At 70.0% G+C, this 111175-nt stretch carries 116 protein-coding genes, 2 tRNA genes and 1 pseudogene (1 of these 119 cut by a window edge); 47 read left to right on the forward strand and 72 right to left on the reverse strand.

Annotated features, from left to right (window positions below):
• From rpoB to BLR04_RS21835, 4 genes are all read right to left on the reverse strand, one after another.
• Positions 1–2202, reverse strand: a 2202-nt coding sequence (gene rpoB, locus BLR04_RS21820) for a DNA-directed RNA polymerase subunit beta (RefSeq protein WP_090768367.1), incomplete at its 3' end; no start/stop codon positions are given.
• A 446-nt stretch (positions 2203–2648) separates the two neighbouring features.
• Positions 2649–3146, reverse strand: coding sequence for a hypothetical protein (locus BLR04_RS21825; protein WP_245740405.1), 498 nt, complete (start codon positions 3144–3146; stop codon positions 2649–2651).
• Complete coding sequence (locus BLR04_RS21830; RefSeq protein ID WP_090768370.1) at positions 3143–3643, reverse strand: hypothetical protein; 501 nt, start codon at positions 3641–3643, stop codon at positions 3143–3145. The genes BLR04_RS21825 and BLR04_RS21830 overlap by 4 nt, the downstream gene beginning before the upstream one ends.
• Positions 3644–3818: 175 nt before the next feature.
• Complete coding sequence (locus tag BLR04_RS21835; protein ID WP_090768375.1) at positions 3819–4382, reverse strand: TetR/AcrR family transcriptional regulator; 564 nt, start codon at positions 4380–4382, stop codon at positions 3819–3821.
• Between the two features lie 85 nt (positions 4383–4467).
• On the opposite strand from BLR04_RS21835, the gene BLR04_RS21840 reads away from it, so the two are divergent.
• Positions 4468–4854 carry a nuclear transport factor 2 family protein gene (locus BLR04_RS21840; RefSeq protein ID WP_218129106.1) on the forward strand — a complete coding sequence of 129 codons (387 nt, stop codon included), beginning with the start codon at positions 4468–4470 and terminating at the stop codon, positions 4852–4854.
• Between the two features lie 81 nt (positions 4855–4935).
• Here BLR04_RS21840 and rplL read toward each other — a convergent pair whose 3' ends face one another.
• The 8 genes from rplL to BLR04_RS21880 all read right to left on the reverse strand — a co-directional run bounded on the left by rplL (position 4936) and on the right by BLR04_RS21880 (position 9791).
• Positions 4936–5328 (reverse strand): 50S ribosomal protein L7/L12, encoded by a 393-nt coding sequence (rplL, locus tag BLR04_RS21845; RefSeq protein WP_090768381.1) that lies wholly within the window; start codon positions 5326–5328, stop codon positions 4936–4938.
• 69 nt (positions 5329–5397) lie between these two features.
• Entirely contained in the window at positions 5398–5922 is a 525-nt protein-coding gene (gene rplJ, locus BLR04_RS21850; RefSeq protein WP_090768384.1) for a 50S ribosomal protein L10, read from the reverse strand.
• A 238-nt stretch (positions 5923–6160) separates the two neighbouring features.
• Positions 6161–6985 (reverse strand): SCO4651 family lipoprotein, encoded by an 825-nt coding sequence (locus BLR04_RS21855; protein WP_245740406.1) that lies wholly within the window; start codon positions 6983–6985, stop codon positions 6161–6163.
• Positions 6986–7222: 237 nt separating this feature from the next.
• On the reverse strand, positions 7223–7942 hold the full coding sequence (gene rplA / locus BLR04_RS21860; RefSeq protein WP_090768387.1) for a 50S ribosomal protein L1: 720 nt from the start codon (positions 7940–7942) through the stop codon (positions 7223–7225).
• 67 nt (positions 7943–8009) lie between these two features.
• Complete coding sequence (rplK, locus tag BLR04_RS21865; RefSeq protein WP_090768390.1) at positions 8010–8441, reverse strand: 50S ribosomal protein L11; 432 nt, start codon at positions 8439–8441, stop codon at positions 8010–8012.
• 118 nt (positions 8442–8559) lie between these two features.
• Positions 8560–9321, reverse strand: coding sequence for a transcription termination/antitermination protein NusG (gene nusG / locus BLR04_RS21870; protein ID WP_090768393.1), 762 nt, complete (start codon positions 9319–9321; stop codon positions 8560–8562).
• A gap of 74 nt (positions 9322–9395) precedes the next feature.
• The gene (gene secE / locus BLR04_RS21875; protein ID WP_176903218.1) at positions 9396–9641 is read right to left on the reverse strand and encodes a preprotein translocase subunit SecE; all 246 of its coding nucleotides are present in this window, start codon (positions 9639–9641) and stop codon (positions 9396–9398) included.
• Positions 9642–9718: 77 nt separating this feature from the next.
• A tRNA-Trp gene (locus BLR04_RS21880) sits at positions 9719–9791 on the reverse strand.
• A gap of 168 nt (positions 9792–9959) precedes the next feature.
• Between BLR04_RS21880 and BLR04_RS21885 the strand changes: the two genes are divergently transcribed.
• A complete protein-coding gene (locus BLR04_RS21885; protein WP_090768399.1) occupies positions 9960–11168 on the forward strand; it encodes a pyridoxal phosphate-dependent aminotransferase in 1209 nt (402 codons plus the stop codon).
• Between the two features lie 10 nt (positions 11169–11178).
• Here BLR04_RS21885 and BLR04_RS39835 read toward each other — a convergent pair whose 3' ends face one another.
• Entirely contained in the window at positions 11179–11841 is a 663-nt protein-coding gene (locus tag BLR04_RS39835; protein ID WP_143022136.1) for a hypothetical protein, read from the reverse strand.
• 160 nt (positions 11842–12001) lie between these two features.
• Here BLR04_RS39835 and BLR04_RS21895 point away from each other — a divergent pair, with 160 nt between their 5' ends.
• On the forward strand, positions 12002–13024 hold the full coding sequence (locus BLR04_RS21895) for an adenosine deaminase (RefSeq protein WP_090768405.1): 1023 nt from the start codon (positions 12002–12004) through the stop codon (positions 13022–13024).
• Here BLR04_RS21895 and BLR04_RS21900 read toward each other — a convergent pair.
• Complete coding sequence (locus tag BLR04_RS21900; RefSeq protein ID WP_090768408.1) at positions 13013–14017, reverse strand: hypothetical protein; 1005 nt, start codon at positions 14015–14017, stop codon at positions 13013–13015. The two genes, BLR04_RS21895 and BLR04_RS21900, sit on opposite strands and share 12 nt — an antisense overlap.
• Entirely contained in the window at positions 14004–14543 is a 540-nt protein-coding gene (locus BLR04_RS21905; protein WP_090768411.1) for an RNA polymerase sigma factor, read from the reverse strand. The genes BLR04_RS21900 and BLR04_RS21905 overlap by 14 nt, the downstream gene beginning before the upstream one ends.
• 124 nt (positions 14544–14667) lie before the next feature.
• Here BLR04_RS21905 and BLR04_RS21910 point away from each other — a divergent pair, with 124 nt between their 5' ends.
• The gene (locus BLR04_RS21910) at positions 14668–15408 is read left to right on the forward strand and encodes a class I SAM-dependent methyltransferase (RefSeq protein ID WP_090768415.1); all 741 of its coding nucleotides are present in this window, start codon (positions 14668–14670) and stop codon (positions 15406–15408) included.
• 31 nt (positions 15409–15439) lie between these two features.
• On the opposite strand, the gene BLR04_RS21915 is transcribed toward BLR04_RS21910, so the two are convergent.
• The 4 genes from BLR04_RS21915 to BLR04_RS21930 form a co-directional block, all read right to left on the reverse strand.
• A complete protein-coding gene (locus BLR04_RS21915) occupies positions 15440–16327 on the reverse strand; it encodes a carbohydrate ABC transporter permease (protein WP_176903234.1) in 888 nt (295 codons plus the stop codon).
• Entirely contained in the window at positions 16327–17211 is an 885-nt protein-coding gene (locus BLR04_RS21920; RefSeq protein ID WP_245740407.1) for a carbohydrate ABC transporter permease, read from the reverse strand. The genes BLR04_RS21915 and BLR04_RS21920 overlap by 1 nt, the downstream gene beginning before the upstream one ends.
• A gap of 67 nt (positions 17212–17278) precedes the next feature.
• Complete coding sequence (locus BLR04_RS21925) at positions 17279–18547, reverse strand: extracellular solute-binding protein (RefSeq protein WP_090768421.1); 1269 nt, start codon at positions 18545–18547, stop codon at positions 17279–17281.
• Between the two features lie 199 nt (positions 18548–18746).
• Positions 18747–20654, reverse strand: coding sequence for an acyl-CoA dehydrogenase family protein (locus tag BLR04_RS21930; protein WP_090768424.1), 1908 nt, complete (start codon positions 20652–20654; stop codon positions 18747–18749).
• 210 nt (positions 20655–20864) lie between these two features.
• Between BLR04_RS21930 and BLR04_RS21935 the strand changes: the two genes are divergently transcribed.
• On the forward strand, positions 20865–22235 hold the full coding sequence (locus BLR04_RS21935; RefSeq protein WP_245740408.1) for a serine hydrolase domain-containing protein: 1371 nt from the start codon (positions 20865–20867) through the stop codon (positions 22233–22235).
• Positions 22236–22595: 360 nt separating this feature from the next.
• Here BLR04_RS21935 and BLR04_RS21940 read toward each other — a convergent pair whose 3' ends face one another.
• The 6 genes from BLR04_RS21940 to BLR04_RS21970 form a co-directional block, all read right to left on the reverse strand.
• Positions 22596–23741 carry an acetyl-CoA C-acetyltransferase gene (locus BLR04_RS21940; protein WP_090768429.1) on the reverse strand — a complete coding sequence of 382 codons (1146 nt, stop codon included), beginning with the start codon at positions 23739–23741 and terminating at the stop codon, positions 22596–22598.
• Between the two features lie 79 nt (positions 23742–23820).
• Positions 23821–24510, reverse strand: a complete 690-nt coding sequence (locus BLR04_RS21945; protein ID WP_090768432.1) for a hypothetical protein — start codon at positions 24508–24510, stop codon at positions 23821–23823.
• A 14-nt stretch (positions 24511–24524) separates the two neighbouring features.
• On the reverse strand, positions 24525–25286 hold the full coding sequence (locus BLR04_RS21950) for a class F sortase (protein WP_090768436.1): 762 nt from the start codon (positions 25284–25286) through the stop codon (positions 24525–24527).
• A 6-nt stretch (positions 25287–25292) separates the two neighbouring features.
• A complete protein-coding gene (locus BLR04_RS21955; protein WP_143022137.1) occupies positions 25293–26594 on the reverse strand; it encodes a hypothetical protein in 1302 nt (433 codons plus the stop codon).
• Between the two features lie 132 nt (positions 26595–26726).
• Entirely contained in the window at positions 26727–27554 is an 828-nt protein-coding gene (locus tag BLR04_RS21965; protein WP_090768445.1) for a class F sortase, read from the reverse strand.
• Entirely contained in the window at positions 27554–28927 is a 1374-nt protein-coding gene (locus BLR04_RS21970) for a hypothetical protein (protein WP_090768447.1), read from the reverse strand. The genes BLR04_RS21965 and BLR04_RS21970 overlap by 1 nt, the downstream gene beginning before the upstream one ends.
• Positions 28928–29170: 243 nt before the next feature.
• On the opposite strand from BLR04_RS21970, the gene BLR04_RS21975 reads away from it, so the two are divergent.
• The gene (locus tag BLR04_RS21975) at positions 29171–30316 is read left to right on the forward strand and encodes an acyl-CoA dehydrogenase family protein (RefSeq protein ID WP_090768450.1); all 1146 of its coding nucleotides are present in this window, start codon (positions 29171–29173) and stop codon (positions 30314–30316) included.
• 305 nt (positions 30317–30621) lie between these two features.
• Entirely contained in the window at positions 30622–30783 is a 162-nt protein-coding gene (locus BLR04_RS40810; RefSeq protein WP_176903219.1) for a hypothetical protein, read from the forward strand.
• Between the two features lie 7 nt (positions 30784–30790).
• On the opposite strand, the gene BLR04_RS21980 is transcribed toward BLR04_RS40810, so the two are convergent.
• From BLR04_RS21980 to BLR04_RS21990, 3 genes are all read right to left on the reverse strand, one after another.
• Positions 30791–31558 carry an alpha/beta fold hydrolase gene (locus BLR04_RS21980; RefSeq protein WP_090768453.1) on the reverse strand — a complete coding sequence of 256 codons (768 nt, stop codon included), beginning with the start codon at positions 31556–31558 and terminating at the stop codon, positions 30791–30793.
• Between the two features lie 16 nt (positions 31559–31574).
• Positions 31575–33800 carry an ATP-binding SpoIIE family protein phosphatase gene (locus BLR04_RS21985; RefSeq protein WP_090768455.1) on the reverse strand — a complete coding sequence of 742 codons (2226 nt, stop codon included), beginning with the start codon at positions 33798–33800 and terminating at the stop codon, positions 31575–31577.
• Between the two features lie 123 nt (positions 33801–33923).
• Positions 33924–34628 carry an iron-dependent transcriptional repressor DtxR gene (locus BLR04_RS21990; protein ID WP_090768458.1) on the reverse strand — a complete coding sequence of 235 codons (705 nt, stop codon included), beginning with the start codon at positions 34626–34628 and terminating at the stop codon, positions 33924–33926.
• Between the two features lie 103 nt (positions 34629–34731).
• Here BLR04_RS21990 and BLR04_RS41880 point away from each other — a divergent pair, with 103 nt between their 5' ends.
• Positions 34732–34914: a hypothetical protein gene (locus BLR04_RS41880; RefSeq protein WP_090768461.1), complete on the forward strand. Its 183-nt coding sequence runs from the start codon at positions 34732–34734 to the stop codon at positions 34912–34914.
• A 4-nt stretch (positions 34915–34918) separates the two neighbouring features.
• Here BLR04_RS41880 and BLR04_RS22000 read toward each other — a convergent pair whose 3' ends face one another.
• Positions 34919–36172, reverse strand: a complete 1254-nt coding sequence (locus BLR04_RS22000) for an MFS transporter (RefSeq protein ID WP_245740409.1) — start codon at positions 36170–36172, stop codon at positions 34919–34921.
• A gap of 10 nt (positions 36173–36182) precedes the next feature.
• Positions 36183–36836 (reverse strand): pyridoxamine 5'-phosphate oxidase, encoded by a 654-nt coding sequence (pdxH, locus tag BLR04_RS22005; protein ID WP_176903220.1) that lies wholly within the window; start codon positions 36834–36836, stop codon positions 36183–36185.
• Positions 36837–37016: 180 nt separating this feature from the next.
• On the opposite strand from pdxH, the gene BLR04_RS22010 reads away from it, so the two are divergent.
• The 3 genes from BLR04_RS22010 (at position 37017) to BLR04_RS22020 (ending at position 40065) form a co-directional block, all read left to right on the forward strand.
• Complete coding sequence (locus BLR04_RS22010) at positions 37017–38123, forward strand: citrate synthase 2 (protein WP_090768464.1); 1107 nt, start codon at positions 37017–37019, stop codon at positions 38121–38123.
• 156 nt (positions 38124–38279) lie between these two features.
• Positions 38280–39389 carry a phosphoserine transaminase gene (gene serC, locus BLR04_RS22015; protein WP_090768467.1) on the forward strand — a complete coding sequence of 370 codons (1110 nt, stop codon included), beginning with the start codon at positions 38280–38282 and terminating at the stop codon, positions 39387–39389.
• Between the two features lie 94 nt (positions 39390–39483).
• The gene (locus BLR04_RS22020) at positions 39484–40065 is read left to right on the forward strand and encodes a TIGR00645 family protein (RefSeq protein WP_245740410.1); all 582 of its coding nucleotides are present in this window, start codon (positions 39484–39486) and stop codon (positions 40063–40065) included.
• On the opposite strand, the gene BLR04_RS22025 is transcribed toward BLR04_RS22020, so the two are convergent.
• From BLR04_RS22025 to BLR04_RS22065, 9 genes are all read right to left on the reverse strand, one after another.
• Positions 40062–40712: a rhomboid family intramembrane serine protease gene (locus tag BLR04_RS22025; protein ID WP_090768471.1), complete on the reverse strand. Its 651-nt coding sequence runs from the start codon at positions 40710–40712 to the stop codon at positions 40062–40064. The genes BLR04_RS22020 and BLR04_RS22025 overlap by 4 nt on opposite strands.
• Positions 40713–40796: 84 nt before the next feature.
• Positions 40797–41609: an alpha/beta hydrolase gene (locus BLR04_RS22030; protein WP_218129107.1), complete on the reverse strand. Its 813-nt coding sequence runs from the start codon at positions 41607–41609 to the stop codon at positions 40797–40799.
• A gap of 208 nt (positions 41610–41817) precedes the next feature.
• Positions 41818–42582, reverse strand: coding sequence for a crotonase/enoyl-CoA hydratase family protein (locus tag BLR04_RS22035; RefSeq protein ID WP_090768477.1), 765 nt, complete (start codon positions 42580–42582; stop codon positions 41818–41820).
• 6 nt (positions 42583–42588) lie between these two features.
• Positions 42589–43362, reverse strand: a complete 774-nt coding sequence (locus tag BLR04_RS22040; RefSeq protein ID WP_090768480.1) for an SDR family NAD(P)-dependent oxidoreductase — start codon at positions 43360–43362, stop codon at positions 42589–42591.
• A 47-nt stretch (positions 43363–43409) separates the two neighbouring features.
• On the reverse strand, positions 43410–43748 hold the full coding sequence (locus tag BLR04_RS22045) for an STAS domain-containing protein (protein ID WP_090768483.1): 339 nt from the start codon (positions 43746–43748) through the stop codon (positions 43410–43412).
• Between the two features lie 91 nt (positions 43749–43839).
• Complete coding sequence (locus BLR04_RS22050; RefSeq protein ID WP_090768486.1) at positions 43840–44598, reverse strand: energy-coupling factor ABC transporter ATP-binding protein; 759 nt, start codon at positions 44596–44598, stop codon at positions 43840–43842.
• Positions 44580–45335: a cobalt ECF transporter T component CbiQ gene (cbiQ, locus tag BLR04_RS22055; protein WP_090768489.1), complete on the reverse strand. Its 756-nt coding sequence runs from the start codon at positions 45333–45335 to the stop codon at positions 44580–44582. The genes BLR04_RS22050 and cbiQ overlap by 19 nt, the downstream gene beginning before the upstream one ends.
• Before the next feature lie 3 nt (positions 45336–45338).
• A complete protein-coding gene (locus BLR04_RS22060) occupies positions 45339–46352 on the reverse strand; it encodes an energy-coupling factor ABC transporter permease (protein ID WP_090768492.1) in 1014 nt (337 codons plus the stop codon).
• Between the two features lie 77 nt (positions 46353–46429).
• Complete coding sequence (locus BLR04_RS22065) at positions 46430–48247, reverse strand: glycosyltransferase family 2 protein (RefSeq protein WP_176903221.1); 1818 nt, start codon at positions 48245–48247, stop codon at positions 46430–46432.
• A 335-nt stretch (positions 48248–48582) separates the two neighbouring features.
• Here BLR04_RS22065 and BLR04_RS22070 point away from each other — a divergent pair, with 335 nt between their 5' ends.
• The 3 genes from BLR04_RS22070 to BLR04_RS22080 all read left to right on the forward strand — a co-directional run bounded on the left by BLR04_RS22070 (position 48583) and on the right by BLR04_RS22080 (position 50444).
• A complete protein-coding gene (locus tag BLR04_RS22070) occupies positions 48583–48942 on the forward strand; it encodes a hypothetical protein (RefSeq protein ID WP_143022140.1) in 360 nt (119 codons plus the stop codon).
• A gap of 18 nt (positions 48943–48960) precedes the next feature.
• Positions 48961–49326: a ClpX C4-type zinc finger protein gene (locus BLR04_RS22075; protein WP_090768501.1), complete on the forward strand. Its 366-nt coding sequence runs from the start codon at positions 48961–48963 to the stop codon at positions 49324–49326.
• A 173-nt stretch (positions 49327–49499) separates the two neighbouring features.
• On the forward strand, positions 49500–50444 hold the full coding sequence (locus tag BLR04_RS22080) for a D-2-hydroxyacid dehydrogenase family protein (protein WP_090768503.1): 945 nt from the start codon (positions 49500–49502) through the stop codon (positions 50442–50444).
• Position 50445: 1 nt separating this feature from the next.
• Here BLR04_RS22080 and BLR04_RS22085 read toward each other — a convergent pair whose 3' ends face one another.
• Complete coding sequence (locus tag BLR04_RS22085; protein ID WP_090768506.1) at positions 50446–51015, reverse strand: CGNR zinc finger domain-containing protein; 570 nt, start codon at positions 51013–51015, stop codon at positions 50446–50448.
• A gap of 74 nt (positions 51016–51089) precedes the next feature.
• Here BLR04_RS22085 and BLR04_RS22090 point away from each other — a divergent pair, with 74 nt between their 5' ends.
• A complete protein-coding gene (locus BLR04_RS22090; protein ID WP_090768509.1) occupies positions 51090–51845 on the forward strand; it encodes a class I SAM-dependent methyltransferase in 756 nt (251 codons plus the stop codon).
• Here the strand turns inward: BLR04_RS22090 and BLR04_RS22095 are convergent.
• Positions 51842–52816 carry a DUF418 domain-containing protein gene (locus BLR04_RS22095; protein ID WP_245740411.1) on the reverse strand — a complete coding sequence of 325 codons (975 nt, stop codon included), beginning with the start codon at positions 52814–52816 and terminating at the stop codon, positions 51842–51844. The genes BLR04_RS22090 and BLR04_RS22095 overlap by 4 nt on opposite strands.
• 129 nt (positions 52817–52945) lie before the next feature.
• On the opposite strand from BLR04_RS22095, the gene BLR04_RS22100 reads away from it, so the two are divergent.
• The 5 genes from BLR04_RS22100 to BLR04_RS22120 all read left to right on the forward strand — a co-directional run bounded on the left by BLR04_RS22100 (position 52946) and on the right by BLR04_RS22120 (position 59290).
• Complete coding sequence (locus tag BLR04_RS22100; protein WP_090768514.1) at positions 52946–53860, forward strand: SDR family oxidoreductase; 915 nt, start codon at positions 52946–52948, stop codon at positions 53858–53860.
• Positions 53861–53938: 78 nt separating this feature from the next.
• Positions 53939–54424 (forward strand): DUF4365 domain-containing protein, encoded by a 486-nt coding sequence (locus BLR04_RS22105; RefSeq protein ID WP_090768807.1) that lies wholly within the window; start codon positions 53939–53941, stop codon positions 54422–54424.
• Entirely contained in the window at positions 54421–55269 is an 849-nt protein-coding gene (locus BLR04_RS22110) for a hypothetical protein (RefSeq protein ID WP_090768517.1), read from the forward strand. The genes BLR04_RS22105 and BLR04_RS22110 overlap by 4 nt, the downstream gene beginning before the upstream one ends.
• Positions 55269–55898, forward strand: coding sequence for a hypothetical protein (locus BLR04_RS22115; protein WP_090768520.1), 630 nt, complete (start codon positions 55269–55271; stop codon positions 55896–55898). Before BLR04_RS22110 ends, BLR04_RS22115 begins: the two co-directional genes overlap by 1 nt.
• On the forward strand, positions 55895–59290 hold the full coding sequence (locus BLR04_RS22120; RefSeq protein ID WP_090768523.1) for an ATP-binding protein: 3396 nt from the start codon (positions 55895–55897) through the stop codon (positions 59288–59290). Before BLR04_RS22115 ends, BLR04_RS22120 begins: the two co-directional genes overlap by 4 nt.
• On the opposite strand, the gene BLR04_RS22125 is transcribed toward BLR04_RS22120, so the two are convergent.
• Positions 59268–61790, reverse strand: a complete 2523-nt coding sequence (locus BLR04_RS22125; RefSeq protein WP_245740412.1) for a polysaccharide lyase family 8 super-sandwich domain-containing protein — start codon at positions 61788–61790, stop codon at positions 59268–59270. The genes BLR04_RS22120 and BLR04_RS22125 overlap by 23 nt on opposite strands.
• A 125-nt stretch (positions 61791–61915) precedes the next feature.
• Positions 61916–63040: an NAD(P)/FAD-dependent oxidoreductase gene (locus BLR04_RS22130; protein WP_090768529.1), complete on the reverse strand. Its 1125-nt coding sequence runs from the start codon at positions 63038–63040 to the stop codon at positions 61916–61918.
• A gap of 117 nt (positions 63041–63157) precedes the next feature.
• Here BLR04_RS22130 and BLR04_RS22135 point away from each other — a divergent pair, with 117 nt between their 5' ends.
• Complete coding sequence (locus BLR04_RS22135; protein WP_090768532.1) at positions 63158–64249, forward strand: M48 family metallopeptidase; 1092 nt, start codon at positions 63158–63160, stop codon at positions 64247–64249.
• Positions 64250–64451: 202 nt separating this feature from the next.
• Here BLR04_RS22135 and BLR04_RS22140 read toward each other — a convergent pair whose 3' ends face one another.
• Positions 64452–64916, reverse strand: coding sequence for a hypothetical protein (locus BLR04_RS22140; RefSeq protein ID WP_090768535.1), 465 nt, complete (start codon positions 64914–64916; stop codon positions 64452–64454).
• A 240-nt stretch (positions 64917–65156) separates the two neighbouring features.
• Here BLR04_RS22140 and BLR04_RS42810 point away from each other — a divergent pair.
• The 5 genes and pseudogenes from BLR04_RS42810 to BLR04_RS22170 all read left to right on the forward strand — a co-directional run.
• A pseudogene (locus BLR04_RS42810) lies at positions 65157–65612 on the forward strand (MFS transporter); the annotation flags it as partial.
• A gap of 85 nt (positions 65613–65697) precedes the next feature.
• Positions 65698–66351 (forward strand): hypothetical protein, encoded by a 654-nt coding sequence (locus BLR04_RS22150; protein ID WP_143022141.1) that lies wholly within the window; start codon positions 65698–65700, stop codon positions 66349–66351.
• A gap of 105 nt (positions 66352–66456) precedes the next feature.
• The gene (locus tag BLR04_RS22155) at positions 66457–66897 is read left to right on the forward strand and encodes a YybH family protein (RefSeq protein WP_090768544.1); all 441 of its coding nucleotides are present in this window, start codon (positions 66457–66459) and stop codon (positions 66895–66897) included.
• 125 nt (positions 66898–67022) lie between these two features.
• Entirely contained in the window at positions 67023–67400 is a 378-nt protein-coding gene (locus BLR04_RS22160) for a hypothetical protein (protein WP_090768547.1), read from the forward strand.
• A gap of 424 nt (positions 67401–67824) precedes the next feature.
• On the forward strand, positions 67825–68463 hold the full coding sequence (locus BLR04_RS22170; protein WP_090768550.1) for a nucleotidyltransferase domain-containing protein: 639 nt from the start codon (positions 67825–67827) through the stop codon (positions 68461–68463).
• Positions 68464–69507: 1044 nt separating this feature from the next.
• Here BLR04_RS22170 and BLR04_RS22180 read toward each other — a convergent pair.
• Entirely contained in the window at positions 69508–69999 is a 492-nt protein-coding gene (locus tag BLR04_RS22180; RefSeq protein ID WP_090768553.1) for a GNAT family N-acetyltransferase, read from the reverse strand.
• A 479-nt stretch (positions 70000–70478) separates the two neighbouring features.
• On the opposite strand from BLR04_RS22180, the gene BLR04_RS22185 reads away from it, so the two are divergent.
• Together BLR04_RS22185 and BLR04_RS22190 are read left to right on the forward strand one after the other, a co-directional pair.
• Positions 70479–71048, forward strand: a complete 570-nt coding sequence (locus BLR04_RS22185; RefSeq protein WP_176903222.1) for a TetR/AcrR family transcriptional regulator — start codon at positions 70479–70481, stop codon at positions 71046–71048.
• On the forward strand, positions 71045–72379 hold the full coding sequence (locus BLR04_RS22190; RefSeq protein WP_090768559.1) for an FAD-dependent oxidoreductase: 1335 nt from the start codon (positions 71045–71047) through the stop codon (positions 72377–72379). Before BLR04_RS22185 ends, BLR04_RS22190 begins: the two co-directional genes overlap by 4 nt.
• A 301-nt stretch (positions 72380–72680) precedes the next feature.
• Here the strand turns inward: BLR04_RS22190 and BLR04_RS22195 are convergent.
• From BLR04_RS22195 to BLR04_RS22210, 4 genes are all read right to left on the reverse strand, one after another.
• Positions 72681–72753: transfer RNA gene (locus BLR04_RS22195), tRNA-Thr, on the reverse strand.
• A 20-nt stretch (positions 72754–72773) separates the two neighbouring features.
• Positions 72774–73736 (reverse strand): 23S rRNA (guanosine(2251)-2'-O)-methyltransferase RlmB, encoded by a 963-nt coding sequence (gene rlmB / locus BLR04_RS22200; protein WP_090768561.1) that lies wholly within the window; start codon positions 73734–73736, stop codon positions 72774–72776.
• 55 nt (positions 73737–73791) lie between these two features.
• Complete coding sequence (gene cysS / locus BLR04_RS22205) at positions 73792–75183, reverse strand: cysteine--tRNA ligase (protein ID WP_090768564.1); 1392 nt, start codon at positions 75181–75183, stop codon at positions 73792–73794.
• A 42-nt stretch (positions 75184–75225) separates the two neighbouring features.
• Positions 75226–75612, reverse strand: coding sequence for a PPOX class F420-dependent oxidoreductase (locus BLR04_RS22210; RefSeq protein WP_090768567.1), 387 nt, complete (start codon positions 75610–75612; stop codon positions 75226–75228).
• Positions 75613–75671: 59 nt separating this feature from the next.
• Between BLR04_RS22210 and BLR04_RS22215 the strand changes: the two genes are divergently transcribed.
• Positions 75672–76853 carry a DUF2637 domain-containing protein gene (locus BLR04_RS22215; RefSeq protein WP_218129108.1) on the forward strand — a complete coding sequence of 394 codons (1182 nt, stop codon included), beginning with the start codon at positions 75672–75674 and terminating at the stop codon, positions 76851–76853.
• A gap of 158 nt (positions 76854–77011) precedes the next feature.
• Here BLR04_RS22215 and BLR04_RS22220 read toward each other — a convergent pair whose 3' ends face one another.
• From BLR04_RS22220 to BLR04_RS22235, 4 genes are all read right to left on the reverse strand, one after another.
• Positions 77012–77281, reverse strand: a complete 270-nt coding sequence (locus BLR04_RS22220; protein ID WP_090768573.1) for a GlsB/YeaQ/YmgE family stress response membrane protein — start codon at positions 77279–77281, stop codon at positions 77012–77014.
• 97 nt (positions 77282–77378) lie between these two features.
• Entirely contained in the window at positions 77379–77666 is a 288-nt protein-coding gene (locus tag BLR04_RS22225; protein ID WP_090768575.1) for a GlsB/YeaQ/YmgE family stress response membrane protein, read from the reverse strand.
• Between the two features lie 191 nt (positions 77667–77857).
• Positions 77858–78328 (reverse strand): 2-C-methyl-D-erythritol 2,4-cyclodiphosphate synthase, encoded by a 471-nt coding sequence (gene ispF / locus BLR04_RS22230; protein WP_090768578.1) that lies wholly within the window; start codon positions 78326–78328, stop codon positions 77858–77860.
• A gap of 17 nt (positions 78329–78345) precedes the next feature.
• Positions 78346–78828 (reverse strand): CarD family transcriptional regulator, encoded by a 483-nt coding sequence (locus tag BLR04_RS22235; protein WP_020544658.1) that lies wholly within the window; start codon positions 78826–78828, stop codon positions 78346–78348.
• A gap of 225 nt (positions 78829–79053) precedes the next feature.
• Here BLR04_RS22235 and BLR04_RS22240 point away from each other — a divergent pair, with 225 nt between their 5' ends.
• Positions 79054–79659: a copper chaperone PCu(A)C domain-containing protein gene (locus tag BLR04_RS22240; RefSeq protein ID WP_245740413.1), complete on the forward strand. Its 606-nt coding sequence runs from the start codon at positions 79054–79056 to the stop codon at positions 79657–79659.
• Between the two features lie 54 nt (positions 79660–79713).
• On the opposite strand, the gene BLR04_RS22245 is transcribed toward BLR04_RS22240, so the two are convergent.
• Positions 79714–80406, reverse strand: coding sequence for a response regulator transcription factor (locus BLR04_RS22245; protein ID WP_090768584.1), 693 nt, complete (start codon positions 80404–80406; stop codon positions 79714–79716).
• Positions 80407–80470: 64 nt separating this feature from the next.
• Positions 80471–81652, reverse strand: a complete 1182-nt coding sequence (locus tag BLR04_RS22250) for a sensor histidine kinase (protein WP_090768587.1) — start codon at positions 81650–81652, stop codon at positions 80471–80473.
• A 123-nt stretch (positions 81653–81775) separates the two neighbouring features.
• Here BLR04_RS22250 and phoU point away from each other — a divergent pair, with 123 nt between their 5' ends.
• Together phoU and BLR04_RS22260 are read left to right on the forward strand one after the other, a co-directional pair.
• Complete coding sequence (phoU, locus tag BLR04_RS22255; RefSeq protein WP_090768590.1) at positions 81776–82420, forward strand: phosphate signaling complex protein PhoU; 645 nt, start codon at positions 81776–81778, stop codon at positions 82418–82420.
• 47 nt (positions 82421–82467) lie between these two features.
• Positions 82468–83406: a class I SAM-dependent methyltransferase gene (locus BLR04_RS22260; protein WP_090768593.1), complete on the forward strand. Its 939-nt coding sequence runs from the start codon at positions 82468–82470 to the stop codon at positions 83404–83406.
• Here BLR04_RS22260 and BLR04_RS22265 read toward each other — a convergent pair.
• The 4 genes from BLR04_RS22265 to mshA are packed head-to-tail and all read right to left on the reverse strand — an operon-like array spanning position 83389 to position 86199.
• Positions 83389–83631, reverse strand: coding sequence for a hypothetical protein (locus BLR04_RS22265; protein ID WP_090768596.1), 243 nt, complete (start codon positions 83629–83631; stop codon positions 83389–83391). The genes BLR04_RS22260 and BLR04_RS22265 overlap by 18 nt on opposite strands.
• A gap of 8 nt (positions 83632–83639) precedes the next feature.
• Complete coding sequence (locus BLR04_RS22270; RefSeq protein ID WP_090768599.1) at positions 83640–84383, reverse strand: phosphoglyceromutase; 744 nt, start codon at positions 84381–84383, stop codon at positions 83640–83642.
• 29 nt (positions 84384–84412) lie between these two features.
• Positions 84413–84892: a type III secretion system chaperone family protein gene (locus BLR04_RS22275; protein WP_090768601.1), complete on the reverse strand. Its 480-nt coding sequence runs from the start codon at positions 84890–84892 to the stop codon at positions 84413–84415.
• Positions 84893–84921: 29 nt separating this feature from the next.
• Complete coding sequence (mshA, locus tag BLR04_RS22280) at positions 84922–86199, reverse strand: D-inositol-3-phosphate glycosyltransferase (RefSeq protein WP_281191596.1); 1278 nt, start codon at positions 86197–86199, stop codon at positions 84922–84924.
• A 206-nt stretch (positions 86200–86405) separates the two neighbouring features.
• Between mshA and BLR04_RS22285 the strand changes: the two genes are divergently transcribed.
• Entirely contained in the window at positions 86406–87149 is a 744-nt protein-coding gene (locus BLR04_RS22285; RefSeq protein WP_090768607.1) for an SDR family NAD(P)-dependent oxidoreductase, read from the forward strand.
• Positions 87142–87933, forward strand: coding sequence for an SAM-dependent methyltransferase (locus tag BLR04_RS22290; RefSeq protein WP_090768610.1), 792 nt, complete (start codon positions 87142–87144; stop codon positions 87931–87933). The genes BLR04_RS22285 and BLR04_RS22290 overlap by 8 nt, the downstream gene beginning before the upstream one ends.
• Positions 87934–87937: 4 nt before the next feature.
• Here BLR04_RS22290 and BLR04_RS22295 read toward each other — a convergent pair whose 3' ends face one another.
• A complete protein-coding gene (locus tag BLR04_RS22295) occupies positions 87938–88441 on the reverse strand; it encodes an O-acetyl-ADP-ribose deacetylase (protein ID WP_090768613.1) in 504 nt (167 codons plus the stop codon).
• Positions 88442–88539: 98 nt separating this feature from the next.
• On the opposite strand from BLR04_RS22295, the gene BLR04_RS22300 reads away from it, so the two are divergent.
• The 5 genes from BLR04_RS22300 (at position 88540) to BLR04_RS22320 (ending at position 91269) form a co-directional block, all read left to right on the forward strand.
• Positions 88540–88896, forward strand: coding sequence for a BlaI/MecI/CopY family transcriptional regulator (locus tag BLR04_RS22300; RefSeq protein ID WP_090768616.1), 357 nt, complete (start codon positions 88540–88542; stop codon positions 88894–88896).
• Positions 88893–89798, forward strand: coding sequence for a M56 family metallopeptidase (locus BLR04_RS22305; RefSeq protein ID WP_090768618.1), 906 nt, complete (start codon positions 88893–88895; stop codon positions 89796–89798). The genes BLR04_RS22300 and BLR04_RS22305 overlap by 4 nt, the downstream gene beginning before the upstream one ends.
• A gap of 60 nt (positions 89799–89858) precedes the next feature.
• Positions 89859–90350 carry a helix-turn-helix domain-containing protein gene (locus tag BLR04_RS22310; RefSeq protein ID WP_090768620.1) on the forward strand — a complete coding sequence of 164 codons (492 nt, stop codon included), beginning with the start codon at positions 89859–89861 and terminating at the stop codon, positions 90348–90350.
• Positions 90351–90353: 3 nt separating this feature from the next.
• Complete coding sequence (locus tag BLR04_RS22315) at positions 90354–90782, forward strand: hypothetical protein (protein WP_090768622.1); 429 nt, start codon at positions 90354–90356, stop codon at positions 90780–90782.
• Positions 90783–90903: 121 nt separating this feature from the next.
• Positions 90904–91269, forward strand: coding sequence for a DUF2516 family protein (locus BLR04_RS22320; RefSeq protein ID WP_090768625.1), 366 nt, complete (start codon positions 90904–90906; stop codon positions 91267–91269).
• Here BLR04_RS22320 and BLR04_RS22325 read toward each other — a convergent pair.
• Positions 91254–91811, reverse strand: coding sequence for an SGNH/GDSL hydrolase family protein (locus BLR04_RS22325; protein ID WP_176903223.1), 558 nt, complete (start codon positions 91809–91811; stop codon positions 91254–91256). The two genes, BLR04_RS22320 and BLR04_RS22325, sit on opposite strands and share 16 nt — an antisense overlap.
• 154 nt (positions 91812–91965) lie before the next feature.
• Here BLR04_RS22325 and BLR04_RS22330 point away from each other — a divergent pair, with 154 nt between their 5' ends.
• Positions 91966–92700, forward strand: coding sequence for an alanyl-tRNA editing protein (locus BLR04_RS22330; protein WP_090768629.1), 735 nt, complete (start codon positions 91966–91968; stop codon positions 92698–92700).
• On the opposite strand, the gene BLR04_RS22335 is transcribed toward BLR04_RS22330, so the two are convergent.
• Positions 92697–93602, reverse strand: a complete 906-nt coding sequence (locus BLR04_RS22335) for a TetR/AcrR family transcriptional regulator C-terminal domain-containing protein (protein ID WP_090768630.1) — start codon at positions 93600–93602, stop codon at positions 92697–92699. The genes BLR04_RS22330 and BLR04_RS22335 overlap by 4 nt on opposite strands.
• Before the next feature lie 108 nt (positions 93603–93710).
• Here BLR04_RS22335 and BLR04_RS22340 point away from each other — a divergent pair, with 108 nt between their 5' ends.
• The 4 genes from BLR04_RS22340 to BLR04_RS22355 are packed head-to-tail and all read left to right on the forward strand — an operon-like array spanning position 93711 to position 98816.
• On the forward strand, positions 93711–94787 hold the full coding sequence (locus tag BLR04_RS22340) for an FAD-dependent monooxygenase (protein ID WP_090768632.1): 1077 nt from the start codon (positions 93711–93713) through the stop codon (positions 94785–94787).
• Between the two features lie 36 nt (positions 94788–94823).
• Positions 94824–95162, forward strand: a complete 339-nt coding sequence (locus BLR04_RS22345; RefSeq protein ID WP_090768634.1) for a CU044_2847 family protein — start codon at positions 94824–94826, stop codon at positions 95160–95162.
• Between the two features lie 2 nt (positions 95163–95164).
• Positions 95165–97174: a tetratricopeptide repeat protein gene (locus BLR04_RS22350; RefSeq protein WP_090768636.1), complete on the forward strand. Its 2010-nt coding sequence runs from the start codon at positions 95165–95167 to the stop codon at positions 97172–97174.
• Positions 97175–97211: 37 nt separating this feature from the next.
• Positions 97212–98816, forward strand: coding sequence for a DUF2207 domain-containing protein (locus BLR04_RS22355; RefSeq protein ID WP_090768638.1), 1605 nt, complete (start codon positions 97212–97214; stop codon positions 98814–98816).
• Here the strand turns inward: BLR04_RS22355 and BLR04_RS22360 are convergent.
• The gene (locus BLR04_RS22360) at positions 98813–99721 is read right to left on the reverse strand and encodes an asparaginase (RefSeq protein ID WP_090768640.1); all 909 of its coding nucleotides are present in this window, start codon (positions 99719–99721) and stop codon (positions 98813–98815) included. The two genes, BLR04_RS22355 and BLR04_RS22360, sit on opposite strands and share 4 nt — an antisense overlap.
• A gap of 71 nt (positions 99722–99792) precedes the next feature.
• On the opposite strand from BLR04_RS22360, the gene dtd reads away from it, so the two are divergent.
• Complete coding sequence (gene dtd / locus BLR04_RS22365) at positions 99793–100218, forward strand: D-aminoacyl-tRNA deacylase (RefSeq protein ID WP_090768642.1); 426 nt, start codon at positions 99793–99795, stop codon at positions 100216–100218.
• Between the two features lie 145 nt (positions 100219–100363).
• Here dtd and ygfZ read toward each other — a convergent pair whose 3' ends face one another.
• A complete protein-coding gene (gene ygfZ, locus BLR04_RS22370; RefSeq protein ID WP_090768644.1) occupies positions 100364–101302 on the reverse strand; it encodes a CAF17-like 4Fe-4S cluster assembly/insertion protein YgfZ in 939 nt (312 codons plus the stop codon).
• 55 nt (positions 101303–101357) lie between these two features.
• Positions 101358–101783, reverse strand: a complete 426-nt coding sequence (locus BLR04_RS22375) for a Fur family transcriptional regulator (RefSeq protein ID WP_090768647.1) — start codon at positions 101781–101783, stop codon at positions 101358–101360.
• A 230-nt stretch (positions 101784–102013) separates the two neighbouring features.
• On the opposite strand from BLR04_RS22375, the gene BLR04_RS22380 reads away from it, so the two are divergent.
• Positions 102014–103180 (forward strand): alpha-hydroxy-acid oxidizing protein, encoded by a 1167-nt coding sequence (locus BLR04_RS22380; protein WP_090768649.1) that lies wholly within the window; start codon positions 102014–102016, stop codon positions 103178–103180.
• A 402-nt stretch (positions 103181–103582) separates the two neighbouring features.
• On the opposite strand, the gene BLR04_RS22385 is transcribed toward BLR04_RS22380, so the two are convergent.
• Both BLR04_RS22385 and BLR04_RS22390 read right to left on the reverse strand, forming a co-directional pair.
• Positions 103583–103879: a DUF2470 domain-containing protein gene (locus tag BLR04_RS22385; RefSeq protein WP_090768651.1), complete on the reverse strand. Its 297-nt coding sequence runs from the start codon at positions 103877–103879 to the stop codon at positions 103583–103585.
• Positions 103876–104364: a heme-binding beta-barrel domain-containing protein gene (locus BLR04_RS22390; RefSeq protein ID WP_090768653.1), complete on the reverse strand. Its 489-nt coding sequence runs from the start codon at positions 104362–104364 to the stop codon at positions 103876–103878. The genes BLR04_RS22385 and BLR04_RS22390 overlap by 4 nt, the downstream gene beginning before the upstream one ends.
• A 226-nt stretch (positions 104365–104590) precedes the next feature.
• Between BLR04_RS22390 and BLR04_RS22395 the strand changes: the two genes are divergently transcribed.
• Positions 104591–104953 (forward strand): DsrE family protein, encoded by a 363-nt coding sequence (locus BLR04_RS22395; RefSeq protein WP_090768655.1) that lies wholly within the window; start codon positions 104591–104593, stop codon positions 104951–104953.
• Between the two features lie 13 nt (positions 104954–104966).
• Here the strand turns inward: BLR04_RS22395 and BLR04_RS22400 are convergent, their stop codons facing one another.
• The 5 genes from BLR04_RS22400 to BLR04_RS22420 form a co-directional block, all read right to left on the reverse strand.
• Entirely contained in the window at positions 104967–105764 is a 798-nt protein-coding gene (locus tag BLR04_RS22400; RefSeq protein WP_245740414.1) for an ArsR/SmtB family transcription factor, read from the reverse strand.
• Between the two features lie 106 nt (positions 105765–105870).
• A complete protein-coding gene (locus tag BLR04_RS22405; RefSeq protein ID WP_090768659.1) occupies positions 105871–106584 on the reverse strand; it encodes a type 1 glutamine amidotransferase in 714 nt (237 codons plus the stop codon).
• Complete coding sequence (locus BLR04_RS22410) at positions 106574–107803, reverse strand: MurT ligase domain-containing protein (protein ID WP_090768661.1); 1230 nt, start codon at positions 107801–107803, stop codon at positions 106574–106576. Before BLR04_RS22410 ends, BLR04_RS22405 begins: the two co-directional genes overlap by 11 nt.
• 101 nt (positions 107804–107904) lie before the next feature.
• Positions 107905–110886, reverse strand: a complete 2982-nt coding sequence (locus BLR04_RS22415) for an ATP-binding protein (RefSeq protein ID WP_143022143.1) — start codon at positions 110884–110886, stop codon at positions 107905–107907.
• Positions 110887–110958: 72 nt separating this feature from the next.
• Positions 110959–111175: the 3' end of a hypothetical protein gene (locus BLR04_RS22420; RefSeq protein WP_090768663.1), read on the reverse strand. Its footprint extends 1721 nt past the window's final position; only the last 217 of its 1938 coding nucleotides appear in the window; its start codon lies off the right edge, out of view; it ends in the stop codon at positions 110959–110961.

Genomic DNA, 111175 nt, shown 5'->3' on the forward strand with positions numbered 1-111175 from the left:
CTCCTCGATGTGGATCGAGGACAGGACGTCGTCCTGCACCAGACGCTGCGACAGGATGATGGCGTCCTCGTAGTTGTGCCCCTCCCAGGGCATGAACGCCACCAGCAGGTTCTTGCCCAGCGCCATCTCACCGTTGTCGGTGCAGGGGCCGTCGGCGATGACCTGGTTGACCTCGACCCGGTCGCCCTCGGCCACGATCGGCTTCTGGTTGAAGCTGGTGCCCTGGTTGGAGCGCTTGAACTTGGCCACCCGGTACGTCGACCGCGTGCCGTCGTCGTTCATGACCGTGACGTAGTCGGCCGAGACCTCCTCGACCACACCCGCCTTCTCGGCGCTGATCACGTCGCCCGCGTCGGTCGCGGCACGGTACTCCATGCCGGTGCCGACCAGCGGCGCCTCGCTCTTGAGCAGCGGCACCGACTGGCGCTGCATGTTGGAGCCCATGAGCGCGCGGTTGGCGTCGTCGTGCTCGAGGAACGGGATCATCGCGGTGGCCACCGACACCATCTGGCGCGGCGACACGTCGATGTAGTCGACCTCCTCGGCACGCGCGAGCTCGGTCTCACCGCCCTTGGTGCGGACCAGGACGCGAGCCTCGGCGAACGAGCCGTCGGGGTTGAGCGTGGTGTTGGCCTGCGCCTTGACGTAGCGGTCTTCCTCGTCGGCGGTGAGGTAGTCGATCTGCTCGGTCACCCGGCCGTCGACGACCTTGCGGTAGGGCGTCTCGACGAAGCCGAAGGCGTTGATCCGGCCGTACGACGCCAGCGAGCCGATGAGGCCGATGTTCGGGCCTTCAGGGGTCTCGATCGGGCACATGCGGCCGTAGTGGGACGGGTGCACGTCACGGACCTCGAAGCCGGCCCGCTCACGCGACAGACCACCGGGGCCCAGCGCGGACAGACGCCGCTTGTGCGTCAGACCGGCCAGCGGGTTGGTCTGGTCCATGAACTGCGACAGCTGCGAGGTGCCGAAGAACTCCTTGATCGACGCCACCACGGGGCGGATGTTGATCAGGGTCTGCGGCGTGATCGCCTCGACGTCCTGCGTGGTCATCCGCTCGCGGACGACGCGCTCCATGCGGGCCAGGCCCAGGCGGACCTGGTTCTGGATGAGCTCGCCGACGCTGCGCAGACGGCGGTTGCCGAAGTGGTCGATGTCGTCGACCTCGACGATGACCTCGCCGTTGGCGCCCGGCATCGAGTCCTCGCCGGCGTGCAGGCGGACGATGTACTCGATCGTGGCGACGATGTCGTCCTCGGTCAGCGTGCCCTGCGTGATCTCAGAGTCGACCCCGAGCTTCTTGTTGATCTTGTAGCGACCGACCTTGGCCAGGTCGTAGCGCTTGGGGTTGAAGTAGAGGTTCTCCAGCAGGGTCTGCGCCGACTCCTTGGTCGGCGGCTCGCCCGGCCGCAGCTTGCGGTAGATGTCGAGCAGCGCGTCGTCCTGGCCGGCCGTGTGGTCCTTCTCCAGGGTCGCCCGCATCGACTCGTACTGGCCGAAGCGCTCGAGGATCTGGTCGTTCGTCCATCCCAGCGCCTTGAGCAGCACGGTGACGGCCTGCTTGCGCTTGCGGTCGATACGCACACCGACGCTGTCGCGCTTGTCGATCTCGAACTCGAGCCAGGCACCCCGCGACGGGATGACCTTGCAGCCGTAGAGGTCCTTGTCGGACGTCTTGTCGACGGAGCGTTCGAAATAGACGCCAGGAGAGCGAACCAGCTGCGAGACCACGACACGCTCGGTGCCGTTGATGATGAACGTGCCCTTCGGCGTCATGAGCGGGAAGTCGCCCATGAACACCGTCTGGCTCTTGATCTCACCAGTGGTGTTATTGATGAACTCCGCCGTCACGAACATCGGGGCGGAGAAGGTCATGTCCTTGTCTTTGCACTCGTCTACGGAGTACTTCGGCGGCTCGAACCGGTGGTCGCGGAACGACAAGGACATGGTCCCCGAGAAGTCCTCGATCGGACTGATCTCTTCGAAGATCTCTTCGAGACCCGACTGGGTCGGGACGTCCCTGCGCCCGGCCTGACGAGCCGCCTCTACCCGGGCCTTCCACTTCTCGTTTCCGAGCAGCCAGTCGAAAGACTCGGTCTGCAGGGCCAGAAGGTCAGGAACTTCGAGCGGCTCCTGGATGCGCGCAAAAGAGACGCGACGGGGACCAGCGGGTACGGCGGAGGCGTTGCGCGAGGCTGCCAACAGATGTCCTTCCGAGGGCTCGCGGCGGACTGACTACACGCACGCCAGACAACCTCGCAACGTGAGCAAGCATCGCGGGTCGTCAAAGGGCAGCGCAAAGGGGCAGTGTAGCCGAACGGCACACGCCTGTCCACTTCGCTCTCGCTGCATGCTCCACGTTGGTCGCAGCATCGCCCGTTCAGGCGGAAACGTCAAGCCCGCAAGCCCGACTTTCAGCCGCCTCAAGGGCCGGACGCTGGGTTTTCTCCCCTGCGTGACTGATCGCCTACCGCCAGGCCCAAGACGATACCCGCGAACGGGGGCGGTTAACGCTCCGTCACACCGGGGGTCGAACCCATACCGACAACCGATGTGGCTGTGACTTGGCTTACCCCGGTCTTGGGCTTCGCCAAACCAGAATTTTGGTAACAATTGAACGTAGCGACGCGCCCATCACCCGTCGGCCCTCAGGCGGTCCCGAGCAGTGTGGACATCCCGGACACCAGCCAGCGGGAGTCCTGCCGCTCCATGACGAACCTGGCGCGATTCTGCGTGAACTGCTGCTGCGGCCCCTCCCCGCCGGAGAGTTCCTTGACGGTACCAGTGTTCACGAAGAGCAGAACCTCCACGCGATCCGCGTCGGCCCGCTCCACACCCGCGCCCGCCACCGAGACGGTCTGCACGATCTTCTGTTCCTTCGCGTTCGGCACCAGCGTGGTGGCCAGCTGCTTGAACTGCCTGGTCAGCTCCCCCGTCGTGTACGCCCCCGCCCGCGCGAGGTCGGCCTCGACCGTCCGGTAGTTGTACGACAGCAGAGCGGGCGCCGCCTTCTTCGCGACGGCCACGGCCTCCGACGCGGCCGTCTCGGCCGCGCGCAGGTCACGCAGGTTGAACCACATGGTCGGCACCAGCACCGCGCCCGCCGCCACGAGGACGCTCAGCAGCATGATCGTGAACGCCCTCACGGCACCTGCACCACCTTCGACACCAGCCACCGGGCGCCGGACTTGGCGAGGTCCATCTGCCAGCGGTAGTAGCGCTCCTGGGGCGGGCTGTCGGAGCCGTCCCAGCGGATCTCCACGTCGCCCACGACGAGCACCCTCGCCACGGTGGCGGTCATGGTCGCGAGCGCCGTGGCGCGCAGCACACCGGTCTGGACCACCTTGTTGTCGACGGTCGTGGTCTTGAGCCTGCCGGCGTTGGCGACGTACTCGGCCCTGGCCGCCCCGGTGGAGGTGTCGAGGATGCGCCCCATGTCGGCGTCGACCGTGCGGTAGTCGAGCGACATCAGGTTCGTCGCGTGCGCGCCCGCGGCCTCCAGCGCCGCCCGTCTGTCGCCTGCCCTGCCCTGCTCGTCGCGCGCCTCCGCGGCGATCCACGCGCCCGTGCCGACGAGCACCGCGAGCACGCCGCTGAGCGCCGCGATGAGGATGCGGGCAGGCCGTACGGACAGTCCCGCCACGTCCGCTCACCCCTTCCGGCCCGGTCCGCCGGATCATAACGCGACACTCACGCCCGGAGCTCCCAGAACGACCGACCTGGTCTGCCACGCCACGTGCCGGGCAATCGACCCCGCCACGTGGATGCCCTCCGTACGGCCCTGAGAGCTCCGCTGAGCGGCTTTGGCGGCCGGCGCGTCAGGAATGCTCGGAACCCGCCAGAGCGCGCAGAGCGGGACGCAGCAGCCGGGCGAGGTCCTCCTGCGGCACCTCGCGAAGCTCCTCCAGCTCGAGCAGCTGGTGCCCCACCGTCACGCCGAGCATCACCACGGTCAGCAGCGCCGCCCGCAGCCGCGCGTCGTCGCCGGACAGCGAGCCGGCGACCCGGTCGATCTGCTCACCGAGCAGCCGCCGCGCCGACGCCGCCGCCTCGGGATGGGTGAGCATCGAGCGGAGCATGGCCAGCGAGCTCTCCGGCAGCCGCCCCATCTTGACGCCCAGGGTGCCGAGCACGTGCTCGACCACCTCGTCGGCGCCCGGCGCCTCCCCGCCGACCGGCGTCACGCTCACGGCCTGCTGGAAGAGCTGCTGCTTGCTGCCGAAGTACTGCATCACGAGCGCCGGATCGACGCCGGCGGCCCCTGCGACGGCCCTGATGGTCGCGCGCTCGTAGCCGACCTCGGCGAACAGCGACCTGGCCGCGTCGAGGATCCGCCCCTCGGTGCGGCGCCGCCTCTCGGCCCGCGGAACCACTTCGCCCACGCGACGACCCTACATGCGTTGACCCACGCCACTTTTTCGCTCTACGCTCGTTGAGTCAACACTTGTTGAGCGAATGGGACGGCCCATGGACATCGAGGACATCGTCAACGGCTACCACGCCGCCATGCTGCACAAGTCGGCCGACGACCTGGCGGCCCTCTACGCCGAGGACGGCCTGCACGAGTTCCCGTTCGGAGGGCTGCCGCCGTACGTCGGCAGGGAGCAGATCCGCGCCGGCTACCACGCGATGTGGGACTCCAGCGGCATGAAGGTCCAGGAGGTACGCCGCCTGGCGCTGCACTGCACGCAGGAACCCGGCGTCGTCGTCGTGGAACAGGACACGCACGTCACGGCCGGCGGCCGGTCGATCACCGTCCCCGGCCTGCTCGTCCTGCGGATCAGGGACGGCGAGATCGTCCACACCAGGGACTACATGGACACCAGCGCCATCGCCCGCGTACGCGCGGCCTGAGAAAACAGAAAGAGGCGGCACACCCGGCACCAGGGTGTGTCCGCCTCTTTCCGAAGAGCGTCTTGCGTGAAGTGAGGGAACTTACTTCACGGTGACGGTGGCGCCGGCGCCCTCGAGGGCAGCCTTGGCCTTCTCCGCCTGCTCCTTGTTGACCTTGCCGTCGAAGACCGGCTTCGGAGCGCCGTCGACCAGGTCCTTGGCCTCCTTGAGGCCCAGGGACGTGAGGGCGCGGATCTCCTTGATGACCTGGATCTTCTTGTCGCCGGCGGCCTCGAGGATGACGTCGAACTCGTCCTGCTCCTCAGCGGCGGCGGCCTCGCCACCACCAGCGGCGGCGGGGGCGGCGGCAACGGCGACCGGGGCGGCGGCCTTGACGTCGAAGACCTCTTCGAACTGCTTCACGAACTCGGACAGCTCGAGGAGGGTCATCTCCTTGAACGCGTCGAGCAGCTCGTCGGTGCTGAGCTTCGCCATGATGATTTCCTTACGTTAGGACTTGCTGAAAACTAGGTACGGGACCGCGGTCGTGCGGCAACCCCCGTGCTACTCGCCCGCCTCGTCGCGCTTGGCCCGCAGCGCATCGGCCAGCTGGGCCATCTGCGTGGGCAGCGCGGCGAACACCGCGGCAGCAGCGCTCTGCTTCGCCTTCAGGGCACCGGCGAGCTTCGCGAGGAGAACCTCGCGGGACTCGAGGTCGGCGAGCTTGGTGATCTCGGTGGCGTCGAGCGTCTTGCCCTCGAGGACGCCGCCCTTGATCACCAGAAGGGGGTTGGCCTTGGCGAAGTCACGCAGGCCCTTGGCAGCCTCAACGACGTCACCCTTGACGAAGGCGACGGCAGTGGGGCCGACCAGCAGGTCGTCCAGACCCATCACGCCGGCCTCGTTGGCCGCGATCTTGGTCAGGGTGTTCTTCGCCACGGCGAACTTCGCATTCTCACCGAGAGAGACGCGCAGCTCCTTGAGCTGAGCGACGGTGAGACCGCGGTACTCGGTCAGAACGGCGGCGCTGCTGCCTTCGAACTCGTTCTTGAGCTCGGCAACCGCTGTCGCCTTATCCGCCCTCGCCATGGGCCTCCTTCCAGATGTGCCACCGGCGAAGGACCCAGGAAATGAGAACAGCCCCGGCGCAGGGGCGCACGGGGCTCACGCACACGGATCACACCATGTGGAAAACTCGTATCACACCTGCGCTGGCCGTCCACATCACGTGGATCCTTCGGTCGCCAGGATTGGAGCACCTGACGACGACCGGCGGTCTTTGGCAACGACCAGAGTACGTGCTGGCCGCCGAGTTTCCAAATCGTTCTCAGTTGGTGGGGGCGCTCTGCGGCAGTTCGCCCACCTGGTCGGCCGGCGGGGCCTCGATGGAGACCGCCTTGTTGAAGTCCTTGAACAGCAGCGTGGCGTCGAGCGTGGCGCCCTGCTTGGAGCCGTTCATGGCCAGCTTGCGCGGCAGCCCGTCGGCGGCCACCCAGATGTCGAACGCGACGTCCTCCATCTCGGCGAGTCCCTTGCGGGCCTGCTCCTGCCGGTCGGCCGGCAACTGCTGGACGGCGACGTCCACGGGGAAGGTGCCGCTGTAGTGGGTGGCGTCCTCACCGTTGACGCTCTCGGTGCCGACGGCCTTGACGTCCTGCGAGGCCGTGACGAGCTGGGTCATGTTGCCGAGGTCGAACCGCTGGATCTGGTCGAGGAGCTGCCTCACCTCGGTGGAACCGCCCTGCTCGGTGAGCGGGACCTTGATCCACGGCTTGGACGAGCCGAGCAGGTCCTGGAGCGCCGAGACCTTGACGTACAGCGTGTCGCCCTGGAGCACGGCGCGGGCGCCGCCCGGCAGGCTGCGTCCGGCCATGTCGACGGTGTCCAGCGTGAGGTCGGCGGCGAGCTGCGGCTGGCTTTGGTAGACCATGCGCCCCTGCATCTTGCCCCCGCCCTGCTGCGGGTGCTTGACGTTGACGACGGCGTCCACCGTGTAGCTCGTGACCTGCGCGGTCTTCCGCGCGGCCTGGGTGAGCACCTCCGCCGCGGCCAGCTTGACCTGGATGGGCTGAACGTTCGATCCGCATCCGGCGACAGCGGCCACTACGAGTGCGGCCCCGGCCGCGGTCATACTTATCGTGCGCTTCAGCATGCTTTGACCTTACGTTTGCGTGGACTCGCCGTGGCGCCTTCCCGGCACAAATCAGGGAAAACCCGGGGTTCTCCCTAACACGGTCTGCACAGATCCCTCATATACCCCACCCCACCTGTACCTGGGCCCTCTACCCACCACAGCGAGGGACCCACATGGAACGGGCAGGCCGGGCCTGAACGCGAAAAAGCCCCACCCGGCGAACCGGGTGGGGCCCTTCGAGCTGGTGAGGCTGGGTCAGCCCTCGAGCTCGGCCGTGAGGCCGCGGGTGACGTTGGGGTCGACCGGGACGCCCGGGCCCATCGTCGTGGAGAAGGTGACCTTCTTCAGGTAGCGGCCCTTGGCGGCCGACGGCTTGAGACGCAGCACCTCGTCGAGCGCGGCGGCGTAGTTCTCGATGAGCTGGCGCTCCTCGAACGACGTCTTGCCGATGATGAAGTGCAGGTTGGCCTGCCGGTCGGTACGGAACTCGATCTTGCCGCCCTTGATCTCCGTCACGGCCTTGGCGACGTCGGGCGTCACCGTGCCGGTCTTGGGGTTCGGCATGAGGCCGCGCGGACCGAGGACGCGACCGAGGCGACCGACCTTGCCCATGAGGTCGGGCGTGGCCACCACGGCGTCGAACTCGTTGAGCCGGTTGCCCTTGGCGATCTCGTCGATCAGCTCGTCGGCACCGACGATGTCGGCGCCCGCCTCGCGGGCCGCCTCGGCACGGTCACCGGTCGCGAAGACCAGGACCCGGGCGGTCTTACCGGTGCCGTGCGGAAGGTTGACCGTGCCACGCACGATCTGGTCGGCCTTGCGAGGGTCGACGCCCAGCCGGAGCGCGACCTCGACGGTGGCGTCGAACTTGGTGGTCGACGTCTCCTTGGCCAGCTTCGCGGCTTCGACGGGCGAGTACAGCTTGTCGCGGTCGATTCTGGCTGCCGCGTCTTTGTGCGCCTTGCTGCGCTGCATTTCTTGACTCCTAGTGGTGTACGGGCCGGCCTTGCGACGGCCCTCCCACAACTGCTGGGAAGAGGTCTTACTCGGCGACGGTGATGCCCATCGACCGGGCGGTGCCGGCGATGATCTTCTCGGCCGCCTCGATCGTGGTGGCGTTGAGGTCGGGCATCTTCGTCTCGGCGATGCTGCGCAGCTGCTCGCGGCTGAGCTTGCCCACCTTGTCGCGGTGCGGGACCGCGCTGCCCTTGTCGAGACCCAGGGCCTTCTTGATCAGCTCAGGCGCCGGCGGCGTCTTCGTGATGAAGGTGAAGCTGCGGTCCTCGAAAATGGTGATCTCAACGGGGATGATGTTGCCCCGCTGGGACTCCGTGGCAGCGTTGTACTGCTTGACGAAGTCCATGATGTTGACGCCGTGAGGACCGAGGGCGGTACCCACCGGCGGCGCCGGGGTGGCCTGGCCAGCGGGAAGCTGGACCTTCACCAGTGCGGCGATTTTCTTCTTCGGAGGCATGTGTCCTTCTCCGGGTCCTTATTGCGATGCCGTCCGGCCCGCGGGCGCGGCCCGGACATGTCGGCGGCCGCCCTTCGCGAGGGGCGGCCGACCGAACGTCTAAGTGTATGTGATCGTCTTAGATCTTCGAGACCTGGTTGAACGAGAGCTCGACCGGCGTCTCACGGCCGAAGATCGACACGAGCACCTTGAGCTTCTGCGACTCGGGGCTGATCTCGCTGACCGAGGCGGGCAGCGTGGCGAACGGGCCGTCCATGACCGTGACGGACTCGCCGATCTCGAACTCGACCGCGGGGCCGGCGGCCGCCTTGGTCGTCGCCTTCTTGGCCTCTTCGCTCGGCTCGGGCGCCAGTAGCTTGGCGACCTCGTCGAGGCTGAGCGGGCTCGGCTTGTTGGACAGGCCCACGAAGCCGGTGACACCCGGCGTGTTGCGGACGGCCGCCCACGACTCGTCGGTCAGGTCCATGCGCACCAGCACGTAGCCGGGCAGCACACGCTCCTTGACCGGCACCTTCTTGCCGCTCTTGAACTCCTGGACGGTGTGCGTCGGCACCTCGACCTGGTAGATGTAGTCCTCCATGTTGAGCGACACGTTGCGGCTCTCGATGTTGGACTTCACGCGGTTCTCGTAACCGGCGTAGGAGTGGATGACGTACCACTCGCCGGGCTGACCGCGCAGCGTACTCTTGAACTCTTCGACGGGGTCGACGTCGGGAAGATCGGCACCCTCATCAGCGGAAGCCTCAGCCTCGGCCGTCTCGTCGCTCTCCGCGACCTCGGCCTCTTCGAGAGCCGACTCCTCGGCTTCCGCAGTGGCCTCTTCCAGCTCGTCGCCCCACTCGTCGCGGGGGTCCTCCGCCGGAACTGAAGACTCGGACACGGTGACTCTTCCTCTTTCGTCGTTTCGTCGAATCGAATGGCGACTCCGTCAGGCGTGCACCGGCGGCGTCTCGCTCAGGCTCCGCCGAAGATCCGGAGAACCGCCCATCCCAGGGCGCTGTCGAGCCCGTACACGATCGCGACCATGATCAGAACGAATACCAGAACGACCGTGGTGTAGGTGATGAGATCTTTGCGGGTAGGCCAGATGACCTTGCGGAGCTCGTTGACCACCTGGCGGTAGAAGAGGGCAGGAGAAGTGCGCGTCTTCTTTTCGCCACTGGGCTTGTCCGCGGTCTCGCCGCGCGTGTCGATCGCCACAGTCCTCACCTGATCTGTCGTATCCAACGCAGTTTTGCGGCGCGCTTACACGCCAATTATTGCGCGGACCGCACTCGCAGGGCACGAGGGACTCGAACCCCCAACCGCCGGTTTTGGAGACCGGTGCGCTACCAATTGCGCCAGTGCCCTATGTCGTTGACCAGACTACCCTGATCGACTCACTGCCTGGACCGATCCGCTCAGCGACATGCGGCGGAAGGACCAGGCGAAAGCATACGGGGGAATGCCCGGTACGTCGAACCCGAAACTGATCGCCCAGGTCACGCGCGTGTCGGGGTCGCGTGGGAGCATGGACACATGTCCACCCGACCCCGAATCTCCGCGCGGATCTCCGCGATTTCCGAGTCCGCCACGCTCGCCGTCGACGCCAAGGCGAAGGCGATGAAGGCCTCCGGGCGCCCGGTCATCGGCTTCGGCGCGGGCGAGCCCGACTTCCCGACGCCCGGCTACATCGTCGAGGCCGCGGTCGAGGCGGCTCGCGACCCGCGCTTCCACAAGTACACGCCCGCCGGCGGCCTGCCGGAGCTGAAGCAGGCCATCGCGGCCAAGACTCTGCGCGACTCCGGCTACGCGGCCGAGGCCTCGCAGGTGCTCGTCACCAACGGCGGCAAGCAGGCCGTGTACCAGGCGTTCGCGACGCTGCTCGACCCGGGCGACGAGGTCATCGTCGTGGCGCCGTACTGGACGACCTATCCCGAGGCGATCAAGCTGGCCGGCGGTGTCCAGGTCGACGTCGTGACCGACGAGTCCACGGGCTACCTGGCGAGCGTCGAGCAGCTGGAGGCGGCGCGCACCGACCGTACGAAGGTGCTGCTGTTCGTCTCGCCGTCCAACCCGACGGGGGCGGTCTACTCGCGCGAGGAGACCGTCGCGATCGGCAGGTGGGCGACCGAGCACGGCCTCTGGGTCGTCACCGACGAGATCTACGAGCACCTCGTGTACGGCGGCACCGAGTTCACCAGCATCGCCACGGCCGTGCCCGAGCTGGGCGACCGCGTGGTGATCCTGAACGGCGTGGCGAAGACGTACGCCATGACGGGCTGGCGCGTCGGCTGGCTGATCGGCCCGTCCGACGTGGTCAAGGCCGCGACCAACCTGCAGTCGCACGCCACCTCCAACGTCTCCAACGTCGCCCAGATCGCGGCGCTGGCGGCGGTGACCGGCGACCTGTCGGCGGTGGCGGAGATGCGTACGGCGTTCGACCGGCGGCGGCAGACGATGGTCAGGATGCTCAACGAGATCCCGGGCGTGTTCTGCCCGGAACCGAAGGGGGCGTTCTACGCATATCCCACGGTGAAGGAGCTGATCGGCAAGGAGCTGCGCGGCCGGCGGCCGCAGTCGTCCAGCGAGCTGGCCGAGCTGATCCTCGAGGAGGCCGAGGTGGCCGTGGTGCCGGGCGAGGCGTTCGGCACGCCGGGCTACTTCAGGCTGTCGTACGCGCTGGGCGACGACGACCTGGTCGAGGGCGTCAGCCGGATGGCCAAGCTGCTCTCGACGGCACGCTGAGGCGGGCCCGTCAACGCTCGGTGATGTCGTTGGCGAGCGGCTCCATCTCGGCGGCCAGGCCGGGCGTCGCGCCTATGTAGACGGCGGTGCCCGGCCGGTCGAGCCACATGAAGTTGCGCACGCCGGTGCGCGTGACCCAGCGCAGCGCCGGCTTGCCCTTGTACGCCGTCAGCGTGGAGCTGGCGACCAGCGTGGCGAACTGCTCGGGTTGACGCACGCCGCACACGACCCCGACGTAGAGCCGTTCGTCGTTGTCCCTCCATATGCGGCCCTTGACCTTCAGCGGCAGGTCGAGGCTGGGCAGGCTCGCGAACGAGCCGGCCGGCGCGAGGCCGGACAGCTCGGGCACCTCCACCCCGCGACCGCCGCCACATGACAGGGTGAGGTCGCCCGAGGCGAGGGACGAGGCGAGCGGCGAGCGGGAGACCCGTGGCCTGGGCACGGCGTCGTCGTCGGGTTCACTGGCGCGGCCGCTCCCCTGCGTGCTCGCGCCCGCACTGTGACCACCGCTGTGACCGGCGCTGTGACCGGTACTGTGGCCCTTACCGTGGCTCGCACTGTGGCTCGCCCGGGGGCTCGGGTGGTCGCTCCCCCGGTCGCCCGGCAGGCCCACGCCGCACGCCGAGAGCGCGCCCACCAGGCACAGGACGAACGCCGCCGCCGGTCGCCGCATCGTCCCCCCGTACGTCGTGGTTGTGGGTGAAGGGCTCTCTAGTCTCCTACAGAAGCGACAGGCGAAGGCCGCGCTCGCCAGGAGTTCGCGGCCGGGCGACCACGCCTTCCCGGCGCGCGAACGGGCCGATCCGGTGAGGGCCAGGTGGCAAGATATGCGAATGGCAAGGCCGCTGCACGCGCTTCCGAAAGCTCATCTCCACCTGCACTTCACCGGGTCGATGCGGCACTCGACGCTCATCGAGCTGGCCAGGGAGCAGGGTCTGCACCTGCCTGACGCGCTCGAACAGGACTGGCCACCCAAGCTGCGGGCGACCGACGAGCGGGGCTGGTTCAGGTTCCAGCGCCTGTACGACATCGCGAGGTCCGTGCTGACCAAGCCGGAGCACGTCTACCGGCTCGTCCGCGAGACCGCCGAGGACGAGGCGGCCGCCGGGTCGGGGTGGCTGGAGATCCAGGTCGACCCGTCCGGGTACGCCCAGCGGTTCGGTGGTCTGACCGCCACGCTGGAACTCATGCTCGACGCGGTGGAGCAGGCCGCGCGGCACGCGGGTGTCGGCATCGCGACGATCGTGGCGGCCAACCGCACCCGCCATCCGCTCGACGCGAACACCCTCGCCAGGCTCGCCACCCAGTACACCCACAAGGGCGTGGTGGGGTTCGGGCTGTCCAACGACGAGCGGCGCGGGCAGGCGAGGGAGTTCGAGCGGGCGTTCCGGATCGCCAAGCGGGGCGGGCTGCTGGCGGTGCCGCACGGCGGCGAGCTGATGGGGCCGCGCAGCGTGGCGCAGTGCGTCGACGACCTCGGGGCCGACCGGCTGGGCCACGGCGTGCGCGCGGCCGAGGACGAGTGGCTGATGCAGCGGCTGGCCGAGCGGCAGATCTGTTGTGAGGTGTGCCCGACGTCCAACGTGGGGCTGGGGGTGGCCGAGAGCTCGGAGCTCGTACCGGTGCGCCGCCTGTTCGAGGCGGGGGTGCCGATCGCGCTCGGGGCCGACGACCCGCTGCTGTTCGGCACGCGGCTGCTGGGTCAGTACGAGCTGGCCCGCGAGGTCTACGGCTTCGGCGACGAGGAGGTGGCCGAGCTGGCCCGGCAGTCCGTACGGTCATCGGCGGCCCCGGAGTCGGTGCGCAAGGAGCTGCTCAAGGGTGTGGACGACTGGCTGGCGGCCTCACCGGAGTGACCCGGCGATCCTGATGGCCTCCTCCTGCGTTCTCGCGCCTTCCAGGCGGAACGTGCGCGTGTCGTCGTTCCAGATGAGGGTGGGGCCGGCCTGGCGCAGGGGCAGCACGCTGCCGTCGGCGCGGCGCAGGTAGCCGAGCGGGTGCTCGCCGGGGATGTACCACGCGGTGCGGCCGTTCACCCGGGCGGGGACGGGCATGCGCGGGCCGAGCTGCTTGACGAACATCGGGTCGACGACGCCCTCCAGCTGGTCGAACCGGATGCCGTTCGGCCAGAACATCGACACGACCCTGCCGCCGTCGGACACCGTGGCGCGTTCCGGCGGGCCGAGCTCGGACGGGGCCTTGATCCCCGGCTTCCCCTGGAGGTCGGTCAGGGGGACGGTGTGCTCGCCCGGCAGGGCGGACGTGGTGGTGACGGGCGGTGGCGTGTCCTGCTCGACGCGCAGCTCGATCCCTGCGAAGCGCAGTACCCGTACCACGGCCTCTCTGCCCTGGGGGGTGGCCGCGGTGACGGCGACGACGGCGACCAGCACGGCCGCGATCACCGTCCACCGCCTCCGCGGCCCACGGCGGGGCAGCAGCCGTCGACCTCGGCCACCGCTCGGCCGCGCGGCGTCCGGGCGGGCCGCGCTCGGACGGGCGGCACGCGGGCCCAGGCGCGCGGCGCTCGGGTCCGGCCGCGCGGCGCTCGGGTCGAGGCGGGCTCGGACGGCCGCGGCCACGTCGGCGGGCGGCGGCGCGGGCACGTTGATCAGCGTGCCGAGCGCGACGAGCTCGGCCTCCAGCCCTTCGAACAGGACGTCACCTTCCGAGCCACCGCCGACCCCGCCCGCAGGCGGGCCGGCGGGCGGGTCATGCGGGTGGGACGGGGCCCCTCCCGGGTCGGACGACGAAGCGTGCGGGTCGTGCGGGTTCTGGGCGTTCTGCGGGTGCGTCGGAGTGTCTCGCGGGTCGGGTGGGGTGGCTGGGCGGTCAGGGTCAGGGGAGGTCATGGCCTACCTCCTTCCTCAGCCGGGCCAGGGCGCGGTGGGTGCTGGACTTGACGGTCCCGACGGGACGGTCGAGCACCTGGGCGGTCTCCGCTTCCGACAGCTGTAAGAAGTACCGGCACACCACCGCCTCGCGTTCCCGTTCCGGCAACGACCGTACGGCGGTCAGGAGGCGCGCGCGCCGGTCGGCGGCCAGGGCCGCGCCCTCGGGGTCGTCGGGCGCGACCGGGTCGGCGGTGGCGCCGACCCGCAGCGCCAGCTCGGTCCTGCGCCCGCGCGAGCGGGTCAGGTTGTGCGTCTCGTTGGCCACGATGCGCAGCAGCCACGGCCGGAACGGCGACTCGCGCCGGAACCCCGCGAGGGCGCGGAACGCCTTGACGAACGCCTCCTGGACGACGTCCTCTGCCTCGTCACCGGCGCCCAGCAGGGCCGCGGTGCGGTGGGCCAGCGGGCTGTAGCGGGCGACCAGCGCCTCGTAGGCGGCGAGGTCGCCGTCGAGGGAGCGCGCGATGGCCTCGTCGTCGTCCATGACTCACCAGATTCCACCGCAAAGCGCCCGTTCAGGGAAGGGCATTTGCGCGATCGTGTGAAACCCGCCCCGGCCCGGGGCATTAGACTCGGGCAATCCGTGAGCCCTTCGAAGGAACGGGATTATGTCTTCTGGGTATGACCGTGTAGTTCAACCTGCGGCCGGTGACGAGGCCCTGGAGAACCACCTGGGTGGGGATGAGGCCAGGAACTACCGGCAGTACGAGTTCGACATGGTCGCCCCCCACGTCGGCCGCTCGATGCTGGAGATCGGCTCGGGTCTCGGCCACTTCGCCGAGCAGTTCCTGCCGCGGCTCGACCGCCTGGTGGTCAGCGACTTCGACCCCTACTGCGTCGAGCAGCTGGAGAAGCGCTTCGCCGGCCGCGACGACATCAGCGTGCTGCAGTTCGGGCTGCCGACAAACATCCCGCTCGAGGACAAGGTCGACACAGTCGTCATGATGAACGTCCTCGAGCACATCGAGGACGACGCCGAGGCGCTGCGCTCGCTGGCCAGGGTCACCCTGCCGGGCGGACGGATCATCATCTGGGTACCCGGCTACATGCAGCTGTACGGCGACTTCGACCGCAAGGTGGGCCACGTCCAGCGCTACACCCCGAAGACGCTGGGCGCCGCGGTGGCCAAGGCGGGGCTCGACGTCGAGGTGCTCAAGCCGATCAACTTCCTGGGCGGCCTCGCCTGGTGGGTGGCGGTGCGCCGGGGCGGCGTCGGCTACCCCGACCCGCGCCTTGTCAAGATCTACGACCGCACGGTGGTGCCGCTGACGCGGCTCATCGAGCGGTTCTTCCGGGTGCCGTTCGGGCAGACGGTGCTCTGCGTGGCGCGCGTGCCGCAGCAGCGCTGAGCGGTCCGCCCCGGGAGGCCCGGGGCGGGACTCACTTGATCGAGCCGGCGGTCAGGCCGCTGACGACCTTGCGTTCGATCAGCGCGAACAGGATGATCACGGGGATCGTCGCGATCACCGAGCCGGCGAACAGGTTCTGCCAGTCGACCTGGTACTGCCCGATGAACGAGTTGAGCGCGACCGGCAGCGGCTTGTTCTCGCTCGACGTGGTGAGGGTCAGCGCGACCACGAACTCGTTCCAGGCGGCGATGAACGTGAAGATGAGCGCGGTGATGACGCCCGGCATGGCGAGCGGCAGGGTGATCCGAAACAACGCCCCGAAACGGCCGTTGCCGTCGATGAACGCCGCCTCCTCCAGCTCACGCGGGATCGACGAGAAGTAGGCGTTGAGGATCCACACCGCGAATGCCAGGTTGAAGCCCCCGTTGACGAGGATCAGCGACCAGGTCGAGTCGACCAGCCCGAACTGGTAGAACTCCCGGTAGATGCCGACGACCATCGCCGTGGGCTGGAACATCTGGGTGATCAGCACGAGGATGAGGAACGCCGTGCGTCCCCTGAACCGGTGCCGCGCCGAGTAGTACGCCGCCGGCAGCGCGACGAGCAGCACGAGCACGGTCGCCCCTGCGGCGACCTTGATCGTCACCCACAGGTTGCCGGCCAGGCCGCTGCTCCAGAAGTCGGTGAAGTTCGACCACACCCACTCGTCCGGCCAGAACGACACGTCGCGCAGCGACTCCTGCGACCGCAGCGAGGTCAGCACCATGACCAGGTACGGGAACAGGAACAGGAACGCGATGACGTACGCCGAGGCGGCGATGACGACGGTCTTGAGCTTCGGCAGGCGGCGGGTGGCGCCCCGGCCGGGCCTGGCCTGCGGACGGGAGCCCGTCCGCGCCGGCGCGGTGTCGACGGCCATCACGCCACCTCCTTGTTCCACCGCGAGACCCGCAGGAAGATCACGGTCAGCACGATCACCATGCCGAAGTTGACGACGGACATGGCGGCCGACTCACCGATGTCGGAGCCCTTGAGGATGTACATGAAGATCGTCGACGTGGCCGTCGAGTAGCCCGGCTGCCCGTGGGTCATCGCCCAGATGATCGGGAAGCTGTTGAAGACGTTCATGATGTTGATCAGCGCCGCGACGGTGAGCGCGGGGCGCAGCAGCGGCAGCGTGATCGACCAGTACGTACGGAACCGGCCGGCGCCGTCCATCTTGGCGGCCTCGTACACGTCGGACGGGATGGTCGCGAGACCGGCCAGCAGCGCGTACGTGGTGAAGGGGACCGACACGAAGACGGCCACGAACACCAGCCACGGCATGGCGGTCGAGGCGTCGCCGAGCTGGTCGGCGGCGGCCCCGCCCATGGCGTCGATCAGCCCGAGCTTCACCCGGATCTGGTTGATCACGCCGACCTCGGGGTCGAGCATCCACTTGAAGATGATCGCCGTCATCAGCACCGACGCGGCCCACGGCGCGATGAGCGCCCACCGGGCGACCTTGCGCAGCGGGAAGTGCTGGTTGAACAGCTGGGCAAGGGCCAGCGAGACCACCACGGTGAGCACGACGACCGCGACCACCCAGATGACGCTGCGGAGCATGATGTCGGCGAAGTCCTTCTCGCCGAACAGCTTGACGTAGTTGTCACCGGCGGTCCACCCGCGCACCACGCCCAACCGGCTGATCTCGAGGAACGACGACCTGATCATCTCGATCACCGGCCAGATCACGACCAGCGCGATCAGCACGATGGCGGGCCCGACCCAGGCGAGGGGTTCGAGGGCGCGCAACCTTCTCATGGAACACCTTTCCAGGACGGTACGGCCGGCGCGGGCGGGCGCCGGCCGTACGCGGATCCCGTGTGGGTCAGCCGTTCGCCGACTCGGCGGTCTTCTGCAGCTCGCCGAGGACCGCGGCCGGGTCGTCCTTGACGGCGCCGCCGATGGTCTGCTTGATCGCCGTGTTCACCGTGGGCCAGTTGTGGTCCTGGAACGGGTAGAAGCTGGCGTTGGGCAGCGCGTCGAGGAACGGCTTGAGCTGCTCGTCGCCCGACAGCTTCTGGATGCCGCCGTTGGTGACGGGCAGCAGCTTGTACAGCTCGGAGATCTTCTCGGCGGCGCTGCCGGTGTAGAAGAAGTCGAAGAACTTCTTGATCTCGGCGGCGTGGCCGTTCTGGTTGAACGCCATGATCCAGTCCATGACGCCGAGCGTGGTGTCGAGCGGGCCGGTCTTGCCGGGGATCGGCACGATGCCGTAGTTCTTCAGGCCGGCCGCATCGAAGATCGGGATGGACATGGGGCCGCCGTTGACCATGCCGACCTTGCCGGCGCCGAAGTCCTCCCAGACCGTCTTGCGGTCCTTCGTGCCCGGGTTGGGGGTGGTCAGGCCCGCGTCGACCAGGCCCTTCATGTAGGTGAAGGTCTCGACGTTCTGCGGCGAGTTGATCGCCCAGTTGCCCGAGGCGTCCTTGTAGCCGCCGCCGTTGCCGAGCATCCACAGGAACGACTCGGCCTGGGCCTCCTCCTGGCCGAGCGGCAGGCCGAACGGCTGCGTCACGCCGGCGGCCTTGAGCTTCTCGGCGGCGGCCTTGAGCTCGTCCCAGGTCTTCGGCGGCTCGGCGATGCCGGCCTTGCTGAACAGGTCCTTGTTGTAGAACAGGGCGCGGGCCGAGGAGACGAACGGGATGCCGTACGCGGTGCCGTCGACCTTGCCGAAGTCGGCGAACTTCTGCAGCAGGTCGCCGGAGACGTTCGGCGAGAGGACCTCGTCGACCTTGTAGAGCAGTTTGTCCTGGACGAAGCCGGAGTAGTCGCCGGTCTGCAGGATGTCGGGCGCCTGGCCGTTCTGGACCATGGTGGCGACCTGCTTGTCGATGTCGTTCCAGTTGATGACCTGGACGTCGACCTTGATCGTGGGGTTGGCCGCCTGGAACTCGTCGACGACGCCCTTCCAGAACGTCTCGCCCGAGTTGGGCTTGCCGGGGCCGTCGCCGTAGTCGGCGGCGACCATCTTGAGCGTGACCTGACCGTCGCCGCCGGCCTGGGTGTCACCTCCGCCGCCAGACCCGCCGGAGCCGCAGCTGGACAGGACCAGCACCGTGGCAAGGCCGAGAGCGGCGCCGCCCACAAGCTTCATGTTCACTGGAGATACCGCCTTCTCGTCGGGCGGGTGGACACTGGTCCGTACCAGCCCTGGGGGGATGGGGGCGTGCGAACACAGGGCTCGCTCGCGTTTGCGTCAGCGTAAGCCCGAATTCACCAGGCGGTCTATACCGCGTCATTGCGGTTTGGCAACACTGAGGACACCCTCCGGGACTCACCGGTCTAGACCGGTCTCAGTGAATCTTCCGCCGGACGTCCTCACCGCCGTCCGGCGTGCCGATCCACGGGCCGTCGATAGACGGGTCGAGGACGCCCTCCTCCACGAACGTGTAGCGGCCGTCGAGCACGTACCCCGCGAGGCGGACGTCCTGGCTGTCGCTGTTGTCCCACAACTGCTCGAAGAGCCCGTCCACCCGTTTGCGCGCCTGGTGGCAGAAGGTGTCGGCCAGCTCGAACGGCCGGCGTCCGAGGTCCTTGGCGTCCTCCACGGCCTTGACGCAGGTGGCCGTCATGGCGAACAGCTCGGCCCCGATGTCCACGATGCGGCCGAGGAAGGACTGCTTGTGCTCCAGCCTGCCCTGCCAGCGCGACATGCCGTAGAAGGTGGACCGCGCGAGCTTCCTGCTGGTCCGCTCCACGAAGCGCAGGTGCCCTGCGAGGGGGCCGAAGGCGGCGTACGAGGTGGGCAGGTTGCCGGTGCCGGCCACCAGCGACGGCAGCCACCTGGCGTAGAAGGCACTGGCCCGGCGCAGCGCCTCGGCGCGCTCGCCGCGGGAGGCGTCGGGGTTGATCAGCTCCCCGGCGGCCGACAGGTGGGCGTCCACCGCCTCACGCGTGATCATCAGGTGCATGATCTCCGATGAGCCCTCGAAGATGCGGTTGATGCGGGAGTCGCGCAGCATCTGCTCGGCCGGCACCCCGCGCTCGCCGCGCGCCGCGAGCGACTCGGCGGTCTCGTAGCCGCGTCCGCCGCGCATCTGGACCAGCTCGTCCAGCGCCCGGTACGACATCTCGGAGCCGTACAGCTTGGCCAGAGCGGCCTCGATCCTGATGTCGTTGCTGCGGTCGTCGGCGAGGCGGGCGGTCAGCTCCATGACCGCCTCCAGCGCGTACGCGGTGGCCGCGATGAACGCGATCTTGGTGGCGACGGCCTCGTGCCGGCCGACCTTGCGCCCCCACTGGATGCGCTCGTTGCCCCACTCGCGGGCGATCTTCAGGGCCCACTTGATGGTGCCCGCACACGTCGCGGGCAGCGACAGGCGGCCGGTGTTCAGCGTGGTCAGGGCGATCTTCAGGCCCTGGCCCTCCTTGCCGATGAGGTTTCCGGCCGGGACCCTGACCTGGCGGAACTCGGTCACGCCGTTCTCGATCCCGCGCAGGCCCATGAAGGCGTTGCGGCGCTGGACGGTGATGCCGGGAGAGTCGGCCTCGACGACGAACGCGCTGATCTTCTTGCCGGTGCGGGCCATGACCACGAGCAGGTCGGCGACGACGCCATTTGTCGTCCACAGCTTGACGCCGTCGAGCACGTACTCGTCGCCGTCGCGGACGGCGGTGGTGTGCAGGCGCGCCGGGTCGGAGCCGACGTCGGGCTCGGTCAGCAGGAACGCCGAGATCTCGCCGCGCGCGCACCGGGGCAGGAACTCCCGCTTCTGCTCCTCGGTGCCGAAGAGCTTGAGCGGCTGCGGCACGCCGATCGACTGGTGCGCCGACAGCAGGGTGGCCAGCGCGGGGCTGTAGGAGCTGACGAGCATGAGGGAACGGCAGTAGTACAGGTACGGCAGGCCCAGGCCGCCGTACTGCCGCTCGATGGTGATCCCGAACGCGCCGAGTTCCGCGAGGCCCTTCACCACCTCGTCGGGGATCTGCGCGGTGCGCTCGATGAGCGCGGGGTCGACGTGCGCCTCCAGGTAGCGGCGCAGCGCGCGGACGAACTCCTCGCCGCGCCGCGCGTCCTCGGCGGGCAGTGCGGGCACCGGGTGCACCAGCTCGAGCCGGTAGTCGCCGAGGAACAGTTGCTTGCCGAAGCTGGGACGCGTCCACTCCTTCTCGCGCGCCTGCTCGCCGACCTCCCTCGACTCGGCGTACCCGGCCTGTTCCGCGGCCTTGAGCTCCGGCTTGGTGTGCTCGGTCTCGGTCATGGCACTCTCCCGACGTCCGTCGTGTGGTGTAGGAGTACTGCCCGCGTCACGGCGTCCTGCGCCCGTTTATAACCCGATTTTGTACGACCGGCGAGAGTTGGCGCTTCGACCACTTGACCTTCGTCAAGGTCGTTTCCCCGACGGATGGCACATGTCCGCGGGGGTGTCCCGTCCCTAGGTTTCTCCTGCACACCTGAACGGAGAAACCCTGTGAAATCCCTGCTGATCGGCCTGTCTGCCGCTTTGTCCCTGCAGCCCTCCCCCGCCGACTTCGACGCCTACCTGCGCCAAGCGGTCGAGGCGACCGGGCTGCCGGGCCTGTCCGTGGTCGTCACGCACGACGGCGAGATCGTGCACGCCGCCGGGTACGGCCACGACTCCGACGGCAAGCCGGTCACCGCCGACACCCCCATGCGGGTGGCGTCGGTGAGCAAGTCGTTCACCGCGATGGCCGTCATGACGCTCGTCGAACGCGGGAAGATCGACCTCGACCAGCCGGTGGCGAAACAGCTTCCCGGCTTCACCATGGCCGACCCGCGGGCGGCCCGGATCACCGTTCGCCAGCTGCTCAACCAGACCTCAGGCCTGTCGGACCGTACCGTGGACATCCCCGCCACCGAGGACGCGAGCTCGCTCGCCGACCTCACCGCCCGCCTGGCCGGCTCCCGCCTCGCCGCCGACCCCGGCACCCACTGGGAGTACTGCAACGTCAACTACGACCTGGCCGCGCGCCTGGTGGAGGTGGCGAGCGGGCGCTCGTTCGAGGATTACCTGCGTGACAAGGTGTTCGGGCCGCTCGGCATGACGTCCAGCTCCGTCACCGCCGACAACGTCGCCGACGGGTACAACTCACTGTTCGGCGCCTGGCTGCCACGCCCCGAGCTGCCCGCCTTCCTCGACGGCAGCGGCGCGGGCGGGGTCGTCACGACCGCCGCCGACATGGGCCGATGGCTGATCGCGCAGTCCGGCGGCTCGACGCTGGTCGAACGGGACAGCCTGGAGACCATGCACCGGACCACCGAGCTGCGCCCGTACGGCATGGGGTGGGGGGTGGAGGAGGACACCGGTCAGCTCGTGCACTCCGGCAACCTGTTCACCCACACCGCCGTGGAGGCCGTCTCCCCCAAGACCGGCTACGGCTTCGCCGTCATGACGAACAGCGCCGCCCTGTATGACGACACGTACGACATCATGCGCGGACTGACGGCGCTCAGCGAGGGACGGACACCGGAACCGGTCGGAGGTGACCGCACGCTGTTCGAAGCGGTGCTGGCCGGGATCGCGCTGCTCAGCGCGGGTCTGGGCGTGTTCGGCGTGACGCGCGCGCGGCGCTGGGCCGCCCGCCGGGCGGCGCGGCCGCGGTGGCGAGCGTGGGCGCGGCTCGTGCCCGCGCTGGTCCCGGCGGCGGTGCTCGCCGCGTACCCCGACCTTGTGTCGGTGCTCATGAACGGGCGGACGGTCACGTGGGCGCAGCTCACGTACTTCCCCGCGCCCTTGTCGATCACGCTGCTCGTCACGGCGCTCGCGGGAGCGGCGGTGGCCACGGCCCGCCTGATCGCCCTGCGCTCGCGGCGCCGTTAATTCGGTTGCACGGCCCCGGTACGGCTCGTAGCCTCATGGGCATGCGCCTTTACCTGTGATTCGCGGGGCTTTCCACAGCCCGCAGCCTCAGCCCTGTCCAGCCCAGACGCGGCAGCTGAGCCTGTCGACCGGCCGTCGAGCCGCGTCGTGAACCACATGAAGGAGCATTCGTATGCGTACCCGTTCCACCAAGAAGGGCCGGCCCCAGATCCCGGTGGCCCGGCCCCTGCCCAAGATGCCGCAGCGGCCCATCGCGCCGCCCCGCCGCATCCCGCCCAAGGGCCGCTAGATCCACTACCTGGATGGGTAGTACCGCGGGCGCCGCCTCCCCCTTACGCCTGGAGGCGGCGCCCGCATCTCTCACAGCCTCTCGATGATCGTGACGTTGGCCTGGCCGCCGCCCTCGCACATCGTCTGCAGGCCGTACCGGCCGCCCGTGCGCTCCAGCTCGTGCAGCAGCTTCGTCATGAGGATCGCGCCCGTGCCGCCCAGCGGGTGGCCGAGGGCGATGGCGCCGCCGTTCGGGTTGACCCGGGACGGGTCGGCGTCGAGCTCCTTCATCCAGGCCAGCGGCACCGGCGCGAACGCCTCGTTGATCTCCACGACGTCGATCTGGTCGATCGTCATGCCGGCCTTCCGCAGCGCGCGCTGCGTCGCGGGGATCGGCGCGGTCAGCATGTAGACCGGGTCGTCGCCCATGAGCGCGAGCTGGTGGATGCGGGCCCGCGGGGTGAGCCCGTGGTCCCTGACCGCCTGCTCGGAGGCGATCAGCAGCGCGCCAGAGCCGTCGGAGATCTGCGAGGACGTGGCCGCGGTGATCTGCCCGCCCTCCTTCAGCGTCTTCAGCGCGGCCATCTTCTCGAGCGTGGTGTCCGGCCGCGGGCCCTCGTCGTCCTCGACGCCGTTGATCGGCGCGATCTGGTCCCTGAAGTAGCCGTTCGCGATGGCCTTGCCCGCCCGCTGGTGGGACTCGAACGCGTACTGCTCCAGGACGTCGCGGGACAGGCCCCACTTCTCGCACATCAGCTCCGCGCCGCGGAACTGGGAGATCTCCTGCTTGCCGTACCGCTCGACCCACTTCTCCCCGAACGGGAACGGCATGCCCAGGTCGAGGGCGGCCTTGATGGAGGAGCCCATGGGCACGACACTCATCGACTCGACGCCCGCCGCCACCACGAGGTCCTGCGTGCCGGACAGGACGCCCTGCGCGGCGAAGTGGATCGACTGCTGCGACGAGCCGCACTGCCGGTCGATCGTGACGCCGGCCGTCGTCTCGGGCAGACCCGCCGACAACCAGGCGTTACGGGCGATGTCCATGCTTTGGGGGCCGAACTGCATGACGCACCCCATGATGACGTCCTCGACGGCCGAGGGGTCGACGCCGGTGCGCTCGATCAACGCCTTGAGCGTGTGAGCGGCCAGGTCAGTGGGGTGGACGGTGGAAAGGCCGCCCTTCTTCTTGCCGACGGGCGTGCGGACCGCCCCGACGATGTACGCCTCTGCCACGGTACCTCCTGGAAACCGAGCATTATTCGGTTACTACTGGCAGCGTACAACAGAACAGCGTTCTGGTGTCTGGTCGCGGTTACGCCTCGTCCTCTGCGGACGTGGCGGCGTCCTCCGGCGCCACGAGGTCCTCTGCGGCGTCGACCCGGAACCGCCAGCGGTCGACGGCGATGCCGTTCAGCGCCTCGGCCAGCTGCAGCGCGAGCGCCCCCAGCTTCACCGGCTCGGCGCCGCGCAGCTCGATCGCGGTCAGCTCGCCGGCGAAGGGCAGCAGCTCCTGCACGGCCGGCGGCTGACCCTTCTGCGGCACCAGCGCCGCCCTGATGTCGCCCGCCGTGAAGACGAAGTCCTCCCCCTCCTCCAGCAGCGGAGCCAGTTCCTCGGCGGTGGGCCGTACCGGGACGATCACCGCGGGGCCGGTCGCGCCCTCGTCGTCGGCGGGATCGCTCACCACGCCCCGGCACACCGCGAGCCCGCCGAGCCGGAAGGCCAGCCCCTCCGCCAGGTGCCGGTCGAAGAAGTCGACCGGCAGCGGGCCCTCGGCGACCACCCGCACCGCCCACACCTGCTCCAGCGCGCCGCCCGCCAGGTCGGCCTCCGCCTCGACCGGCGCGCACACCCGTACGTCGCCGGCCACGACGTCGCCGCCCTCACTCCTGGCCGACGGATCGGCGAGGCGGACCAGACGCAGCACCTCACCGTGCTCAGGTTTGGCGGGCAGTGCCGCCGTGGGGCCAGTACGCAGTCTCCGCTTCGCCATCCAGCCCATGTCCGCCTCCGTGATCAGCTTCGATAGGAGCTCGTCATCGTCGCGTACACGATGACGTTGTCCGTGTAGTGCCCGGTCGAATGGTTGTACGCACCACCGCAGGTGATGAGGTGCAGCTGCGCGTTCTCCTGCTGCCCGTACACCCGCTGGGTGGGGAACGTCTTCTTGTCGGCCTGCTCCACGCCCCCGACCGTGAAGACCGCGGTCGTCCGGTCCTGGCGCTTGACCTCGATGATGTCGCCGTTCTTGAGCTCGGGCAGGCGGGCGAACACCGCGGCGCGGGTCCGCGTGTCCTTGTGCCCGAGCAGCACCGCCGGCCCCGCCTCACCGGGGGTGGACATGTCGCGGTACCACCCGACCAGGTTGGGGTTGTCCGCGGGCGGCACCTCGATCGTCCCGTCACGCCGCAGGCCGACGGACTTGATCGGCGCGTTGATCCCCAGCCGCTTGATCACGATGCGGACGGGGGTCGAGGGCAGCATCGGCGGCGCCGGCTTGATCTGCGGGAGCGGCGGCGGCAGGTCGGGGTCGGCCTGGAACATCGCCTGCTTCGGCTGCCCGCTCGGCTTGGGCTGCGCCGTCAGCGCCAGGCTGTCACGGTTGCTCGCCAGGCCGTACTCCTCGGGCGAGCGCAGGACGATCAGCAGGCCGGCCACGACCGTGACGACGCCGGCGACGGCCGCCACGATGAGCACCGCCCGCAGCGCCACGCTCCCCTTGTCCTCGGGTGGCGGCACCGGGTCGACGCCGCCCCCGTACGGATAGTGCCCGGACACTGCGGCTCAGCCCCTGACGGCACGTCGCCGCATGACCAGCCCGCCCACTGCCGCGGCCGCGATCAGCGCGGTGCCGGTGAGGATGAACGTCCGCCCGTCAGGCCCGGCCATGCCGCCGGCACCGGTGTCGGCACCCGCCTTGGGAGTACGGGAGCTCCGCGTGCTGGTCGCGGACGAGGGCGTCACGGTGACGGTCGCGGTCGTGGTCAGGGTCGGCCGCGGACTCGTCGTGGTGGCAGTCGGCGTAGGCGACGGCGTGCTGTTGCCCACCGTGAGCGTGTAGGTCTTGAGGCTGGACGCGTTCTGCACGGCGCACTGGATGCTCGGGGTGTTGCCGATGTTGCCGGTGGCACTGTTCGCGCCGAAGTTCACGGCTGCCGGCTTCACGGTCGCCGTGCCGGCCGTGGTGGACGTGGTCTTGAGCTCGATGTCCTGCGTGGGCAGCGGAATGGGCTGGTTAGCGACGATCGTGCCGGTCGTGCCCTCGCCGGTCGCGGAGGTCAGATTCGTGATCCCGGTCAGCGACGCGTAGGCGAAGATCTTGGGCGAGATGGTCTGACCGGTGGCGGGCGCCTTGAGCTCCTTGCCCTGCGTGTAGACGCCCCTCCACTTTATGATCATCTGCTGGTTCACGGCGGCAGAGGTCGGCATGGTCAGCGTGACCTTGATCTCGACGTTCTGCACGTTCGTCGTCTCCGGCCCGACACACCGGTACTGCACGAGGTCCGTGAGGTTGCCGTTGCCCCCACCCGTGCCGATCGGGATCTCGAAAGCGGTCTGCTGCGGGTTGGTCTGCAGGGTGCAGGTCGTCTTGGCGTTGGTGTCCGTGCTGAGATTCAGGGTGAGGGTGCCTGGCATCACCTTGACAGGAGTTGTCGCAGTCGACAGAACCGTGCCCTGATACGTGACGCTGTCTCCGGGAACTGCCGTTTCGCCCAACTGAACCGAGTCCAAGACCTGTGGACTCGTGGCGTTCGTGAAAGTGACGCCTGTCGGAGTCATCTGCAAGGTGACCTGCACGTCGGCGTTGCCCGTGGCAGCGGTCCTCAGCGTCAAGTCGGGGATGTCGACCGTCAGCTCGAGGCTCTGGCCGACGGACACCGTGTCCGGCGCACTCAACCCCACCCTGAACTGGCCCGTGATGGCGAAGGGCCCACTCGAGCACGTGTAGATGTACTCCTTCTCCACCGCCGCAAACGCCGGCGTTGCGGTCGCGAAGATCGAGCACACGAAGACGACGAGCGTGCCCATCAATCCCAAAGCGGATGTCTTGCGGGCGCGGTGGCGCCACGCCTGGGACTTAAGCACGGGTCCTTCTCCGTTTCCAAGCAGGGTAAACAGTCGAGCCAGAATCTCAGCCGTTGGTCACAGCTAGGTAGAGATCTTACGAACTGTCCCTGGCAACTTACCGCAAACGGCCAAATCGGCCCCAAGTTCCCTTTAACCGGCCTTCTTCGACAACGTTGCGTACACCACGATGTTGTCCGTGTAGCTGTGAGCCTTCTGGTTGAACACCCCGCCGCACGTGATGAGCCGGAGCTCGGACCCGTCCGCGTTGCCGTACACGCGCTTGGTCGGGAACGCGTTCTTGCTGGCCTGCTCGATGCCGCTGACGGTGAACTCCACCACCTTGCCGTCCGACCGGTACACCTTGATCTTGTCGCCCCTGGCCAGCTCGCGCAGGCGGTCGAAGACGGCGGGGCCCTTGCGGGTGCTGACGTGCCCGTTGATGATCGACGGCCCGGCCTCACCGGGGAGCGGCGAGTACCGGTACCAGCCGGTCCGCCCCGGTGTGCTCAGCGACGGGACGCCGAGCTTGCCCTTCTTGTCCGTCGTGACCATGCCGACGGGAGCGTTCACCTTGATCTTCGGGATCGTGATCCGGACCGGCCTCGGCCGCGACTTGGCCGCCGACGTCCCGCCCCGGGCGGTCGTGCTCTTCTTGACCGTCGTGACCGGCTCGATCGGCGCAACGAGCGGGGCCGCGGGCGGCGGCGGCGGCGCGTCGAGGCGAGCCGGGGTCAGCGGCGCGTCCTTGCCGCCGGGCCCCACGGTGGGAGCGAGGACGAACGCGCCCGCGTTCTGCACGCCCACCGGGGTCGGCGTGGTCGGCGTGGGCCGCGATTCGGCCGCGAGCGGCGTCGAGCCGTCGTCCACCTGCGGCGCCAGCGACAGCAGGCTCACCATGACGATGCCGACCCCGGCGAGCGAACCGGCGATCAGCAGCCCCGGCAACGCGCGCTGCATGGGCGTCTTCTCCCCGGCCATCAGCTCGCTCCCCCCGCGTGCGCGGCGCCACGCCTGCGCATCAGCAGTCCGCCGCCGGCGGTTCCCATCACGACGACCATGCCGACGGCCATGAGCCCGTACGGCACCTCGTTCTCCTCGGGCGCCTCACCGGTGTCGACGCCGCCGCGTGGCGTCCTGGCCACCTGCGCCCGGTAGTACTTGGTCGCCGTGGGCGACGCACTCGTCGGCGTGACGCTGGCGGACGTGGACACCTGCGGGTTGACGATCACCTGCCCCAGCCCATCCTCGATCTGGTTCCCGCCACCACCCGGCGGCTGCTGCTCGTCGCCTCCCGGCGGGTTCTCCGGGTCCTCGTCCCCTCCGCCCGGCGGCTCCTCGTCGTCTGGAGGCTCCTCGCCACCCGGGTCCTCTCCGGGCGGATCCGTGGGCTCGGCCCTCTCACCGACGGTCACCACGATGGTGGGCGGGTTGTCGATCGGCTTGCAGAGAGCGCTGTGGTAGCCGGTCGGCGTCTGGGCGGTGGTGGTCGAGACCTCGAAGGCGTCCACCCACATGAAGCCCTCGCCGGACACCTTCTCGATCTTGATCGTGTGCTTGCCGTAGTTCAGGCCGGACCACTCCCACAGCGTCTTGCCGCCGTCGAGGTCGTCGTTGACGGGCACGTCGCTTTCGTCACGCGAAGGGTCGATGGTGGCGACGGGAAGGTCGTCAAGGTGGATCTTCACCTTGCTGGAGTCCTTGTCCGTCGGGCCGATGTACTTCACACCGGTGCCGACGAACGTCAGCATGGCGGTGGCGCCTTCGTTTGCGGTCTCGTGCAGGTCGTTGTGCACGTGGTTCTCAGACGCGGGAAGGTCGTCCTTCGACTCCCATCCGTTGCTGCTGTAGACGATCCGCATGTCGCTCGGGTTGTCCGCGTCGTCGCCGTCGTTCACGACGACCTCGCCATCCGGCGGAGTGAAGTCGAGCTCGATGTTCCCCGGAGTGAGGCTGATGGTGCCCGCCCGGCCGACCTGGCCCGGGTCGTTGATCATTTCCGGCAGCATGAGCGTGTCGTCCGGCTCCAGGGGGCCGTGCGAGTCGGAGACACCGCGCGGCTGCAGGATGCCCTGCCAGCTGCTGCGGTGGGTGACATTGCCCTTGGCGTGAACCTCGCCACCCTCGCCGAAATAGCCGGGCGCCTGGAGCCGCCGGGGATCGTCGGCGTAGGCGAGCTTCCAGGTGAGGTTGAGCGGATCGCCCACGGACAGGTCCGTGGCGAAGGTCAGGTTGGTGGTCAGCTTAACTGGACCGTTCCTGACGATGCTGCTGGCCCCGACCGGGTCACACAGGTAGTCGACCACGACATCGGCCGGAGCTGCCGAGGCGGGCACCTGAGGGAGGACGACCATGCCTAACGTGGCCGCAGATCCCACCGATGCGGCGATCAACGCCTTGCGCAAGCGCTTCACGGAGACTCCGATCAACCACGGACAGACCGACGGTCGATCTTAGAGTCGCAAACCCCTATAACACAGGCTGATTCGTGCATCGGCTGGCACTTGTGATGAACCCGTGTCCGCGCTCCCGGTCGCTGCACCACAGGGGGTATACCTGTCAGTAACAGAATGGAATTCTACGGCGGGAGTCGTCCCATGCAACGAGACCTCTTCGAGGAGGAGCACCACCTCTTCCGGGAGACCGTACGCGAGTTCCTGGCACGCGAGGTCGTGCCCCACCACCCGCAGTGGGAGAAGGACGGCATCGTCCCGCGCGAGGTCTGGAAGAAGGCCGGCGAGCTGGGGATGTTCGGTTTCTCGGTGCCCGAGGAGTACGGCGGTTCGGGGATCACCGACTTCCGCTACAACGCCGTCGTCGTCGAGGAGGTCATCCGGCACGGCGCCAGCGGGCTCGGCTTCTCGCTGCACAACGACATCATGGCGCCGTACCTGGTGGATCTGACCGACGACGGGCAGAAGCAGCGCTGGCTGCCGGGGTTCGCGAGCGGGGAACTGATCACGGCGATCGCCATGACGGAGCCGGGAGCCGGAAGCGACCTGCAGGGCGTCAGGACCACCGCCGTGCGCGAGGGCGACCACTACGTGCTGAACGGCCAGAAGACCTTCATCACGAACGGCATCAACGCCGACCTGGTGGTCGTCGTCGCCAGAACCGACCCCGACGCGGGCGCGCGAGGCATCACGCTGCTGGTCGTCGAACGGGGCATGGAGGGCTTCACCCGCGGACGCAACCTCGACAAGGTCGGCATGAAGGCCCAGGACACGGCCGAGCTCTTCTTCTCCGACGTACGCGTGCCGGTCGCCAACCGCCTCGGCCCCGCGGAGGGCGAGGGCTTCGTCCAGCTCATGAACAACCTGCCGCAGGAGCGCCTGTCGATCGCGGTGGCGGCGGTGGCGGCGGCCGAGGCCGTGCTGGAGCAGACCGTCGAGTACTGCAGGAACCGCCAGGCGTTCGGGCGCAGCATCGGGTCGTTCCAGAACACCCGCTTCGTCCTCGCGGAGATCGCGACGGAGACGGAGATCGCCCGCCACTACGTCGACAAGTGCGTCCGCGCGCTGAACGCCGGGCAGCTCACCGCCGTGGACGCCGCCAAGGCCAAGTGGTGGACCACCGAGCTGCAGACCAGGGCCATCGACCGCTGCCTGCAACTGCACGGCGGGTACGGCTACATGACCGAGTACCCGGTCGCGAAGGCGTGGCTGGACAGCCGCGTCCAGACCATCTACGGCGGCACCACGGAGATCATGAAAGAGATCATCGGCCGCTCGTTCGGCTTCTGAAACCGCTCGTTCGGCTTCTGAAGCCAAACGTTCGGCTTCTGGCAGACGCCCGCGCGGCGGGAGGTGTTCCACCGCATACTGGACGCGTGACTCCTCCGCTCCCTGAAAGGAAGCGGCTTCTCGCTCCCGCTTCCACGGGAGGCGACGGCCAAGCCCTGACCGATGCTCCAAGGCACGAACCCCGACTCTATCCGGTGGAGACGACGCATGCATGAGGTTCTGTCACTGCACACTCCGGCCTTGACGGCCCTCCCGCCCACGATTCCCCCGACGGCTGAAACCGCCGGTCCCCCCGGGAGCCGCTGATGGACAGCGGCCTGATCCTCCTGGTCTTCCTGGCGTTGCTGTTCGCCTGGGGCCTGAACAAAGTGCGCCGGGCGTTACGGATGAGCGCTGTCGGCTACGCGGGCGTGATGATCGTGTTCATCATCGCCATGCTGCTCCTCTGGGGTCAGACCATGCGCTGACCAGGCCTCACGCCTCCAGGATGACCCGGGCCACCAGCGCCGGATCGTCGCTCATCGGCACGTGCCCGCAGCCCTTGAGCAACTTGACCCGCTGCCCCGACCACCGCCCCGCGCGTACGGCCTGGCGGCATGGCAGCAGCCGGTCGTGCTCGCCCCACGCGATCGTGATCGGTGACTTCGGCGGCGCGGGCGGCATCAGCCCGCCGAACGACTCCAGCGTCGGGTCGAAGCCCTCCGACTCGGCGAGCGCCCGCGTGGCCGCGACGAGCTCGTCAGGCTCCAGCCGCGACGGACGCGCCACCAGCAGCCCGGCGCAGACGCCGCGCAGCAACGGGTTCGCGGCCACCGACGCCAGCTGCTCGGCCGGCATCGACCGCGCCGACGCCCGCAGCCCGCGCAGCGCCGTCTGGCAGTAGAGAAGTTCGGGACGGCTCCAGAAACCGGCCGGCGACAGCGCGACCGCCGACCGTACGACGCCGCGCGAGGCGAGTTCGAGCGCGATGTAGCCGCCCAGCGAGTTGCCCGCCACGTGCGGTTCGCGCGCGCCGATCCGTGCGCAGAACGACTCGACCGCGTCGGCCAGCGACTCGGCGGTGTAGGGCACGTGCTCCGGCAGGCCGGGCGACGCGCCGAACCCCGGCAGGTCGACCGCGATCACCGTACGCGTGGCGGCCAGCAGGTCGATCACCGGCAGCCACGCCTGCCAGTGGTGGCCGATGCCGTGCACGAGGATCAGCGGCTCGCCGGTGCCCCGCCGTTCGAAGGCCAGCTTCATGCGGCCAGTGAAACACTCACCTGCCGCGGGTGGGAATCTCGAACCAGACGGCTTTGCCTTCCCTGGTAGGACGCGAGCCCCAGCGACGGGCAAGCTGGTCGACCAGGTAAAGGCCGCGCCCGCCCTCGTCGTTCTCGCCCGCGCTGCGGATGCGGGGCAGGCGGAGGTCCTGGTCGAACACCTCGACCCAGACCGACTCGTCTCCCCTGCGCAGCCTGAGCGTGAACTCCTTGTCGCTGACGACGACCTCCTCCTCGAAGCCCGGGATGTCCCAGGTCTCCTCGAACGGCAGCGGCGGCCCGTCGATCGACAGCTCGCGACGCGGCACTCCCGCGCTCGCGGCGTGCAGCACGACGTTGGTGACGACCTCGGAGACCAGCAGGCAGGCGAGTTCGGCGCGTTCCTCGGGGACGTTCCAGCCGGAGAACGCCTCGGCCGCCATGCGGCGCGCCTCGCTCACCATGATCGGCTGAGCCGGGAACGTACGCTCCTCCATGTCGAGGTCGACGTCGCTGGAGCGGACCACGAGGATCGCCATGTCGTCGTCGATCTCGCCGGGCACCGCCACGGTGGCGGCGTCGGCGATGCGCTCGACCTCGGCGTCGGACATCATGGCCAGCTTCTCGCAGAGCACGCCGAGCGTCTCGGCGTCGCTCGGCATCCGGCCGTCGCGCCCCGGACGCCGGTCGACCAGGCCGTCGGTGTAGAGCAGCAGCGCGGCGCCGGGCGGCAGCGTACGGGTCTCCTCCTTGTAGACCAGGTCGGCGTGCAGGCCCTTGGCGTGTACCCCGAGCGGCTGGCCGACCTCCTCGATGTCGAGTTCGACACACTGGCCGTCGACGAGCAGCAGCGGCGGGGCGTGCCCGGCGTTGGCGAAGGACAGCTGCCGCGACCACGCGTCGTAGACGAGGTACTGGCAGGTGACGATGGGCGGGATGTTGACCTCGCCGCCGGCGTCGTCGTGCTCGGGCGTGGCGATGATGCGGGTCCACTCGTCGAGCCTGGCCAGGATGTCGGCGGGCGACTTGTCGTCCTGGGCGAAGGCCCGCAGAGCCGCCCTGAGCTGGCCCATGATGGCGGCGGCCTTGGCGCCCCTGCCCTCGACGTCGCCGATCACGATGCCGACGCGACCGGCGGACAGCGGGATGACGTCGTACCAGTCGCCGCCGACCTGGGTCTGGATGCCCTGGCCGTGCGAGGCGAGCGGGGCGGCCGGGTAGTAGCGGACGGCGATCTGCAGGCCGTCGAGCTGCGGCAACGCGCGCGGCAGCAGGTGTTTCTGGAACGACTCTGCGGTGTGCCGCTCTTCCTCGAACAGCAGCGCGTTGTCGATGGCGAGCGCGACCCGGGTGGCGATGGCGCCCACGAAGTCGCGGTCGAACGCGTCGTAGTGGGGGCTGCGCCGGTCGGTGAGGTTGGACAGGCCGAGGTACATGAGGCCGAGCGTCTCGCCGCGCACGAGCAGCGGCGCCACGATGGCCGACGTCATGCCGATCTCGCCGCACAGCCGGGCGGCGTCCTCGCCGGGCGAGGGATAGCGGGAGTCGCTGAAGTTCTCGACCAGGATGGTCTCCTGGCGGCGCAGCGCGATGGCGGCGTAATGACCCTGGGGGTAGACGATCTCCGCCCCCACCGGCTTCCACGTGCCGGAGGGCGGTGTCCAGCCCTGGACGTGCTGCGAGACCCGGCGGATCAGCCGGTCGCCCTCGGCCAGCTCGATGAAGCAGTGGTCGGCGAACTGGGGGACGAGCATCTCGGCGACGCGCTTGAGCGTCTCTTCGAAGTAGAGCGAGCCTGCCAGCCGCTCTCCGATGCGCTCGAGCAGGCCGAAGCGGTCCTTCTCGCGTTCGTTGCTGCGCAGCGCCTCACGGGCGGTGATCACGATGCCGGTCACGGCGCCGGACGCGTGACGCAGCGGGACGGCCTGCGCGCGGACGTAGACGATGGTGCCGTCGTCGCGGCGGACGTCGAACGTGCCCTCCCACACGCCGCCCTTCAGTACGTGCTTCGCGAGCTCCACCGCCAGCGGGTGATCGCGCTCCAGGATGCCCTGGGACAGGGTGGAGGATTCGCGTGCGGACGAGCCGCCCTCACGGCCGAACAGCTTCTCGGCGAAGGGGTTCCAGTAAAGGACGTTGCTGAACCGGTCGGTGACGACCACGGCCATCTCGGCGTGGTCGAGCACGGAGCCGGCAGCAAGATGATCAGCAGCTTCCTGGGACAGGTCCCCCCAATGCTTCATCCGGAGACCACTCCTCGGGGTGGCGTGTCTGCACAGCGGACCACGGGCGCTCCTGCAACGGTCTTGGCCAGGGGGAAGTGGAGGGCCTCCCGGAAGGGATTCAACCAAGCAGCTGCGGGCGTGTCAGCGTTTGGAGACGAAGACGTGCGCGGCGACATCGCGCGGAAGCTCCGCGAGAGTGTCTCCAGCGTCACCGTCACCTGTCACCCGCACACCGTCGTCGCTCGCCGCGAGCGTCACCTCGCGTCCGGGTTGTATCCCAACTTGCTTGAGTTTAAGCATCACAGCGGGATCGCTTTGCACTTGTTCGCTAATTCGACGCACGACCACCGGGGTGTCCCGCGGTCCGGCCAGGTCGGACATCGATTCGAGCGCGTCGTCACCGCTCTCGGCCGGCTCCTGGGCCCCCAACTCGGCGAGCCCGGGGATGGGGTTGCCGTGCGGGCAGGCAGTGGGGTTGTCGAGCAGCGTCACCAGGCGCGCCTCGACCGAGTCGGACATGACGTGCTCCCAGCGGCACGCCTCGATGTGCACCTCTTCCCACGGCAGGCCGATCACCTGGGTGAGCAGACATTCGGCGAGGCGGTGCTTGCGCATCACGCGGGTGGCGAGCGTGCGGCCCAGCTCGGTCATCGACAGGTGCCGGTCGCCCTCGACGCGGACGAGGCCGTCGCGCTCCATGCGGGCCACGGTCTGGCTCACGGTGGGGCCGCTCTGCTGGAGGCGTTCGGCGATGCGGGCGCGAAGGGGGACGATGCCCTCCTCCTCGAGCTCGTAAATCGTGCGGAGGTACATCTCCGTTGTGTCGATCAGGCCGTGTGCGGTCAAGACAGTCCTCCCAACTGAAATGTTACGCGGTCGTAGCGGGGACTGGGCCCGTCCGCTGCGGGCACAGAAGTCACACGAACCCTAGTGGGAGAAACGACCGACGATGGCTAGCAGCGGCAACAACGGAGCCGCGAAGTTCCTTCCCGACCGGGGCGAGCCGGTGCCGCTCGGGGAGGCGCCGGCGGTGGCGACCGTCCACCCGTCGGCCGTGCTGCGCGCGCCCGACAGGGAGGCCGCGTACGAGGGCTTCCTCGCCGACCTGAGGGCGGCGGCGCGGGCGGCCTGAGCGGTCAGCCCTGGACGGCGGGCTGCGGGACGCGGAACTTGCGGAAGCCGCTCACCGACAGGCCGACGATGATCACCGTGATGGCGCAGGCGACGCCGCCGCCCACCCAGGCGCCGGTCAGCCCGAACGCCGCCGCGGTGGCGCCCGCGCGCATCTCGCCGAGGCGCGGTCCGCCGGCCACGACGACCATGAAGACGCCCTGGAGCCGTCCGCGCATCTCGTCGGGCGCGTACAGCTGCAGGATCGACTGCCGCCACACCGAGGAGATCACGTCGGCCACGCCGCCGACGGCCATGAAGGCGACCACGAGCCACAGGTCGTGGGCGAGGCCGGCGGCCGCCACCGCCACGCCCCACAGGGCGATGACGACGATGAGGGCCACTCCCTGGCGCGAGACCCGGCTGACCCAGCCGGAGAACAGCGCTCCCACCACCGAGCCGATGGCCATGGCGGCGGTCAGCCAGCCGAGCGCGGTCGGGGAGCCGCCGAAGCTCTGGTCGGTCAGCTCGGGGAAGAGGGCCCGCGGCAGGGCGAACACCATCGCGATGATGTCCACGACGAACGACATCAGCAGCACCGGGCTCCTGGAAATGAACGTGAGCCCCTCCCACACGGCTCTGGCACCCGGACGGGTCACTTCGCCCAGCGGCGGCAGTGAGGGCAGTTTGAGGGCCGCGTAGAGGCTGGCGGTGAACAGGACGGCGTCCACCATGTACGCGGCCGCGAAGCCGCCGCCCGCGAGCGCCACCGCGCCGATCATCGGGCCCGCCACCGCGCCGATGCTGTAGACGAGCGAGTTGAGGGCGTTGGCGGCGGGCACGAGCTCCCGCTCGACGAGCCGCGGGATGATCGCGCCCCTGGTGGGGCCGGTGATCGCGAAGCCGGTGGAGTTGACGGCGACCGCGGCGAAGATCAGCCAGACGTTCTCCATGCCGATCGCGGCCTGGCCGAGGATGAACAGCGTGGCGGCCCAGGCGATCAGCGAGCCGACGATGAGCAGCTTGCGCCGGTCGACGGCGTCGGCGACCGCGCCGCCCCACAGGCCGAACACGATGAGCGGGATCAGGTTGGCCATGCCGAGCAGGCCGACGTAGAAGGAGGAGTGGGTCAGCTCCCAGACCTGCTGCCCGACGGCCACGACGGTGACGCCGACGCCGACGTGCGAGACCGCCTGTCCGAGCCAGATGCGCCTGAACGCGGGCACGCCCAGCGGCCGGGTGTCTATCACATGTCGTTTGACCAGGTCACCGAATGCCACTCGCAGAACATTAAGGGGCGAGTCTCTCCAGAACCCACCCGGGTCGGGTGCGACGGTAGCGGAGCCTGTCGTGCATGCGGTCGAGCTGGCCCTGCCAGAACTCCATCTCGGTCGGCGTGACCCGGAACCCGCCCCAGAAGTCGGGCACCGGCGGATCTTCCGGCCACCGGGCGGCGAGCTCCTCGTAGCGGGCGTCCAGTTCCTCCCTGGACCGTACGACGGCCGACTGCCGCGAGGCCCAAGCGCCGATCCGGGAGCCGTAGGGACGGGAGTTGAAGTACTCGGCCGACTCCTCGTGGGAGATGCGCGCGACCGTGCCCTCGACGCGCACCTGGCGGCGGATCGGGTGCCACGGGAACAGCAGGGACGCCCGCGGGTTCTCGGTGAGGTCGCGGCCCTTGCGCGACTCGTAGTTGGTGTAGAAGACGAAGCCGCGCTCGTCGTAGCCCTTCAGTAGCACCGTCCGTGCGCTGGGCCGGCCTCCGGCGGAGGCTGTGGCGAGAATCATGGCGTTGGGCTCGGGCAGTCCGGCATCGAGCGCGTCCTGGAACCAGACGGCGAATTGCGCGACGGGGTCGGGCGCGAGATCCGCTTCGAGCAGCGGCTCGCCTTCGTACGTACGGCGAAGCTCCGCCAACGTGGGCGGGCGCGGGGTGGCATCCACGAGACGGTATTCTTGCGCGCTTGTGTGGAGATCCCATACACCTCCCCTACCAGGGGTTTCGTCCCAACGGCGGGTCCGAAGGCGGAGCACCGCCTGGTACGGGGTTAAATTGACCCGCCGGTATCTCGACATCAAGGCATCACATTGCCGAAACATGGCAAGAAAGGGAGGCGGCCGAGTATGTCCGACTTCAAACCCGGACTCGAAGGCGTCGTAGCTTTCGAGACCGAGATCGCAGAACCGGACAAAGAAGGGGGCGCCCTTCGATACCGGGGCGTCGACATCGAAGAGCTGGTCGGCCGTGTCCCGTTCGGGCACGTTTGGGGCCTGCTGGTCGACAACACGTTCCAGCCGGGTCTACCCCCGGCGGAGCCGTACCCCATCCCTGTCCACTCGGGTGACATCCGCGTAGACGTCCAGAGCGCGCTCGCCATGCTCGCTCCGGCCTACGGGTTCAAGCCCCTGCTCGACATCAGTGACGACGAGGCCCGCGACCAGCTCGCGCGCGCGTCGGTGATGGCTCTTTCCTTCGTGGCCCAGTCGGCCCGCGGGCTCGGTCTGCCGATGGTGCCCGAGAGCCGCGTCGACGAGGCCAAGACCATCGTCGAGCGTTTCATGGTCCGCTGGCGCGGTGAGCCTGACCCCAAGCACGTCAAGGCCATCGACGCCTACTGGACCTCCGCGGCTGAGCACGGCATGAACGCCTCCACGTTCACCGCCCGCGTCATCGCCTCCACGGGCGCCGACGTGGCCGCCGCGCTCTCCGGCGCCGTCGGCGCCATGTCGGGCCCGCTGCACGGTGGCGCCCCGGCCCGCGTGCTCCACATGATCGAAGGCGTCGAGCAGCTCGGCGACGCCAAGAAGTACGTCCAGGGCGAGCTCGACAAGGGCAACCGTCTCATGGGCTTCGGCCACCGTGTCTACCGTGCCGAGGACCCGCGCGCCCGTGTGCTGCGGCGTACCGCCAAGGAACTCGACGCTCCGCGTTACGAGGTCGCGGCGGCGCTGGAGCAGGCCGCGCTCGAGGAGCTGCACGCCCGCAAGCCCGACCGTGTGCTCGCCACCAACGTGGAGTACTGGGCGGCTGTGGTGCTCGACTTCGCCGAAGTCCCCTCTCACATGTTCACCTCGATGTTCACCTGCGCGCGTACGGCCGGTTGGGCCGCGCACATCCTTGAGCAGAAGCGCACGGGCCGGCTGGTCCGCCCGAGCGCCAACTACATCGGCCCGGCCTCTCGCCCCCTGAGCGAGGTCCCGGGCGCCGACGAGGTCGTCGGCGCGTACTGATCGCCTTCTCCCCCGCGACGGCTACCGCGAGCGTTCCCCACGCCTGCGGTAGCCGTTCGTTTTTGCCCCTTTTCGAGGTGTTTGACACCTGGTCGAGGGATCTCAGGATCCGGACCGCTTAACAGGTCATCGCCGCAGGTCGGTAGGCTCCGTTATGTGGCTGACATCGTGATTCCCGCTGACATCAAGCCCGCCGACGGCCGCTTCGGCTGCGGGCCCTCGAAGGTTCGCCCCGAGCAGCTGGCCGCGCTCGCCGCCTCCGGCGCGAGCGTCATGGGCACCTCCCATCGCCAGAAGCCGGTCAAGAACCTGGTCGGCCGCGTCCGTTCCGGCCTGGCCGACCTGTTCTCGCTGCCCGAGGGCTACCAGGTCGTCCTCGGCAACGGCGGCACCACCGCGTTCTGGGACATCGCCGCCTTCGGGCTCATCCGCGAGAAGTCCCAGCACCTGTCGTTCGGCGAGTTCTCCTCGAAGTTCGCCGCCGTCGCCAAGAAGGCGCCGTGGCTGGCCGAGCCGAGCGTCATCAGCTCCGAGGTCGGCACCCACCCGCAGGCGGTCGCCGAGGACGGCGTCGACGTCTACGCGCTCACCCACAACGAGACCTCGACCGGCGTCGCCATGCCGATCAGCCGCGTCGGCGCAGACGACGCGCTCGTGCTCGTGGACGCCACCTCCGGCGCGGGCGGCCTGCCCGTCGACATCGCCGAGACCGACGTCTACTACTTCGCGCCGCAGAAGAGCTTCGCCTCCGACGGCGGCCTGTGGATCGCGATCATGTCGCCGCGGGCCCTCGCCCGGGTCGAGGAGATCACCGCGAGCGGCCGCTTCGTGCCCGAGTTCTTCAGCCTGCCGATCGCGATCGACAACTCCTCGAAGGACCAGACCTACAACACGCCGGCGGTGGCCACGCTGTTCCTGCTGGCCGACCAGCTCGACTGGATGAACGCCAACGGCGGCCTGGCCTGGACCACGTCCCGCACCGCCGACTCCAGCCAGCGCCTGTACGGCTGGGCCGAGAAGTCGTCCTTCGCGACGCCGTTCGCCGCGCCCGAGTTCCGCTCGCAGGTGGTCGGCACGATCGACTTCGCCGACTCCGTCGACGCCGCGGCCGTGGCCAAGGTGCTGCGCGCCAACGGCATCGTCGACACCGAGCCGTACCGCAAGCTGGGCCGCAACCAGCTGCGCATCGCGATGTTCCCGGCCGTCGACCCGGCCGACATCGACGCCCTGACGACCTGCGTCGACTACGTCGTCGAGCGCCTCTAGCGGCGCACCGCACCCGATCGAGGCCAGCACCGGACGCCGGTGCTGGCCTCTTGCTGCCCTTGTCCCCCACGTCCCTTCACGACTAGGAACGTTCTTGACCGCCAACCCCTCGTTCGGCCCGGGGACCGCACGGCCGAAGAGCCTCGGCTACCTCATGTTCGCCAGCCGCTGGCTCCAGGTGCCGCTCTACGTCGGCCTCATCGTGGCCCAGGCCGTCTACGTCTACCAGTTCGCGCTCGAGCTGTGGCACCTCATCGACGGTGTCTTCCTGCACAGCACGCCGCCGTCCGAGGGCACCTCGCCCGAGGCCGTCGTCATGCTCACCGTGCTGGCGCTGATCGACGTCGTGATGATCTCCAACCTGCTCATCATGGTGATCATCGGCGGCTACGAGACGTTCGTCTCCCGGATCAACCTCAACGGCCACCCCGACGAGCCCGAGTGGCTCTCGCACGTCAACGCGAACGTGCTGAAGGTCAAGCTGGCCACCGCCATCATCGGGATCTCGTCGGTGCACCTGCTGCAGACGTTCATCAGGGCCGGCGAGACACCCAACGACAAGATCATGTGGCAGACGTTCATCCACCTGGCGTTCGTGGTCTCGGCCATCGGCCTCGCCTACATCGACCGCCTGCTGGCGTCGTCACCGGCCGAGCACACGCGCGCTCATCTCTAGCTCAGGGACGGGTACGACGTGGCGGGCGGCAGCTCGCGCCTGCGGCGCAGCACCCAGGCGGCCACCACGCCGCCGATGAGCCCGAACAGGTGCCCCTGCCACGAGATGCCCTCCTGGTTGGGCAGCAGGCCCGCCAGGATGCCGTAGTAGGCGATGCCCACGCCGACGGCGATCACCACGTCGAGGAGCCTGCGGTCGAACAGGCCGCGGGCCACGATGAACCCGAAGTAGCCGAACACCAGGCCGCTGGCCCCGATGGTCACGACGTCGGGGCTGGTGACCCAGGTGCCGAGGCCGCCGATGAGGATGATCAGCACGGTGGCCCAGAGGAACTTGCCGACGTCGCGCAGCCCGGCCAGGAAGCCGAGCACCAGCAGCGGCACCGAGTTGGCGATCAGGTGCTCGAAGCCGCCGTGCAGGAACGGCGCGAAAATGATGCCGACGAGCCCGTCGGGATGCCAGCCGATGATGCCGAACTCACGGTCGAGGACGCCCAGGTTCGTGTAGGCGGGAGTGATGAGGAAGTCGACCACCTCGACGATCCACATCACGGCCAGCATGGCGACCACGATGACGAACGCGCTGACCGCGCCGGACAGGAGGGCCCCGGCTCCGCGCCTGAACCTCGAACCCGAATAGTCGCTCATGCGCTCTCCCGGTAGGTCGTCTTGTCTTTCTTTACCGTAACCAGGGGAACGTATGCCCGCGTAAAGAAGACAGGCCGCTCTCGCCTATCTGTGGATCAGGGCGGCGATGTCGTCGAACAGCCGCTGCTGGGCGGCGGCCGCCTCTTCGGAGACCAGGTCCATGCCCTGGATGAAGCCGTGCTCCAGGCCGGGCTCCTGGCGGTGCGTCACGTGCGCGCCGGCCCGCGCCAGCCGCTCGGCGTAGGCGTCGCCCTCGTCGCGCAGGGCGTCGTGCTCGGCGGTCACGATGATGGCGTCGGGCATGCCGTGCAGGTCAGGCGCCAGCAGAGGGCCGGCGGGCGCCGGGTCCTGTGTCCAGCAGGAGACGGCCCAGGTGAGGAAATCGGCGTCGAGCGAGTAGCCGGCGCCCTTGTCGATGACGCTGGGGCGGCTGAGCGTCAGGTCGGTGTTGGGGCAGATCAGGATCTGCAGGCCGGGCAGGGGGTCGCCGGCGTCGCGCAGTCGCAGGCACGCCATGGTCGCCAGACAGCCGCCCGCGCTGTCGCCCGCCACCGCCGCCGGGCGCGCCCAGCGCAGCACCGCGGCCACGTCGTCGACGGCGGCGGGGTACGGGTGCTCGGGCGCGCGCCGGTAGTCGACGGCCAGCACCTCGACGTCGCAGGCGTCGGCGATGCGCCGGCACGTGCGGTCGTGGGTGTCGAGGTCGCCGAGGACGAACCCGCCGCCGTGCGCGAACACCACCAACGGCCGCGGCTGCTCGGCCGGACGGTAGTGGCGCACGGGGATGCCGTCCGGGCCCCGGACGTCCTCCACGCTGTGCAGCTCGGGCCCCTTGGGCCGGTCGGCGGCTCGCCGACGGGAGCCTTCGCGCAGTTCGGTCACGTCGGGGTGGATCACGGAGCATCTCATTCGATCGAGGGCAGCGGCGGGCAAGACTGGCGTGATCGATGGACCGGGCAGCCGCCACCCCCGCTCAGGCGCGGCTTCGTGCGGCGTTCGGCATGGTCGCTGTCACGGGACGCGGGGCGGGAACGCAAAGAGGCCTCGGCCGCCGGTGCGGTGCCGGTGGGCGAGGCCTCTTCTTGCGTTCGTCAGGTCGTCCGGGTCATTCGCCCTTCCACGCCGGGGCGCGCTTCTCGGCGAAGGCCGCCGCGCCCTCCATGGCGTCCTTCGAGCTGAAGACCGGGTTGATGATCGCGCCCTGCTTCTTGAACATCTCCTCCAGCGACCAGTCCTGCGACTCGATGATCACCTTCTTGGTCGCGGCCAGCGCGAGCGGGGCGTTGGCCGCGATCTTCCTGGCCAGCTCCAGCGCGCCCTCCAGCGCCTTGCCCGGCTCGGTGACGCGGTTGACGAGGCCGAGCTCGTGCAGCCGGGAGGCCGGGTAGTGGTCGCCGGTCAGCGCCATCTCCATGGCCACGTGGTACGGGATGCGGCGCGGCAGCCGCATGACGCCGCCCGCGCCCGCCACGAGCCCGCGCTTGGGCTCGGGCAGCCCGAAGGTGGAGTCGGACGACGCCACGACGAGGTCGCACGCGAGGGCCATCTCGAAGCCGCCCGCGAGCGCGTAGCCCTCGACGGCGGCAACCAGCGGCTTCTTCGGCGGCGCCTCGGTGAGCCCGCCGAACCCCCGGCCAGGCACGACAGGGAAGTCGCCGGACAGGAAGCCCTTGAGGTCCATCCCCGCACAGAACGTGCCACCGGCACCGGTCAGCACATAGGCAGAAATATCAGGACGGGCGTCCAGCGCGTCCAGTGCCTCCGCGATCCCCCGCGCCACCGCCCCGTTGACGGCGTTGCGCGCCTTGGGACGGTTGATCGTGAGAATTGCCACATTGTCGGATTCTTCGACGAGCACTTCGTCAGACACGGGACCTCACTTGGGCTGGAAGCGGATACCGCCGTCGAAGCGGACGACCTCGGCGTTCATGTAGTCGTTCTCGACGAGCGACCGTACGAGATGGGCGAACTCGTCGGCCCGGCCCATGCGCTTCGGGAAGACCACCGGAGCCACGAGCTTGGCCTTGAACTCCTCGGCGTTGGAGGAGAAGCCGTAGATCGGGGTGTCGATGATGCCCGGGCAGATGGTGTTGACCCGGACGCCGATGGCGGCCAGGTCGCGGGCGGCCGGCACGGTCATGCCCACGATGCCGCCCTTGGAGGCGGAGTACGCCACCTGGCCGGTCTGCCCCTCCAGCGCCGCCACGGACGCCGTGTTGATCACGACGCCGCGCTGGCCGTCCTCGTCGGCCGGCTCGGTCTTGGCGATGGCCGCCGCGCCGATGCGCATGAGGTTGAACGTGCCGATCAGGTTGACCTCGATGACCTTGCGGTAGGAGGCCGGGTTGTGCGGGTTGCCGTCACGGTTGACCGTGCGCTCGGCCCAGCCGATGCCGGCGCTGTTGACCACCACGCGCAGCGGCTTGCCGGTGGCCACGGCGGCGTCGACGGCCGCCTGCACCTGCTCCTCGTCGGAGACGTCGGTCTTGAAGAAGACGCCGCCGAGCTCGTCGGCGACGGCCTTGCCGCGCTCCTCGTTGAGGTCGGCGATGACCACGGTGGCGCCGGCGCGGGCGAGCTCGCGGGCCGTGGCCTCACCGAGGCCGCTGGCACCGCCGGAGATGATTGCTGCAGATCCGTTCACGTCCATATCCCGGACCCTAACCCGCAGACCGAATGAAGTTCTACTCGGGGCGGCTAAATCTCTCCCACAGCGGTGTCGACGTCGGCGTAGACCTTGATACGCCGGTCGAGACCGGTGGTGCGGAGGATGCGGGCCACCGGCGCCTGGGGCGCGGCCAGGGACACCCCGCCGCCTTCTCCGGTCGCCAGCCGCCATGCCTCGATCAGCACCGACAGGCCGCTCGAATCCATGAACGACAGTTGCTGGAGGTCGAGCACGAGCCTGGCGCCGTCCTGCTTGATGGCGTCACGCACCTCGTCGCGCAGGAACGGTGCGGTGAACAGGTCAAGCTCTCCCTCGACGGCCACCACCACGGCATCGCCCAGGGCGTGTCGCGCAAGCCGCAGCTTCATGGGCCCCTCCTCGATGAGCCACTGTACTTCGACATCCCCGGAACGCGGGCATGCGCGGGCCAGACAGCCCTAAACCGGGGTATAGCACCCGTCAAGCATGATCGCTTTGCGGGATCGTGAACCCGTACGGGAGTTCCAGGCGATGGCTCGCCAGCAGCTCGTCGTCGGCGAGCAGCTCCGGCGTGCGACCGTCGGCGGAGATCACGCCGCCGGACAGGATGAGCGAGCGCTCGCACAGTTCCAGCGCGTACGGCAGGTCGTGGGTGACCATGAGCACGGTGACGTCGAGAGAGCGCAGGATCTCCGCGAGCTCCCTGCGGGCGGCCGGGTCGAGGTTGGACGATGGTTCGTCCAGCACCAGGATCTCCGGCTTCATGGCCAGCACGGTCGCGACCGCCACACGGCGCCGCTGGCCGAACGACAGGTGGTGCGGGGGCCGGTCGGCGAACTCGAGCATGCCGACCTGCTCCAGCGCGTCCTTCACCACCCGGTCGAGCTCCTCGCCCCGCAGGCCCGCGTTCGCCGGCCCGAAGGCGACGTCGTCACGGACCGTGGGCATGAACAGCTGGTCGTCGGGATCCTGGAACACCAGGCCGACGCGCTGCCTGATCTCCTTGAGCGTGTCTTTCGCGACCGGGGTGCCGGCCACCGCCACAGTGCCGTGCCCGGCGGTGAGGATGCCGTTGAGATGCATGACGAGGGTGGTCTTGCCGGCGCCGTTGGGGCCGAGCAGCGCCACCCGCTCGCCCCGCGTGATCGTCAGGTCGACGCCGAAGAGCGCCTGCGTACCGTCCGGGTAGGCGTACGCGAGCTGGCGGATTTCAAGTGAGTTCACCACGGTAGGGCCCATACTGCCAGGGCGAGGACGGGGAGGGCGAGGGCGGTACCCCACTGACCTACGGATGCCGAAATATCGTGAATCATCGGCATCTGGCCGGTGTAGCCGCGGCTCAGCATCGCGAGATGCACCCGCTCCCCCCGCTCGTACGACCGGATGAACAACGCCCCTGCCGAGCGCGCGAGCACCGGCATCTGGCGGAAGTCCCGCGCCTCGAACCCGCGCGACTCCCTGGCCACCCGCATCCGCCGCATCTCGTCCACGATGACGTCGAGGTAGCGGAGCATGAACATGGCGATCTGCACGAGCAGGCTCGGCAGCCGCAGCCGCTGCGCGCCGATGAGGATCACCCGCGGCTCGGTCGTGGAGGCCAGCAGGATCGAGGCGACGACTCCGAGCGTGGCCTTGGCGAGGATGTTCCAGGCCGCCCACAGGCCCGGCACGCTCAGCGAGAGCCCCAGCACGTCCGTACGCTCGCCGAGCCCTATCACCGGGATGAGGAACGCGAACAGCACGAACGGCAGCTCGATCGCCATCCGCCGCACGATGTGCGCCGCGGGCACGCGGGCGACGACCGCCACGCCCGCGAGCAGGACCGCGTACACCGCGAACGCCCAGAACCGCTCACGCGGCGTGGCCACCACCACGACGGCGAAGGCGAGCACCGCGAGCAGCTTGCACTGCGGCGGCAGCCGGTGCACGACCGAGTCGCCCGGCAGGTGGAGCTGATGGTGATGACCTGCGCCCACGTGTCAGGCCCTGGCCCTGTCGCCGGTCTTGGCACGGCCCCTGGAGAGGTACGCGACGAGCCCGCCGATGACCAGCACGAGGCCGACGCCGATGATGCCGGCGATGCCGACGGGGATGCCGCCGACGTCGCCGTAGTCGGCCAGCGGCGAGCCGCCGAGCGCGTGGTCGGCCGCCTGGCCGCTGAAGCCGTGCGTCTCGGCCACGGCCTCCAGGCCGTCGGGCGAACTGGAGGCGAAGAAGGACACGAGGCCGGCCAGCACCAGCGTCACGCCGACACCGCCCCACAGGAACGGCTTGAGGCCGCCGCTCGCGGCGACCGGCTGCGGCTCGTTCACGACGGTGGTCGAGCCTGCTGAGCCGCGCAGGACCAGCGGCTTGGCCAGGCCGCGGGCGCCGTACACGAGGTCGGGACGGACGGCCAGCACCGCGCCGACGGTCAGTGCCGTGATCACGGCCTCACCGATGCCGATCAGCACGTGCACGCCGCCCATCGCGGCCGCCACCGCGCCCACCTCGATCGGGGCCGTGCCGCCGATCCAGAACAGCAGCGTGAACGCGAGCGCCGAGGCGGGCACCGAGATCAGCGCGGCGAGGAACGCCGCCACCACGACCTTCCCCCTGGTCAGACCGGTGACCAGCTTGAAGACGCCCCAGCCGACCAGCACGGTGACGATGCCCATGATGGTGACGTTGATGCCGAGCGCCGTCAGCCCGCCGTCCGCGAAGAACACCCCCTGCACCAGCAGGACCACGGCCATGCACAAGACCCCTGTGTACGGCCCGACGAGTATCGCGGCGAGCGCTCCGCCCAGCAGGTGGCCGCTGGTGCCGGCGGCGACGGGGAAGTTCAGCATCTGCACGGCGAAGATGAACGCCGCCACGAGCCCGGCCATCGGGGCGGTGCGGTCGTCGAGCTCGCGCCGCGCCCCACGCAGGCAGACCGCCACACCGGCGGCCGCCACCACCCCCGCGGACAGGGAAGTGGCCGCGTTGAAGAAGCCATCGGGTACGTGCACGGCGAGCCTCCACAAGGAGAGAACGGACTAACGCCACCACTTTAGGCCAAGACTTTGCACCTGCATACTGTTGGCAATTAGCGCACGATCTTCTTCACCAGTCGTTCAGCTGTCAGTCGCCGGACCACCGCGCTGAGCCTCCCCTTGCCCGGGGTAGCGTACGGCTGCACCGTCCGCAGCAGGGCGGCGGCCCACCATCTGCGCTGCGGGGCGACCGCGTCGGTGCCGGTCTCGATCCTGAAGCGGGCGGGCGGCCCGCCCAGCGCCAGCTCCAGATAGGCGTCCCAGGTGCCGGGCGTGAGCCGCCCCACCGCGGGCCTGGCCGCGAAGCCGCCCCCGGCCAGCGCCACCACCCGGTCGGTGCGCTCGCAGCCGGTGTTGCGCTCGCGCCAGACGATGCGCCTGATCGCCGAGGCGGACGGCACGGCGCCGGCCACGCTGACCTCGCCGTCGACGAGCAGGCGGTGCCCGAGCGTCCACCGGGTGCGGACGAGCCGGGCGACGCCCGGCACCGCCACCACGTGCCCGCCCACGTCGATGCTCAGGTTGCCGTTGTCGCGGGTGAAGTACGGCAGCACCGCCACGCCGCCGACCAGCCGGGGCGGAGGACGCCCGACGCTCGTGTCGCGTTCGGCCCCGAGGCGGCCGAGCCGGATGACGCCCTCGGTCTCGAGCGCCACCTTCAGGTCCCAGACCCCCGAGTCGAGCTCGCCGACGTCGATCCGCACGCTGAACTCGGCGCCCTTGCGCTCGGCCGGCAGCACCACCTCGCGGGCGGAGTCGTGGCGGGAGCGCAGCACCACGGCCAGGCCGTCGTCCCTGGTGATGCCGGCGAGCCGGGCCGCTCCTGTCACCACGAGGCAGTCGCCGTCCCAGCGCACCCCCGTCAGGCGGCGGCGCACGGTGGAGTTCTCGATGCGGGCCAGGCGCACCAGCCGGTCGATGTCGTCGAGCGCGGTGGCCCGTTGCCGGTCGATGGCGCTGAGCCGCTCGTGCACGCCGGGCGTGTACCACTCGTCGCACAGCGCCGCGACCTCCCGCGCGATGTCCTTGCGCCGTACGTCGTCGCTCTCCAGGAAGACCTGGCCGAGCTGGGCGAACACGTCGAGCCTGAAGTGCCGGCGCAGCAGGTGGTCGCGGAGCGGGCCGGGCGGGACGTGCCGGGCCATGAGCCGGATCGGCTCGCGGATCATGGTCAGCCAGACCAGCGGGTCACGGCTGCCGGCCTGCTGCATGATGCTGGAGCCGTCGGGCCGCGACATGAGGTGGTAGCAGTCGTAGTCGGCGACCACGGAGATCACCCCCGCGTGGACGTACGCGTGGGCGGTGAAGAGGATGTCCTCGCCGATGAGCATGCCCTCGCCGAACCTGATGCGATGGCGCTCCAGCAGCTCGCGGCGGAACAGCTTGAAGCAGCTCAGGCTGTTGTAGACGGTGCTGTCGCCGAGCTCCGCGCGGTCGGCGTTGTGCTGGAACATCGACTGCGGCGCCCTGCGGCCGTGGCCCACGATCTTGCCGAGGACGATGTCGGAGTCGTTCCTGTCGGCGATGGCGAGCATGCGTTCGAGCGCCTCGGGGCCCAGGTAGTCGTCGGCGTCGCAGAAGAAGACGTAACGGCCGGTGGCGTGCTCGATGCCGAGGTTGCGCGGGCCTCCGGCGCCGCCGCCGCCCCCGGGGGCGTGGACGACCTTGATGCTGTCGGAGTGGTACTCGGCGTAGAGGTCGAGAAGTTCGGCGCTGCCGTCGGTGGAGCCGTCGTCGACGACGACGATCTCTTTGCGCACCCGTTGGACGAGGGCGGAGGTGAGGCATCGGTCGAGGTAGGGCCGGCAGTTGTGCACCGGGATCACGACGCTGACGTCAACCGCGTCGTCTCCGTTCGCTGTCGTCGACATCGCCGTCATCGTCGTCACATCCACCGTCACGTTGCGCCGCCATCCCGTTTCAGTATGTGACGAGCGGCCGGTCCCGCGTGGGCGGATCCGAGGTCTTCATCCCCTTGGATTTGCTAACACCGGAGAATCACGGCATTCAGCAAATAACGGTTCTCACAGCCGCCAATTACCGCATTCAGCCCGCACCGAATGCGTTTCAGGAAGGAGGTTTTCCCTCCTGGGAGAAGAATCCTCACCGCGAGGATCACTACGGCCCCACCGCCCGCTCCGCGTGATCCACAGACCGTGCTCGCGCGTCTACAGTTAGGCAACCTTGAGGTGGGAGGTGGCGGGAAATGGGATCGGATCTCCGCGGGGAAGTGGCCGGTGGATCGGTCGTGCACACGGCCGAGTTCATCGTCTCCTCGGCGCGACTGGCCGAGCTGTACGAGTGCTCGGCTCTGCTGCGCCGTACGCGGGTGCGGGCGGAGGAGATCGTCGACGAGGCGCTGGCCCTGCTGACCGAGGCCGAGGGGCGGGGCGACGACGCCCGTGCCCGCGAGCTGCGCGAACAGCTGGAGACCGCGCGGGCGAAGTACTGCCAGGTGCTGAACGCGTACATGGTGATCCTGCGCAGGATCAACGAGGAGCGGCAGGAGATCCTGCGGGCGCAGCTGGAGCGGGACCAGATCGAGGGGTTGTCAGGTGCCGCCTGACACGCGTACCGTCAGGGCATGCCTGACACCTGGATCGACAACGTCCGCTGTTCGTTCTGCCACAAGAAGGCCACCGACGTGGAGAAAGTGATCGCCGGCCCCGGGGTTCACATTTGCAACGAATGCGTTGGCCTGTGCAATGACATTCTCGAGACCGCGCAGTCAGAGCCGAGCGAGCCACGGCTCCCCATGTGGGAGTCGATGACCGACGAGCAGATTCTCGACCACCTTCCGAAAATCGCCGCCGTGCAGGCTCAGGTCGACGACAACCTACGGGAGTGGGTGGCGCAGCTGCGCACGCGCGACGTCAGCTGGGAGCGCGTGGGCGCGGCGCTCGGCATGACGCGGCAGAGCGCCTGGGAGAGGTTCAGGAGCGATATCTGATGTTCGTGAACCTTTGTGGCATCTGAGGCGTCATACCGGCAAGGAGGTCAGGAATGCGCGTTCTGAGCGGCTTCGCCGCCGTCGGCGCCGACCTCCCGCTGAACGGGCTCCAGCTCCCCGGGGGCATCCCCGGGGAGCTGGAGCAGGGGGTCTCAGGCGTACGATGACTGGTCATGCTGCGCTGCGCCGTGCTGGACGACTACCAGGACGTGGCCCTGGGGCTGGCTGACTGGTCCCGGGTCCGGGTGACGACCTTCCGCGACCACTTCGCGAGCCCCGACGAGCTCGTGGCCGCCGTCCACGACCACGAGATCGTGGTCGCCATGCGCGAGCGCACACCGTTCCCCGCCGAGGTGTTCGAGCGGCTGCCCAACCTGCGCCTGCTCGCCACCACCGGCATGCGCAACGCCTCCATCGACCTCGCGGCCGCGCGGGCGCACGGCGTCACGGTCTGCGGCACCGGCGGCGGCTCCACCTCGACCGTCGAGCTGACCTGGGCCCTCATTCTCGGCCTGGCCCGCCACCTGGTGACCGAGACGACCGCCCTGCGCACCGACGGCCCCTGGCAGAGCACCCTCGGCGCCGACCTGCACGGCCGCGCCCTCGGTCTGCTCGGCCTCGGCCGCATCGGATCGCAGGTGGCGGCGATCGGGCACGCGTTCGGCATGGACGTACTCGCCTGGAGCCGGAACCTGACCCCCGAACGAGCCGCCGAGCACGGCGTACGGCTCGCCCCCGACCTGGACGCCCTGCTCGCCGACTCCGACGTCGTCTCCGTCCACCTGGTGCTCGGCGACCGAACACGAGGACTCGTCGGCGACCGGGAACTCGCGCTCATGAAACCCACCGCCCACCTGGTCAACACCTCGCGAGCGGCCATCGTCGACCAGGCCGCCCTCCTGCGCGCGCTGCGCGAGCGCCGCATCGCCGGAGCCGGGCTCGACGTGTTCGAACAGGAGCCGCTGCCCGCCGGCCACGAGTTCCGCACCCTGCCGAACGTCCTGGCCACCCCGCACCTCGGCTACGTCAGCGAGGCCAACTACGCGACGTTCTTCCGCGAGATCGCCGAGGACATCACCGCCTACCTCGACGGCTCGCCGATCCGCGTGCTGATCTGAGTCATTCCGCTCTGGCCCTGGCCCGGAAGGCCGCCGTCTTGACGCGGTTCTGGCAGGCCGTCGAGCAGAACCGGCGGGTTCCGTTACGGGAGACGTCCACGTAGACGCGGTCGCAGGACGGGGCCGTACAGACGCCGAGGCGGTCGTGGAACTCGCCGCCCAGCACGATCGCGAGGCCGGTGGCGCAGCTCGCCGCCCAGTCGCCGGCCGTGGTGCCGGGGCTGCCGTGGAAGTGCAGGTGCCAGGGCTCGCCGTCGTGCCGTTCGAGCAGGGGCCTGGCCTGGGTCTCGGCCAGCAGCGCGTTCACCCGCTCGGCCGCGCCGTCGACGTCGCCGTCGGCGACCGCCGCGAAGACCGCGCGCAGCCGCGCCGCCACCGCGGCCAGCTCGGCGCCCTCGTCCGCGCCGACCTCGCGATAGGCCGGACGGACCGCCCGCAGCCCGGCCGTGGCCGCCGCGGCGACGTCCGCCGGAGCGGGGAAGGGACGCCCACGGCGCTCACCAGGGGTCAGTTCGTTCACGAGCGCCACGGCGACCCGGACCACCCCGTCTGTGTGACTGTTGAAGTTCAATTGACCGGTTACACCTCCGTGTCCTACGTTGGTAACTGTCCAAATATTAGATGACAGTTACCTGGAGACGCGCTGTGCTGACTCACGATGCCGCGACGAAGTGGATCGCCCGCTGGGACCAGCAGCAGGAGGGCTACCTTCCCGACCGCGAGGAGCGGTTCACCGTGCTGATCGACGCGGTCGAGGCGCTCGGCCGGCCCGACCCCCTGGTGCTCGACCTGGGCTGCGGGCCAGGCTCGCTGTCGGCGCGGCTGCTCGCGCGGCTGCCCGAGGCCACCGTGATCAGCGTGGACGCCGACCCGCTGCTGCTCGGGCTCGGCCGGGCGGCGTACCCGGAGTTGACGTTCGTCCGTACGGACCTGCGGACGAGCGGGTGGACCCGCGAGCTCGGGCTGGAGCGGCCCGTCGACGCCGCCGTCAGCACCACGGCGTTGCACTGGCTCTCCGAGCCCGAGCTCAAGAGCATGTACGCCGAGCTCGCGACCGTGCTGCGGCCCGGCGGCCTGCTGCTCGACGGCGACCACCTGGAGTCCGACGACACCACGCCCGTCCTCGCACGGCTGCAGCAGGCCGTGCACGACCGCGCGACCGAGCGGGCCTTCGGCGCGAACCCGCCCGAGGACTGGCGGGCCTGGTGGGAGGCCGTGGCCGCCGACCCCGACCTCGCCGACCTCGACGAGGAGCGCACCACGGCGGGAGCAGGCCACCACGGCTCGGAGTCGCGCCTGATGTCGCAGCACGTCGGCGCCCTGCGTGAGGCCGGTTTCACGGAGATCGGCACCCTCTGGCAGCGCGGCCACAACCGCCTGCTGTGCGCCGTGCGCGGCTAGGGGCGGCGGCCCCAGGTGGCCCAGCGCCACAGCCACTCCATGGGGCCGTGGCGGTGGTGACGCAGCCACAGGCCTGAGGCGATGCGCTGGGACGTGAGGATGCCGGCGGCGATGGCCAGCACCACGAGCGTGTCCCACGTCTCCGGCGGCCCGTCGATCAGCTGGGCGATGAGCAGGACGAGGACGGTCGCGCTCAGGTAGTTGGTCAGCGCCATGCGGCCGAGCGGCGCGAAGACGGCCGGCAACGCGGGACGCAGCCGGGTACGGAGCAGGACGAGCAGGGCGCACACGTACGCACCGGCGATGAGCAGGCCGGCCACGGCGAGCCACGTGGTGAACGAGTCGCCGGTCTGGAGCCACAGCGCGGGTCCGGCCGCCACCGCGAAGGCGAGCCCGAGCAGGGCCGGGACCCGGGTGGAGTGCTCGATCCTGTCGATCACGCCGTACCTGGTCAGTGCCGAGCCCAGCAGGAACAGGCCGGGCACCAGCGACACGCCGCCGGCGCTCAGGGCCAGAGGCACGACGAGCAGCACCCCCGCCAGCGCCGCCACGCTCCAGCGCGGCAGCCACGTGGACGGCAGCAGCACCACCAGCCCGACCACGGCGTAGATCGTCAGGATGTCGCCGCGCCACAGCAGGAACATGTGCGCGAGGCCCAGCGCCAGCAGCGCCAGCAGGCGGCGCAGCAGCACCACCCGCGGCCGGGACGTACGGCCCTCGGCCGACTCCAGCATCAGCGAGAAGCCCACCCCGAACAGCAGCGAGAAGATCGGGAAGAACCGCTGGTCGACGAGGAGACCTAACCACGCGAGCGGGTCGTCGCCGGCCCCGGCGGCCACCACCACGTCCGGGTTCGCGTGCGCGATGGGCCGCACGTTGGCGACCAGGATCCCGCACAGCGCGAACCCGCGGATCACGTCGAGGGCGTCGATGCGGCTCCTGGCGGGACGAAGCCTGTTTTCAGATGACATGCGCAACATCCTGCGGACGGCGCGGGCGTGCCACCTGAGCCGAAAGTCGGGATGTCACCGTACTTTCGGCCGGTTCTCCGCAGGAAAACATGACACGCGTTGTCGGCTTTCCCGCCTACCGTCGGAGCCATGGACAGACCACTGCAGGGAAAGGTCGCGCTCGTCGCCGGCGGCACCCGGGGCGCGGGCCGCGGCATCGCCGTCGAGCTGGGAGCGGCGGGCGCCACCGTGTACGTGACCGGCCGCACCACCGGCGCGACACGATCCGAGTACGACCGCCCCGAGACCATCGAGGAGACCGCCGCGCTGGTCACCGAGGCCGGCGGCGAGGGCATCGCCGTCCGGGTCGACCACCTGGTGCCGGACGAGGTGCGCGACCTCGTCGCCCGGATCGACCGCGACCACGGGCGCCTCGACGTCCTGGTCAACGACATCTGGGGCGGCGAGCGGCTCGCCGAGTGGGACGCCCCGCTGTGGGAGCACGACCTCGCCGGCGGCCTGCGGCTGCTCCGGCTCGCGATCGACACGCACGTCGTCACCAGCCACTACGCGCTCCCCCTGGTCATCAGGAACCCGGGCGGCCTGGTCGTGGAGATGACCGACGGCACCAAGGAGTACAACGACCGCAACTACCGCGTCTCCTTCTTCTACGACCACGCCAAGAGCGCCGTGCTGCGGCTCGCGTTCGCGCAGGCGCACGAGCTGCGTCCGTACGGGTGCGCGGCGGTGGCGCTGACCCCCGGCTGGCTCAGGTCGGAGATGATGCTCGAGCACTTCGGGGTCGGCGAGGAGAACTGGCGGGACGCCACCGCCCGCGAGCCGCACTTCGCGATCTCGGAGAGCCCCCGTTACGTCGGCCGGGCCGTCAGCGCCCTCGCCGCCGACCCGGACGTCACCCGCTGGACCGGCCGGTCGCTGTCGAGCGGGCAACTCGCCCTCGAGTACGGCTTCACGGACGTCGACGGCTCACAGCCGGACTGCTGGCGCTACCTGGTGGAGGTCCAGGACCCCGGCAAACCCGCCGACACCACCGGCTACCGCTGACCCAAAAGGGCTCTTCCTCCGACGATTCGCCCGATACCCTGCGTTGCGGATCGGGTGGTTGTGGCGAGGGAGACCTGCGTGCTGGACCAGCGGAACCATCAGGACACGTTCGCCGAACAGTACGTCAGGGCGCTGGCCGCGGCGGCCGGTGTCCGCGTGTACGAGGACGATGACGGATTACTCGGCTTCCGTTATCCCGAAAAATCGGGATACCTGGCTTCGCCGGCCATCGACGTGCGCGTCATGTCGTGCGCCACTCCGTCGTACCAAGGGCCCGACCTGCTTTTCAGCGGCCTCGACGAGGTGGCCTACAACGAGCTCGTCGAAGGCCCGTTCCTCGTCCCGCGTCACCTGTTCGTCGTCGTGGTGCCGCAGGAGGGCGACCGCTACGCGCAGGTGCGGACCGAGGGGCTGACCCTCGGCCGCCTCTGCTACCACCGCGGGTTCGAGGACGAACAGCCCATCGCCTCCCCCAGCGCGACACGGCCGACGACCGTCCGCGTGCCGCTGGGCAACGTCCTCACCGCCCGCTCGTTACGCGAGCTCGCCGGGCGGTCCGCATGACGGGCGCGCTGTCGGCCGCCGACATCAGCAGCTACCTGGCCGCCACCGGCTGGAGTCGCCGGCCCGAGAGCTGGAGGGGCGCGGCCGTCTGGGACCACGGCGGCGGCCACGAGCTGCTCGTCCCCGAGAAGCCGGACCTTGTCGACGCGCCCCGGCGGATCAGGGAGCTGGTCGCCGTGCTGGCGCGGGTCGAGGAACGTTCCCGGGAGGAGATCGCCGCCGACATCGGCGCCCCCATGGCCGACGTCCACTGGTACCGCTCCCCCGTTGCCCCGCCGGGTGGGCGGGCCGGGCTGCTGGACGCGACCGCGGCGCTCGGCGGCGTCCAGACCGTCCTCGGCGCGGCGGCCCGCGCCGCCTTCGACAGGCCCCGGCCGGTGTTCGAAGGGGCCCCGCCCAGGGCCGTCCGCGAGCTGCTCGGCCGCGTGTGGATCGGTCCGAGCGATCTCCTCACCGTACGCGTCCCCGTGCACGACGACGAGCTGGGGCGGCGCACCCTGATCCTGCTCCGGCGCGCGACGCTGCTGCTGCGCGAGGCCGTCGCCGAGATGGACGCGACCGGCGACATCGCCGTCTTCGACCGTCTGGTCGGCGAGGGCGTCTCGGCCGACCTGTGTGCGGCGCTGGCCCGGTTCGCCGGCTCCGACGCCGAGGCCCCCTTCGAGGTGGGCTTCCGCTGGGCGCGCGGGCTGCCCTCGGCCGTACCAGCCGGATCGGTCGTCTTCCCCGCCGGTACGGGGCTGCTGCTGCGTCGCGTCGCCCACCGGCTCCGCCGCCTGCACCAGACCGGACTCATCGGCGAGGAGCCGTCCCCCGGCTTCGACCCCGTCACCAAGGAGATCTGATGACCACCACCGCCCTCGGCACCCGGGAACGGGCCCTGCTGCTCGGGCTGATGACGCTCGGCGGGTCGGCGTCCAACACCGAGCTCAAGGACCGCATCGGCTACGCGCTGGACGGGCCGGCACGTAGGCGCGTGAACGGGCTCGGGCTCGTCACGAGCGACAGGCAGGGCAGGACGTACCACCACACCCTGACCGACGACGGCTGGGGCTGGTGCGTCGACGAGCTCGAAGGCGCCGCGCCCGCGCGCGGCGGATCGCTCGGCCGCACCCTCTACCAGGTCCTCGGGCTGCTGAAGAGCTACCTCGACGCGACGGACCTGAGCCTCGCCGAGTTCGTCATGAAGTCCCGTACGCCCTCCCATGACAACGACCTCGCCGGGACGATCCGGGAGGCGTACTGGCGGCTCGCCCGCGAGCCGCAGGACTGGGTGCTGCTGACCCGGCTGCGCCCGCACCTCGGCGGGGCCCCGCGCGAGGCCGTCGACGAGACGCTGCGCCAGATGGAACGGCTGCCGGACGTCCACCTGGTGCCGGAGGCCGACCAGAAGACCCTGACCGACGCCGACCGGGAGGCGGCCGTCGTGGTGAGCGGGGTCAGCAAGCACCTGCTGGCGATCGAGGCGCGATGAACGAGACCGAGGAGCGCGCGCTGCGCGCCGTCTCCAGGGTGCTCACCTGGGCGACGACCGCCGAACACGCCTGGAATCCGCCGCCCTTCCACGTCGACGCCATGCACCCGCGGGCCGAACGGCTGATCGCCGAGGGCATCGAGGAGGCGGCCGCCGCGTCCCGTACGAGCCCGCTCGGGGTCGTGATCGAGGGAGAGGGCGGCGCCGGCAAGACCCACCTACTCGGGTGGGTCAGGGGCGCGATCGCCGAGGCGGGCGGCTACTTCTTCCTCGTGGACTTCAGTGCGGGCGACGACTTCTGGAAGCGGACGGCCGGCGCGATGGTCGAGGACCTCGGCCGTCCCGCGGGCGGGCCGGGAGCGCCGATCCAGGCGATGGTGGCGCTGCGCCGCCTGGCCGATCTCGCGGGCGTCCGCGAGCGGGTGAACGCCGCCGTCGACCTCGGCAAGGGCCTAGACCGCGACGACCTGGACGCGCTGGTGAACGGCCTGCTGGCCAGGGACCGCGGGCTGCTGCGGTGCCGTGACACCATCAGGGCGCTCGCCCTCTACGCCGCCGCGACCGGCCCCGCACTCGACGTCGCCTTCGACCACCTGATGTCGACCGAGGAGGCCGAGGAGGGCGACCGCCAGGCCTGCGGCATGAGCAAGGCGGTCAAGGCACCCCACGAGATCGCGGTCGAGCTGTCCACCGTGCTCGCCCTGACCGGTCCGAGCGTCATCGCCGTCGACCAGATCGACGCGATCCTGCAGCACTCCCGTACGTCCTCCGCCGAGCCGCGCGGGGACATGCTGGACGAGCTCGCGAGCGGCCTGATGGCACTGGTGCACGCGACCCGACGGACCCTCTGCCTCGTCGCCTGCCTGCCTTCTTCCTGGACGATGATCAGCAAACACGCCATCGGCACGGTGCGTGACCGGTTCCGCAAGTCGCTGATCCTCACCACGATCGCGACCCCTGACATCGCCCGTACGCTGGTCGAGCGGCGGTTCGCCGTGGCCTTTTCCGAGGCGGGCTGGGCCCCGCCGAGCCCGTGCTGGCCGATCGCCACCGCCGCGTTCGACACGGCGCCGGGCCGCACGCCACGCACATTGCTCCGGTCGATCAGCGCCCACGTCGAGACGTGCCTCGCCAAGGGCGAGGTCCGCCTGCTGCAACGGTTCGACCTGAGCGGGTCCCTCGCCCGCGTGGACAAGGAGGAACGGCAGCCTGATGACGCGGACCTCGCCCGGCTCGACGCCCGTTTCACCGAACTGCTCGCGCAGGCCGAGGTGTCCGGCGCGTTCGACCCCGCGCACGAGGACGAGCTCGCCCCCGCGCTGCTCGCCGCCGGGCTGCGAGCGTGGGTCAAGGAGCAGGGGGACGCGGGCCGGCTGTTCTCCGTCGACCCGCTGCCCGGCCGCAGGCCCGCCCTGCACGCCCGGCTGCGCCAGGCACTCGCCCCCGACTCCGAGGAGCAGCGGCACTGGACCTTCCGGGTGATCGGCGCGCGTCACCACGCCGCGGCGCTCAAGCGACTGGCCGACGGCATGGAGGCGTCGGGCCTCGGCCAGGACCGGCCCGACCGGTGCTTCGTCGTGCTGCGCAACCAGGACTGGTCCGACGGGCCTGCGACCCGGGCGCGCATGGCGCAGCTCAAGGAGCACGGCGGGCAGTCACTCACGGTACGGGCCGGCGACCTGCGGGTCTTCGAGGCATTGCGGCTCATGATGGCCGAACGCGACCCGGAGTTCGACGCCTGGCTCCGCTCCCGGCGGCCCGCCGGCGGCACAGAACTCCTCACCTGCGTCCTCGGCCCGACGGTGTTGCACTCCACCGCACCGCCCGAGCGGGCCCCGCAAAAGGCACGCACCCCCGCACCACCGCACGCGGACGCACCCGCCGCACAACCACAGGCCCGCCAGGGCCGATCCCCCGCTCCGCGGGGGATGTCCGCGGACGCGCCCCGGCTGACGCACCCGGGCGGCACGGACGTCCCCCGAGCGGCAGCCTCGGATCGCACGGACTTCCCCCGAGCGGCAGCCTCGGACCGCACGGACCTCCCCCGAGCGGCAGCCTCGGACCGCACGGACCTCCCCCGAGCGGCGGACCCCGGCGGCGCGGACCTCTCGCGAACGGCGACTCCCAGCCGCACGGACCTCTCCCGAGGGACGTCCTCCGGGGGTGGGGATGCCACGGTCAGTGTGGGGCGGCGGCTGGACACCGGGGCGGACGTGGAGCTGAAGTTGAGCACCCTGACCCGCCACACCGCCGTCTTCGCCGGCTCCGGGTCGGGCAAGACCGTGTTCCTGCGCCGGCTCGTCGAGGAGTGCGCGCTGCACGGCGTCTCGTCCATCGTGCTCGACTCCAACAACGACCTCGCCCGCCTGGGCGACCCCTGGCCCGTACCGCCCGCCGCGTGGGGCGAGGGCGACGCCGTCAGGGCGGCCCGCTACTTCGCCGAGACCGATGTCGTGATCTGGACGCCGGGACGCTCCCGCGGACGCCCGCTGAGCTTCCAGCCGCTGCCGGACTTCGCGGCCGTCCGCGACGACCCCGACGAGCTGCAGTCGGCCATCGGCCTGGCCCTCGAGGCCCTCGCGCCGAGAGCCGCCGTGAGCGGGGCGACCGCGAAGGCGCGCAAGGGCAAGGCGGTGCTCCGCGAGGCGCTGGAACACTTCGCCCGCGCGGGCGGACGCGGCTTCCCTGCGTTCCTCGCCATGCTGGGCGCGCTGCCGTTCGAGGCGAGCCAGATCGACCGGGCGGACGTGATCGCCGCCGAGCTGGGTCAGCTCCTGAGGGCCGCGACGATCACCGACCCGCTGTTCGCGGGCGACGGCGAGCCGGTGGACCCGGCCCAGCTCCTCACCCCGGCGCCGGGCAGGCGGGCCCGCGTCTCGGTCATCAGCTTCGCCGGCCTCGACCCCGACGCGCGGCCGGGCTTCGTCAACCAGCTGCAGATGGCGCTGTTCTCCTGGATCAAGCGGCACCCGGCGCGCGACCGTCCCCTCAAGGGCCTGTACGTCATGGACGAGGCGCAGACGCTCGTCTCGGCGGCGTCCAGGACGGAAGCGCTGGCCAGCACGCTGACCCTCGCCTCCCAGGCCCGCAAGTACGGCCTCGGCCTGGTCTTCGCCACCCAGGCGCCCCGCGGTCTGCACAACCAGATCGCGGGCAACGCCACCACCCAGTTCGTGGGAAGGCTGAACAGCCCGACGCAGATCACCGTCGTCCAGGAGCTGGCCCGCGCCCGCGGCGGCCGCGCGGAGCGGGTCGGACGGCTCGAGGCCGGGCAGTTCTACGCGGCGAGCGACGGCGTCCCCGAGGTGCTGCTGCGCACCCCGCAGTGCCTGAGCCACCACCCCGCCGACCCGCTCACCGAGGAGGAGATCATCCAGCGGGCGTCGCGCTGAAGGTGGCCGTGAACGTGTGGCCGTGGGCGTGGTGGGTGGTGACGCGGAGCTCGGTGCCGCCAGGGACGCGGCGTACGCGTACCCCGTCATCGGCCGCGTCCACCCGGAGAGGGGCGCCGCGCAACACCACGGTGACGTGGTCGCGGTCCATCGTCGGGTCGGACACCGCCACCTCCGTCCGCCGTCCCGTCGTCCGCACCACGACCGAGGCAGGGCCGTCGATCTCGACGGGTCCGGCGTGGTGCCGTCCGGCCGCGAAGACGTTCGCGGCGACGATGCCGAGCCCGGCGTGCCTGATCGCCTGGACGCGCCCGTCGTTCGCGAGCACCGTCAGCGGGCCGTCCGCGTAGCGGCGCAGCTGCTCCTCGGTGGCGTTCGGCACCAGCGCGTACGCCACCGACTCGCGTTTCCCGCCCGCCGGGTGGGTGATCGCGGCGGTGAAGACGTTCTTGGTCACCGGGGTGTCGGGGTTGGACGCGCGGACGACCCTGCGGCTGCGCGTCACCTCCTCCACGCCCGCCTCGACCGGCTGCCGGGTGAGGAAGGCGTATCCGATCGAGGTGCGGCGGGTCGTGTTCGCGTAGCGCAGCCAGCGCGGCGGCGCGGTGTCGCCAGGACGCCATGGCCCGCCGTCCCAGCGCGCGCCCGCGACGGCGACCTCGTCGGCAGGGGCGGCGATGCGGCTGTCGACCGTGGTGGTCGCCGCCCGTCCGCCCTGTCCGGAGATGTCGGCGGCCAGCACGACGATCTCGTCGTCCAGCATGAACCACGACTTGGTCACCCGGGCGTTCCGGTAGACGACGAAGTCGTCGGGCAGGATGCCCTCCTGCTTGGCGGCGTAGGCGGCGTCGTCCGACTGGACCATCCCGGCCACGCCGTACGCGCCGAGCGTCGCGCCGCCGGAGAAGGCGTTGCGCGCGAGCGGGAAGTACACGTAGGCGTTCTGCGACTCCGACGACGAGGTGAAGCCGAGCGGGTGGCCGGGGTTCTCGTACCACTGACGGCCGTACAGCTCGGGCACCGTGCGCCGCTCCTCCACCGGCGCGGTGACCCCGGCCAGCCGGTACGGCGAGACGGTCGTGTAGTAGTCGACGCCGAAGACCTCCCGCTGGTCCTCCCCCGACAGGTAGAGGTAGTGGGCCCCGTCGCCCTGGAACCACGGCATGAGGTTCTCGCCGCTCATGTACTCGTACTTGCTGATGCGATCAGAGCTGCGGGCCAGGGCGAAGGCGTAACCGGGACGCCGGTGCACGTTCCGGTCCATGGCGTTGTACGCCACCGACCGCCGGGCAGGGTTCAGGTCGGCGGCCGGGATGGTCGCGTCGTCCCGGATCGCCTGGTAGCGGGCGATGCTGCCGGGCGAGACGAACGCGGTCGTGTCGGCGGCCGGCAGGAACTTGGCGTACTTGCGCAGCGCCGTCCCCTCGTCGCCGCCGACGTGGTCGGCGAGGTCGGCGACGGCCTCCACGACCACGCCGACGTCGGTGTAGCCGGTGGTGGTGCGCGAGACCGCCCGTCCCTTGACGATCTCCATCATCCAGCCCTCGAAGATGAGCGGGGCGAACCCGTCCGAGATCCACCGGTACACCACCCCGGCCAGCTCGGACGTGCCCGCGCCGGTCGCGCCGTCGAGCATCTTGAGCGTCTGGACGACGCGCGTCAGCAGGGCCCGCCCGTACGAGCCGGTGTAGGCCACCGAGTGGTGCTGGATGAACGAGCCGTCGGGGTAGTAGCCGTCGGCGACGCCGTGCCGCAGGTGGTACGGGTCGATGGTGGCGAAGACGGTCGCCTGGTCTGCGACGGCCTTGCCGATGCGGGCGTCATCGCCGGTGAGCGCGCCCTGGAGGATGCGGTTGCCGGTGATGTCGGCCAGGTTGGCCCCCGTGTGGAAGCGCGAGTCGAGGTCGACGTCGCCGTTCTCGCCGTTGCGCAGGTAGGCGTCCATCGAGGCGACGTACGTCGCGGTCAGGCCGGGGCGCTCGTCGCGCAGCGGTTCGGCGAGCAGCGCCAGTGTCCTGGTGACGTGCGTGGGGATGCCGATCTCCCAGCTGTGCCAGTTGCCGTAGTAGCCCGCCGACTGGTCGCCGAAGTAGCGCTCGTGCAGCCACTCGAGGCCGTCGATCACCTTTCCTCGGGCGTCAGCGTCGCCTTCGAGCTCGCTGCCGGGGGCTCGGGTGGCGAGCGCGATCTCGTACAGGTACTGGTACGACAGCCGCAGGTTGGCGTCGTCCGTGCCGAGCCGTACGCCGGCGAACAGTTCCTCCGTGCCCGCCCCCTCCCGCGCCGCGAGCCGCTGCCTGGCGGTACGGACGATCGCCGCCAGCTTCCCCGCCACCTCAGGACGGGCGTTGACCTCGGGCGTACCGGCGAACACGGACACGGCGTTGGCGATCAGCCGCGCGTGGTCGTTCGCCGCGGCGGCGCGGGCGGGCGGCAGCACGGCGAGCAGGCCGGCGGCGGGAACCAGGGAGAGGACATGACGGCGCGAAAGGGACGGCACTGCGGCCTCCAGGCCGGTGGGGGGTATGCCTACATTCACCTACATATCCACTTCTGGTCACTCCAGAAACGCCGACCGCTTCCGCCCTCCGGACGCTCTTCCCGGTCCGCCGCTCCGCGACACGGTCACCGGCCCGCGTCCACCGGATGGGCGTCGACCGCCGGGAAGGAGCCGTCCCCGAACAGGATCCGCGCCGCCACGGCCCGCCCGGCGCGGCTGCGCAGCACCTGCACCGCCGCCTCCGCCGCGAGCGGCGACCGGATACCGGCGAACGCCCGGCGCAGCGCCAGCCGCCCACGGAACCGCCGCCGCAGCGCCTCCCCGTCGTACCGGCGCAGGACCCGCTGATCGCCGGTACGCAGGTACGCGACGGTGACCGCCGCGGCCAGCTCCGACAGGCGCAGGCAGGGGTCCAGCCCACCGGCCGTCAGCGGCGACACCGCCCCCGCCGCGTCGCCGACGAGCAGCCCCGCCGGGCACGCCAGCCGCCGCAGCACCCCGCCGACCGGGATCGGCCCCCCGCGCCGCTCGACCGGCCCGATCGGCGCCGCGCGCCCCGGCGCGTCCGCGGCGAAGGCGTCCAGCAGATGACGGACGCCCGCGCGCATCGCCTCCGGGTACCCGGCGACGCCGACGTGCGCGTGCCTGCCGTCGTCGATGACCCACCCCAGGTACCCGGGCGCCACCCGAGGGTCGAGCACGCAGTGGAACGCCGGAGCGGCCGTACCTTGCGCGACGGGATGGACCAGTTCGGCGCCGACGAGGAACCGCCGGTTGACGTCGAGCCCGAGATCGCGGGCCACCCGGGACCTGGCGCCGTCCGCGCCGACGACGAACCGCGCCCGCACCGCCTCCGCGCCCTCCAGCCGTACGAGCCCCCTGGACGCGCCGACGTACCGGACGCCCAGCAGCACGCGCGCCCCCGCCGACTCCGCCGCGCGGCGCTCGTGCTCGTACACGGCCGCCATCTCGGCCACGCGGTACTCGTCGCGGTCGCTGGTGAGCCGCACGGGCGCCCGCCGCGACGGCGGATACAGCAGCACGTCCCGCACCCCCGGCCCGAGCAGGTGTTCCGGCAGGTCGAAGTCGTCGAGCGTGCGACGGACGAAGATCCCGGTCGTACGGATGCCCGCCGCCAGCACCCTGCGGCGGTCGACCACCAGCACGTCGAGGTCCTGCTGGGCGAGCAGCCGCGCCGTCCGCAACCCGGCCAGGCCCGCACCCACGACCAGCACATCCACTTTCTGCATACTTCGCGACGCTAAGCCCGCCTTATAGGCCACAGTCCCGTTTGCACCGAACCCACCAGACATCTCCACACGCCCTGCACCTTGTCCCCGTTCCGGGCTTCTGGCACGTTGGTCGCTATGTCCGCTGATCCCCACTTACCAGGCGCGACGCATTCCGCCGGCCCGACGACCGGCCGCCTCTCCCGTGCCGCCGGGTACTTTCTGGCCGTCGCCGTCCACCTCCTGGCCCCGGCCTTCCTGGTCACCGGCGTCTACCTGGTCAGCCGCCTGTCCGTCGGCGGCATCCTCTTCGGTCTCATCGCCCTCGACCTCGCCTGGCTGACGCGCCCACGTACGGCCACCTTCCCCGCCTCCGCCGTACGCCTCACCCGTTCCGACGCTCCCCACCTGTACGCCCTCGTCGACCGCATCGGCGCGGAGCTGGGAGCACCCCGTACGGACCTGATCGCGATCAGCGGCGAGGTCGACGCCTCGTTCAGCGCCTACGGACGGCGGCGCACGCACCTGCTGGAGATCGGCTATCCGCTCTGGCTGATCCTCACCCCGCTGGAACGCGTCGCCCTCCTCGCCCACGAGCTGGCCCACTCCAGGAACGGCGACGCCAGGCACGGCCTGGTCGTCGGCAGCGCCCTGTACTCGCTGTACGTGCTCCGCGTGACCACCGGCTTCGTGTGGCGGCCCGGCGACGGCCTGCCGGCGTTGGTCACGGACTGCGTCCTCGCGGTCGTCGGCCTTCCCGTACGCGCCCTGCTCCTCCTGCTGGAGCTGCTGCTGCACCGCTCGTCGCAGCACGCCGAGTACCGCGCCGACGAGCTGCAGGCCCAGGTGGCCGGCACCGCGGCGGCCGTCTCGCTCCTCGACGTGCTGACCACCCGCACCCCCGCCGTCGGCGACTTCCTGACCTCCGACGCGGTCGCCGTCGGAACCGGGGACCTGTGGACGGCCATGCGATCCCACGTCGACAGGGTCCCTGACGCCGAACTCGCACGACACCGCGAGTCCGCCCGCGCCGAGAAGACGCGGATCGACACCACCCACCCGCCGACGTACCTACGCATCCAACGCTTCCTGGCGCTCCCCCACATGGAGCCCGCGGTGTCCTTCGCGGGCATGGAGCAGATCGACGACGAGCTCGACCAGGCGGCCGGGCGCGTCGCGCGGAACCTGCGGGAAGACGTCCAGTCGGCCCTCTACAGCCGAAGACATTGAGGCATTCGCCCTCCCATGGGGGCGTCATTGCTTCATACTGCGCTCGTCACGATATTTCCGAAGGAGTGCGCCATGGGACTGCCCGAACTGCTGTTCCTCGTCCTACAGCTGGCCGTGATCTTCGGGGTCGTCTATTTCGCGGTACGGCTCGCACTGCGCCACGACCGGAAGAGCAACGACAGCGGCCAGTGACCCGCCCTTCTCAGACGGCGTCACCCAACTGATCGGCCACCCGTTCCAGGCCGCCCCTGATGAGCCGCCCGTACTCGTCGTCACCGAGCGCACCGATCTGCGCCCGCGCCCGCTCGAGATGCTGACGCGCCCGGTCGAACTCCCCCAACCTGAGACAGCAGTCACTCACGTTGAGGTGCAACGACGGATACAGACCGGCCACGGACAGCGTCACCCCGGCCTCGGCCACCCGCTCGTCGGTGATCAGGTCGGCGGCGGCGAGCGCCCGCAGATCCCACATCAGCTCCTCGCGTACGTCGTCCTGCACGTCGGCCATGGAGTGGGCGAGGACGCAGACATGCAACGGGTCACCCTGCTCACCACCGATGTCATCCCAGACTTGCTCGAACAGCTCACGAGCGGCCTCCCGCTGACCTTGACGGTGATGCAGCTCCACTCCCTCACCGATCCGCTCCATCGTCGGGTCAGTGCTCACAGCGCCTCCTTCGCCCAGGAATCCACCAGCAGTCAAGCATTCATCGCTCTGCCTGACCACCTGGAAAGAATTCCATCAGCACCTCGGCCGGCGCATGGCGAACACTCACCGCAATTCCCGGATCTCAGGCCTTCCCAAGTAGGCGGATGCAGTCACCCCGCCTAATGGAGATGTCGAGAATTCACTCCACGGGATAGTGTGCGACCCCCAAGTGGATCACGGAAGGAAACCAGAAAAGCCATGGCCGGGTCGGCGGTAGGCGTGGTACGCCGTTTCGTCTTCTTGACAGGTGCGGTGGCCGCGCTCGACTTCGTCTACGGCGCATTGTTCGTGGTCCAGCTCCGCTCGCTCGGCATCGACCCGGCGAGCATCGGAGCCCTCTTCGCCGTGATCACCGGGGTCGGCATGGTGCTGGAGGCCCCCAGCGGAGCCCTCGCCGACCGTTGGGGACACCACAGGACCGCCGCCATGGGCCTCTTCCTATGGGGCGCCGGCCAGGCGCTCTTCGGACTCGCGAACTCTCTCCCCGCAGTCGTACCGGCCCTCGTGCTCTGGGCAGCCGGCCAGTCCTTCTTCTCCGGCGCCCCCACGTCCGCGGTCGTCAACCACCTCCGCGAGATCGGCCGCGAGGACGACGTGGCCCACGCTCTGCGCCGGGCACAGGTCAGCCGGTGGCTGTCCTCCGGGGCAGGCGCCGCAGCGGTGCTCGCGTTCGGCGCGACCTTCCCCGCGTCCGCCCCTCCTGGCCGTCTCCGGCGCGCTGATGCTGCCACTAGCCGTGATGGTGTTCCGCAGCTTCCCCTCCACCAGCGGCTCGCCCCACCAGTCCGTGGCGGCATCGCTGAAGGCGGCACTCCTGTACGTCCGAACCCACCGGCTCGCTGCCTGCATCATGATCTCGGCCGGTCAGGGCATGGCCATGGGCGCCCTGATCCTGGGATGGCAGCCGATCCTCCTGGACAGCGAACTCGCAGAACCGCAGCTGCTCGGCATCGCCTTACTGCTCTTCACCGCCGCCTGCGCCGTGGGTGCCTGGGCCAACAGATACGCCCCGAAAAACGCTCCCCTGGCATGGGCCGCAATCGCCGTCCTCCTCCTCACCGTCAGCCTGTGGACGGCCGGCTCAACGAACGCCCTGGCCTGGCCGGGACTCGTTCTCGCGGAGTTCTTCCTCGGCCTGGCCGGCACCAGCGTCTACATCTGGCAACAATCCCTGTTCTCCGACGAACTCCGCAACACCCTGTTCTCCGTCATGGCCACCGTGAGCGGAATAGCCGTGGCCACCGGAGACTTCCTCTTCGGCCACCTATGGAACACCATCGGCGCAGCAGGAGCCGCACAAGCCGTGGCCTTGTGCGCCGCCGCAGTAACCACACTCGGCTGGCTCACCGGCGCCGGCAGAACCACAACCCAGCCGGCCGCACCAGGCGCATGACCACACGACCGGCTTCGCTGCCCATCACGCCTTCCACGGCATGACCGCAACGCCATAGTGTCTGCGCGAAGCCAAGATTCCAGGACGCAGAAGGACCGGGTAGCGATGCCAACGCAGCGCGAGATGAACGAGGCCGAGATCCGCCGGCTGATCGACAAGCTCGTCGAAGGGCTCCAGGGCAAGGACGTCGATGTCCTGCAGCAGTTATACGCAACGGACATCGTGTCCTTCGACATCGAGCCACCGCTCCAGCATGTGGGGATCGAGGCGAAGCTCAAGAACTGGGCGCCCGTGTTCGGCTTCTTCGAAGACGTGACGTACGAGGTTCGTGACCTGACACTCACCGTGGGCGACGACCTGGCGTTCGGGCACGCCTTCGGTCGTCTCAGCGGCACGCTGAAGAACGGGACGGCGTCGAGCGGCATGTGGGTCAGGGGCACCTTCTGCTTCCGGAAGATCGAAGGCACGTGGCTGATCGTGCACGACCAGGTCTCGGTGCCGCTCGACATCCGCAGCGGCAGAGGAGTGGTCGACCTCGAGCCCTGACCCCGCCACACAGCTGTACCACGCCACCCAACACTGACGACCGGCTCATCTCAGCTCCCGACCATGATCAGCGCCCGTACTGAGGAGGACCGATGCGCGAGACGGGCGGAGAGCGAGGAGCGGGTGTGAACCGATCCCCGAACCGGCCGGGGTTCGCCTCGGCGCTGCGCTTCGCCACCGAACTGGTGGCCTGGGTGGCCACCCCATGGGCGCTCGCCGGTCATTCGGTCCTGCTTGCCGTGGCATCGGTCGTGGTGCTCATCGCGCTGCCCACGATTTTCGCGACACCGGGCGACAAGGCGCAGGTCATCGTCCCGGTGCCCGGATACGTGACGATCGGCCTCGCGCTTCTGCACATGGTGGCCGCGGCGGTGGCGTCCTGGCTGGCCTGGCCGTTGCCGGCGGCGGTCGCCGTGTGGATCCTCGTGGCCGCCTCGGTCCTGGCGGAACTGCCCCGCTGGCGCCGGCTCCTCTCGACCGGCGCAGCAGATCGAGCCCGGTGAAGACGTAGGCGGAGGCGGAACCGAACAGGCGCTGATCGGCGTCTCCTCCCGGATCTCAAGCCGATCGTCGACCGCCTTCCGGCCGCCGTCGTCGTCGCCGACACGTCCAACTACCTTCCGCAGCGGGACGGCCGCGACGACGGCAAGCCCCAAGGCGTATGGATCGAGCAGCAACTCGGCCGCCCTGTCGTCCGCGCGTGGAACGCAGCTACAGCACGCCCTCGCACTGGCCGACCACGAAGCCGCGAGGACACGCCGCGAGGCGATCCTGGCGATCATCAGCTCATGGGAACGAACCGACTCGATCTTCGACGACATCGCGGCCCTCAACCGCACCGCAGCAGGCCTGCACCGACTTCTCGGCCAGAGCCTCGACCCCGCCCGGAGGCCGAGCGCCGATGCTGCGCGGCAGTAGATTGTGCCGATGACCGACTCCCTGCCGCCCGGCGGCGTTGTGCTTGGGGCGGATGAGCTGGAGGCCCGTTGGGCGGACGCCTGGCGCCCGGAGCAGGTCGCGGAACGGCTGGCTACGGTCGATGCGCCCTGGTGCATCGCGGCGGGGTGGGCGCTTGACCTGTTCCGCGGGCGACAGTCGCGACCGCACAGCGATGTGGAGATCGCGGTGCCCGCCGCGAGGTTCCCGGAGATTCGTCACCGCTTCCCCGAGTTCGTGTTCGACGCAGTGGGTTCGGGGCGGATCTGGCCGGCGGCGGAGGCTGCGGCACTGACGGCCACGCACCAGACCTGGCTGCGAGCCCCGGCGAGCGGCCAGTTCCTGTTGGACGTCTTCCGCGAGCCGCATGAGGGCGGGATGTGGGTCTGCCGGCGAGATGAGAGGCTGCGGCTGCCGTACGACGCGATCATTGAGCGAACGGCGGACGGGATCCCGTATCTGATCCCGGAGTTGGTGCTGCTGTTCAAAGCGAAGGCGGTACGGCCCAAGGACCAGGCAGACTTCGACGGGGTGCTCCCCCTGCTGGGCCAGGCGCGACGGGACGTCCTTGGCGAGTGGCTGGAGCTCGTCCATCCCGGACATCCGTGGCTGGCGAAGTTGGCAGGCTGAGTACCAGTGGCCCCCGAAGAACAGCTGGGCAAGCCCGAGACGATGAACGGCGCAGAAACGGAAAGGCATCGAAAGGCCATGGGGATTGGCTGGACGGCCAAGGCCTCGGCGGACTACTGGCCCGCGATAACCGTCCTTCCCTAGCTGATCGTGTACAGCGACCCGACAATCTGGAGGGTCCGCCAGGGCTGCGTTCCTATCGATGACGGCAGGCGAGGTCTTGTGCTGCTCGGTGAACACCATCCCGGCGCCCTCGCGGATCGTCTGGTCGGCTGCGAAACAGTCAGATCATGCTGGTGAGCACCGCGTACGCTTGCGGACGCATCACTTCCCGCTGATTCCGGTGCCCCACGGAACAGCGATGGAACAAGCCGAGCCTGGAGGCGCATGTGGCGATGCCGAAGAAGGGCTCGCGGCTCATCACCGTCGACGGTGCCGCCTTCCGCTGGCAGGTCCGCCACAAGCCGACCTACCGCCAGGGCAACGACTGGACCCCGCTCCGCTTCGGCGTCGAACGAGCCGAGGCTCCGGCAGGTGTTCTCCTGGTGTCACTTCCCTGCGGCCGGCCGGACAACTGGCTGGGAGAGCGAACGATCGCGGTCCGTCCCGCCCTCGTCGCCGGATGCATCCGCCGGGCCGTCAGCCAAGGATGGAACCCGGCGCAAGCGGGCTCACCCTTCCCCCCTCACCGTCGCCGAGGACGAACTGCCCGCACTCCTCGGCGAACCGCCTCAGTACCTGGTCCCGTTCCTCTGGGGCATGATCCCGGCAGGCGGCGGCATCGAAGACCTCCCTCGCTGCACGCAGATCTGGAGCCGAGACGAACCGAACACCCACCCATAGCAAGGACGTCCACGAGCATGCCGGTTCTCACAACCAGCCAGCCACAAGACGAGCGAACCTCTCCTCCAGCAGGCCATGCAAGCCCTTGAAGCCAGGCTCATCAAGCCGACTCCCCTACAGGCCAAGCCACCGGCTTCCCCTCCGTCGGAGTCGTCAACAAGCACGGTGCCGCGATGTGAGCTTTGGCAATACAAATGATCATTAAGCGACAGGATGGAACGCCAAAGATGTGTAGAGCGCGACGGCCGGCGCATTTGTGCTCTCGACTCGCAGCGCCAGCCGGGGGCGGTCTGTCGTGCTCGCCATGGTGAGACTGTTCGCGAGCAGCAGTCGGCCGAACCCCTGACGCCGCCTGCTCGGAGCGGTGTACAGGTCCGTGATGAAGGGACAATCCGGGGTATCCGGCCACGGAGCCCGGTGTACGACGAGGATTGCAGCCACAAGCTCATCCTGCGATTCGATGACGCCGCTGGCCTCGATCCAGAGATCACCGAACTCACCCTTGAAGGCGGCCCTGACCTCGTCAACAGCCTCGGTAAGGCTGGCGCATGCGACTCCCGGTGGGAAGGACTCGAAGTAGAGACGCCCGAGCTCCTCAGCGTCCGAAACGGCGGGTACCCGCAATGTGAGCCCAACCGGCAGCATCGGCCTATCTGTGGGCTGTGCGGTCGCCATCAAGGTCAACTGAGACATGACTCTCACGATACGAACAAGCCCAAGATTCACAGAACCTCATACGGCCCTCTGCCCACCTGATCATTCCGTCCACCTTCGACCTGCCCGAAGGGGAAGCGGGCCAGAGCCACGGGGGCAAGGTGGCGCCCCCAACTGGAGAAACGACCTTGGCCCCGTGGCCTTGGCCTGCTCGGCTTGTCCCAGGTCGATGGTGGGCGGGATGATCAGGCCTCCGCCTCAGCCACTGACAACCTGAGATTTGCTGCGATCATCCCGAGATCGTGGTCAGGCGCGTGTGGACGATCGCGCGGATGCGTCGATGTGCGGGACGTTGCTGGGCATCACTGCTGCCACATCAGCCATGGCTACTCGGTGCCGGGCCCGGCGATACCCCTGCGAGGATCAGCGAACCATGGACAGGGGGGAGTTCTCTCCCTAGACTCAACCAAGTGGTTGGTGGAGAGAGAAGCGGGCCAAGCGCGCGCAGGGACGAGTTGGTGCAGGCCGGGTTCCGCCTGGTGGCAGAGGTGGGCTTTGAGGGGTTGCGGCTGCGGCAGGTGGCCGAGGACGTGGGAATCGACCACTCGACGCTGCACCACCACTTCGCCACCAAGCAGGACCTGGTGGCGGCCATCGCGGCGTACACCGTCAGCCAGTTCTGGTTCACCGCACAGGAGGACGGCGATCCCGTGGTGCGGCTGCGCTCCCACTTCGACGCGCTGGCGCGTCTGCTGCGCGAGCATCCCGACCTGTTCACCGTGACGGTCGAGCTGGACCTACGGGCGCGACGCGACCCGACCGTGCGTGCGGCCATGGTCGAGCACGAGGCCGGATGGCGTCAGGTGCTCGTCCGAACGTTGGCCGAGGGCCTCGCCGGCGGCACCTTGAACCGGGAGATCGATCCGGTGGCCACGGCTGAGCTGATCATCGCCACGGTCAAGGGCGCCAGGCTCGTCCCCGGCAGGGCAGATGTGATCTTCGACCAGCTCTTCGCCCTGATCCTCGGCTGTCCCCTCTCGGACGACCGGCCACCGAACGAGGAGACTTCAGAAAAGAGGACATCATGACCCGTTCACCGCACGTGATCGTCATCGGGGGTGGCATCGGCGGACTGTGCCTGGCCCAAGGGCTGCGCAAGGCCGGAGTAAGCGTCGCCGTGTACGAGCGCGACGTCGCCCCGGCCTCCCGGTGGGAGGGCTACCGCATCCACGTGAACCCGGCGGGCGCCCGGTCACTCGCCGCCTGCCTGCCCGAAGACCTGTGGCAGGCATTTCTGGCAAGCACCGGGCCGGGGGGCGATTTCGGCTTCCTGACAGAGAAGCTGGACGAGTTACTTGTCGTCGAAGAGCCGATCATGTACCCCGCAGCCGCCGATCCCACGGAGGGCCACTACGCCGCCGACCGCGCGACGCTGCGCCGCCTCCTGCTGGCGGGCCTGGATGACGTGGTGCGTTTCGGCGCGGAGTTCGTCCGTTACGAGCACGCTCCCGACGGCCGCATCGAGGCTGTCTTCGCCGACGGGAGCCGCGCTCAGGGTGACCTGCTGGTGGGCGCCGACGGCGTAGCCTCGCGGGTACGTGGACAGTACCTCCCGCACGCCCGTGTCACCGATGCCGGCGCTGTGGGAATCGCGCACAAGACCTGGCTGACTCACGAGACCGAAAACTGGCTTCCTGAACGGCTGCGCACCGGCATGAACCTCGTCATGGCCGACCAGCCCTGCTTCCTCTTCACCTCCGTGTTCCAGCCCACGCCAGGTGCGGCTACGGCACTCACCGGGGCAGACGGCATCACCGGATCCGCTGGTCGCGACCGTCCCTACGTGCTGGGGGCTCTCGTCGCCGATCCCTCTCACCTGCCCGCCGGCCTCACCTCAATGGACGGCGACGCCCTGCGCGATGTGGTGGACGCGACGTTGTCCGGATGGCATCCCGCACTGCGGCGGCTACTCGCCGAATCGGACCCGGACAGCCGGGCCGCCATCTCCTTCCGTGCCTCCGAGCCCGTTGCCCCCTGGTCCGCCACCAATGTCACGCTGCTCGGTGACGCCGTGCACGCCATGCCGCCGATCGGCGGGCTGGGCGGGAACACCGCACTGCGCGACGCCCACTCGCTCTGCATCGCCCTGGCCGAGGTCGCCCGTGGCGAGCGTGACCTGCTCACGGCAGTGGCGGTGTTCGAGGAACGAATGCGGGACTACGGCTACGCCGCCGTCCGCGACGCCCTCGCCCAGAAGGACCGCGGCTTGTCGACGGGCACCGTGCGCACAGGTGTGCAGCGGGCCTTCATGAGACTGTGCTCGATGGTCGAGCCGCTGCGCCGCCACGCGTTCGCCGACCAATGGGACGGCCTGTCCCGCCCGCTGCCATGGGAGCCGACGGCCACTACACCTCGTTGATCTCGTCCTCCAGCCGGAAGCCTCCGGCGAACCCGGACACAACATCTCACGTAGGACGTCTCATGCTCCAACTCCACGAGATGGACCCGACTGAGCAGGAGACTCCCTGTCCCGGCCTGTACAACGGCCGGGAGCCCGATCGAGTACGTGACCGTAGCCGCGCATCAACCAGCATCCGAGATCAGCGGCCACTGATCCTGCGGCAGGGCCGAGAGCCAACCGTTAGCAAGATCTCCAAGATGTCCTGCCAAATGAGAAGCCCCTGAACGCATCGTCGCTGTTCAGGGGCTTCATGATGCAGAGCCGACGAGGGGAATCGAACCCCTGACCTTCTGTTTACAAGACAGATGCTCTGCCGATTGAGCTACGTCGGCACGGCCTACCAGTGTAGACGCTAGGGGCGCCTGTGACGAGCGGCTTCGTACAGCGCCACGCCTGCCGCCACCCCCGCGTTGAGCGACTCGGCGGCGGCGCGCATCGGGATGCGGGCGACCACGTCGCACTGTTCGCGCACCAGCCGGGAGAGCCCCTTGCCCTCGGAGCCGACGACCACCACGAGCGGCTCGCTCAGCAGCTCGACGTCGGCGATCTCGGCGTCGCCCGAGCCGTCGAGGCCGACCACGAACAGGCCGGCGTCGCGGTATTCGCGCAGGGCCGCCGTCAGGTTGGAGGCGCGGGCCACCCGGAGGGTCGCCAGCGTGCCGGCGGAGGTCTTCCACGCCCCGCCCGTCACCCCGGCCGAACGGCGGGACGGGATGAGCAGCCCGTGGGCGCCGAACGCGGTCGCGGAACGGGCGATGGCGCCCAGGTTGCGCGGGTCGGTGACCGAGTCGAGGGCCACGATCAGCGGCGCCTCGGCCGCCTCGTGCGCGATCTCGACCAGCTCGGACGGGTGCGCGTAGTCGTAGGCCGGGATCTGCAGGGCGATGCCCTGGTGGACGCCGCCCTCGGTCAGCCGGTCGAGCTTGTCGCGGGTGACCTCGAGCAGCGCGACGCCGCGCTCCACCGCGATCTTGATGGCGTCGCGGACGCGGTCGTCGCTTTCCATGCGCTGGGCCACGTAGAGCGCGTTGCACGGCACGCCGGCCTGGAGGGCCTCGAGCACCGGGTTGCGGCCGCCGATGTATTCGGGGGCGTCCTCGGAGCGCCGCTGCCGCAGCGGCTGAGCGCTCCGCACGCCCGTGCGCTGCTCGCGGTTGATCCGCTCCGCGCGGGCCTTGTCCTTGTACCAGTGACGCATTTCGGCAGGCGGAGTGGCGCCCCTGCCTTCGAGCGACCGGCGGTTGTTTCCACCGGTGCCCTTGGCCGGGCCCTTCTTCTTCGCGGGCCTGCCCGAAGCCCTACCGCCTGCTGCCATGCCTAAAAGAGTACTCGGGCCGCCACCCGGCTCAGACCCACTCAGGGCACATTCGCTAGCGGCTGAGCTCCCAACGAGGGCCGTGCGGGGTGTCCTCGACCGTGATGCCCGCGGCCGCGAGCTGGTCTCTGATGGCGTCGGCGGCCGCGTAGTCCTTGCGGGCCCTGGCCGCCTTGCGCTGCTCCAGCGCCACCGCCACCAGCGCGTCGACGACCGGCGCGAGGTCGGAACCTGCGCCGCGCCACTGCGGCGAGCGCGGGTCTAGACCGAGCACGTCGAGCATGTTCTGGGTCTCGGCGAGCAGGCGCGCCACCGCCTCCTTGTCGCCGCGCGCGAGCGCGACGTTGCCCTCGCGCACCACCTCGTGGACGACGGCCAGCGCCTGCGGCGTGCCGAGGTCGTCGTTGAGCGCGTCGACGAACGCCTGCGGCAGCGGCGCGTCGGCGTCGACGTCGTGGATCACCTCGGCGGCCCGCGTCACGAAGCCCTCGATCCGCTGGTACGCGGCCGCGGCCTCCTGCAGCGCCTCCTCGGAGTACTCGATCGGCGAACGGTAGTGCGGCACGGCCAGGTAGTAGCGCAGCTCGACGGGCCGTACCTTCTGCACCATCTCGGGAATCAGCAGCGAGTTGCCGAGCGACTTGCTCATCTTCTCGGCGCCGATCTTGAGCATGCCGTTGTGCATCCAGAAGTTGGCGAACCCGTCGCCCGCCGCCTGCGACTGGGCGATCTCGTTCTCGTGGTGCGGGAAGATCAGGTCGATCCCGCCGCCGTGGATGTCGAACGTCGGCCCGAGGTACTTCGTCGCCATGGCGGAGCACTCCAGGTGCCAGCCGGGACGCCCGGGGCCCCATGGCGTCGGCCACGTCGGCTCGCCCGGCTTCTCGCCCTTCCAGAGGGCGAAGTCGCGCGGGTCACGCTTGCAGGACTCGTCGTCGGTGTCGGCGGCCGCCCGCATGTTCTCGAGCTTCTGGTTGGAGAGCGAGCCGTAGCGGTCGGCGTACGACTTCACGTCGAAGTAGACGTCGCCGCCGGACGCGTACGCGTGGCCGAGTTCGATCAGGCGCTGCATCAGCGTGATCATCTCGGGCACGTGCCCGGTGGCCCGCGGCTCCACGGTCGGCGGCAGGCAGCCCAGCGTGTCGTACGCCCACGCGAAGGCACGCTGGTTGCGCTCGGCCACGACGAACCAGGGCACGTCCTCCTGGGCCGCGACCCTGATGATCTTGTCGTCGATGTCGGTGACATTGCGGCAGAACGTCACGTCATATCCGGAACGCGTGAGCCAGCGGCGCAGCACGTCGAAGTTCACACCGGAACGGATATGTCCGATATGCGGGGGAGCTTGCACCGTCGCCCCACACAGGTAAATCGACGCCCGGCCGGCTTCGACCGGAACGAATTCACGGATGGCGCGCGTACTGGTGTCGTAGATGTGCAAGCTCACAGCGCAAGGCTAACGCCTCACGCCGGTCTTCACGTCGATTAATCAGCTCCGCAAAGTGACTCTGTCGGGTGAGATCCGTACGATCAACCGCTCCGTGCCGGGCTTGTCCTCCCATGGGCGCCCTCGGTACTTCTGCGACAGCTCCTCGATCAGCGCTCCCTCCGGGTCGGGCACCATGCTCACCCGGCCGCGTACCTCCACATACCGGTACGGATCGTCAGGGTCGATGACCAGGAGACTCGCGCGCGGGTCTCGCTCGAAGTTCCGCGGCTTCCGCCGCCCCTTGACGGTGGAGAAGATCACGTCGTCGCCGTCCGTACGGATCCACACCACGGACGATTGCGGGCCGCCGTCCGGATTCAGACTGGTCACCGTGGCGTAATTAGGGGCGTCCAGGAGTTTGCGCACTTCTTCCGACAACTTGACCATGGCGTCCTCCGTGCTCGGTCAGGAACCCCATTCTTCTGTAGGCTCGAACCGCCATGGACGTGACACCCCCCTCTACGCTCCGCCGCCTGGGCATCGCTCTGGCCGGGCTCGCGGTGGCAGCACTCGCCGGCGCCGCGTGCGCGCTCTCCTTCGACGACCTGCGCGCGCTCGCCCTCACGGGCGAGGCGCGCCAGGACCTCGCGTTCCTCTATCCAGCGGCCTTCGACGCCCTTCTGGTGGTGGCGCTGCTCGGCGTCCTGCTGCTGCGCGCCGCCAGACCACTGGTACGCACCCAGGCCGCGCTCGTGCTGGTCCTGCTCCTCGCAGCGGCCGCGGCGGCCGACGTGGCCTCGGCCGTACGGTTCGTGTTCGACACGCGCCAGACGGCCATCGGCGTGGCCCTCGCACCGTGGGTGATGCTGGCCCTGGCGCTGTGGGTGTGGCTGCTGCTGATCAAGCATGTACAGGCCGGTCGCGCCGCCGCCCGCGGCGGCGACGACGGCGACACGCCGGAGCTCGACATCGTGCCTTTCGACGGCGAGCGGGCCGGCGCTTCCGCGCAGGCAGCGCCGCCCGTACCGTCAGGCGTCACCGAGCCGCTCTCCAGCCCGGTCACCGAGTGGCCCGCGCGTCCGGAACCGGGCTCGATCCCCGCTCCACGCCCGGCCGCCGACACAGAACCGCCCGACACGGCCGCCCCGCGCACCGACCCCGCCCCTTCTGACCCGCACGGGCAACCCGACCCCGAGCCCGTCCAGGACGCACAGGAGCGCCACGAGCCGGAGCCCGCGTACGACCCCGAGTTCGACGAGGGACCGGCGGTCGTGATCCTGCCCAAGGCCCCGGATCCGGTCCCCGCGTACGACCCAGAGCCCGACGAGGGACCGGCGGTCGTGATCCTGCCCAAGGCCCCCGATCCGGTGACCGCACAGGAAGATGAAGGGCTGCCAGAGGAGCCCGAGACGCGTCCCGTCCGCTGGGGCGACCGCGTCAAGCCTGCCGACGTCCTCGTCCACCCTCGCCCCTCCGAGCGGGACGACGACCGCGACGCCGACACCCAGCCCCACCCGATCGTCGAGGACAACACCCCTGACCCGCTGCACGGCCCCGAGGCCGCCGACGCGGCGGAGCCGAGGCCCCGGGTCTGGCGTGACGACGCCACGGGCCACCCAGCCGTCGACGACGACACCCCGGCCCCCTCCGGCCGCCTGCGCAGCACCCCCCGCCCTCCGGAGGACTGACCGCCCACGAACCGACCGGCAGGACACGCGGAAGGCCCGCTCGGGAGCGACTCTCCCGAGCGGGCCTTCCGTGTTCCCCGCCGGTACGCCGCAGAAGCGGCGCGGTGCCTCGCCCGTGACTGGCCACGAACCCCCAGGACCTGAACCGGTCCGACCGGCTACACCCTGGAGCCGCGCTTCAGCCCGGCGACCAGGCCGACGCCGACGATCGCCAGGACGACCTGCATCAGGAGTTCGATCCAGTCGATGCCGGACGTCGTCTCGACCCCCATCACCTGCGCGATCAGCGTCCCGACGAGTGCGGCGACGATGCCGACGACGATGGTGAGGATCCACCCGATGGCCTGCCTGCCGGGCAGCAGCAGGCGACCGATTGCGCCGATCACGGCACCGATCACGATGGCGCCGAGGATGGATTCGATGGTCATGACATGAAACCTCCCCGTGAGGGTGAGCGGTTCACTCTCACGGGGAGGCTGCTACCCGATCTACGGGGATTATGCGCCGCCTTGACGTTCGGCCTGCTCAGGTACGTGTTCTGCCTGAACGGCCCGCGCGCGAGATGCCCATGCGCGTCACGAGGAGCACACCGATGACCGCCAGCACGAGCTGGAGGATGTGTTCGATCCAGTCGATGCCCCTGGTGTCGGCCAGCCCGGCCCAATGAGCGATCAGGGTACCGATCAGAGCGGCCACGATGCCGACGATCAGCGTCAGGCCGATGGACATGTTCTGCTTGCCCGGCACCAGAAGCCGGGCGAGCGCACCGACGATGGCGCCGATGATGATGGCGGAAACGATCGCCCCGATCATGTGCAGCTCCCCCCGAGACGTTCCATGTTCTCGGAGGGCACTACCCGCGAAACGGACAAACTACCCAAACGTGAAGGAAGGCGGCGGTCCGCACCGCGCCAGTGACGGACCGCCGCCTCCGGATCAGGCGGGCTTCGGCGACGACCCCCGCCAGGACGCCCTCACGCATCCCGACATAGGACGCCCGGCACTCAGGAAAGGTTGACCACGAGCGCGGTCGCGATGGCCGCTATGCCCTCTCCGCGGCCGGTGAGCCCCAGCCCGTCGGTCGTGGTGGCGGAGACACTCACAGGCGCTCCCAGAACCGCGCCGAGGGCCTTCTCGGCCTCGGTACGGCGTGGCGCCAGCTTGGGACGGTTGCCGATCACCTGGATCGCCACGTTGCCGATCTCGAAGCCGGCGGCGCGCACCTGGCGGGCGGTCTCCTCCAGCAGCGTGGCGCCCGAGGCGCCCGCCCAGCGCGGGTCGGAGGTGCCGAAGAGGCGGCCGAGGTCACCGAGACCGGCCGCGGACAGCAGGGCGTCGCAGGCCGCGTGGGCGGCGGCGTCGCCATCGGAATGACCCTCGAGCCCACCCTCGCCCGGCCAGTGCAGGCCGGCGAGGTGGAGCTCACGCCCGGAGGCGTCAGAAGCGAACGGGTGGACGTCCACACCGACGCCCACCCGAGGAAGATTGATGTTCAGGAGTTGAGAACCTCGTCGAGCAGGGCCTCGGCCTTGTCCTCGTTGGTCTTCTCGGCGAGCGCGAGCTCGCTGACGAGGATCTGGCGCGCCTTGGCGAGCATTCGCTTCTCACCCGCGGACAGGCCACGCTCACGGTCGCGGCGCCACAGGTCGCGAACCACCTCGGCGACCTTGTTCACGTCACCGGACGCGAGCTTCTCGAGGTTGGCCTTGTAGCGACGAGACCAGTTGGTCGGCTCCTCGGTGTGCGGCATGCGAAGGACATCGAAAACCCGCTCAAGGCCTTCCTGACCGACAACATCACGCACGCCGACGAGTTCTGCGTTTTCAGCTGGCACCTGGACGGTAAGGTCGCCCTTGTCGACCTTGAGCACCAGGTAGGTCTTTTCCTCACCCTTGATGGATCGCGTCGTGATTGCTTCGATCCGAGCAGCCCCATGGTGGGGGTAGACGACAGTGTCGCCGACCTGGAAAGTCATGTGACAAGTACCCCTTCCGCTGTACTCCAGGGTACCACGCATCCACAGCCTCCCGGAACAGTGAAATCCCCATAACTGCAGGTCAAGGCGACATATTGGGGCTTGACAAGCCGTCAACAGTATGAATCGCATTTGTGGACATAGCGAATGACCTGCGGGGGCGCGGATATGACCTTGGATTGGGATCGATATGGTTGGCGCGGCAACATCACGCACGCGCGAACCATGCGCAAGACCAAGGAGAACCCGCCCGTGACCAGCCGTCGCTGGATTGTCGTAGCAGCCGCGTTCTTGGCAGCCCCCGTGCTCGCGGGCTGTGGGGCCGGATTCGACGCCACCACCAACAAGCCGTACGCGCCGAACGAGGCCGGAGTGCTGATCGACAACGCGCGATACGGCAAGGGTGACATTCACATCCCCCAGGCGTTCGTGCTCGGCCCTGACTCCGGAGCCCAGCTCCCGTGGCGTGGTTCGGCGCCGGTCTACCTGAACATCCTGAACACCGCGGGCGCTCCCGACACGCTCCAGGCCGTCACGGCGACCGGCATCGGCCCTGCCAAGCTCACGGCCCCGATCCAGCTGCCGAGCAACCAGCTCGTCAACACCGGCAAGCCGACGCCGCAGATCATGCTGGAGGCCATCCCCAAGAGCCTCAGGGGCGGCGAGAGCGTCAAGCTCGAGCTTCAGTTCGCCAACGCCGGAACGGTGTCCCTGGACGTCCCTGTGATCACGCGCAGCCGCGAGTTCGCCGACTACCCGGCGGCCCCCGGCGCGACCCCGGCTCCGACGCCCACCCCGACGCCGTCGGCCCCGGCAGAAGAGTCTCACTGACGGCATGAGAAAACCCTTGTCCCGGTACGGCATGCGTACCGGAACAAGGGTTTCTCAGTCTTCCGTAGCGTCGAACTTGTAGCCCAGACCGCGCACGGTCAGGATGCAGCGCGGGTTCGACGGGTCTGATTCGATCTTGGCGCGCAGACGCTTGACGTGGACGTCGAGCGTCTTGGTGTCGCCCACGTAGTCGGCGCCCCAGACACGGTCGATGAGCTGCCCGCGGGTCAGCACCCGGCCGGCGTTGCGCAGCAGCACCTCCAGCAGCTCGAACTCCTTCAGCGGCAGCTGCACCTGCTCACCGCGTACGGCGACCACGTGGCGGTCGACGTCCATGCGCACCGGGCCGACGGCGAGCACGGCCGTCTCCAGCTCCTCGGGCACGTCGCCCTGGCGGCGCAGCACGGCGCGGATGCGGGCGACCAGCTCGCGGGAGGAGAACGGCTTGGTGACGTAGTCGTCGGCGCCCAGTTCGAGGCCCACGACCTTGTCGATCTCGCTGTCCTTGGCCGTCAGCATGATGACCGGCACCTTCGAGCGCTGCCGCAGCGAGCGGCACACCTCGGTGCCGGGCAGCCCCGGCAGCATCAGGTCGAGCAGCACCAGGTCGGCGCCGTTGCGGTCGAACATCTCGAGCGCCTCGGGCCCGGTCCCCGCCACCGACACCTCGAAGCCCTCCTTGCGCAGCATGTAGGAGAGCGCGTCGGAGAAGGACTCCTCGTCCTCGACGACCAGCACGCGAGTCATGAGTCCTCCTTGCCCGTGCCGCGGAGGGGACGGGGTCGTACGGCGGTTGGTTCGGTTGGCTCGGTCACGGAGTTGTCTCCAGGGGAATCGAGGGTTGCAGGGGCACCGCTGTGCCGGCGAAGGCGGGCAGGCGGAGCGTGAAGGTGGAGCCGGACCCTTCCTTGCTCCAGACGGACACCTCGCCCGCGTGGGCGCCGGCGACGTGCTTGACGATGGCCAGGCCGAGTCCGGTGCCTCCGGTGGCGCGGGAGCGGGCCGCGTCGACGCGGAAGAAGCGCTCGAAGATGCGCTCCAGCGCCTCCTCAGGGATGCCGATGCCCTGGTCGCTCACGCTGATCTCGACGGAGTCGCCGGCGGGCCGCACGCTGACGACGACCCGGGTGTGCTCGGGACTGTACGCGACCGCGTTGTCGATCAGGTTGCGCAGGGCGGTGACGAGCAGATCGTCGTCGCCCCAGATGCGCAGCCCCTCGGCACCGCCGGTGACCAGGGCGATGTCCTTGGCAGAGGCCTTGGTGTTGCAGTGGTCGATCGCGACCTGGACGGCATCGTCGATGGAGACCTGGCCGGGGGTGGGAATGGGCTCGGCGCCCTGGATCCGGCTGAGCGTGATCAGGTCCTGGATGAGGTAGTTGAGCCGGGCCGCCTCGAGCTGCATGCGGCCGGCGAACCGGCTGACCGCCTCGGGGTCGTCGGCGGCGTCCTGGATGGTCTCGGCGAGCAGGCTCAGGGCGCCCACCGGGGTCTTCAGCTCGTGGCTGACGTTGGCGACGAAGTCGCGGCGCACGGCCTCGACGCGACGCCGCTCGGTCTGGTCCTCGGCGAGCACGAGCACCTGCCCGTACGTGCCGAGGGGCGCCACCCGGACGGCGAAGTTCGTCGTCTCCTGGCCGAACTTGTGACCGGCGACGTCGATCTCGCTCTCGCGGATCTCGCCGTCACGGCGTACCTGCCGGGCCAGGGCGAGGAGTTCGGCGGCCATCAGCCGATCGCCCTTGACCAGGCCGAACGCCCGCGCGGCCGAGCTGGCGCGCAGGACGCGGTCGTGGGCGTCCAGCACGACGGCGGAGGAGGGCAGGACGGCCAGCACCGACGCGACGCCCTGCGGGAGCGCGGCGCCCGTCTCGACGCCGTCGTCCGTGCCGGTGCGGCGGGGAGCCTCGATCTGGTTGCGGTAGAAGAGGACTGCCAGCGCGCCCACCACGAACCCGGCCAGGGCCGTGACGCTCATGGCCATCTCACTCATGCCTCCGATGGTAGGTGGCCCTTTGCAAGGGACAGACCCCCCATCGAGGGATGAACGGCCCTTTCTGCGAATGTTCATCTGACGGTCGAAGTTCGTTCATCGAAACCGCTTTACGGTGACGGCATGCGCGACGCGTACCATGAAGAACTTGACTCGTTGACGGACAAACTGGTGGAGATGACCCGCCTCGTCCGGTCGGCCATCTCCCGCGCCACCACGGCGCTCCTCGACTCCGACCTGCAGCTCGCCGAGAGCGTCATCTCGCGCGACCAGGAAGTGAACTCGGTGTTCGCCGACATCGAGGCGTCCATCTTCGATCTGATGGCCAGGCAGCAGCCCGTCGCGGTCGACCTCCGCATGGTCATCACGGCGCTGCGCATGGGCACCGACCTCGAACGCATGGGCGACCTCGCGGTGCACGTCGCCAAGGTGGCCCGGCTGCGGCACCCGGTCTCGGCCATCCCGCCGCAGCTGCGCTCCACCATCCTGGAGATGGGCCAGATCGCGGAGAACCTCGTCACGAAGGCGGGCAGCTGCGTGGCGTCCCGCGACGTCGACTCGGCGCTGGAGCTGGAGCAGGACGACGACGCGATGGACCGCCTGCACCGCAAGCTGTTCAAGAGCATCCTGAGCGAGGAGTGGGCGCACGGCGTCGAGCCTGCGATCGACATCACGCTGGTGGGCCGCTACTACGAGCGCTACGCCGACCACGCCGTACGCGTCGCCCACGACGTGGTCTACCTCGTGACAGGAGCCCGCCCCAACTGACCCGCCGCACCGGCCCCGACCCGCCGCCGCGCGCTATCTTGCCCAGCATGGACGACGAGGCGCGGCGGACGGCCGAGCGGGTGGCCGGCGACGGCGGGCTCGCCGGCCTGCGGCGGCTGACGGAGACGATCATCGCCGCGGAGGCCCTGCGCACCCGCATCATCGACGACCTGCGCGGCCACGGGTTCGCCGGCTGGGACGAGATCGGCCGCGCCTGCGGCATGACCGGGCAGAGCGCCGTCCGGCGGTGGTCGAAGCCGTTGCACGCGACCTCTTTCGGGGCCGCGGCGGACGTGTACGAGCGCGGGCGTCCCGGCTACCCGCCCGAGGCGATCGCCTGGCTCGTGCCCGGCGACGCCCGGCGCGTCCTCGACCTGGGGGCGGGCACGGGCAAGCTCACCCGGCAGCTGGCCGGCGCGGGCTTCGACGTCGTGGCGGTCGAACCGCTGGAGGAGATGCGCGGGCGGCTGCGCGAGGCGGCGCCCGGCGTGTCCGTGCGAGAGGGCAGCGCCGAACGCGTCCCGCTGCCCGACGGCAGTGTCGACGCCGTCGTGGCCGCGCAGGCCTGGCACTGGTTCGACCCCGCACGGGCGGTGCCCGAGGTGGCCAGGGTGCTCGCCCCCGGCGGGACGCTGTCGCTGGTGTGGAACCTGCGCGACCTGTCGGAGCCGTGGGTGTTCGTCCTCGACCAGATCCTCCACCAGCACAGCCGGCAGGTGATCGACACCCGTCCGCCGGTCGGGAGGCCGTTCGGCGCGCCTGAGCACGCCGAGTTCCGCTGGCGGCAGCCGATGCCCCGCGAGGGGCTCGTCGACCTGGTCGCCTCGCGCAGCTACGTGATCTCGCTGGCCGACGCCGACCGGCGCCGCCTGCTCGACGAGGTGGCCGAACTGCTCGACACGCACCCCGACCTCAAGGGCCGCGACGAGATCACGGTGCCGTACGTCACCCACTGCACCCGCCTGAGGTCAGAACGGGTTCTCTGAGCCGAACCTCCGGGCCTTGTCGACGCAGTCGGGGCAGACAGGGACGTCGGTGGACCGGGCCACCGCCTCGGGCGTGGCAGGACGCAGCGTGCCGAAGAAGGTGATGCCGGGCGGGAGGCCGGTCTCGGGATCGACCAGGAACGTCACGACCTCTTTCGGGTCATGACGGAAGACGCGCTTGCACGCGTAGCACTCGCCCGAGATCTCCGCCCGCTCGTCCGGCATCGGGAACCTCAGCGGCCCTGGTTGGCTACCGCTTCGATCGCGGCCTTCGCCGCCTCGGGGTCGAGGTAGCGGCCGCCGCGCACGGTCGGCCGGTAGTCGGCGTCGAGGTCGTAGACGAGGGGGATGCCCGTGGGGATGTTCAGGCCGGCGATCTCGTCGTCGCCGATGCCGTCGAGGTGCTTGACCAGGGCCCGCAGGGAGTTGCCGTGGGCCGCCACCAGCACCGTGCGACCGGCCGCGAGCTCGGGGAGGATCTCGTCGTACCAGTACGGCAGCATGCGGTCGACGACGTCCTTCAGGCACTCGGTGCGCGGCATGAGCTCCGGCGGCAGCAGGGCGTAGCGCGGGTCGCCGAACTGGGAGAACTCGTCGTCGTCGGCGATGGGCGGCGGCGGCACGTCGTAGGAGCGGCGCCAGAGCATGAACTGCTCGTCGCCGAACTCGTCACGGGTCTGCGCCTTGTTCTTGCCCTGCAGGGCGCCGTAGTGGCGCTCGTTGAGCCGCCAGCTGCGCTTGACCGGCAGCCAGCTCAGGTCGGCCTCACCCAACGCCAGCTGGGCCGTCTGGATGGCCCTGGTCAGCAGGCTGGTGTGGACGACGTCGGGGCGCAGCCCCGCCTCCTGCAGGAGTTTGCCGCCGCGGCGGGCCTCGTCCTCACCCTTGGCCGACAGGCTCACGTCAACCCAACCGGTGAACAGGCCCTTCGCGTTCCAGTCGCTCTCGCCATGCCTCAGCAGCACCAAAGTCGCCATGCCGACAATCCTATGGTCGTCCGACCGGTTCACCGATCGGGGTCGGCGAAGCGGGCGAAGGCCTGCAAGTTGGCGAGCGACTCGCCTCGACTGGCGCGCCAGGCCCACTCGCGCCGGATCGACGAGGCGAAGCCCAGCTCGAGCGCCCGGTCGAACCAGTCGTCGGAGTACGTCAGCACGCACCCGAGCAGCCGGTCGATCTCCTCCTCGCTGACGGCCGCGAGCGGCACGCGGCCCACGAGGTAGACGTCACCCACGGCGTCGAGGGAGAAGTGGACGCCGTACATCGAGCCGTTCTTGCCGAGCAGCCACCGGTAGAACTCGGCGTGGTTCTCGTCAGGCTGGCGGCAGAAGAACGCCTCGACGTGCAGGGCGCGCTCGCCCACGATCAGCCAGGTCATGGTGGCGAGCTTGTGCTGCCCGGGGAGTTTGGCGAGGAACGCCCCGGGCCGCGGCTCCTCGTACGACACGTCCGCGGCCTTGAGGGCGGCTTCGACGACTTCGCGCATGCCGATCAGGATAGAAGCACGCGCGCCGCTCACACATTGGCCGCGAGCGGCGCCTTGCGGAGATTGGCGACGGCTCCTGCGTACACGTCCATGAGGCGTGCGGCGGTGGCCTGCCAGCCGAAGGCGGCCGCGTGGCCGCGGGCGCTGCGCGAGAGCTCCTCGCGCCGCCACGGCGCAGTGACGAAGCCCCGCAGCACGCGGGCCCATTCGACGGGGTCGTGTCCGTCCACGAGCACTCCGGACACACCGTCGCGTACGGCGGTGCGCAGGCCGCCCACCGCGGCGGCGATCACGGGGGTGCCGCACGCCTGCGACTCCAGCGCGACGAGCCCGAACGACTCGTTGTGCGACGGGACGACGGTGACGCACGCGGCCCGGTACCAGTCGGCCAGCTCCGCCTGGGGAGCCGGAGGGACGAGCCGTACGAGGTCGGAGATGCCGAGTTCGGCGGCGAGGTCGGTGAGCAGCGAGGGCCTGGCGAGGCCGTTGCCCGAGGGTCCGCCCACGCAGACGACCACGAGCCGCTCGCGCAGGGACGGATCGTCGGCGACCATCCTGGCGGCGGCGCGCAGCAGCACGTCGGGGGCCTTGAGCGGCTGGATGCGGCCGACGAACAGCAGCACGAACGCGTCCGGGGGCAGCCCGAGCCGATGGCGGGCGACCTGCTGCGATCCGGGACGGAAGACGCTGAGGTTGACGCCGGGGTTCACGACGGCGACGCGGCTCTCGTCGGCGCAGTACAGGTCCATCAGCTCACTGGCCTCGGCGGCGGTGTTGGCGACGAGGCGGTCGGCGACCGAGACGACCTGTTCCTCGCCGATCACGCGGGCCTGGGGCTCCGGCTTGTCGCCGCGGGCGAGGAGCAGGTTCTTGACCTTGGCCATGGTGTGCATGGTGTGCACGAGCGGGACGCCCCAGCGTTCCTTGGCCAGCCAGCCGACCTGCCCGGACAGCCAGTAGTGGGAGTGGATGAGGTCGTAGCGGCCGGGGTCGTACATGGCCTCGGTGCGCAGCACCCCCGACACGAACGCGCACAGCTGCGCGGGCAGCTCCCTGCGGTCCAGTTCCTCGTACGGACCGGCGGTGAGGTGACGGACGAGCACGCCAGGGGCGAGCTCGGCCACGGGAGGCAGGTCACGCGCGGTCGCCCGGGTGAAGATCTCCACCTCCACGCCGAGCTGGGCCAGCCGCTTGGCCGACTCCACGATGTACACGTTCATGCCACCCGCGTCGCCCGTTCCTGGCTGATCGAGCGGCGATGTGTGCATGCTGATGGTCGCGACCCGCCTGACCGGACGTCGCCTCACTAGACACCACCTCCGGAAAGTTGTTAACCACCCCAAATATTTCGAAATTCCCGAAACATCCCCTCATGTGACAAGAGGAACAGAACGCTCCCCCTCGCGAACCGAGAAGAGGGAGGCTGAAAACGCGGGCCGATCCTATTGTCTATATTTCCGCCATGCGTAAGGGGAAATTAAACGTTGCCGTCACGGGCTGGCAGGATGGGCGCATGCGGAAGACGGCTGTGGTAACAGGTGCGAGCAGCGGGATCGGGGAGGCGACCGCGCGGCGGCTCGCGGCCGAGGGGTACGACGTCGTGGCGGGCGCCCGGCGCCGCGACCGGCTCGAGAAGCTGGCCGCGGAGTCGCCCTCGATCAGGCCCGTGACGCTCGACGTCACCTCGCAGGAGTCGGTGGACGCGCTCGCCGCCTCCCTCGAACGCTGCGACGTGCTGGTCAACAACGCCGGCGGCGCGCTCGGCTCCGACCCGGTGGCCGGGAGCGACGTCGACGAGTGGCAGCGGATGTACGACACGAACGTGCTCGGCTCGCTGCGCATGACCAGGGCGCTCATGCCCGCGCTCGTCGAGTCCGGCGACGGCGTCCTCGTCATGCTCACCTCGACGGCGGGCCACACCGCGTACGAGGGCGGGGGCGGCTACGTCGCCGCCAAGCACGCCCAGCGCACGATGGCCGAGACGCTCCGGCTCGAGCTCGTCGGGCAGCCGGTCCGGGTGGTCGAGATCGCGCCCGGCATGGTGCAGACCGAGGGGTTCGCGGTGACCCGGTTCCGCGGCGACGCGGAGCGGGCGGCGCAGGTGTACGAAGGCGTGCCTGGCCCGCTCACCTCCGACGACGTGGCCGACGCCATCGCCTGGGCCGTGACGCGGCCCGCCCACGTCAACATCGACCGCATGGTCATCCGCCCCAGGGCACAGGCCGCGCAGCACAAGGTGCACCGCGTACGTGACTAGACCGGTCGGGGCCGTCACGCGGGGCACGACCGGGCACAACCGGCTGCGGCGCAGCGACCGCTGGGTCGCGGCCGTGCACGGGCGACTGCTGCGCGCCACACCGCGCCCCCTTGTGGTGGACCTCGGCTACGGCGCCTCGCCCACCACGACGCTGGAACTGTTCGACCGGCTGCGCCGGGTGGCGCCCGCCGTCGAGGTGGTCGGCGTCGAGATCGACCCGGTCAGGGTCGCGGTGGCCAAGCCGTACGAACGCGAGGGGCTGAGTTTCCGGCTCGGCGGGTTCGAACTGCCCGTCCCGCGCCCGCCGACGCTGGTGCGGGCCTTCAACGTGCTGCGCCAGTACGGCGAGTCCGAGGCGTGGCACTACTGGGACGTGCTCACCGGCAAGCTGGCGCCCGGCGGAGTGCTGGTCGAGGGCACCTCGTCGGAGAACGGCCGGCGGGCGGTCTGGGTGGGCCTGTCACCCGAGGGGCCGCGGACGATCACCTTCGCGGCCCGCTTCGACGCCTTCGAACGGCCTTCCGACCTGGCCGACCGGCTGCCGAAGACCCTGATCCACCGGAACGTGCCGGGTGAGCGCATCCATGCGTTCCTGAGCGACTTCGACCACGCCTGGGCGGTCAGCGCTCCGTACGGCGTGCACGGGCGGCGGCAGCGGTGGCTGGCCGCGGTGCGGTTCCTGGCGCTGACGTGGCCCGTGTCGGCGCGCCCGCCGCTGGGCGGCCCGGCCAGGTGGCGGCTCGGTGAGCTCACCCTGCCCTGGTCGGCCGTGGGCCCCCGGTAGATCTTCACAGGCGCGCTTCGAACACCGCGTACGCCGCCGAGTCGAACAGGACGAACCGGATGTCCTCCACGGCCGTGTCGGCCTGGCGCACCGTCTCCAGGGAGATCCTGGCGGCGTCGTCCATCGGCCAGCCGTACACGCCGGTCGAGACCGCGGGGAACGCCACCGACCGCGCGCCGAGCTCGTCGGCCACCCGCAGCGACGCGCGGTAGCACGACGCCAGCAGACCCGAGCGGTCCTCGGTCCGCGAGTGGACCGGCCCGACCGTGTGGATCACCCACCGGGCCGGGAGCCGCCCGGCCGTCGTGGCGACGGCCTCACCGGTCGGCAGTCCCTTGCCGTAGCGGGAGGCGCGCAGCAGCCGGCACTCGGCCAGGATCTCGGGACCGCCGCGGCGGTGGATCGCGCCGTCGACGCCTCCTCCGCCGAGCAGCGAGGAGTTGGCGGCGTTGACGACGGCATCGACGGACTGTTCGGTGATGTCGCCGTGTACCAGCGTGATCTGCATTCCACCGACCGTGTCAGCGGGGGCCGCCGGTTGGCAAGCACAATGTGGTGTGCGCCCCGAATGCCAGCTCGACACGTTGTAGAGCTAGTCTGAAGAGCGTGAAGGGTCTCGGCGAGCTTGAACGCAGCATCATGGACATCCTCTGGGCGGAGCACACCCCGTTGACCGCCCGCGAGGTCGGCAAACTCATCGCCGACCGCGACCTTGCCCCCACCACGGTCATGACCGTCCTCGATCGCCTCACCCGTAAGGGCTTCCTCCAGCGCACCCGTGATGGCCGCGCATGGCGGTACGAACCGGCGGAAAGCCGCGACGCGTACATCGCCGAGCTTATGCTGGAGGCCCTGGACATGACGGGCGACCGTTCGGCCGCCCTGACCCGCTTCGCCCAGGCCGTGTCCGGCCCTGAGGCGGAGATCCTGCGCAGAGCCCTTACGGAGCTGGAGGACGAGTGATCACGGCAGCGGTGCTGGCAGCGCTCGCCACCGCGTGCGCAGTCGGCTCCTGGCGTTTCACCACGGCCCGCTGGACCTCACGCGCTCCCCGGCTGGCCATCATCCTCTGGCAGTCCCTCGGGGTCTCCTGGGGCCTCGCCACCACCGGCGCCATGCTCGCCTACGCCGTCCAGCCGTACGGCACCGGCGTGCTGCACGGGCTCATCGAGTTCGGCAGCGGCGAGGCGCCCGCGCACGAGTGGGACGCGCTGCACGTGCTGGCCCTGATCGCGGGGCTCACCGCGCTGACCGTGCTGATCGCGGTGCTGCTCACCGCCGGCGTGCAGACGCTGCGCGCGCGACGCCGGCACCGCATCCTGCTCCGCCTGATCGCCCACGACGACCCCGGCGTCCCTGGCGTGCGCGTGCTGGCCCATCCGGGCGCGGCCGCCTACTGCGTGCCGGGGCTGCGCTCGCAGGTCGTGGTGAGCGAGGGCGCGCTCAAGCTGCTGTCGGAGGGCGAGCTCAAGGCCGTGCTGGCGCACGAGGCGGCGCACGTCCGCGAGCGGCACGACCTGGTGCTGCTGCCGTTCACCGCGCTGCGCCGGGCGATGCCCTGGTCGAAGGTGGTCGCCGAGGCGCAGGCGCAGGTCGAGCTGCTGATCGAGATGGCCGCTGACGACCGTGCCCGCCGCTACTGCTCTCCCCGCCGCCTGGCCACCGCCCTGCTTCGCTTCGGTACGGCGGGCGCGATGCCGAACCCGAACGGCACCCTGGGCGTGCACGCCCACCACGTCATGGCCAGGGTCGAGCGGCTGATCGAACCGCTGCCGGAACTGGACATTCCGACGCGTTACGGCTTTATGGTGCTCGCCATCGCCTTGGTCACGGCTACCCCATTTCTCTGGGTCATTCAGCTTTGATGCTTGCCACGGTTAACCACCGTGTTTGCAATTGCAAGCACCGCGAGGCAGACTGGGGCCATGGCACTACCCAAAGTCGGCTCGATCGGTGAATACATCCGCGAGCAGCGGCAGCAGGCGAAGATCTCGCTGCGCCAGCTCGCGGAGGCTGCGGGGGTCTCGAACCCCTACCTCAGCCAGATCGAGCGCGGCCTGCGCAAGCCGAGCGCCGAGATCCTCAACCAGATCGCCAAGGGTCTGCGGATCTCGTCGCAGGTGCTCTACGTGCAGGCGGGCCTCATCGAGGACCGCGAGCCGCCGAGCGACGTGATCACCGCGATCAGAGCCGACGCACTTCTGAGCGAGCGGCAACGTCAGGTGCTGATCGACATCTATGAGTCGTTCCGCAAGGAGAAGCGCGCCGAAGACGAGCAGACCTCCCAGAACGCTCGTCCCCGGCACGACTCCGATCCGGACGACGAACCGCTGCCGGAGGAGTATCGCGCCGCTCTTGAGCCCTATGCGGCGCCCTCAGGCAACGGCGACGTCACCCAGGAAACCAAGGAAGGTTAACCCATGACGCTGGCCACCGAGGTCAAGAAGCTCACCGAATCCAAGCCGTTCTACGCCGTCGCCGGCGCCGGCGACTACGCGGTCGAGAAGCTGCGCGAGCTGCCCGATCAGCTGGCGAAGCTCCAGGCCCGCCGCTACGACCTGGCCAAGGAACTGCCGGTCAAGGCCCGCGAGTACGCCGACAAGGCCGAGGGCATCGCCCGCGAGTTCCCCGACAGGGCCCGCGAGTACGCCGACCAGCTCACCGTCCGCGCCAACGAGGTCTACGAGGACTTCGCCTCGCGTGGCCGCAGGGTCGTGAGCAAGGCCGGCGGCGAGGCCGCGCTGGAGCTGCAGGAGGTGTCGGAGGCCGCCGAGCCGGCCGTCGCCAAGCCCATCTCCAAGCCCATCGCGCCGCGGAAGCCCCGCGCCACCAAGACCACCAAGGCCTGAGCGCGCAACGGGCCCGTCTCCCGTCAGGGAGGCGGGTCCTGCCGTTCGAGGGTGCCCGCCTGTCGGGGCGGCCCGTTAGGCTGAATGCGACTTCATCGCGGCGTTGGGCGGAGCCAACAACATGAATCTCATCAACGGCGTCTTCAACCTCCTGTTCCTGGTGCTGGCCGTCGGCATCTTCGGCATGTCGGTGTACGCGCTGGTCCACGCGCTCAGGGTGCCGACGTCATCGTTCGTCGCCGCGGGCAAGCTCCAGAAGAACCTCTGGCTGCTGATCCTGGCCCTGGCCACGCTGTTCTCCGGGGCGGGCGCATGGAACTACCTCAACGCGTTCATCCTCGTCGGTAGCCAGGCGTTCATCGGCATCGGCCTCGGCCTCTTCTCGATCCTGGCCGTCATCGCCGCCACGGTCTACGTCGTCGACGTCAAGCCCGCGGTGAAGGGCATGGGCGGCCGGGGCAACAGCGGCCCCTACGGCCCCTGGTGACCGGCTGAGGGTCTGCGGCCCAGCTCACCCGCCAGCCACGCGGCGATCCGCTCGTGGCCGGTGTGGGTGGGGTGCACGCCGTCGGGCAGCGCGACCTCCAGCGGCCAGCGCCGCGCCATCGGGTCGACGAACGCCACGCCCCCGTCACGTGCCGCCTTCGCGAGCACGTCACGCACCTCGTACGCCTTCTTCGGCGGCTCGCCCATCCACAGGGGGCCGACCACCACCACGTCGGTGCCGGGCCAGTGGCCGCGCACCTCGGCGAGCAGCCGGTCGGCGGCCTTGCGCACCTTGACGGCGCTCCAGCGCCGATCGTTGTGGCCGCCCGCGATGACCAGCAGGTCGGGTGCGGGACGCCAGGCGAGTTCCACCTCGAACGAGCGCTGGAACGTCCGGCCGACCCGGCCCTCGCTGAGGTAGCCGGTGCCGCTCGCGCCCGCGATGATCGGCTGGCCGCCCATCAGGCGGGCCGTCTCCGACGCGTACGTCTCCCACGGCGGCACCGGCCCAGAACCGACGGTGAAGCTGTCGCCGAGGAACATGACCACCCGCGCGGCCGGGGGCGCGTCCCGCGGGACACCATTCGCGGCGCATGCCGACAAAACGAGAAATATCCCGAAAAGTGTGGCAGCCGGTGGGATTCGCGGACCTATCCTCCAGCCACGCATGACCACCTCGGGGCACTAGGCTGCCGATATGACCTACGACCTCCACGGGCGCACCCAGCGACTGGAACTGTCCGACCAGAGCCTGCGCGACTTCGAGGCCGTCGTACTGGACGCGTCGCCCGAAGGGATCGTGCTGAGCAGGTCGGCATTCTACCCGGGCGGAGGCGGCCAGCCGGCCGATCAGGGCGTGTTGATCTGGCAGGGCGTCGAGACCCGCATCGCGGGCGTGCGCAAGGGCGACGACCTCCAGCTGATCCCGGCCGAGGGCGACCCGGTGCCGCCGGTCGGCACCGTGGTGCGGGGCGCGGTGGCCGACGCCCGGCGCTCGGCCCTCATGCGTACGCACTCGGGCCTGCACGTGCTGTGCGGGGTGGTGTTCCGCGACTACGGCTGCCTCGTCACCGGCGGCAACATGGACGAGATGAGCGCCCGCATGGACTTCAACCTGCCCGAGGTGCCGCCCGGGTTCAAGGAGGCCGTCGAGGACGCCTGCAACGCCGAGATCGCCGCCGACCGGCGCATCGACGTGCGCGTGCTGCCGCGCACCGAGGCGTTCGCCATCCCCGACATCATCCGTACGGCCACCAACCTCGTGCCCGAGACCGTGCAGGACGTCCGGATCGTCGACATCGTCGGCCTCGACACCCAGGCCGACGGCGGCACCCACGTGGCCTCGACCAAGCAGATCGGCCACATCAAGGTGGCCAAGGTCGAGAGCAAGGGCAAGGGTTTCCGCCGCCTGCGCATCCAGATCTCCGACTAGTCGATCAACCGGGCCAGGCCGTCGAGCAGGCGGCCGAGGCCGAACTCGAAGAGCCGGTCAAGGTCGAGGTCGAAGTCGCCGAGTTCGTGCAGGAACGCGGCGAAGGCGGGGCTGTCGCCCGACTCGCTGATCTGCTGCAGCCGCCCCTGCTGGGCCTGCATCCATTCCTCGTCCGTGATGCCGGTGGCGGCTCTGGCCTGGCGTTCCTGCTCGATGTTGGCGGCGATGGCCAGCACGTAGCTGTAGGTCAGGATGTTGACGTGCATCTTGGCCGTGGCGTCGAGCCGGGTGCCGGCCAGGGCGGACATCATCCACTCCGAGTGCCTCAGCAGCGCGGTCGAGGGCAGCGGGCGGTGCAGTGAGGTGACCCCGGGCATCCAGGGGTGCTCGCGGTGGGCGGCCCACAGCACGCGAGCGGACGTCTCGAGAACGGTCCGCCAGCCGTCCGGACGTTCCCGCGGCAGCGGGAACTCGTCGAGCGCCGCATCGACCATGAACAGGAGCAGTTCGTCCTTGCCGCCGACGTGGCGGTAGAGGGACATGGTCGCCATGCCCAGCCGGTCGGCGACGCGGCGCATGGTGAGCTCGGCGAGCCCTTCGGCGTCGGCGATCTCGATGGCGGCGCGCACGATGCGTTCGCGTACCCGCTCGTCGCCGCGCGCCGGCTGCCCCTTGCGCGGCGTTGCGGCGCGCTCGGCGACCACCGTGCCGACGCGGGGCTCGGCGACCACGACGCCCTCGCGGGCCAGGACGGCGAGGGCCTTGGTGGCGGTCGCCAGGGCGACGTCCCAGTCACGGGCGAGCTGGCGGGTGGACGGCACCCGCTCCCCCGGACGCAGCCGGCCGTCGGCCACCCGTCGCTTGATGTCGGCCACGATGCGGGCATAGGGCGGGGTGCTCAACCGAACCTCCTGTACTAGTACAGATCTTGTCATCCTACCCTTGTCGCCTGCTGTATGTACTGCGTACATTCAGTTCTGCGTACAACGTCAACAAGCAAGGAGCGCGACATGAGGGTTCTGGTCTCCGGAGCGGGCGTCGGCGGCGTCACCCTGGCCCACTGGCTGCGTCGGGACGGACACGACGTGACCGTCGTCGAACGGGCCCCCGGCCGGCGCGGCGGCGGCCAGGCCGTCGACGTCAGGGGCGCCGCGCTCGCCGTGGCCTCCGAGATGGGCGTCCTCGACCGGATCAAAGAGCTGCGGACGACCATGCGCGGCATGTCCATGGTCGACACCGCCGGCAACGAGATCATGCGCAACGAGGAGGCCACGATCAGCGGCGGCAGCTTCGACAGCCCCGACGTCGAGATCATGCGCGACGACCTCACCGCCGTCCTGACCGAGGTCTCGGACGCCACGTACCTCTACGGCGACTCGATCGCCACGCTGACGGAGGACGGGCACGTGACGTTCGAGAGCGGACGGCAGGAGAGCTACGACCGCATCGTGGGCGCCGACGGCCTGCACTCCGTCGTTCGGCGGCTGACCTTCGGCGACGAGGACCAGTTCATCCACCATCTCGGCACGTACGTCTCGATCTTCACCGCCCCCAACTTCGTCGGCATCGACCACTGGCAGACCTGGTTCAACGAGGGCGAGGCGGGCGGAGCCGTCTTCAGCGACCGCGACCGCAGCGTCATGCGCGTCAACCTGGGGTTCCGCTCCGACCCGATCGCGTACGACCACCGCGACGTCGACCAGCAGAAGCGGCTCGTCGAGGAGCGCTGCAAGGCGGTGTACGAAGGGCCCCGGCTGCTGGAGGCCATGTGGCGGGCCGACGACTTCTTCTTCGACTCCATGGCCCAGGTGCGCATGGAGAACTGGACCAAGGGCCGGGTCGCGCTGGTGGGCGACGCGGGCTACTGCGCCTCGCCGCTGTCGGGCCAGGGCACGAGCCTCGCCATGGTGGGCGCGTACGTGCTGGCGCAGGAGCTGGGACGCGACCCGGAGGCCGCGTACGGCCGCTACGAGGAGCGCATGCGCCCGTTCGTCACGGCGAACCAGGCGCTCGCCTTCGAGAACCCGGGTCAGCCCGCGGCGCCGGAGAGCATCGAGCGAGCGGCGAACGCGATCTCCCTCGACTGACCCCACGACCCGGTGATCGATAGGTAGATTCGTGGTGTGGACCAGCTTGTGCGGTGGGAACTCGAGGACGGCGGCACCGTACTGGTGGAAACCGCCTCCGAGGACGTGGCAAGGGGCGGCTGGGCGTCGGCCGGGGTCGGCGCCGACACCGTCCACGAGGCCAAGCTGCGGATGGAGGAGGCGCTCGGCCATCTGCGGGGCGTCGCCACGGCGGCGCTGAAGACCTTCCGTGAGCTGCCGGTCGGGCCCGACGAGGTCGAGATCGAATTCGGGGTGAAGCTCGCGTCCGAGGCCGGGGCCGTGATCGCCAAGGCCAAGGCCGAGGGTCAGCTCGTCGTCAGGCTCCGCTGGCAGGCCCCCGACCGGAGCGGCTGAGCATGAACGGCGCGTGGCGCGCCCGGGTCGACGGGCCGAAAGGCACTCTGGGAGCCGGGTTCCTGGTCACGCCCGACCTGGTGCTCACCTGCGCCCACGTGGTGAAGGACGTGCCGGAGTTGTCCGTGTCCTTCCCGCAGGCCGGCAGAAGCGACCTGCTCGGGCTGCGCGCGACCGTCCACATGACAGGGCCGTGGCGGCGGCAGGGAGATCCCGGCGACGTCGCCGTGCTGAGGCTCGCCCGCGCCGTCGACATCCGTCCGGCCAGGCTCGTGACCCGGACGGGCCCCAGGGACGGCTACGTGGCCCATGGGTTCCCCCGACGGGACGACCCCGTGGGCGTCCCGCTGGAGCTCGTGCTCAGCTCGACCGACCGGTTCGGCGAGTGGCAGCACGTCCGCTCCGCCACCGCGCACGCCGAGATCCCCGACAAGGGGTTCAGCGGCGCCGCCGTCTACGGCGACGAGACCGGCGACGTGATCGGCATGTTCACCGACCACGCGATCGACCGGACGAGGCTCACCGGCCGGATGCTGCCCATGTGGTCCGTCCGCCGGCACTGGGAGGAGCTCGACGACGTCCTCGACCTGCCGTGGCTGCCGCAGGCCGAGCGGCGCGAACTGCGCGGGATCGTGGCGGCGGCCCGCAGCGGCACGGACCTGCGCGAGCTGGTGCTCCGGGTCTTCCCCGGCAGCGGTGCCCACCCCGACTTCCGCTCCGTGTGGGACGCGATCCGGCACGTCGCCGAGCACCTGTCCGGGGACGATCGGCTGCGCCGCTTCCTGTACGAGCTCGTCAGGACGCTCACCCCGGCGTCCGCGCGAAGCGAGCTGCGGCAGTGGATCCGCGAACACCTCGACACGGCCGAGATCCTGCGTGCCCAGAGCGAACTGGCCGAGAGCCTGGAGAACCTCGGCCGGTTCGACGAGGCCAGGGAGAAGTGCGAGGAGGTGCTGCGCCGCTACGAGGGATCGGAGACCGCGTACGGGGCCGAATACCTGCTCCTGCTGCACCGCTTCGCGATGGTGCTGGCCCGCCTCGGCGACTACCCGCAGGCCCTGAGCCTGACGCGGCGCACCCTCGACTACTTCCGCGAGCACGGCGACGACCGCGTACGGCTGCGCGTCGCCACCGACCGGGCCCGCGTCCTGCACGACGCCGGCGAGCTGAGGGCCGCGCAAGGCCTCACCGAGGAGGCGCTCGAACGCTGGACGCCGGCGGCCGACCCGCTCGACGTGCTCGCCGCCCGCACCGTGCACATGTCGGCCCGCAACAAGCTCGGCCACTTCCTGGAGACGAGGAAGGAGGCCGCGAAGGTCGTAGAGGGCTACCGGGCCATCGGCCACGACCAGCACCCGGGGTGCCTCGAAGCCATGATGGTCCAGGCCACGGCGCTGATCATCCTCGACTACCCGGCCCACGAGACGAACAAGAACGCGGCCAGGGCCATCGAGCTCATGGAACACGTTCACCGGGTGCGCAAGGACGCGCTCGGCCGCGACAACCCGCACACCCTCGCGGCGGCGGCGATGCACGGCCGTACCCTCATCTGGGCGAAACGCAGGAGTGCGGGCCTGTCGATCCTGCAGGAGGCGGCGGCCGGGCTGGAGCGGCAGCTGGGAGCGGCGCACCCCGTCCTGCTGGAGGCCCGCCACTGGTACGCGCAGGGTCTGCTCTCGGACAACCAGTTCGGCAACGCCGCAGCGGTCTTCTCCGAGGTGCTCGACGGACGCCGCCGCATCCTCGGCGACGACCACATCGACACCCTGGTCACCCAGTGCCGGCTGGCGACCTCGACGGCGGCGAAGGGAGGCGTGTCGATGTTCCGCGCGGTGCCGATCGCCTCCGGGGCGCTCAAGAAGGCGTTCAAGGGCGGTTACCAGCACCGGTTCGACCTGGTCGGCGACGGGGTCGCGGCCCTGCTCAACACGACCGTCTTCGCGCCGATCCTGCAGCTCTTCAGCATCGTGGAGCCCCGCGCGAACCCGCCGACGTGGCCGGAAGAGAACTGAGGAGACAGATCGGTACGAACCGATACCATGTGCCGCCATGAGGGGTATTCGACTCACTGTGGTCGCCTTAGCGGCCTGCGCCCTGGCGTTGACCGCCTCCCCCGCCTCAGCACAGGCCGGGATCACGGACGAGGTGACGATGACCCTCGGCAAGGACGGCACCCTGCACGTCGTCGAGAAGATCACCGGGGCGTCGGGCCGACTGGAACGCACGTTCATCACGAGAACCCGTTACAGCGACACCGCCGACCGCGTCTACGAGATCGCCAACGTCAAGGGCGGCACCCTCGCCGGCGACGTGCTCACCGTGACCGGCAAGACCGTCGAGTACGACGTCAAGGGCGCGGTGACGACGACGGACGGCGTCGAGGAGCTGCGCTGGTTCGCCGTCAACGGCTGGAACCAGCCGGTCGCCAAGGCCACCGTCCAGGTGAACGGCCCCGGACAGGTGCAGAACCTGTTGTGCTTCGCCGGCGAGCTGACCTCCGCCGTCGGCTGCACCTCCGCCTCGATGGACCACTCGGCCAGCCAGGCCGACTTCGAGCAGGAGGACATCGCCCAGGGCGAGGCACTCACGGTCGTCGTCGGCTACCCCAAGGGCTCCGCCAAGAGCGGCCCGATCTTCGAGAAGCGGTTCTCGCTGGCCGCAGCGTTCACCCTCGACACCGTCACCGGCGGCGCGCTGGCGGCGCTGCTCGTCCTGATGCTCGGCGGCGTCGGCCTGCTCTACTGGACGCGCGGGCGCGACGCCCGGGCGGCGGGGGGCGACAGCGGTGGCGGCGCCCCCGTACAGAACGGGCACTTCACCCCGCCCGACGGGGTGCGGCCCGGCCAGATCGGCACCCTGGTCGACGAACAGGCCGACGTCGTCGACGTCACCGCCACCATCGTCGACCTCGCCGTCCGCGGCTACCTGCGCATCGACGAGCAGCCCCGCCAGACCTACGACGCGCCCGACTGGATGCTCGTCCAGGCGCAGAACGCCCCCGTCGACGCGCTGCTGCCGTACGAGCGGGCCCTGTACGACGCAATCTTCGAGGGCGGGGACGCGGTGCTGCTGTCGCAGCTGTCCGGCACGTTCGCGACCCACCTGGGCAAGGTGCGCGACGCGCTCTACGCCGACGTCGTGCGGCAGGGCTGGTTCGCCCGGCGTCCCGACACCGAGCGCACCAAGTGGACCACGATCGGCGTCGTGCTCATCGGCGTCGGGCTTGCGGCCACCGTCGCGCTCGCCTGGTTCACCACGTACGGGCTGCTCGGGTTGTCCGTCGTCATCGCGGGCGGCGCGCTGGCCGTCGGCGGCCAGTACATGCCGGCCAAGACCGCCAAGGGCTCGACGGCGCTGGCCCATACGCTCGGCTTCCGCCAGTACCTGTTCTCCGGCGACCTGGGCGACGTGCCGGAACAGCACCGGGTGGAGCTGTTCTCGCGCTACCTGCCGTACGCGGTGATCTTCGACGGGGTCGAGCACTGGTCGCGCGTCGTCGCCTCGGTCACCGGCAACGGCCGGCAGGCCGACAACCTCTACTGGTACCACGGGCCGGCGGAGTGGGACCTGTCCAAGTTCGCCGGATCGATGCGTACGTTCACCACGACGACCTCGGGCGCCATCTCCGCCACCCGCCAGTTCCGCTCCCTCTAGCGCACCCGCACCTCGCCGACGGGCTGTCCGCCGCCCAGCACCACCGGGGCGGCCAGCTCGTCGAGCTCCGGCGCGTCCAGGCCCAGCGAGCGCAGCGCCGCCACCGTGACGGGGCCGCGGGCGCGCGACGAGCCGTCCTCGATCTTGACGGTTCCCGCGCGCCCGTCCTCGAACGCGAACGCCTCGAACGCCTCCGCGCCCGCCTTCAGCATGAGGCCCGGGATCGCCTTCATCAGCTTCGCCTCGGGACGGGTGGTGCCCGACGTCCACTCGGGGTAGGTGCGCATCGCGTCGAAGATCTTGCGCTCGTACGAGTCCTCGGCCGACAGCGGGAACGCCCGGAACGCCTTCGTCACCCCCAGCATCGACACGTAGAACAGCGGCGCCCCGCACCCGTCGACCCCGGAGGCCGCGATCCGCTCGCCGGTGAGCTCCTCCACCGTCTCGCGGATGGCCCGCTGCAACGGATGCGACGGCTCCAGGTACGTCTCCGTCGGCCAGTCGTTGAGCACGCAGGTGGCCAGCATGGCGGCGTGCTTGCCCGAGCAGTTCATGAAGACCCGGCCCCGATCGGTCACCGACCGGTCGTACGGGTAGTCCTCCGGGCACTGCAACGCCGACTCGTCCAGCCCCGCGTCCGCGAGGATCTTGCGCGCGCCGTCCACGTGGAACGGCTCCCCCGAGTGGGAGGCGCAGGCCAGCGCCAGCAACTCGTCCTCGAGGTCAAGGCCGCTGCGGAGCATGCCGAGAGCCTGCAGCGGCTTCATCGACGACCGCGGCGAGGCGGGCACGTGCACCGCGCCCCTCGTCTCCACCGGGCGTCCTTGGGCGTCGACCGTCAACACACGAGCATGGTGGACGGACTCCACGAAACCGGACCGGACAACTTCCACAATCATCGACATTGGCGTCCCCTTTCCGGCAAGAGTTTACGGACGGTCCTCGCAGGCTCTTTCCTGGTCCAGAATGAGATGCCATGCGGGCAGTCGTACAACGAGTCAGTTCGGCCTCCGTCGAGGTCGAGGGGCGCACGGTCGGGGCCGTCACCGAGCCCGGCCTGCTCGTGCTGGTGGGGGTCACCCACACCGACACGCGAGCCGAGGCCGCCAAGCTCGCCGCGAAGCTGTGGGGGCTGCGCATCCTGCACGGCGAGAAGTCCTGTTCCGACGTGTCGGCGCCGCTGTTGGTGATCAGCCAGTTCACCCTGTACGGCGACGCCCGCAAGGGCCGCCGCCCCACCTGGCAGGCCGCCGCGCCAGGCCCAGTCGCCGAGCCCCTGGTCGAAGCCGTCGTGGAAGAACTGAGGGCCCTCGGCGCCCACGTCGAAACCGGCGTCTTCGGCGCCGACATGAAGGTCTCCCTCCTCAACGACGGCCCCATCACCCTGGTCCTCGACCTCTGACCCCACGGCACCCGGCGTCCAAGGCCCTACCGGCGCACCGGCAATCCCCGCCCAGTGTGGGCGCACGGACCAGACCCGGCATACGAACGAGCCCCGCCCGCCCCTCACCCTCGACGAAGGAGGGTGGGGCGGGCGAGGGTCGTGGTCAGCGGATGCGGCGACGGAGGGAGGGGTCGATGGAGACGTTGCGGCCGGCGTCCGGTGGCACGACGACCTCCTGGGACGCCGCCACGCCGCCGGCCAGCAGCGGCGCGTCGACCGGCACCGTGCGCTTGACCACGGCCAGGGCGATCGGGCCGAGTTCGTGGTGGCGGGCGGCCGAGCCCACGACCCCCACCTCCTGGTTCTCGAAGACCACCGGGGCGCCGTGCCGGGGCAGGGTGTCGACGCTGCCGTCGAGGTGGAGGAACACCAGCCGCCGCGGCGGATGACCCAGGTTGTGCACCCGTGCCACGGTCTCCTGACCGCGGTAGCAGCCCTTGGTGAGGTGGACGGCCGAACCGATCCAGGCCACTTCGTGCGGAATCGTCTTGTGATCGGTCTCGAAGCCGAGCCGCGGCCGGTGCGCCTCGATGCGCAGCGCCTCGTACGCCCACAGCCCCGCCAGCGGCCTGCCGAGATGGTCGGCGAGGTCGGCGCGCGGCACCAGGAAGTCTTCGGTGGCCGTGGACAGCACCGCGAGGTCGTCGGCCCGCGACACCTCCACCCGCAGCATGAACCGCATGCGGTCGAGGTAGTCGATCAGGCTCTGCGCGGTGCCGGGCTCGACGTGGGCCAGCACGGTCTCGCCGTCGTCGACCAGCGTGAGGTGGTGCAGCACGCGGCCCTGGAGGTCGAGGTCGAGCGTTTCTGTCCACTCGCCGGGCCGCAGCGTGTCGAGCTTCTGCGACGTCAGGTCGTTGAGCCATTTCAGCCGGTCGGCGCCGGTGATGCGCACCACCTCGCGGTTGCTGCGGTCGACGACCGCCTCCCCCTTGGCGAGGGCGCGCTGCTCGGCGAACAGGTCGCCGTAGTGCGCCGCTACGTCGGAGTCGGGGGCGTCCGCCGCGACGGCGCCGGGGAGATCGAGCAGAGGGCTACGCATGCCATCCAGGCTATCCTCACCCGCGTGCAGGGCAGGCGTGCGTACGCCCTCAGCGTCATCCCTCAGCCTGGCGGCAGTCGCGGCACCGGCCGAAGACCGTGAGGTGGTGGACGTCGGCGACGAAGCCCATCTCCTCGTCGAGCCCCTTCACCAGCCCCTCGGCCAGTTCGGGACGGACCTCGAACACCTCGTCGCACCCCCGGCACACCAGGTGGACGTGGTCGGCCTCGGCCGCGAGATGGTAGGTGGGCGCGCCGTGACCGAGGTGGGTGTGGGTGACCATGCCGAGCTCTTCAAGGAGCTCCAGCGTGCGGTAGACGGTCGAGATGTTCACGCCGCGGGCGGTCTCGCGGACCTTGCCGCAGATCTCCTCGGGTGTGGCGTGCTCCAGCTCCTTGACCGCCTCGAGGACGAGCTGACGCTGCGGAGTGACCCGGTAGCCCTTCGCGCGAAGTTCTTCATGCCACTGCGTCTCCGTCATGTCCAGAGTCTACGGCGCTGCGATGTTCACGTGCCCCTGCCGAGCGGCACCGCACCCCCCACTGCACCAGAAAGCGTGGAGAGCCCTCATCCGGGTCGTCCGGCGCGAAAGCAGGACGGCTTGGGCGTTTGCCGCCGCGCTTGCGCCCCGTCTAGCATGGACAGCACTGGGTGATGATTCGCGTACGCATCGCCAGCACGGCACCTGGCCGGCGTGATGGGACTTCGATCATGGCTGCGTACCAGTACGGCGATTTCCAGCTGGACATCTACAACGACGGCCTCGACGGCAGACCTCCGAGGTATCCGGTGGACGCGGCGTCCCTCGAACAGAAGGCCGCCGAAATCCTGCCGTGGTGGGTGCAGTCATATGTGGCGGCCGGCTGCGGGGACGAGCACACGCAACGCGCCAACGTGGCGGCCTTCCACGCGTGGGGGATCGTCCCGCGCATGCTCAACGGGGCCTACGAGCGCGACCTGTCGATCTCGGTGCTCGGAGTGGACCTGCCCACACCGCTGTTCATGTGCCCGATCGGCGTGATCGGCCTCTGCGCCCAGGATTTCCACGGCGATCTCCACGTGGCCGAGGCGGCAGCGCGCACCGGGGTGCCCATGGCCGCCTCGACCCTGATGATGGACCCCATGGAGGAAGTCGCCGCCCGCTTCGGCGACACCCCTGGGTTCTTCCAGCTCTACACCCCACGCGATCGCGACCTGGCGGCCAGTCTCGTCGAACGCGCGGAGAACGCCGGCTTCAAGGCCATCGTCGTCACCTTGGACACGTGGACGACGGGGTGGCGGCCCCGCGACCTCAACACTGGCAACTTCCCTCAGCTGCGAGGCCACTGCCTCGCGAACTACTTCACGGACGAGACGTTCCTACGGCGACTGGAGCGCTCTCCGCAGGAGGACATGAAAGCGGCCACGCGTGAGTGGATCAGCGTGTGGGGCAACTCGCTGCGGTGGGAGGACCTCACCTGGCTGCGCTCCCTCACGGATCTCCCCATGGCGCTCAAGGGCATCTGCCACCCCGACGACGCCAGGCGGGCGCGCGACCACGGCATCGACGCGATCTACTGCTCGAACCACGGCGGCCGGCAGGCCAACGGCGGGCTCGCCGCCCTCGACCTGCTGCCCGACGTCGTCGAGGCGGCAGGTGACCTGCCGGTACTCTTCGACTCCGGGGTCCGCAGTGGATCAGACGTCGCCAAGGCCGTCGCCCTGGGCGCCACCGCGGTGGGGATAGGCAGGCCGTACGCTCACGCGCTGGCCGTCGGCGGCGCCGACGGGCTCGTCCACTACCTGCGCTCGGTCCTCGCCGAGCTCGATCTCCTCATGGCCATCGACGGCTACCCCGGCATCGCCGATCTCCGGGCCGCCGACATCCGCAGGGCGTGACCTGGTGCGGTCTGCCCGCCCACGACGAGGGGGCGTCCCCGTCACGTCCTGAATCCACGGCGCCGCAATATTCACTTGCCCCTGCCGAGCGGCACCGCATAGCTTCGTGGTACGCGGAAAGGAGGTGGTCCGAATAATGGTGATTCATAGTCGGGCTAGCGAGGTGGTTGTCCGCTAAGTCGCGGACTGTTGTCTCGTGACGAGCGAATCCGAGGCAACCACCGGGGCCCCGTGGCAGCCGGAGGGCGGGACATCGTCCCGGCCATGGTCCATCCGGCCCGCCTGCACAGCAGGCGGAACGTCGCCCGGGGCCCTCTTCATGCCCGGACGCCGATGCGTCACCCGGCGAGAAGCAGGGGCGCTCCGCCCCTGGGGGATGTTCGAGCGCCCGGTGAGGCGGTGCTAGTGCTCCCCTCTGGCGGGGAGGCCGAGGCGGGCGCAGGCCTCGCGGTAGAGGTCCACGACGGCCTGGCGGGCCTGGGCGCGTTCGGTGAGGGTGCGGCCCCACGGCACGCGTACCCGCTCGCCTCCGTCGATGGTGAACTCGATGCCCTCGGCGTCGACGTCGCTCGTCATCGCGGTGGACGCCTCGGGACGGTCGGCCAGACCGCGGACGATGATCAGCGCGTCGTCGGCGTGGTCGTCGTTCATGTGGCGCTTGATCGCCTCGACGGCCTGCGGTGTGAAGGGCGAGCTCATGCCACCTTCTTCAGCTCCGCCGACATGTGGTCGGTGAGCGGACGGCCGCCGGCCGCCATCTCGTACGCCCACATGAGGTTGCCGTTGACCAGGCCGTACAGGCGGTGGCCCGCGGCGTACTCCCGGGCCGAGGCGGTGCGGGCCACGACGTCGGTCTGCAGTTCGATCTTGTGGAAGACGACCTCGCCGACGTAGATCTCGACGATGCCGGTCGGGTGGGAGAGCACCACCTCGATCTGCCGGTCGGGCAGTGAACGCCAGTAGCCCGACTCCGTCGCCAGCGGCTTGACCCGGTTGCCGTCGTCGTCGAGCAGCCAGGTGCGGCTCACGTAGCTCAGGAACGGCTTGCCGTTGTGGGTGAACTCGATCTCCTGCCCGAAGTTGAAGCTCTCGATGGTGGGGTAGCCGCCGACGCCGGCGCCTTCCCACCTCCCCAGCAGGAACGCGATCTGCTCCAGGTCGGGGTGCACCTCAGGTTCTTCCATGGTCCTCAAGGGTAGTGCCGCCCCACACCTACGCCCTCCCTCCATCCGGCGGAAAACCGGGGACCGAATGCGACCACCCGCGCACGACCCCTCCAGCGCGGGCCCGGGGCTCGGGGTGCCGCCGCGTGCGCACACCCGCCCCCGGACGGCAGCCGGGGAGTGGGTGCCGGGGCGAGCTTGTGGTCTCTCTCCCTTCGGTGGAGGGGTGGGGCGTAGGGTGGCGGATATGGCACGTTCTCTGGTGATCAAGGTGACTGCTGGGGCGGATGCCCCCGAGCGTTGCAACCAGGCGTTCACGGTCGCGGCCGCCGCGCTCGCGAGCGGGGTCCCCGTCTCCCTGTGGCTGACCGGTGAGTCGGCGTGGTTCGCGTTGCCCGGCCGGGCCAAGGAGTTCACCCTGCCGCACGCTGCTCCCCTGGCCGACCTGCTCGACGCCGTGCTGGCGGCCGGTCGGGTGACCTTGTGCACCCAGTGCGCGGCCCGCAGGGACATCACGGTCGACGACCTCATCGAGGGCATCCGCATCGCCGGTGCCCCAGCGTTCGTCGAAGAGATCACGTCGGACGGCGCCCAGGCCCTGGTCTACTGACCGGCCGAAGGATTCACGCGCTGGGTAGCGGGTCGCCGGTCTCCAGGAAGGTCTTGAGGCTGGACAGCAGGGAGGGCCAGCCGCCGCCGATCAGTTCTCTGACCTCGCTGCCGGGCTCGAAGCCGCTGTGGACGACGGTCAGCTTGACGGTGGCGCCCTGGGGCTCGATGTCGAAGGTGACCTTCGATCTCGGCTCCTCGGCCCAGCGGGCGTTGGCCTCGGGGTCGAGGTCCATCGCCTTGGCGAACTCGGGGGTGAAGGTGTGCCAGGTGTAGGCGAGCCTGCGGGGCGGGTCCGACTCGAGCACCACCTGTTCGGGGTCCTCGATCGTGATGCCGCTGATGTTCCAGGTCACCGCTGACCCGACCGTCCAGGCGGAGTCGAGGGCGACCCCCCAGTAGCGCTCGGTGAAGGCGGGTTCGGTGAGCGCCTGCCAGAGCCGCTCGGGGGTGGTCCTGATGTACGTCGTGTAGACGAAGTCGCTGCCGGACACGTGATCGTCCTCCAATGCCGTCTTCAGGTCGGCCAGGGCGCCGGCTCTCCGGCGGTCGTACCGGTTGATCCAGCGCTCGGCTATGGCGTTGATCGGCATGGCGTTGAGGTGGTGGAGCTTCTCCCGGCCGCGCCGCACGGTTATCACCAGGCCGGCCTCTTCCAGGACGGCCAGATGCTTGCTGACCGACTGACGGGTCATCTCCAGCCCTGAGCACAGTTCACGCAGGGTCTGCCCGTTGCGGGCGTTGAGGCTGTCGAGCAGCCTGCGTCGGCTGGGGTCGGCCAGCGCCTTGAACACCTCGTCCATTACCGCCATCCCAAACATGCAACCGTTCGGCTGCATGAAGAAAATAGGCAGCCGATTGGCTGCATGTCAAGCAGAAAAAGAGCCGGAGCCCGCACGGGACGAGCTCCGGCCGAAGTCAGCCCTGCAGAACGGCGTCGAGGCGTTCGCGGCGCAGCGCCTCGAAGTGCCGGTCGTCGAGCGGCGCCAGCTGGCCCACCCGCCACGACAGCAGCAGGTCGGCCAGCGCGGGGTTGCGGGCCAGCGCCGGGCCGTGCAGGTAGGTGCCGACGACGTGGCCCGCGTAGCAGCCCTCGAACCCGTCGCCGTTGCCGATGCCCGCCACCGTCTTGGACAGCGGCCGGACGCCTGGGCCGAGGTGGGTGACGCCCATGTGGTTCTCGAAGCCGGTCAGCACCGGCAGCCCGAGCGCGGAGTCGACCTCGGCGACCAGCTCGCCGACGGCCCGCGCGGGGCCGCGCGAGCTGGAGATGTCGAGCAGGCCGATGCCCTGGACCGGCTGGCCCTCCTCGCCACCGAACGTGCTGCCCATGATCTGGTAGCCGGCGCACACCGCCAGCAGTGCCGCCCCGCTCGCGATGGCGCGGTGCAGGCCGCTGTTGCGGCGCAGCCGCTCGGCCGCCAGGATCTGCGGGCGGTCCTCACCGCCGCCGATCAGGTAGATGTCACCGGTCTCGGGAATCGGGTCGGACGAGCGTACGTGGATCGTCTCCGTCGGGATGCCCCGGCGCCGCGCACGCTGCTCCAGGACCAGGACGTTGCCCTGGTCGCCGTACGTGCTCAGCAGGTCGGGGTAGATCCAGACGATGCGCAGCGCGCTGTCAGAGGGCACGTCCGAACTCCGATCGGATCTGCTGGAAGGCGGTGTAGTTGGCGATCACGTCGACCCGGCCGGGCGGCTGCATGGCCAGCGCCTCGGAGAACGTCCGGCACAGCGTGAACGGCACCTCGGCCACGTCGAGCCGCAGCGCCAGGTCGAGCCGGCGTTCGCCGGTGACGAAGACCGGGCGGCCGCGCAGGATGCCGTAGTTGACGTCCCACAGCCAGGAGGTGTCGCGGCCGTCTGGCCCCTGCGCGTTGACCGACAGGATGATCGGCAGCTGCGGGTCGGACACGTCGAACGCCTCGAGCCAGCCGGCCGGGTTCTTCGCCAGCAGCAGCCGGGCGCTCCTGCCGTCGCGCTCGACGGTGGTGTAGCGGCCCGCGACAGAGCGGACCTCGCGCAGCCGGGGCAGCGCCCGGTCGACCGGCAGCCCGAACACCTCGGCCACGGCCAGCGCCATCACCGCGTTGGAGCGGTTGGCCAGGCCGGGCAGCTGGATGTCGAGCAGCCATCGCTGGCCGCGCGGGTCGACGACCACCTGGTCGTCGAGCGTCCACTGCGGCTGCGGACGGCGGAAGGAGCACTCGAGGCAGCCCCAGTCGGAGTCCTTGCGCTCGAGGGGGCCGCCGCACTCGGGGCAGCTCCAGGAGTCCTCCTTCCAGCGCTGCCCGCCCGCGACCCACGTGACCTGCGTCGCCGTCGAGGCGCCCCAGGTGACGAGGGGGTCGTCGCAGTTGGCGATGACGTGGGTGGGCTTGCCGGCCAGCGCCCTGCGCCACTTCTGGGCGAGCAGCCAGATCTCGCCGGCGCGGTCCATCTGGTCGCGGCTGAGGTTCATCAGGCACACGACGCCCGCGCCGGTCGTGTCGAGCACCTCGGGCAGGTACTTCTCGTCGACCTCCAGAACGCCGTAGGGGGCGCTCTTGTGCTGGGAGAGTGCGGAGACGTGACCGGCCGGCATGTTGGCGCCGAAGGCGTTGGTGGCCACCTCGCCGAGCTCGAGCAGCGCGGAGGTGACCAGCCGCGTCGTGGTGGTCTTGCCGTTGGTCGCACTGATGAGGGCCAACCTGCGGTCGCGCGCCAGCTTGCGCAGGAGGTCGGGTTCGAGGAGCAGGCCGACCCGCCCGCCGATCACAGAGCCGTCACCGCGCCCGGTCATCCGGGACAGCGTGGCGGCGCTGCGTCCCAGGGCACTGGCGAGCTGGGCCCGCAGAGGAAGCTGGGTCATGGGCAAGGATCCTAGTCGGCGTTGCCCCGTAGTTCGGGAGTCGCACGCGAAATCCCGCTTGTGCCCTTCCCTGGCGGCCTGTACCGGCCGCCTCGGGCGGGTCACCCCATCGGTACGGGAGCGGGCGCCGGCAGCTCGGTGAAGCTCAGCTCAGGGGCGCCGCCGTGGTCGAACGGCAGCACGAACCTGCGCGGCCACGACAGCACGCCCTCCAGCCAGCCGGACCCCATCGTCTGTCCGACGTGCCGGATGCGGGCCGAGGCCTCGACGCCGATCGCGACGGTCGTGATGTCGCGGTGGACGCCCTCGTGCTCGTCGTCGCCGAGGATGACGCGCCAGGCGAGCGCCCTGTTGTGGTCGACCTCCATGGACAGCGGGTGGTGCCGCAGCGCCTTGGCCCGGTGGCCGAGCAGCTCGGCGTGCCCCCCGTACTCGCCGCCGTTCTGCGAGCGGAACAGGGCGTACTCCATCGGCGGGGCCGGGCTGCGCAGGTTGGGGGCGGGGTGGCCGTACGGGAAGAGGCGGTCGACCTCGTGCAGCCAGCGCACCTGCGGGATGACCCACGACGCGCCAGGTCGCTCGCCCCCGTTGTCCTGGCCGCCGAGCAGGCGGCCCGCGGTCTCGGCGGCCTTCTCCGTGAGCAGCGCCGGGTCGAACCAGCTGCGCAGCGCCCAGGCGCGGCGCTGCACGGAACGCTCGACGAGGGTGGCGAGCAGGCACTCGCGGCGGCGGGCCGGCAGGTCGCCCCAGGCGGCCGACAGGGCGCGCGGTACGCCCGGCAGCGGCCGGTTCGTGACGAACGCGAGCACCACCGTGTCGCACCAGATACGCAGCCACGCCCAGTCGGGGGCGTCGGCGAGCACATCGGCCTCGCGCAGCTCCACCAGCGTGCAGGCCAGGCCGTTGCGGCACTGGGCGCCGCAGGCCGCCGAGCGGCGGCCCCTGATGGGCGGCGGCGGACCGGGGACGGCCTTCTCGCGCGACTCCCCCAGCGGCACGCGGACCCGCAGCGGACGGTCCATGCCGTCGGCGAACACCGCGGCCGAGCCAGGCTGCAGCGACACGACGTGGCGGGACTGTTCGTCGCTGAGGTTCATGGCGGCGCCGACGAGCCGCCGGTCGTCCTCGGCGGGCAGCCGGTGCACGACCTTCAGCGCGGTGTTCTTCACGACGTCGGAGACGAGCTTCGTCGGGATCTGCTCGGCGACGACGATGCCCTCGCCGTACGCCCTGATCTCGGCGAGCAGCCCGGCGATGAGCTCCACGGCGTGGGTGGAGGCCCGCCCGTGGCCGCGGTCGCGCAGCAGCCGGTGGGCCTCCTCGATCACGATGACGTGGCGCAGCCCCGGCGACTTCTCCTTCCTGGCGCGCATGCGCAGGTGCTCGACGATCCGGATGATCAGCGTGCCCATGAGGAACGCCTTGTCCTCGTCGTTGGCGACGTCCTCGATGGCGAGGACGACGTCGCGTTCGAGCAGGCCGCCGATGTCGGCGGGGTGGCCGCCCTCGAAGAAGCGCCCGGCCGAGCCGACGCGCAGCGAGCGCAGCCGCAGCGAGATGAAGCCCTCGACGTCGGCCTGGACCTCACGGCCGTAGCCGATCTCCTTGATCACGTCCATGGCGTGCTGCTGGAGCTGTTCGAGCGTGGGCACGCTGGGCGGGACGTTCGAGCCTGGCACGGCGCCGCCGGTGACGACGTCCCAGCCGGTGGCCTCGTAGACGCGCTGCAGGGCCAGCGACATGATCTGCGGGAACGGCTCCTCGGCGTCGAACGCCGCCATGAACAGCGCCCTGACCATGTCGATGTGCGCCTGGACGGGGTAGCCCGGCTCGGGTTCGAGCGGGTTGACGCTGAACGGCACGCCCTCGGGCGCCGACGGGTTGATCACCGTGACGGGGCCCTCGATGCGGCCGGCCATGGCGGCGTACTCGGACTTGGCGGGCTCGATGGCGAGCCACGGGATACGGGCCTGGCTGAGCTGCTCCAGCAGGTGGCGGACGGTCTGCGACTTGCCCGACCCGGTCGCGCCCGTGATGAACGCGTGCCGGTTCAGCGTCGCCAGCGGCACCCGGAACGACCCGACGCCGCGGTCCTGGCCGTCGAGGATCTCGCCGAGTTCGAGCTCGCCGCCCTCGGTCTCCGACGTCACGTCGAAGTACCCCGACTCCAGGACGCGGACGCCCGGCACCTCCCGCCGGGGCAGCCCGGCGAGTGCGGCGAGCGCCCCGGCGGTGGCGGCGAAGGGCGCGGCGGCGCCGTCGGCCGGGTCCTGCATGGTGATGGCCAGGGCCTCCGACAGCGCGTAGACGGCGCCGTGCGAGCTGCGCAGCCGGTACGGGTGGTGACTCATCTCGACGGAGCCGACCAGGACGGGCGCGATCTGCCGCAGCTCGTCGGCCGTCGCGCCGCCGGCCAGCACGCGGACGTTCCACAGCCCGGCCTCGCGGAAGGCGTCGAGCTCCTGCATGCGCCGCTCGGCCCGCTCGGCGTCGAAGCGCGAGCGCTCGGAGGCGTCGCCGTACTGACGCAGCACGTTGAGCTGCGTGCGCAGGTGGGCCACCTCGGCGTCCAGCAGGTCGGTCGGCTCGGCGACGACCAGCCAGCCGAACGGCCGCGACATCAGCGTCACCAGCGTGGACTCGAAGAGCGTGGGCCGCTTCAGCTCGTCGGAGTCGAGTTCGGCGTACTCGCGGCCCCGTCCGCCGAGCGGCGGCGCCTGCCGGCCGGGGCACGGCGTCCAGACGAGGTCGGCCAGGTCGGCGAGGTACTCCTCGCTGAGCTGGACGCCGCGCGCTCCTCCGGGGAAGAGCAGCGGCTGCGGGCCGCTCGGCAGTCCGGGCGGGTCGGTGGCCCGGCGCGGCTGCCGGGGCGGCGACAGCGGCCCGGCGTTGGTGATGAGTTCGAGCGGCGCGCCGCTTCCGCGCGACAGCCATCCGATCACGAACGGCCGGTCGCGCTGCGCCGCCGACAGCACCGCGGGAAGCACGGTGACGAAATCCCACTCCGCCGACGAGCTTCGCGACGGTGCCGCGATCGACTGGATTCGATACCAGGGCCCACTCAGCGAGACACTCGGCTGCATCTTTAATCCCCCACAGACGGTTCTTCAGTAAATTCCGCCAACCGTCAGCTCGTCGCCTTGACATTGACCATGTCATTGCCTGCCCTTGCGCCAGTCCAGGCGTGGCGGGGGCGGTCCGAGGTTCGGAGGGGGATCTCCGTCGCCGTCACCGGGGTCGAGCCCGAGCACCGCCTCGCGGACCTCTTCCAGCTCGCCGAGCGTCGTCTTCGGGAAGGTCAGGATGGCCGGGTTCGCGTCGGCCAGGCGGACGCGCCGGCCCTGGGCGGTGGCGTCGGTGACGATCACCGCG

It is taken from the genome of Nonomuraea maritima, from assembly GCF_900100395.1.
GTDB lineage: Bacteria > Actinomycetota > Actinomycetes > Streptosporangiales > Streptosporangiaceae > Nonomuraea > Nonomuraea maritima.

Coding starts and splice junctions, on each gene's coding strand:
- BLR04_RS21840 (WP_218129106.1), top strand. CDS start 4,468: ATGGACATCGAGGACATCGTCAACGGCTACCACGCCGCCATGCTGCAC.
- rplL (WP_090768381.1), bottom strand. CDS start 5,328: ATGGCGAAGCTCAGCACCGACGAGCTGCTCGACGCGTTCAAGGAGATG.
- rplJ (WP_090768384.1), bottom strand. CDS start 5,922: ATGGCGAGGGCGGATAAGGCGACAGCGGTTGCCGAGCTCAAGAACGAG.
- BLR04_RS21855 (WP_245740406.1), bottom strand. CDS start 6,985: ATGCTGAAGCGCACGATAAGTATGACCGCGGCCGGGGCCGCACTCGTA.
- rplA (WP_090768387.1), bottom strand. CDS start 7,942: ATGCAGCGCAGCAAGGCGCACAAAGACGCGGCAGCCAGAATCGACCGC.
- rplK (WP_090768390.1), bottom strand. CDS start 8,441: ATGCCTCCGAAGAAGAAAATCGCCGCACTGGTGAAGGTCCAGCTTCCC.
- BLR04_RS21885 (WP_090768399.1), top strand. CDS start 9,960: ATGTCCACCCGACCCCGAATCTCCGCGCGGATCTCCGCGATTTCCGAG.
- BLR04_RS39835 (WP_143022136.1), bottom strand. CDS start 11,841: ATGCGGCGACCGGCGGCGGCGTTCGTCCTGTGCCTGGTGGGCGCGCTC.
- BLR04_RS21895 (WP_090768405.1), top strand. CDS start 12,002: ATGGCAAGGCCGCTGCACGCGCTTCCGAAAGCTCATCTCCACCTGCAC.
- BLR04_RS21900 (WP_090768408.1), bottom strand. CDS start 14,017: ATGACCTCCCCTGACCCTGACCGCCCAGCCACCCCACCCGACCCGCGA.
- BLR04_RS21905 (WP_090768411.1), bottom strand. CDS start 14,543: ATGGACGACGACGAGGCCATCGCGCGCTCCCTCGACGGCGACCTCGCC.
- BLR04_RS21910 (WP_090768415.1), top strand. CDS start 14,668: ATGTCTTCTGGGTATGACCGTGTAGTTCAACCTGCGGCCGGTGACGAG.
- BLR04_RS21915 (WP_176903234.1), bottom strand. CDS start 16,327: ATGGCCGTCGACACCGCGCCGGCGCGGACGGGCTCCCGTCCGCAGGCC.
- BLR04_RS21920 (WP_245740407.1), bottom strand. CDS start 17,211: ATGAGAAGGTTGCGCGCCCTCGAACCCCTCGCCTGGGTCGGGCCCGCC.
- BLR04_RS21925 (WP_090768421.1), bottom strand. CDS start 18,547: ATGAAGCTTGTGGGCGGCGCCGCTCTCGGCCTTGCCACGGTGCTGGTC.
- BLR04_RS21930 (WP_090768424.1), bottom strand. CDS start 20,654: ATGACCGAGACCGAGCACACCAAGCCGGAGCTCAAGGCCGCGGAACAG.
- BLR04_RS21945 (WP_090768432.1), bottom strand. CDS start 24,510: ATGGGCTGGATGGCGAAGCGGAGACTGCGTACTGGCCCCACGGCGGCA.
- BLR04_RS21965 (WP_090768445.1), bottom strand. CDS start 27,554: ATGGCCGGGGAGAAGACGCCCATGCAGCGCGCGTTGCCGGGGCTGCTG.
- BLR04_RS21970 (WP_090768447.1), bottom strand. CDS start 28,927: ATGGTCGTCCTCCCTCAGGTGCCCGCCTCGGCAGCTCCGGCCGATGTC.
- BLR04_RS21975 (WP_090768450.1), top strand. CDS start 29,171: ATGCAACGAGACCTCTTCGAGGAGGAGCACCACCTCTTCCGGGAGACC.
- BLR04_RS40810 (WP_176903219.1), top strand. CDS start 30,622: ATGGACAGCGGCCTGATCCTCCTGGTCTTCCTGGCGTTGCTGTTCGCC.
- BLR04_RS21980 (WP_090768453.1), bottom strand. CDS start 31,558: ATGAAGCTGGCCTTCGAACGGCGGGGCACCGGCGAGCCGCTGATCCTC.
- BLR04_RS21985 (WP_090768455.1), bottom strand. CDS start 33,800: ATGAAGCATTGGGGGGACCTGTCCCAGGAAGCTGCTGATCATCTTGCT.
- BLR04_RS41880 (WP_090768461.1), top strand. CDS start 34,732: ATGGCTAGCAGCGGCAACAACGGAGCCGCGAAGTTCCTTCCCGACCGG.
- BLR04_RS22010 (WP_090768464.1), top strand. CDS start 37,017: ATGTCCGACTTCAAACCCGGACTCGAAGGCGTCGTAGCTTTCGAGACC.
- BLR04_RS22025 (WP_090768471.1), bottom strand. CDS start 40,712: ATGAGCGACTATTCGGGTTCGAGGTTCAGGCGCGGAGCCGGGGCCCTC.
- BLR04_RS22040 (WP_090768480.1), bottom strand. CDS start 43,362: ATGGACGTGAACGGATCTGCAGCAATCATCTCCGGCGGTGCCAGCGGC.
- BLR04_RS22045 (WP_090768483.1), bottom strand. CDS start 43,748: ATGAAGCTGCGGCTTGCGCGACACGCCCTGGGCGATGCCGTGGTGGTG.
- BLR04_RS22050 (WP_090768486.1), bottom strand. CDS start 44,598: ATGGGCCCTACCGTGGTGAACTCACTTGAAATCCGCCAGCTCGCGTAC.
- BLR04_RS22065 (WP_176903221.1), bottom strand. CDS start 48,247: ATGTCGACGACAGCGAACGGAGACGACGCGGTTGACGTCAGCGTCGTG.
- BLR04_RS22070 (WP_143022140.1), top strand. CDS start 48,583: ATGGGATCGGATCTCCGCGGGGAAGTGGCCGGTGGATCGGTCGTGCAC.
- BLR04_RS22075 (WP_090768501.1), top strand. CDS start 48,961: ATGCCTGACACCTGGATCGACAACGTCCGCTGTTCGTTCTGCCACAAG.
- BLR04_RS22080 (WP_090768503.1), top strand. CDS start 49,500: ATGCTGCGCTGCGCCGTGCTGGACGACTACCAGGACGTGGCCCTGGGG.
- BLR04_RS22095 (WP_245740411.1), bottom strand. CDS start 52,816: ATGTCATCTGAAAACAGGCTTCGTCCCGCCAGGAGCCGCATCGACGCC.
- BLR04_RS22100 (WP_090768514.1), top strand. CDS start 52,946: ATGGACAGACCACTGCAGGGAAAGGTCGCGCTCGTCGCCGGCGGCACC.
- BLR04_RS22110 (WP_090768517.1), top strand. CDS start 54,421: ATGACGGGCGCGCTGTCGGCCGCCGACATCAGCAGCTACCTGGCCGCC.
- BLR04_RS22115 (WP_090768520.1), top strand. CDS start 55,269: ATGACCACCACCGCCCTCGGCACCCGGGAACGGGCCCTGCTGCTCGGG.
- BLR04_RS22120 (WP_090768523.1), top strand. CDS start 55,895: ATGAACGAGACCGAGGAGCGCGCGCTGCGCGCCGTCTCCAGGGTGCTC.
- BLR04_RS22130 (WP_090768529.1), bottom strand. CDS start 63,040: ATGCAGAAAGTGGATGTGCTGGTCGTGGGTGCGGGCCTGGCCGGGTTG.
- BLR04_RS22135 (WP_090768532.1), top strand. CDS start 63,158: ATGTCCGCTGATCCCCACTTACCAGGCGCGACGCATTCCGCCGGCCCG.
- BLR04_RS22150 (WP_143022141.1), top strand. CDS start 65,698: ATGGTGTTCCGCAGCTTCCCCTCCACCAGCGGCTCGCCCCACCAGTCC.
- BLR04_RS22155 (WP_090768544.1), top strand. CDS start 66,457: ATGCCAACGCAGCGCGAGATGAACGAGGCCGAGATCCGCCGGCTGATC.
- BLR04_RS22170 (WP_090768550.1), top strand. CDS start 67,825: ATGACCGACTCCCTGCCGCCCGGCGGCGTTGTGCTTGGGGCGGATGAG.
- BLR04_RS22180 (WP_090768553.1), bottom strand. CDS start 69,999: ATGTCTCAGTTGACCTTGATGGCGACCGCACAGCCCACAGATAGGCCG.
- BLR04_RS22190 (WP_090768559.1), top strand. CDS start 71,045: ATGACCCGTTCACCGCACGTGATCGTCATCGGGGGTGGCATCGGCGGA.
- rlmB (WP_090768561.1), bottom strand. CDS start 73,736: ATGGCAGCAGGCGGTAGGGCTTCGGGCAGGCCCGCGAAGAAGAAGGGC.
- BLR04_RS22210 (WP_090768567.1), bottom strand. CDS start 75,612: ATGGTCAAGTTGTCGGAAGAAGTGCGCAAACTCCTGGACGCCCCTAAT.
- BLR04_RS22220 (WP_090768573.1), bottom strand. CDS start 77,281: ATGACCATCGAATCCATCCTCGGCGCCATCGTGATCGGTGCCGTGATC.
- BLR04_RS22225 (WP_090768575.1), bottom strand. CDS start 77,666: ATGATCGGGGCGATCGTTTCCGCCATCATCATCGGCGCCATCGTCGGT.
- BLR04_RS22235 (WP_020544658.1), bottom strand. CDS start 78,828: ATGACTTTCCAGGTCGGCGACACTGTCGTCTACCCCCACCATGGGGCT.
- BLR04_RS22240 (WP_245740413.1), top strand. CDS start 79,054: ATGCGCAAGACCAAGGAGAACCCGCCCGTGACCAGCCGTCGCTGGATT.
- BLR04_RS22245 (WP_090768584.1), bottom strand. CDS start 80,406: ATGACTCGCGTGCTGGTCGTCGAGGACGAGGAGTCCTTCTCCGACGCG.
- BLR04_RS22250 (WP_090768587.1), bottom strand. CDS start 81,652: ATGAGTGAGATGGCCATGAGCGTCACGGCCCTGGCCGGGTTCGTGGTG.
- phoU (WP_090768590.1), top strand. CDS start 81,776: ATGCGCGACGCGTACCATGAAGAACTTGACTCGTTGACGGACAAACTG.
- BLR04_RS22260 (WP_090768593.1), top strand. CDS start 82,468: ATGGACGACGAGGCGCGGCGGACGGCCGAGCGGGTGGCCGGCGACGGC.
- BLR04_RS22265 (WP_090768596.1), bottom strand. CDS start 83,631: ATGCCGGACGAGCGGGCGGAGATCTCGGGCGAGTGCTACGCGTGCAAG.
- BLR04_RS22270 (WP_090768599.1), bottom strand. CDS start 84,383: ATGGCGACTTTGGTGCTGCTGAGGCATGGCGAGAGCGACTGGAACGCG.
- BLR04_RS22275 (WP_090768601.1), bottom strand. CDS start 84,892: ATGCGCGAAGTCGTCGAAGCCGCCCTCAAGGCCGCGGACGTGTCGTAC.
- BLR04_RS22285 (WP_090768607.1), top strand. CDS start 86,406: ATGCGGAAGACGGCTGTGGTAACAGGTGCGAGCAGCGGGATCGGGGAG.
- BLR04_RS22295 (WP_090768613.1), bottom strand. CDS start 88,441: ATGCAGATCACGCTGGTACACGGCGACATCACCGAACAGTCCGTCGAT.
- BLR04_RS22310 (WP_090768620.1), top strand. CDS start 89,859: ATGGCACTACCCAAAGTCGGCTCGATCGGTGAATACATCCGCGAGCAG.
- BLR04_RS22315 (WP_090768622.1), top strand. CDS start 90,354: ATGACGCTGGCCACCGAGGTCAAGAAGCTCACCGAATCCAAGCCGTTC.
- BLR04_RS22320 (WP_090768625.1), top strand. CDS start 90,904: ATGAATCTCATCAACGGCGTCTTCAACCTCCTGTTCCTGGTGCTGGCC.
- BLR04_RS22325 (WP_176903223.1), bottom strand. CDS start 91,811: ATGTTCCTCGGCGACAGCTTCACCGTCGGTTCTGGGCCGGTGCCGCCG.
- BLR04_RS22330 (WP_090768629.1), top strand. CDS start 91,966: ATGACCTACGACCTCCACGGGCGCACCCAGCGACTGGAACTGTCCGAC.
- BLR04_RS22340 (WP_090768632.1), top strand. CDS start 93,711: ATGAGGGTTCTGGTCTCCGGAGCGGGCGTCGGCGGCGTCACCCTGGCC.
- BLR04_RS22350 (WP_090768636.1), top strand. CDS start 95,165: ATGAACGGCGCGTGGCGCGCCCGGGTCGACGGGCCGAAAGGCACTCTG.
- BLR04_RS22355 (WP_090768638.1), top strand. CDS start 97,212: ATGAGGGGTATTCGACTCACTGTGGTCGCCTTAGCGGCCTGCGCCCTG.
- BLR04_RS22360 (WP_090768640.1), bottom strand. CDS start 99,721: ATGTCGATGATTGTGGAAGTTGTCCGGTCCGGTTTCGTGGAGTCCGTC.
- dtd (WP_090768642.1), top strand. CDS start 99,793: ATGCGGGCAGTCGTACAACGAGTCAGTTCGGCCTCCGTCGAGGTCGAG.
- ygfZ (WP_090768644.1), bottom strand. CDS start 101,302: ATGCGTAGCCCTCTGCTCGATCTCCCCGGCGCCGTCGCGGCGGACGCC.
- BLR04_RS22375 (WP_090768647.1), bottom strand. CDS start 101,783: ATGACGGAGACGCAGTGGCATGAAGAACTTCGCGCGAAGGGCTACCGG.
- BLR04_RS22380 (WP_090768649.1), top strand. CDS start 102,014: ATGGCTGCGTACCAGTACGGCGATTTCCAGCTGGACATCTACAACGAC.
- BLR04_RS22385 (WP_090768651.1), bottom strand. CDS start 103,879: ATGAGCTCGCCCTTCACACCGCAGGCCGTCGAGGCGATCAAGCGCCAC.
- BLR04_RS22390 (WP_090768653.1), bottom strand. CDS start 104,364: ATGGAAGAACCTGAGGTGCACCCCGACCTGGAGCAGATCGCGTTCCTG.
- BLR04_RS22395 (WP_090768655.1), top strand. CDS start 104,591: ATGGCACGTTCTCTGGTGATCAAGGTGACTGCTGGGGCGGATGCCCCC.
- BLR04_RS22400 (WP_245740414.1), bottom strand. CDS start 105,764: ATGGCGGTAATGGACGAGGTGTTCAAGGCGCTGGCCGACCCCAGCCGA.
- BLR04_RS22410 (WP_090768661.1), bottom strand. CDS start 107,803: ATGACCCAGCTTCCTCTGCGGGCCCAGCTCGCCAGTGCCCTGGGACGC.
- BLR04_RS22415 (WP_143022143.1), bottom strand. CDS start 110,886: ATGCAGCCGAGTGTCTCGCTGAGTGGGCCCTGGTATCGAATCCAGTCG.